The following is a 111968-nucleotide window of genomic DNA, read 5'->3' as shown; positions in this document are numbered from 1 at the left end:
AGTCGAGGCGAGCGGGGTCAGGCGACCTCGACCTCGATGTCGACCGGCACCCCGTTCGTGATGACGTCGTAGACGGCCGAGCGCTGCCGCGACTGCTCGACGATCGAGCGCAGCACGTCCTCGCTGGCGTCGCCCGCGACGACGAACCGCACGCTGACCTGCTGGTAGCCGTTGCGGACCGGCTGGAGGCCGAGGATGCCGTTGAGGTCGATGTCGCCGGTGACCGTCGAGCGGACCTCGGTGAGGGTGACCCCCCGGGCGGCGGCGATGTTGGCCAGGCCCGCGGTGAGGCAGGCCGCGAGGGCGTGGAGCACGAACTCGACGGGGGTCGGTCCGTTGTCGCGCCCGACGAGCACCGCGGGGTGGTCGGCGTCGAAGGTGAAGACGTGCTCGTGCTCGCGCTCCTCGCCGACCCCGAAGTAGTCGGAGATCGTCGTGCGGCTGTGCGTCCCGGTCTGCCACTCGTTGTGGGCGCGGAACTGGAACTGCGCCGCGGCCGGCATCGCCTTGACGGCGTCGAGGGTCGCGAAGAGCGTCGCGGTGTCGACGCCGTTGCGGTGGCCCGTGTCAGTGGTCATGGTCATGGTGGGTCGTTCCTTTCGGTGGGGTGCCGGAGCTCCGGCGGTCCTCGGGTGAGGTCGGTGGTCAGGCGACTGCGGCGCCTGAAGGGGTGGGCCGGGCGGCGAGCTCGGCGGCCTGCTCGTCGATGACGACCGCGAGCCGGCGCTGCAGCTCGACGAAGCGCGCGGCTCCGGGGAAGGCGGCGAGCGCACAGGTGAGGTCGAGGATCGGGCGCGCCATCCGGTCGCGGGTCGCCGCGTAGGCGGTCATCGCCGCGGCCTCGGCGGCGGGGTCGCCGAGGGCCGTGTCGAGTGCGGCGGCGAGCAGCTCGGCGTCCCGGAAGGCGTCGCTCATGCCGTGGCCGGTGATCGCGTCGCGGTGGTACCCGGCATCCCCGACGAGGGACCAGCCGGGGCCCCAGGCGCGCCGGACGTGGTTCGGCATCCGGAGCATCCCCCGCACCGGCGAGGTCCGCTCGGTGCCGCGAACCCGGTCGGCGAATCCCGGCGTCACCTCGGCGAGCAGGTCGGCGAGGACGGCGTCGCGCGAGCCGCTGCGCTGGTGCCGGCGGGCGACGTCCTCGGGGGTGCACACCCAGACGCAGCCCTCGCCGCCGTGGGTCGGGAAGACCCCTGCGAGGGCGTGCTCGCCGACGTGGTACTCGATGCTCGACCACGGCCCGCGGTGGTACGCGTACAGCGTCGCGCCCGACGTCGGCCGCTCGACGGTCATCGGGGCGCCGACCGCTCGGGCGACGCGCGAGCCGAGCCCGTCGGCGCCGACGACGTGGCGGGCGAGCACGCGGAGGCCGCCCCGGGAGTCGTGCGCGCGGACCCCCTCGACCCGCCCCACGGCATCCCGGATGACGTCGTCGACGCCGACCCCGGTGACGACCCGGGCGCCCGACCGGCGGGCCGCGTCCTGGAGGATGCCGTCGAGCACGACCCGCCGGGGGGCGAGGAGGTGGTCGACGCCGTGCCGCTCCTTGACGGTGCGGACGACGACGTCCGCACCGGTGTCGATCTCCACGGTCCGCACGCGTGGTGCACCGGAGTCGTGGAGCGCGTCGAGCAGACCCCAGCGGGACAGCTGCACCATCCCGGTGCGGGCGATGACGTGCGTGGAGACGGTGTCGCTCGGGAAGCTCGCCCGGTCGAGGACGAGCACGTCGTGCCCGGCATCGGCGAGGAGCATCGCGGTCGCGGCTCCGGCGCAGCGGGCGCCGACGACGACGACGTCGGCCCGCCAGGTGCGTTCGGTGGCGTCGGCCCGGTGGGTGCTGCTCACGGTGGTCCCTTCGTCGGTGGTGTGGGACCACCGTCGTCCGCTAGGGCCCGCCGCCCTTGGAGACCATGTGCACCCCGCGTGGACTTCCCGTGGACTCCTCCTCCGCGAGGAAGGCGTCGACCTCGGCGAGGAAGCGGGCCCAGGCCGGCTCGTCGGGGCGCAGGAGGTGGTTGCGCGTCTCGAGGGGCACGAGCCGGCTGCCCCTGATGAGCGAGGCGAGCTGGAGGCCCTGCTCGAAGGGGATCCGGGTCTCACCGCGGCCGTGGAGGATGAGCGTCGGCACGTCGAGGGCGGCGGCTGCCTGCGTGACGTCCATGTCCAGGCAAGCGTCGAACAGGCGCAGGGCGTTCTCGGCCGAGGTCGTGCGCCGCATGAGCTCGGCGAAGTCGGTCCACACCTGCGGGTCGGCGTCGGGCATGAACACGGAGGAGAAGTAGAGCCGGAACGAGTGCTCGTCGCGCCCCCAGCCGAGCCGGATGAGGTCGCGCTGCATCTCGAACTCGAGCTCGTGGCTCGGGGTCGTCGCCCGGGCCCGCCGCCCCTGGACGAAGGCGCCGACGAGCACGAGCCGGCTGACCCGCTCGGGGTGCCGGTGCGCGTACTCGACGGCGACCGGCCCACCCTGGGACAGCCCCATGAGCGGGAAGCGTTCGAGCCCGAGGTCGTCGACGACCGTCTCGAGGTCGTGGACGAACGACTCGAGGGAGACGTCGTACGGGTCGTGGTCCGACAGCCCGCACCCGCGCTCGTCGTAGCGCACGAGGGTCCGGTTGCGGGACAGTCCCTCCATCCAGTGCTGCCAGACGGGGCTCTCCCACTCGTGGTCGAGGTGGGTGATCCAGTGCGCGGCGCGCACGAGCGGAGGGCCGTCACCGACGGTGGCGTAGGCGAGGCGCTCCCCGTCGGCGGTGCGGCAGAACCGGATCCGCTGTTCCACGCGGCCCGGTGGGGGTTCGGGGCGGGTGCGGTGCCCGCCGGATGCCGGCTCGGCCTGCTCCGCGACGTCGGCGACCCAGCGGTACCCGCGTCCGTGGACGGTCTTGATGAATCCCTGCGTGATGCCGTCGTCCCCGACCGCGCGGCGGGCGGCCTTGATCCGGCTCGTCAGCGACGACTCGCTGACGAACCGGTCGCCCCACACGGTGTCGAGCAGCTCGGTCTTCGGCACGACGCGCGACCGGTTGGCGACGAGGTGGCCGAGCACGTCGAAGACCTGGGGCTGGACGTGCTGCGGCTCCCCACCCCGCTCGAGGACGAAGCGGTCGGTGTCGAGCACGAGGTCCCCGAACGAGTACCTCATGCGGCTGATTGTGACAGCGATGCGCGTGGAGTCAACGGCGCGGAGGTCCCGGCGACCCCGCAGCTGCGCGCCAAAAGATTGGACAGAGATTGAACAAGACGGCTCCCGGCGACCTACGCTGGAGGCATGTCGCGTCCTGGGGGTCTCGCCCCGCCCGTGCACGCCGCGCTCGACTCCGTGCGCAGCGCGCCGACGATCGTCGCCGCCCTGCGCCGCGCCGACGACCTCGCCGCCGCGGCGACCGACGACCTCACCGGCGGCTCCCACGAGCTCCTCGCCGCCGCGGCCCACGACCCGGCCGACGACGTCGTCGCCATCGCGGCCGTCCACGCCCTCGGCGCGCTCCCGGCATCCGTCGGCCGACCCGCCCTGCAGGGCCTGCTCACGGTCGACCGCCCGCACCTGCGGGAGCACGCCGCCTGGGCGCTCGCGGGCACTGCACCGGCCCTCGACGCCATCGGACCGCTCGTCACCCTCGTCGTCGAGGGCGGGGTCGGCGGCATGCTCGCGCAGGGCACGCTCGAGGCCTGGGCGGCACGGACGCCGGATGCCGTGCGCGCCCACCTCGGTGCCGCGCTCACCGACGCCACCGAGCCGGGGGTCCGGGCTCGGCTCGTCGAGACCCTCGGCCTCGTCGACGGCCCCGAGACGGTGTCCGGCCTGCTCGCCCTCGCCCGGGACCCCGACGAGCCCGTCCCCGTGCGCGCCGCGGCCGTCGCGGCCCTCGGCGACCACACCGGGGCGGACGTCCCTGAGGTCGTGCTCGTCCTCGACGACATCTGCGCCGGCGAGGGGCCGCTCGCCGACACGGCCTGCACGGCCCTCCACGACCTCGGCCTGGCCCTGCCCTCGCGCCCGCCCGGCGCGGGGCCCGGCGGCCCGGGCCGCGGGCCCGCACGGCCTGCTGTGCTGCAGCTGTTCCTGCACTCCGACATCGACGCCTCCCTCTCGCACGCCGGACAGGGCGACACCGGTGGCATCGCGACCCTCCTCGTGCAGCTCGGCGACGCCCTCGTCGGTGCGGACGGTGCCGACGGTGCGGACGGTGGTGTCGACGGTGCGGTCGGTGGTGTCGACGGTGCCAGCGGTGCCGGCGGGGCCCACCGTGTGGTCACGCTGTCGCGGGGACGCCCGGCCGACGCCCTGACCGGCCTCGACGTGCTCACCGACCCCGGGCACCACTTCGCGAGCGTGCCCCTGTGGGGGCCACCCCTCCCCGCCGCCGAGGCCTGGCCGCTGCGGGTCGAGGCGCGTCGCGGCATCCGGCGCATCCTGCGGGCGGCGCGCCCCGACGTCGTCCACCTGCGGATGGCGGACGTCGGCTCGATGGCCGCGGCAGGTGCAGCCCGCGAGCTGGGGATCCCGGTCGTGCTCACGGTCGCTCCCGACCCGCACGTGCTCGTGCAGGCGCGCGAGGCGGCCGGCACGCTCAACAGGAAAGGATTCGGTGCCGCCGACCACGCCGAGCACCTCGTCCTGCGCGACCGCCTCCTGCGCGGCCTCGCGGCCGAGGCCGCCCACCTCGTCCTCCTTCCGCGCCCCGACCTGCACCGCGAGGTGCACGACCTGCTCGGCCTCGACGCCACGGCGCACGAGCGGGTGTCCGTCGTCGGGGAGGGCGTCGACCTCGCCGGGATCGGGCGCGCGGTGAGCATGGTGGCGGATGCCGGCCGTGCGGGCTCCGCGGCCGCCCGCGGTTCCGCATCCGCCCCAGACCCCGCGACCGCCCCCGACCCGGCGCTGCCGCGGGCCCTGCGCGACCTCGACGACCTCCTCGCCACCCTGCCGCCCGAGCGCCGGGACCTGCCGCTCGCGCTGTCGGTCGGGCGCTTGCACCGGGTCAAGGGCATGTCGACGCTCGTGCGGACCTGGGCGTCGCGCCCCGACCTGTACGAACGGTGCAACCTCCTCGTCGTCGGCGGTGACCTCGACGACCCCTCGCACGAGGAGGCGGCCGAGCTCGACCTCATCCATGCCGCGGTACCCGCCGGGGAGGCTGCCCGCCGCGGCCTCCTCCTCGCCGGGCACCGCCCCAACCCCGTCGTCGCGTTCTGGCTGGCCGCGGCCCGGCAGGGTCGTCCCGGCCTCGCCGCGACCGACGGGGTCTACGTGTCGGCGAGCCTCAAGGAGGAGTTCGGGATCGCGATCCTCGAGGCGACGAGCGCCGGCCTCGTCGTCGTCGCCCCCGACGGTGGCGGGCCCGCGACCTACGTCGCCGACGGCGTCACCGGCCTGCTCGCCGACACCGCCGACGAGAGCGCTCTCGGGGATGCCGTGGCCCGCGCCCTCGCGCTCGCCCGCGACCCGGAGGCCATCACTCGCGCCGACGAGGCGCGCGTGGCCGTCCGCGAGCGGTTCGGCATCGCGACGATGGCGCGGGCCCTCGGCGACGTCTACGCCCGGGTCGCCGGGGCGGCGGCCGACCCGCGCGACGGCGCGGACGGCATCCGGGCGCTGTCCGCCGCCGGGGACGGGCACCGGACGTGACCCTGCTCGTCATCAGCCCCGACTACGCCTCGCACCTGTTCCCCCTCGCCACGCTCGCGTCGGCCTGGCGCGACGCCGGCGAACGCGTCGTCGTCGCGACGGGGCCGGCGACCGACGCCATCGTGCGCGGCTTCGGCTACGAGCGTGCGGACCTGCGCCTCGGACGCGGTTCCAACCCAGGCGTCATCCGGGCCGAGCACCAGCCGCGCGGTGAGGACGACGCCCTGCGCGGGTTCTTCGAGGCCACCCGGCGGGGGGCGGTCGAGACCCTCGCGTTCCAGGCCCGGGCCCGGCGGTCCGACCTGCTCTGGGACCCCGTCGGCACCGCGCGGCGGGTGCTCCGGGTCGTCGACGACGTCCGACCCGACGACGTGCTCGTCGACCACCTCGCCTTCAGCGCCCGGCTGGCCCTCGCCGCCGCCGGCGTGCGGCACGCGGACGTCGTGCTCGGTCACCCGTCGGCCCTCACCGTCGGCGACGAGGTCTACGGCCTCCCCCCGGCCTTCCCCCGATGCATCCAGCCGGACGCTCGCGAGCTCGCCGGGCTCACCCGGCTGTGCGAGCAGGTGCGGGACGAGTTCACCGAGCAGTGGAACGCCGCGCTGCGAACCCTCGCACCGGATGCCGCGCCGAGCCGTGACGCGTTCGCCGAGACGGGGGACGTGCTGCTCCTCAACTACCCCGCCGAGCTGCATCCCGCGCACCGCACCGCGCTCCTGCCGCCGCACGCGTTCCTCGGCTCGGCGGTGCGGGCCGAGCCCCGGGACGACGAGGTCGAGGGGTGGCTCGCCGCGAGCGACGAGCCGGTCGTCTACGTCAGCCTCGGCAGCTTCCTCTCGGTGCGCTCCGACGTGCTCGCCCGGGTGGCCGAGGCCCTGCGCGGGCTCGACGTGCGCGTCGCGCTGGCGAACGGGTCGACGCCGCGGGCCGAGCTCGGCCCGCTCCCGCCGACCTGGCTGGTGCGCGAGGTGCTGCCGCAGGTGACCCTGCTCGGGCGCAGCGTGCTCGCGGTGTCGCACGGCGGCAACAACAGCGTGACCGAGGCGCTCACGGCATCCGTCCCGCTCCTGCTCCTGCCGCTGTCGACCGACCAGTTCGCCGGCGCCGCGGCGGTCGAGGAGGCCGGGTACGGCGAGGCGCTCGACCCCAACACCGCCACCCCCGCACAGATCCGGGGGGCGGCCTCCCGGCTGCTCGACCTCGCCCCCGGTCCGCGCGAGCGGCTCGGGCGGCTGGGTGGCTCGCTCGTCGAGCGGCCCGGTGCGACGCGCGCCCGAGAGGCCCTGCGCGGGAGACCCTGACCGTCGGCGGCGCCGCCGGTTCGCGACGAGGGTCGGCGAAGGGGGTCGGCGAAGGGGGTCGGCGAGGAGAGTCGGCCACGAGGGTCGGCCTGACCATTGACCCCCGCGGAACCGACGAACGCCGGTCGCCCCGGGGGACGGCCGGCGTTCGTGGTCGGCGGTGGGGTCAGGCCTTGTCGGTCGACCCGCTGTCGAGGTGCGTCGTCGACAGGTCGGAGCCCTCGGAGGTGCCGGAGGTCGAGGCGGCCGAGTCGTCGGCGACGCTGGCGTCGGACCAGGTGGCGGCACCCTCGTCAGCGGCCTCGGCGGCGGTCTCCTCGGCCTCGGTGGCGGCGTCGGCGAGCTCGTCGGCCTTCGCGGCGGCCGCGCCCTTGGCCTCGGCGGCCTTGTCGGAGGCGGTGTCCTTGGCGTCGACCGCCTTGTCCTTGAGCGCGCCGGCCTTCTGGGCCGCGGCGTCCTTGACCTCGGCGGCCTTCTCCTTGGCGGCGCCCGCGAGGTCGCCGACCTTCTCGGAGACCGGCTTCGGGGGGGTGTAGGACCCGGCCGTGGCCCACGGGTCGGGGCGCTCGTTGCTCTTGCGCCACGCCATGATGGCGGCACCCGCGGCGAGCGCGCCGAGCAGGAGGATCCACTTGCCCTTGCCCCCGCTCTGCTTCGCCACGGCGTCGCCCTTGAGCACGGCGTAGGCGTCGGGGGCGCGCTCGGCGGCGTCGGCGGCGCTGTCCTTGGCGGCGGCGGCCCCGGCGGCGATCGTGGCGAGGGCACCCGCGACCTTCGGCAGGACGTCCTCGACGAAGGTCTCGCGGGCGTGCTCGACCTTGGGGGCGAGCGTCTCGGCGGCCTCCTGGGCCTTCTCGCGGACCGTCTCCGCGGCCTCCTGGGCGTACACCGCGGCCTCGGACGCCTTCTCCTTGGCGACGGCGGCCTTGTCGGCGGCGGCGTGGGCGCCCTCGCTGACCTTCTCGGCCCCGGTCGCCACGGTGGCCTTGGCCTGGTCCGTCTTGCTCGCACTGCGGAACACGTGTCCTCCTCGTGTTGGACGTTGGTCTTCCCCCCATCCTGCCCTGTTTCGAGGGCGCCGGGCGAGCCGGGGTCGACGAGATCACGCCCGGACGGGAGACGGCAGCCCGGCGTCGGGGGCGGTGGCTGGGGGGTCCTGTGGCATGACTCGGCACTGCTGCGTGGGGGCTCAGCAGTGTCGAGTGGGTGGGGCATCCTTGTTGGTGGGCTCGGCACTGCTGCGCCGGGGGTCAGCAGTGTCGAGGCACGGAGCACCACCCCCCGGGCCTGCCCGAGTCGGCGACCTTCGACGAGCTTCGTCGACCCTCGACGAGCCTCGACCACCCCGGCGGCCAGGTCGTCGCACCGTGAGAGGATCGTGCGCATGAAGGCAACCCTGCACACCAACCACGGCCCCATCGTCGTCGAGCTCTTCCCCAACGAGGCGCCGAAGACCGTCGCCAACTTCACCGGTCTCGCCACGGGCGAGAAGGAGTACAAGGACGACGCCGGGCGCACCAACCCGACGCCGTTCTTCGACGGCCTGATCTTCCACCGCATCATCCCCGGCTTCATGATCCAGGGCGGCTGCCCGCTCGGTCGCGGCATGGGCGGCCCGGGCTACGCCTTCGACGACGAGGTGCACCCCGACAAGCAGTTCGACCGGCCCTACCTGCTCGCCATGGCCAACGCCGGCAAGCGGATGGGCAAGGGCACCAACGGCTCGCAGTTCTTCATCACGGTCGCTCCGACGACGTGGCTCAACGGCAAGCACACGATCTTCGGCGAGGTCGCCGACGCCCCGAGCCGCGAGGTCGTCGACAAGATCGCAGGGGTCCGCACCGGCGCCCAGGACAAGCCGCTCGAGGACGTCGTCCTCGAGCGTGTCGAGATCGAGGCCTGAGCCGCCCGCGCTGCAGACCGGGACGACGACGTGATGGGTGAGCAGCCGGCATCCCCGGATGCCGTCGAGCAGGTTCCGGTCTGCCCGCGGCACCCCGACCGGGAGTCCTACGTCCGGTGCCAGCGGTGCCGGCGCCCCACGTGCCCGGAGTGCCAGCGTCCCGCGGCGGTCGGCATCCAGTGCGTGGACTGCGTCGCCGAGGGTGCGCGCACGGTGCGCCAGGTGCGCACCGTGTTCGGCGGGGCGGTCACCGACGGCCGCCCGGTCGCGACGATGACCCTCATCGGGCTCTGCCTCGCGGTGTTCGTCCTCCAGCAGGTCGTGCCCGGGCTGACGAGCCGGGTCATGTTCGTGCCCGCCCTGGGGGCGGAGGAGCCGTGGCGGTTCATCACCTCGGCGTTCGCCCACAGCCCGGGAAACCTCCTCCACATCGCGTTCAACATGTACGCCCTGTGGATCATGGGCACCTACCTCGAGCCGCTGCTCGGTCGAGCCCGGTTCGTCGCCGTCTACCTGCTCAGCGCGATCGGCGGGTCGGTCGTCTACCTGCTGTTCGCGTCGCCGCCCAGCCCCGCGGACGTCGCGGCCGGCGACCTCGGACTCTGGTACACGGGGGCCGTGGGCGCCTCCGGGGCGGTCTTCGGCCTCTTCGGCGCGTTCCTCGTGCTCCAGCGGCGGCTCGGCCGTTCCGCTGCGGGGATGTACGTCGTCATCGGCATCAACGCCGTGCTCGGCTTCGTCATCCCGGGCATCGCGTGGCAGGCGCACCTCGGCGGCTTCCTCACCGGCGCGGCCGCCGCCGCAGCGATCGCCTACACCGGCCGCCGCCGCTCTCCGCTCGCACCCCCGAACCGCTCGGTGCACTGGGCGGGGCTCGTCGGCATCCTGCTCGTGCTCGTCGTCGTCGCGCTCGCGAAGTACGCCGCCGTGGGCTGACCGCGCCGCGGCCACCGCGGCCTGGGGTTACACGGCTGTCATTCGTCCCCAGTGGGGACAAACCCTGTGGACAACTCGCCACGGCTGCCCGCGGACCGCCCGGTCAGCGCCACCGGGGTCGAAAGAACCCGGCGAGCATGAGGACGAAGCCGACGGCGAGGTTCCAGCGGTGGACGATCGGTCAGCGCCAGCGGGTCGTCATGAGGAAGCCGGCGAGCATGAGGCCGAAGCCGACGGCGAGGTTCCAGCGCTCGAGCGCCGGCACCGGGTACTGGTTCACGCCGGAGATGTAGTACGTGACGACCCAGATCAGGCCGACGACCATGAGGCCGAGCATGAGCGGCACGAACCAGCGCGGGTTGGGCCCCTGCGCCTTCTGCGCGGTGCGCGGCGGGATGTAAGGGGGCTTGGAGCGACCCTTGGACTCGGGCACGAACACTCTCCTCGTGGCGTTGATGGTGTTGGCCTAGCGTAGAGGGTGGTTCGGGAGAGGAGGTGGCCGCGGTGGCCGGAACGCACGGTGGACGGGTCGACCGACCCTCCCCCTGGCCGTGGCTCGTGCCCGTCGCGGCGCTCGTCGCCGGCACCCTCTTCGCCTCGAGCGTGCGCGCGTCGCAGGGCGAGGACCTGCGCCCCGACCAGGCCGAGCTCCCCGACCTCATCCGGGCCCAGAACCGCACGAACGAGGATCGCTCCTCACGGGTCGAGGAGCTGCAGGCCCGGGTCGACGAGGCGACCGCCGCCCTCGCCCCGCGCGACGTGCAGACCCAGCAGCTCGAGCGACAGGCCACCGAGCTCGCCTCGGCGGCCGGCCGCACGCCCGTCGAGGGCCCCGCCCTGCGGGTCACCCTCGACGACGCCAAGCTGCAGGGCGGTGAGGTGCCGACCGGCGCCGACCCCGACGACTACGTCATCCACCAGCAGGACGTCCAGGCCGTCGTCAACGCCCTGTGGGCCGGCGGGGCCGAGGCGATGATGCTCCAGGACCAGCGGGTCATCTCGACGAGCGCCGTGCGCTGCGTCGGCAACACCCTCATCCTCCAGGGTCGCGTCTACTCCCCGCCCTACGTCATCACCGCCATCGGCGACACCGACCGGATGCGTCAGGCCCTCGACGACGACGCCGAGGTCGAGAACCTCCGGCAGTGGTCCGTGGCCGTCGGCCTGGGCTACGACGTCCGCGGCGTCGGCGAGCAGACCTTCCCCGCCTATGTCGGGTCGATCGTCCCCCAGCACGCCGAGGTCCCCGCCTCGTGACGCTGCGCCGCGTCGTCGGCTGGTCCGGCGAGCTGCTCGTCACGCTCGGTGTCCTCGTCCTGCTCTTCGCCGCCTGGCAGCTGTGGTGGACCGACGTCGTCGCCGACCGGGCCCAGGCCCGGATCGTCGCCTCGCTCGAGGAGGAGTTCGCAGAGTCCGCCCGCGAGCCCGTGGCGAGGTCCACGACGGCGCCCGCGGACGGCATCCCGGAGCCGGTCGGCCCGGACGGCGCCTTCGCGGTCGTGCGGATCCCGCGCTTCGGTGCGGACTACGCGCGGCCGGTCCTCGAGGGCACCGGGCGCGACGTGCTCGCGCTGGGCGTCGGACACTACGTCGGCACCGCAGGGCCCGGGCAGGTTGGCAACTTCGCCCTCGCCGGGCACCGGACGACCTACGGCCGGCCGTTCCACGACGTCGACCGGCTCGTCGACGGCGACCCGGTCGTCGTCGAGACGGCGGCCGAGGTGCACGTCTACGAGGTGACCTCGCGCGAGGTCGTGCGCCCCGGCGACGTCGACGTCGTCGCGCCGGTGCCGTCCGAGCCCGGAGCGCCACCGACCGAGGCGCTCATCACGTTGACGTCGTGCCACCCGAGGTACAGCGCCACCGAGCGCTTCGTCGTCCACGGCCGGCTCGTCGAGTCGGTGCCGCGGTCGGCGTGGGACCCCGCCCGCCTCCTCGCGCTGACAGGGGCCTGAGCCGTGTACGCCGCGTTGTGGCGCGCGCTGCCCGGCCCCACGTGGGCGCGGGCCGTGCAGTGCCTCGTGCTCCTCGCCCTCGTCGTCGCGGCCTGCTTCACGTGGGTCTTCCCGGCGGTGAGCACGCTCCTGCCGTTCACGGAGTCGACGGTCGGTCCGTGACCGGGCGCACACGGTGCACCATGGACGCCATGACCCGCATCCTCGTCGTCGACAACTACGACAGCTTCGTCTTCACGATCGTCGGCTACCTCGAGCAGCTCGGCGCCCGGTGCGAGGTCGTGCGCAACGACGCGGTCGCCCCGGGCGACGCCGCGGGCTTCGACGGGGTGCTCGTCTCCCCCGGTCCGGGCACCCCCGAGGAGGCCGGTGTGTCGATGGCGATGATCGAGGCCTGCGCCGAGCGGGTCCAGCCGATGCTCGGCGTGTGCCTGGGCCACCAGGCACTCGGGGTCGTCATGGGGGCGACGGTGGGCCGGGCCCCCGAGCTGCTGCACGGCAAGACCTCCCAGGTGCACCACGACGGCACGGGGGTGCTCGCCGGCGTGCCCGACCCGTTCACTGCGACCCGCTACCACTCGCTGACCATCGACCCCGAGACCCTGCCCGCCGAGCTGGTCGCCACCGGACGAACCGAGTCCGGCATCGTCATGGCGGTGCGGCACGCGACCCTGCCGCTGCACGGCGTGCAGTTCCACCCCGAGTCGGTGCTGACGCACGGCGGCCACCGGATGCTCGCCAACTGGCTCGAGCTGTGCGGCATGCCGGATGCCGTCGCGCGCTCGGCCGGTCTCAGCCCACTCGTGCACGACGCCGCCGGCGTCGCCCGGATGGTCGCCGCGGGCTGACCGGGTCAGTCGTCCTCGGAGGGGGACGGCTCCGGGGACGGCGACTCGGTCTCGGTCGGGGTCGGAGTCGGGGTCGGGGTGACCGTCGTCGGTGTCACCGTCGGGGCCGCCTTCTGCGCCACGACGATCTTGACGGTGCCACCGATCTCGACCGTCCCGGACTCGGGGTCCTGCTCGACGACGCGGCCCTCGGGGACCGAGTTGGTCTGGCGGAAGTCGGTCTCGACCTTGAGGTTGGCGTCGGCGAGGAGGCGCTGCGCCTCGTTCTGCGACTTCCCGACGACGTTGGGGACCGCGACCTCGCCGCTGCCGACCCGCACGCTGATCCGTGACCCCGGGGCGACCGAGCTGCCCACCGCGGGGTTGGAGTCGATGATCCTGCCCTTCTCGGTCTCGGGGTCGTCGACCTCCTCGACGTCGCCGAGCTCGAGGCCCAGGTCCGTGAGCTGGGCCCGCGCCTCCGACTCGGTGAGACCCCGCAGGTCGGGCACCGTGACCGCGGTCGGCCCGGAGGAGACGAAGATGCGCACCGTGGAGCCCTCGTCGACCTCGACACCACCGGCCGGGTTCTGGCTGATGACGGTGTCGGCCGGCACGGTGTCGCTCGGCTGGCGCACCGTCTCCGCCTCGAGCTGGGCCTGGGAGAGCTTGGCGACGGCGGTCTGCACCGGGTCGTCCACGACGTTTGGCACGGTGACCCGGGGGACCTCCGGCTCGCCGAAGTAGGAGGAGAGCCCGAACGCGAGCGCGGCCAGGGCCGCGACGGCGACGACGGCGAGCACGACAAGGCCGGTGCGGTTGCGCTTGGCCGGCGCCTCGTCCTCGACCGCCGGGAGGGTGTCGGTGCCCGACCCGGGTGGCGTGTCGGTGGGCGTGAGCGGCATCCCCGAGTACGCCTGGGTGGGCTCGGTGCCGACCGCCGGCAGGGCCTCGGTGGCGGCCGCACCCGCGGCCACCCCGGCGGCGGCTCCCGCGGCCGCCCCGGCGAGGGCCGCGGCGGAGCCCCGGGCCGCGTCGCTGATCGGGCGGTCGAGGCGCACCGCCTGCAGGTCGCTGCGGAACTCACCGGCGCTCTGGTATCGGGCGTCGCGTGGCTTGGCGAGCGAGTGCAGGACGACGGCGTCGAGGTCCTCGGAGATGCCGTCGACGAGCCGCGACGGGGGCAGGGGCTGCTCGCCGACGTGCTGGTAGGCGATCGAGACCGGGCTCTCACCGAGGAACGGCGGGCGCCCGGTGAGCAGCTCGAAGAGCATGCACCCGGTCGAGTACAGGTCGGACCGCGCGTCGACCGGCTGGCCCTGGGCCTGCTCGGGCGAGAGGTACTGCGCCGTGCCGATGACCGCCTGGGTCTGGGTCATCGTGGCGTTGGCGTCGGCCATCGCCCGCGCGATCCCGAAGTCCATGACCTTGATCGTGCCGTCGCCCGAGATCATGACGTTCGCGGGCTTGATGTCGCGGTGGACGATGCCGTTGCGGTGGCTGTAGGCGAGGGCGTCGAGGACGCCCTCGGTGATCCGCAGGGCCTCGGTGTGCGGCAGCGTCGTGCGCTCGGTGACGATCTCGCGCAGGGTCTTGCCGTCGACGAACTCCATGACGATGTAGGGCACCTTGACCTCGGCGCCGCCGGCCTCGACGGCGACGTCCTCGCCGTGGTCGTACACCGCCACGATCGAGGCGTGGTTGAGCCCCGCCGCGGACTGCGCCTCGCGCCGGAACCGGGTGAGGAAGGTGTTGTCGCGGGCCAGCTCGCTGCGGAGCATCTTGATCGCCACCTGGCGCCCCAACCGGGAGTCGTACCCGCGGTGCACCTCGGCCATGCCGCCGCGGCCGAGGAGCTCACCCACCTCGTAGCGACCCCCGAGCAGCTTCGGGACCTCAGCCATGCCTCGTACTCCTCATCGGTCCAACCGTGCTTCCATCATCTGGCGGGCGATCGGCGCGGCGACGGCGCCGCCACCCGCCTCGTTGCCGGCCACCCCGCCGTCCTCGGCGATGACGGCGACCGCGATCTGCGGGTCGTCGGCCGGGGCGAACGAGATGAACCAGGCGTGCGCCTTGCGGCCCTCGCCGTGCTGGGCCGTGCCGGTCTTGCCGGCCACGCTGACACCGTCGATCTGGGCGCGCCGGCCGGACCCGTCCTCGACGACCGCCACCATCATCCGGTTGAGCTGGGCGGCGACGTCGGGGGTCACCGCCTCCGACAGCTCCTGGGGGTCGGTCGACTCGATGACGGACAGGTCGGAGCCGATGACCGACTGCACGAGGTAGGGCTGCATGACGACGCCGTCGTTCGCGACCCCGGCAGCGACCATGGCCATCTGGATCGGGGTCGCGCGCACGTCGTACTGCCCGATCGAGGCCTGCGCGAGCTGGGGGAGGTTCATCTCGGCGGGCACGGTGCTCGGCGTGACCCGCATCGGGACGCTGATCGAGTCGCCGAAGCCGAACTTCGCGGCCTGGGACTGGAGGGCCTCCGCGCCGATGTCCATGCCGACCCTCGCGAAGGCGGTGTTGCACGAGACCGCGAGCGCCTCGGTCATCGTCACCTCGTCGTTCGGGCCGCACGGGCCGTCGAACGCGTTCGGGAGGTCGGCGTCGGTCTGCGGCAGGTCGAGCACGGCCGGGCCGGGCACGACGGTGTCCTCGGTGTACTCGCCCGTGGAGAGCGCAGCGGCGGCGGTGACGACCTTGAACACCGAGCCGGGCGGGTAGAGGTCGCCGCCGATCGAGCGGTTGACGAGCGGCCTGGAGCTGTCGGTGTTGAGCTCCTCGTAGTTCTCGGCCACCTCGTCGAGGTCGTGACCGGCGACGTCATTGGGGTCGAAGTTCGGGTGGCTCACCATCGCGAGGATCGCGCCCGTGCTCGGGTCGAGGGCGACCGCGGCGCCCCGGATGTCCTCCAGGCCCTCGTCGGCCGCTTCCTGCACCGCCGGGTCGAGGGTGGTCTCGAGCGTGGCCCCCTGCGGCCGGCGCCCGGTGAACAGGTCGGAGATGCGGCGGTAGAAGAGCTTGTCGCTCGAGCCGGAGAGCATCGCGTTCTCGGCCTGCTCGAGGCCGCCCTGCGCGCCGTAGAACGAGTAGAAGCCGGTGACGTGGGAGTACAGCGGTCCCTGGGCGTACTCGCGCTGGAACTTGAACTGGTCGTCGCTCGGCACCGACCGGGCCACCGGGGTCTGGCCGACGAGGATCTCGCCGCGCTCCCGGGCGTACGTCGACAGCAGGGTGCGACGGTTGTCGGGGCGGGCGTTGAGGTCGGCCGCGAAGACGTACTGGATGAGGGTCGTCGACACGAGGAGCGAGCCGAAGAGCGCGGCCACGACGAGCGAGAGCTTGCGGACGGGGGCGTTCACCGCATCCTCACCACCTCGGTGCGGGCCTCGGCGACCGGGCTCGGGCCGCTCACCTCGGGCGGGGGCCGGCGGGCGTGGTCGGAGATGCGCAGGAGGATCGCGACGAGGGTCCAGTTCGCGAGGAGCGAGGAGCCGCCCGAGGACAGGAACGGCATCGTCAGGCCGGTGAGCGGGATGACCCGGGTGACGCCGCCGACGACGACGAAGCACTGCAGGGCGACCGAGAACGACAGGCCCGCCGCGAGCAGCTTGCCGAACCCGTCGCGGGTGCCGAGCGAGGTGCGCAGCCCGCGCTGGACGAGGAGCGCGTAGAGCATGAGGAGGGCGAACAGGCCGATGAGCCCGATCTCCTCGCCGAAGCTCGGGATGATGAAGTCGGACTCGGCGAAGTACGTGAGGTCGGGCCGCCCGCGGCCCAGGCCGGTGCCGAACATCCCGCCGGCCGCCATGCCCATGAGCCCCTTGGCGAGCTGGTCGGATGCAGCGAGCGCCTCGGGGCTGAACGTGTCGAGCCAGAGCAGCACCCGCGTCTGGACGTGCCCGAAGACGAGGTACGCGACGTAGGCGCCGACGCAGAAGAGGGTGAGGCCGATGGCGATCCACGACACCCGCTCGGTGGCGACGTAGAGCATCGCGACGAAGAGGCCGAAGAAGAGCAGCGAGGACCCGAGGTCGCGCTCGAAGATGAGCACCGCCAGGCTCGCGAGCCAGGCGACGAGGATGGGGCCGAGGTCGCGGGCCCGGGGCAGGGTGAGCCCGAGCACCTTGCGGCCAGCGACCGACAGGGCGTCGCGGGTCTGCACGAGGTAGCCCGCGAAGAAGATGGCGAGGGCGATCTTGGCGATCTCCCCGGGCTGGAAGGAGAGCGGTCCGACCTGGATCCAGATCCGCGAGCCGTAGATCGACGTGCCGATGACGGGCAGGAGGGGGAGCAGCAGCAGCGCGAAGCCGATGGCGCCGGCGAGGTAGGTGTAGCGACGCAGCACCCGGTGGTCGCGCAGGACGACGAGGACGATGGCGGCGATGACCATCGCGACGCCCGTCCACACGAGCTGCCGCAGGGCGACCCCGTCGGCGATCGACTTGCCGTTGGCGAGGTCGATGCGGTGGATCATGACGAGTCCGAGCCCGTTGAGCAGCGTGACGATGGGCAGCATGAGCGGGTCGGCGTACGACGCCCGCCAGCGCAGCACGAGGTGGAACCCGACGGCCAGGGCGAGGTAGCCCCCGGCGAGGGCGAGCGTGCCAGGCGGGATGGACCCGGACGTCGCGAGGCCGACGTTGACGTACGCGAGCAGCACGATGGCGACGGCTGTGATGACGAGCGCGAGCTCGACGTTGCGCCCCTGGCGCGGGGGGTGGTTCGACACGATGCTCATGAGGCCGCCGGGGAGCTCGGGGCCGACGGGCCGGGCGAGGTGGTCGGGATCCCGCTGGGCCCACCGCTGGGCCCACCGCTCGGTGACCCGCTCGGGGTCGGGCTGGGCGAGGGTGTGGGGCTCGGCGGCGTCCACGTCGACGGCACGGTGCGGCACGGGTCGCCGTTGAGGCGCGCCCAGCGGCACGCCACGGCCTGCAGCCGCAGGTCCGCGACGCGGGCGTCCGCCGCGTCCCGGTCGTCGACCTCGATGCCCTGCGCGAGCCCGTCCTGGTAGGACGAGGGCAGGTCGTCGACGGCGATCGTCGTGGCGTAGACCGGGCTGGACAGGGCGATCGGGCCCAGGGTCTGGTCGACGCCGCGGAACACGGTGACGACGCCGTCGTGACCGGCGAGGTAGTACTGCTGCTGCGACCAGGCGTACGCGGCGTACGACCCGCCCGCCAGCACCACCCCCGCGACGACGAGCAGCGCCGCGAGCCGCAGCACCGTGCCGGTGCGCGAGCGGGGACCCTCCTCGGCGAGGGTGACACCGTCGTCGCCGTCCTCGGCCCCGCCGGCTCCCCGGGTGGCCTCCTGGGTCAGGGCGGCCGCCTTCGCGGCCGGCGTCGTGGGGATCGGCCGGGTGCCCTTCTGGCGCACCGCGGCGGCGCCGACGACCTGCGGCTGCGTGGGGGGCGTCGCGACGCGGGTGTCGACGAGGTCCCCGACGACGATGGTGACGTTGTCGGGGGCGCCGGCCCGCAGGGCGAGGGCGACGAGCCGGTCGGCGCACTCGCCGGGGTCGGCGACGGTCGTCAGCACCTCCTCGACGGTGTCGCGGGCGACGTAGTCGGTGAGCCCGTCGGACGCGATGAGGTAGCGGTCGCCGATGCGCCCCTGGCGCACGACGAGGTCGGGCTCGTCCTCGACCGCCCCGGTGAGCACCCGGGTGACGAGGGAGCGCTGCGGGTGGGTCTGCGCCTCCTCGGAGGTGATCCGGCCCTCGTCGACGAGGTTCTGCACGAACGAGTGGTCCTTGGTGATCTGGGTGACCTTCCCGTCGCGCACGAGGTAGGCGCGCGAGTCACCGATGTGCGCGAGGACGATCTTGTCGCGCGAGCGCAGCAGGGCGATGAGCGTCGTGCCCATGCCGTCGAGGCCGGGCTCGCTGCGCACGTGCTCCCCGAGCTCGGCGTTCGCGGTGTGGATGCGGTCGAGCAGGGCCAGCCCGACGTCCCGCCCGCTGAGGACGTCCTCGTCGAGCGGGACGAGGGCGGCGATGACGGTCGAGCTCGCGACGTCACCCCCGGCATGGCCGCCCATGCCGTCGGCCATCGCGAGGAGGTGGGGGCCGGCGTAGCCCGAGTCCTCGTTGTTGGACCGGACCATGCCCACGTCGGAGCGGGCGGCGTAGTGGAACGCGAAGGGCATGCGTTACCTCTGCAGCTCCACGATGGTCTGGCCGATCCGCAGCACGCTGCCGACCGCCACCTCGCGGGGCTCGGTGAGGCGCGTCGCGCCGAGAAAGGTGCCGTTCGTGGAGCGGAGGTCCTCGACCTTCCACGTGCCGTCGTCGTCCTGGAAGATGCGCGCGTGCCGGCCGGAGGCGTAGTCGTCGTCGAGGACGAGGGCACACTCCGGGCTGCGACCGATGAGGGTGCCCGCCGGACGCAGCGGCAGGGTCGTGCCGGTGAGCGAGCCGGCGGTGACGGTGAGGCGGGAGGGACCCTTGCCCTTGCCCCGACCGCGCCGGCCACCGCCTTTGGAGCCACCTGGGTTGGGCGCCGGGGCTGCCGGGGCCGGCGGAGCCGCCGGAGCCGGTGCCCGCGCCGCGCGGGAGCGCCCGCCGCCGGCCCTCGCGACGCGTCGCTTGACCCGCGTGCCGTAGAGGTCGCCCCGCAGCACGCCGACGACGGCGAAGACGAAGACCCACAGCAGGACGAGGAGCCCCAGCCGCATGAGGGTGAGGGTCAGCTCGCTCAGCACGAGGCGGTCACCTCCGCCCACCGCGGAAGGTGATCGAGGTGCGCCCGACGGTCAAGCGGTCGCCGTCCTCGAGGTGCTCGCTCGTGATGCGCTCGCCGTTGACGAAGGTCCCGTTCGTCGAGCCGAGGTCGCGGATCGTCGTCACGAAGTGCGGCCCGTCGGTCGTGACCCGCAGCTCGCTGTGCCGGCGCGAGATGCCGGGGTCGTCGAGGATGATGTCGGCCGCGTCGTCGCGGCCGAGGATCGTGATGGCCCCCATGAGCGGGTAGCGCTCACCGTCGACGTCGAGCCACGGCCGGTCGGCGGGGTTGACCCGTCTCGGCCGGGCGGGAGGCGCCGGCGCCGGATGCCGTGTCGTCGCCGCGTCGTCGGCCGCCCGCCGCGGTGCTGCGGGCTGGGCAGCGGCGGCGGGGGGGCGGGGGGCGGAGGCCCGCGGCGCGACGTGCGGCGCGGCGGGCGCCGCCCCGGGCGCCGGACCGGGCGCTGCTCGGGCCGCGGACGGCGCGGGACCGGCATCCGGTCGTGCCGGTGGGGGGCGGAGGGCGCGCTCCTGCCCGGTGTTCCCGGTGGCGCGCGGGCGGGAGGCCTTGGAGGGGCGCAGCCGGAAGACCCCTGTCTCGAGGTCGTCGTGCTCCTCGAAGATGATGTCGATCGGGCCGGCCGGTTGGTAGTGCTGCCCGTCGCAGTGCTCCTCGGCGGCGGCGACGAGGTCCATCTCGACGCTCGCGAGGTCGGGGTGGAGGCGGTCGTAGTCGCCCGGCGAGAGCTCGATGGTGAACACGTTGGGGACGATGGCGCGCCCGGACGAGGTGACCGCGCGGTCGTCCATGGCACGGCGGATGTGGCTGGCGATCTCGACGGGGTGCACCGCGGAGCGCAGGTGCTTGGCGAACGTGCCCTGGACGGCGCGCTCGATCCCCGCCTCGAGGCGGTCGAACAGACCCATCCGCGCACCTCCTCCGCTCGGGCTCCACAGGACAGTCGGTCTCGCAAGCCTATCCGGCGGGCCGGGTGTTCCCCGGACCGGCACGGACCGTACCGTGGACGGATGAACGACGGCGTCCGGGTGATCGTGCCCCGTGAGGTGCCGCTCGGGGGGCCCCGGGCGATGACGGTGCGACGGACGCTGCCCGCGCGGGAGCGCTCGTTCGTCGGGGCGTGGTGCTTCGTCGACCACTACGGGCCCGACGACGTGTCGGTGAGCGGGGGGATGGACGTCGCCCCGCACCCGCACTGCGCGCTGGCGACGGTGTCGTGGCTGTTCAGCGGCGAGGTCGAGCACCGCGACTCGCTCGGCACGGTGGCCCTCGTGCGGCCCGGCGAGGTCAACCTCATGACCGCCGGGCGGGGGATCTCGCACTCGGAGGTCTCGACGGAGCGGACCACGGTGCTCCACGGGGTGCAGCTGTGGCTCGTCCTGCCGGCGGGGTCGGCGGACGTCGAGCCGCGCTTCGAGCACCACGTGCCGGCGGTGCTCGACGTCGCCGAGGGGGTGCGGGCGCAGGTGTTCGTCGGGGCGCTGTGGGGGGCGGCGTCGCCGGTGCGAGTGGAGTCCGCGCTCGTCGGGGCCGAGGTCGTCCTGGACCCCGGGGCCGTCGTCGACGTGCCGGTGGCCGACGGGTTCGAGGTCGCCGTGCTCGTCGACACGGGGTCGGCGACGTTCTCGGGACGCGCCGTCGCGCGCGGCGAGCTGGCCGTCGTGGGGGCCGGACGGCATCCCTCGGTCCGGCTCGAGGCGGGCGCGGAGGGGGCGCGGGTGCTCGTGCTCGGTGGAGAGCCCTTCGGCGAGCAGGTCGTCATGTGGTGGAACTTCATCGGGCGCTCGCACGAGGACGTCGTCGCGGCGCGCGAGGAATGGGAGTCGGGCACGGAGCGCTTCGGGCGCGTCGAGGGGTACGAGGGGGCGGTCGACCGCATCCCGGCTCCCGGCCTACCGGGCGTGCGGCTCAAGGCGCGGGGCAACCGCGGCGACTGCGGGTTCGAGGGGGCCGAGGCGCCGGCAATGTCGTGAGGAACGGCCGCGCCCGGGCTCGCCGTGCCCGGGGGACGTCGCGCGGCGAGGCACGCCGCCCGCCGCGCACGCCGCGCGGCGAGGCACGCCGCCCGCCGCGCACGCCGCGCCGAGTACGCCGCCCGCCGCGCACGCCGCGCCGAGTACGCCGCGGCCCGAGAACCTTGCGCCAGTGGTGCTTGCACCGCGAAAGGAATTCCTTTCGCGGTGCAAGCATCCCGGGCAGGAGTTTGTGCGGGGGCCCAACGCCTCTCTCCGGGGTGTCGGACCAGCCTGCCGCCGGGGTCAGGAGGTCTTCGAACCTTGGGCCTGAGGCCGGGGTCGCAGGCCCGTGCGGGAGGCGCGGCTCCTCTTGGCCGCCGCCTCGCGCCGTGGCATCCCCGCCGTGGAGCGCCGCCACACCCCGCCGTGGAGTGCCGCCGCGCCCCGCCGTGGAGCGCCGCCGTGCCCCGCCGTGCAGCGCCGCGGCGTCCCGCTTTGGAGCATCGGCACCGCATCGGGCACACTGTGTCTGCTCACGCGAGCGTCACGCGCAAGTGGCGGAACGGCAGACGCGCTGGCTTCAGGTGCCAGTGTCCGAAAGGGCGTGGGGGTTCAAATCCCCCCTTGCGCACGCGCACCGAACGGCAGAGACCCCACCACGGGTCCCTGCCGTTCGTCGTCCCGGGTCGACGAGGCCGCGCAGGCGTGCGAGGCGGTGGTGACGCGCGCGGCATCCACCATCAGGCCCTGCGTGCGGGTGCGCCGGTGCGCACGCCAGGCCCTGCGTGCGCGTGCGCCGGCGCACCCGCCGGGCGTGTGTCGGACGTCGAGCCGGGGACTGACGTCAGGCCAGGGTGAGGAAGAGCCGCTCCATCGTCGCGGCATCCATCTCCTGCGCGTCGGGGTTGCTGGCGCACTGGCGCAGGCCGAGCGCGATGACCCCGAAGCCGACCCGGTCGAGGGCGGTCGAGACGGCGGCGAGCTCCTGGACGATGTCGGCGCACCCCTCGCCTTGCTCGATCATCGCGAGGACGTCGCCGATCCGAGCCCGGGCCTGCTCGAGGCCCTCGACGGCACGGCCCATCCTCGAGGGGTCGAGGGTCATCGACGGCTTCGTCGGCTCGTCGGGGGCGACAGCGTCCGGCGCGGTGGTCATGGTCCAACTATACCCCCTGGGGTATCGCGCGCGCCAGCGGGACACCCGCGGGAGGCCACCTGACGCCCGCGGGTCGCCGGTGGGAAGCCAGCAGGATGCCGGCGGCGGGCCCGGCCACTCGGGGCCCGCCCGCAGCCGAGCCTGGCCGCCGCGAGCACCTCCGTCCGTCAGCCGAGCATGGCCGCCCCGAGCACCTCCCCGTCGGCGGCACCCGGCAGCACGGCGAAGACGGCCGAGCCGACCGGGGTGGTCCACAGGTTGAGCAGGTCGAGCTCGGCCAGCCGCGCCTGCACGGGCACGAACTGGCGCACCGGGTCGGCCTGGTACGCGACGAAGACGAGGCCGCTCGAGCTCGTCGCGCCCGCAGCGGGCGGGTCGTCGTACGAGTACGGCCGGCGCAGGAAGCGCTCGTGCGGCGCGCTCGCGTGTGCACGTCGGACGTGCGCGGCGTCGTCGACGACGTGGAAGCCGAGGTCGTCGACCGCCGCGAGGTCGGGGGCGTCGTCGAGCGCGCCGCCGGTCACCGGGGCCCCGGTGTCGAGCCGCCGCCCGATCGAGTTCTCGCGAGCCCTGCGGTCGGCCCGGTCCCATCCGTCGAGGTCCATCTCGATGCGCCGCACGACGACCGAGCTGCCACCGCGCAGCCACGCCGGGCCGGCATCCCCGACCCACAGCAGGTCGGCGTCGAGGCCGGCGACGTCGGGTTGCACGGTGCCGTCGACCTGCCCGAAGAGGTTGCGCATGGGCACCCCGGGCCCCTCGTGCGGCTCCCGGAAGCCGCGCTGCACCCAGCGGGGGCGCGCGAGCCCGGCGACCCCGGTGAGCAGCCGCCGCTGCGCGTGGGCGACGGTCGTCGGGCTCGTCGCGCAGATCTGCAGCAGCAGGTCCCCACCTCCCCAGCGGGGGTCGAGCCGGTCGACCGCGAACGCGGGCAGCGGCCCCAGCCAGTCGGGCACCGGCGCGCCGGCCGCCTCCACGACCCGGCGCCCCACCCCGACGGTCACCGTGAGCGCGGCCGTCACCGCGGCGAGCTCCGGCTCGAGGTCGGTCAGCGTCCCGCGCCCGGCCGTGAGGCGCTCGATGTCGTCGGTCCACACAGTAAGGAGGCGCCGGACGGTGTCGGCGTCGGCCCCCTCCTCGAGGTCGAGGGCCACGAACGTCGCGTGGGCGGGAGGAGCCTCGAGGATGCCGGCCTGGTGCGTCCCGCGGAACGGCCGAGCCGAGGCGGTGGCGCCGGAGGAGACGGCGGGAGCAGCGGGGGCCGAGGTGGACGACGTGCCGGCCGGGGAGGTCGTCGGGGTGGCCACCGTGCCGTCGGCACCCGCACGCAGAGCGGACGGCGCGCCGCCGGCCACCGTCGCGACCGCCGCACCCGCCGCGAGCCCGGCCCCGGCGAGCCCCGAGAGCAGGACCGTGCGGCGGTCGGTGCCCGCCGCACGGTCGCCGTCGGCGCTCACGAGTGCGTCGGGCTCGGCACGTACGACTCCTCCGCACCGGTGAAGCTGCGCACCGGCACCGTCAGGGCGATGTCGCCATCGCTCGTCGTCACCGTGACGGTCGTCGTCGTGCCCGACTCGAGGGGCGCGGAGAGGTCCATGAGCATGACGTGGTCGCCCCCGGGCTGCAGCGTGTGGCTCCCGCCGGCGGGCAGGACGATGCCCCCCGGCTTCGGCTGCATCTGCATGCCGCCGCTGTCGGTGCGCACCGTCTCGTGGATCTCGACGAGCCCGGCGACGGCACTGCTGCCCCCGGTGAGGGTGACCTCGTGGTCGGTCGGGTTCCGCACGGTGCCGAACATCGCCGTCATCATGCTCGACGGCGCGGTCCCGTCGGCGGCGGCGGGGACGGCCTTGACCCAGCCGTCGTCGAGGACGAGTTCCGCCGTGGTGGTCGAGGACGAGGCGGATGCCGTCGCGCTCGTCGGCGTGGTCGCGTCCGACGCGCAGGCCGAGAGGGGGAGGACGAGCAGGGCGGCGGAGCCGGCGGCGAGGCCGAGTCGGGGGAGGAACGGGCGGGTGGGGTGGGACATGGGGTCTCCTGGGCGAGGCGCGGGACGGTCCCGCAGGGGAAGGGGTCGGCGAGCGGTCGACCCGGCCCGCGGCGCGTACGCGGACGCCCGGCCAGAGGTGTCCCGGTGGACGACCTCCCGGACGCCGGGTCGGGTCAGGAGACGGGCAGCGGGGGGCCGCGCCCGCCGACCGGGCCCACGGCCCGTCCGGTGAGCACGGCGGGTCGAGCCGGCGGCGCGAGGGGCCGCCGGCCCACCATGGTCCCGACCGGGGGCCGGTCGGGGAGCAGCTGGCGGACCGCCGCGCGCACGGCATCCTCGCCGTGGGAGAGAAGGACGGCTGCCAGCACGGTCGCCAGCGCGTGGGCGAGGAGCATGCCCGGCGTCAGGTGGAGCGCGGCGGTGAGGTCGGCACCCCCGGCAGGGGGTGCCGCGACGACCAGGGCCGCGTCGCCGTGGAGGTGCGCCGCCGCCGCGGTGCCGCTGCCGGGCGCCATGGCGACGAGGGCGGCGTGGGTGACGAGCTGGCCGGCGGCCATCGCCAGGACCATGCGGGATGCCGTGGCGCGCCCCCGCACGACCGCCCAGACGAGCGGGGCGACGAGCAGGGCGAGCACGGTGACGGCAAGGGGCTGGGGTCCGGCGCCTCCGCCGAGGGTGTGCGCCGAGTGGCCGAGGCCGATGACGACGAGGGTCGCGACCGTCGCGCGGAGCATCCGCACGGCGCGTTCCTGCGTCCCGGTCACGCGCAGATCGTACGGCGGCGGGCCGGGGCGGCCGGACAGGGGCCGCCGGACGGGGGCCGCCGGGCCGGGGCCGCCCTGCACGGGGGCCGACCCGTGCCGCCCGACAGGCAGTACCCCTGAGATGTCCGTGGGTCTGAGCGTGGAGGGCGACCGTCTTGCCGGGTACTGCCTGTTCGACGGTGCACACCGACGCACCGCTCGCTTGCTCGGGGTAGGTTCACCTATGTCCTGTCGACGACCGGGGGCCGAGCAATGACCCGGGGCCCCGAACCGGCACCCGTCCCCGCCACCCTGGGGCCGGTGGCCGCCGGCGCCCTCGTCTTCGGGTCGAGCGCCGCGGTGCTCGTCGTCGAGCTCACCGCCCTGCGCCTCCTCGCCCCGTACCTCGGCCTCACCCTCGAGACGAGCACGATCGTCATCGGGATCGCGCTCGCCGCCATCGCGGCGGGCGCCTGGGCGGGCGGTCGGGCCGCCGACACGATGCCGCCGCGCAACGCGCTCGGGCCGCTGCTCGCCGCGTCGGGTGTCGCCGTCGCCGCGACCCCGTTCGTCGTGCGGGCCGCCGGGGAGACGGCCGGGTCCGGCGGGGCCCTGCTCGTGGCCATGCTCGCCATCCTCGTGCCCGGTGCCCTGCTCTCCGCCGTGTCGCCGATGGTCACCAAGCTCGTGCTCACCGACCTCGCCGAGACCGGCAGCGTCGTCGGGCGGCTCTCCGGCATCGGCACCGTCGGGGCCATCGCGGGCACCGTGCTCACCGGCTTCGTCTTCGTCGCCGCGCTGCCCGTCAGCGCCGTGCTCGTCACCACCGGGGTGCTGCTCGTCGTCGCCGCGGTCGCGGTCGAGCTGCGGGTGCGCGGCGTCCGGGCGGCGGTCCTGCCCGCCGTGCTCCTCGTCCCGGGAGCCGTGGGCGCCGCGCTCGGCCCCGGCCAGTGCGAGGCGGAGACGGTGTACCACTGCGCGCAGGTGCTCACCGACCCCGAGCGCCCCACCGGGCGGGTGCTCGTGCTCGATGGGCTGCGCCACTCCTACGTCGACCTCGAGGACCCGACCCACCTCGAGTTCGAGTACGTCCAGGCCCTCGCCGCGGTGGCCGACACCGGCTTCCCCGCCGACACGCCGCTCGCGGCCTACCACCTCGGCGGCGGCGGCCTCACCCTGCCGCGGTACCTCGCCCAGGCGCGCCCCGGCACGACGAGCGTCGTCTCCGAGATCGACCCCGGGGTGCTCGAGCTCGACGAGGAACGGCTCGGGCTCGTCACCCGCGCGGGCCTGGAGGTGCGGGTCGAGGACGCCCGCCTCGGCGTGCGCACCCTCGGCACCGACAGCCGCGACCTCGTCGTCGGCGACGCGTTCGGCGGCCTGAGCGTCCCGTGGCACCTCACGACGCGCGAGGCCCTCACCGAGGTCCGCCGGGTGCTGCGTCCCGACGGCGTGTACGCCGCGAACCTCATCGACCACGCCCCGCTCGGCTTCGCGCGGGCCGAGCTCGCGACGATGCGCACGGTCTTCGACCACGTCGCGCTCGCCGCCGACCCGGTGACCCTGGCCCGCGGGGTCGGCGCCGGCGGCAACCTCGTCGCCATCGGCTCGGACGCGCCGCTCGACCTGCCCGCCCTGCGTGAGGGGTTCGCCGCACAGGGGCTCGCCTGGGGCGTCGTCGAGGGCGCCGAGCTCGACACGTGGGTCGGTGACGCGATGGTGCTGACCGACGACCACGCCCCGGTCGACCAGCTGCTGACCCCCTACCCGACGGCCCGGCGACCGGTGGTCTGACGGCGGTTCTCCGCGAGGGCGTCAGCGGGGCGGGTGGTCGAGCCGCTCGGGGTGGGTCACGAGCTCGCGGACGATGGTCGCCAGCTGTCCCGCGTGCACGCCGTCGACGACCCGGTGGTCGGCCGTCGCGACGAGCACGAGGACCGGCCGGGCGACGACCTCCCCGTCGACGACGACGGCGCGCTGCTGCACCGATCCCACGGCGAGGTAGACGGGGGTGCGCGCGAACGGCAGCGGGGCCAGGAAGGCCTCGTCGAGCCCGAGGCTCCCGACGTTCGACACGAACGCGGTGCCGAGCGGGAAGCCGGGCTGCCCCACGATCCCGCGACCGAGGCCTCCCGCGACGAGGCTCGCCGCCGCCATGACCGGCCGCAGCGCCCATGCGGGGGCCAGGCCGACGAGGCCCGACGTGCGCCGGTAGGCGTGGTCGTCACCACCGCGCACCCGCCGCGCCCCGGCATCCACGGCGCGGGCGAGCTCGAGCGGGTCGAGGCGGTCGACGTCGTGCACCTTGATCGGCGCCAGGTCCGAGCCGCGGCCGATGTCCACGGCGAACCCGATGTCGCAGGCCTCGAGGGGCCGCAGCCGGCCGAGCACGACCCGGGCCCTGACCTCCGGCACGTCGCGCAGCGCCCGGCCGAGCGCCGCCCCGACGACGTGGGTCAGCGTGACCCGCTCGGCGGAGGCCGCCCGCACCCGCTCGACGTACGCGAGCGCGGCGGTCGCGTCGACCTCCATCCGCGCGTAGATCCGCCCGTCGCTCGAGGGGCGCCAGGTCGCGACCGCGATCTTGCGCCGGACGGGGACCCGGTGGCTGCTCGGGCGGTGCGCGCGGTTCACGGCGCGTGCTCTGCCGTTCGCGCGCGGCTCGGGTGGATGCCGGTCAGAGCGAGCCGCACGAGGCTGCGGGGTGCATGGGTGACGGCGGCGAGCGGCGCGGTGCGCCGCGGCATCCGCAGCGTCGGGCGACCGCTCTCGACCGCGGCGACAACCGCGCGGGCCACGTCGTCGGGGTCGAGCATGGTCAGCGCCCGGGCCTGCAGGAGGCGCTCGAAGGCGGCGGCCGCCGGGGGGTGGCTGCCGATCCGGCCCATCATGACGGACGCGACGGGCCCGATCTCGACCGCCAGGGTGCCGACCGGCCCGCCGCGCAGGTCGGCGCGCAGGCCCGACGTGAGGTGGGTCAGGCCGGCCTTGGTGGCGCCGTAGGCCGCGAGGCCCGGGACGGTCCCGACCCCGGCGAGCGAGGAGATGTTGACGAGGTGACCCCGGCCGCGTGCCGTCATGCCGGGCAGGGCCTGCCGGCACAGCTCGGCGGGGGCGAGGAGGTTGAGGGCCACGAGCTCCTCGAGGCCGTCGGCGTCGAGGTCGGCGAGGTGGCCGGCGGTCTCGGTGCCCGCGTTGTTGACGAGCACGTCGACGGGCCCGAGGGCGGACTCGGCCGCAGGGACGACGCCCCGCAGCGCGGCGCGGTCGGTGAGGTCGGTCGGCAGGGCGTGCCCACCGACCTGCGCGGCGAGGGCGTCGAGCGGCGCGCGGCTGCGGGCCACGAGCGTGACGCGTGCCCCCGCCTGCGCGAGGCGGCTCGCGAGGTGCCGGCCGATGTCACCGGTCGCCCCGGTGAGCAGGACGTGGGCTCCGGCGACTCGCATCGTGCCAGTGTCCCCGACCCGGGCCCGGGCGGCCGCATCCACGACGGACCTTGCCCCGGGTCTGTCGAACCTTGGGATGCCGTGGCTCAGGCTGCGGCCCCGGACCGCACCGACCGCGCCGGCGAGGGTTGGGGCAGGGGTGCCGCGACGGCATCCGGACGCTGCCGCCGGCGGGACGAGGCTCGCACGACGTCGACGAGGGTCGCCGCGGCGGTGCGTCGCGACGGCATGAAGCGCAGGAAGAAGGCGAGCCGCAGCAGCCAGGCGGGCAGCCCGGTGAAGGGGACGCCGTAGAGCTCGGAGACCGAGCGCCCCATGCCGAACGACGCCGCCCGACCGAGGCCGCGGTAGGCGAACGGCCGGGTGGGATGGCCGAGGAGGGTCCGGGCGACGTTGTCCCCCAGGTGGTGGCCGGCCTTGATGGCCCACAGCGCGTTCGCCGGCACGGGGTCGCCGGTGCGCGGGTGGGCGACGCGCGCGGCGTCGCCGGCCGACCAGACACGGTCGGCGACGGAGAGGTCGGGTGCGGTCGTGAGCCGGCCCTGGAGGTCGCGCAGCTCGTCGCCGAGGCCGGGGACGGGAACCGGGCGCTGACCGGTCGTCGCGACGACGGTCCGGGTGGCGAGCACCGTGCCGTCGGACAGCCGTGCGGACGTCGCGGTCACCTCGGCGAGGCGGACCCCGAGGTGGAGCACGACACCGAGGCGCGCGAGCTCGGCCTCGGCGCGCCGCACGAGCCGGGGCTGGTCGGCGAGCTCGGGCAGCACCGACGGCCCGGCGTGGACGAGCTCGACGCGGTGCCCCCCGCGGTCGGCGATCGCCGCCGCGAGCTCCACCCCGGCGAGGCCGCCGCCGGCGACGACGACGGTCGGGCCGTGCTCGCCGGTGGGCGAGCCGCCTGCAGCCACCCGGGCCGCGAGCCGCTCGATGTCCCCCGGCGCGCGCAGGGTGAACCCGTGCTCGGCGAGACCGGGCACGCGCGAGGCGGGTTCGCGACCGCCGGTACCGACGACGAGGTGGTCCCAGGCGAGGGTCTGGGTGCAGTGCGGGGCGTCGCCGATCCGCACGTAGGTGACGGTTCGCCGCTCGCGGTCGACCTCGGTGACGACGGCGTGCACGACGCGCGCGAGCGGGCACGCCGTCGTCAGGAGGGTGCGGGTGCGCTCGTAGGGGAGGATGCCGGCGAGCACCTCCCCGGTGAACCCGTGGAAGCTGTGGCTCGGGTCGGCGGTGAGGACGACGACCTCGACCTCGCCGGAGCGCACCCGTCGGCGCAGACGGCGGACGAGCCCGGCGTAGGCGTGGATCGTGACGTACCCGCCCCCGACGAGCACGACCCGGGTCATGCCGCGACCGCCGAGGGCTGCGGCACGGCCGGTACGGCCGAAAGGGCCGGCACGGCATCCTCGATCGGCCGCCCGAAGCTCGTCGGCGGCGCGGGGACGAACCCGAGGTGGGCGAGGCCGGCGGCGAGGTCGCGGGTGCGGTCGACGAGGTCGAGCCCCGGCGCGCCGATCGAGAAGTGGCCGCGGTGCCCGCTGAGGGCGAGCAGGGCGGTCTCGGCGAAGCATGCGTAGGCGCGGCCGTGGGGAAGTCCGATGTCGCCGCCGACGATCCGCAGCGAGGGGATGTCGACGACGCCGCCGTCGACGACGGTCACGTCCGGGCGCTGGGTGAGCAGGTCGGGCGAGGTGTTGCGCGGCTGGGTCGCGTCGAGCACGAGGGCGTTCGGGGCGAGGTGCTCCGGGGCCAGGACGCAGTCGGCCGAGGCGGTGAGCAGGATGACGAGGTCCGCGTTCGCCGCCGCCGCGACGTCGGTGCTCGTGAGCGTGGGGACGGCGCGCCCGACGTCGGCGGCGAGGGCCTCGAGGCGTGGGGCGGCGCGGGCGACGAGGGTGAGGCGGCCGACGGCGCCGTCGCGCGCGAGCAGCCGGGCGACGGCGGTGCCGACGCTCCCGGTCGCGCCGACGACGGCGACGTGTCGTTCGGACGCCCAGGGGAGGGACTCGAGCAGGTGGCGGGCCTGGCTGTCGACGGTCGCCGCCGTGAAGGCGTTGCCGTTCGTCACGCCGATGTCGGTGCGGTCGCGCAGCGCGACGCCGCCGCCGGTCACGGTCGCCGTCAGTGCGCCGAGCCCGACCGTGCCCGACCCGAGCCGGACGGCGCGGTCGACGGCCCGGGCGACGCGGGCGCGTCCCTCGGCGGGGGCCTGGAGGAGGTGGCGGGCGCCGAAGGGCACGAGGACGACGTGACCGACGCGCTCGCCCCCGATCTCGATGCCGGCCATCGTCACCGGCGCGAGCGGCAGCCGGCGCAGCGCGGTGTCGTACACGCCGTCGGGCACCCGGCCGAGCGGGCGCCAGACCCGGGAGAGGTCCTCGGAGAGCCGGGTGCGCGGGTGGACGAGGAACGAGAACGGGTGCCGTGCGGTCACGTCGACTCCTGGGTCGGGAGGGATGGTGCCGCGGGGCTGCGGCGCGTCCCCCACCAAGAGGGGGTGGGCCGGCGGGGTGATACATCGCCGGTTCCCGGCCGTGAGTGCGGAGGTGGTCGCCCCGGCAGCCACACGCGCGCTCACCGCGGGTAGGACGGCATCCGGTGTCCCGGTGTTCCGCCCTGCGGAAGGCCGGTTCCGCCGAGTTGTCCGGATCCGGCACCATCTGGTTAGGTAAGCCTCACCTTCGAGGGTCCCTGGCCCGCCCCGAGCACCGCGAGAGGAGACGCACGTGATCGTCTGCCACTGCCACGTCGTCAACGACGCGGCGATCGCGCGGGCCGTCGAGGCCGGGGCGAGCAACCTCGCGCAGGTCTGCCGCTCGACCGGCGCGGGCCGGGACTGCGGGGCGTGCGTCTTCTCGGTGCGACGACTGGTGTGCGAGCATGTGGCGAGCCAGGTCCCCGAGAGTGCGGAGCCCATCCATGCGGCCAGTTGACCCGCGGGTCGTCGAACTCCTCAACGACGCACTGACGTTCGAGCTGAGCGTCGTGAACAAGTACTTCCTCCACGCCCGGATGCTCGACAACTGGGGCTTCCCCCGGCTCGGCAAGGTTTTCTACGACCTGTCGATCGACGAGATGCGCGACGCCGACGCCCTCATCACCCGCATCCTGTCCTTCGAGGGGCACCCGAACATCCAGAAGCTCAACCCGATCCGCGTCGGGGAGGACGCCGAGGAGATGCTCCGCCTCGCGCTCGAGAGCGAGATCGCGGCCGTCGCCCAGTTCAACGCCTCCGCCCAGGAGTGCCACGACCTCGGCGACCACGGCACCGCCGCCATCTTCGAGGAGATGGTGCGCGACGAGGAGAAGCACGCCGACTGGTTCGAGGGCCAGATCGAGGCCATCATGCGGATCGGCCTGCCCGCCTACCTCACCCAGCAGCTGGACACCTCGCAGACTCCGTGAGGACACGGCATCCAGCCGGTCACCCGAGCTGGATGCCGTGGCACCGCGCCTTTGGTGGCTTCGCCATCGCGGTGAAGCCGAGCCACTCGTGGAAGCGGGGCGCCAGTCGTCCTCGAGCCACCGCTCGACGGCCGCGGTGTCGGTGTCGGGGGTGTCGGCGCAGGCTGCCGGTCCGGGCGGTCCTCGTGGCCGGCCTGTGGATGGTGTCGAGGGGTTGTCGGTGGCGCCGGATAGAGTGCAAGGAGATCGGAAAAGCGCTGGGAGACAACACTTCAGGGGGAGGTGAGTTGTGGTGGGGGCTGCTGCAGGTGCCGTCGGCGCGGCCGACGTGCCGTTCGGGGACGCCATGCGCGACCACGGCTCGTCCGCAGCGGTTGCCTCGCTCGTCGAAGAGGCGTCCCGACCGCCGTCCAGCCGGTCGACGCGGGAGTGGCTGGCGATCGTCGCCCACTGCCAGGAGGTCGTCAACGTCGCCACTGCCGCGCAGGATGCCGCCATCGCGCGCCTGGCGGCCGTCGAGCGCGAGCTCGACGAGGACGGCACGGTCGTCGACGTCCCACGGGCACTGGGGCACCTCGCCCTCGATGCGCCCGACGTGCTGTCCGGGGTGCTTCCCATCAGCCACACCCATGCCGAGAGCCGGGTGCGGCTCGCCATCCGGTGTGCCGCCGACGTGCCGGGGGCCGAATCCCTCGGTGCGTCGACCGGGCTGGGGGGCCTCCACGAGGCGATGGCGGCGGGAGTGCTCGACGGCTACTGCGCGAGCATCGTCGCCGACGAGCTCGAGGACGCCCCGGCCGAGGTGGCCTCCGCGGTCGTGCTCGCGCTCGAGCCCCACCTGGCCACCGACGAGCCGGCCGTGCTCCGTCAACGGTGCCGTCGGGTGCTGGGGCGGATCAGTCCCGACCTGCTGAGGCAGCGGGCCACCCGGGCACGCGAGCGCTGCGGGCTCCGACGGTGGGCGCACGAGCCGGGGGTCGACCGCTGGGACGGCACCTTCCCGTCCGAGGAGGCCGCCGTCGCGTGGGCCGCCATCGACGCCCTGGCGCAGCGCTACGTCGCCGACGGCGTCTGCGCCCCCATCGGGCGGGCTCGTGCGAAGGCCCTCACCGACCTCGTCGCCGGCCGGGCCACCATCGAGGTCACGGTCGGGCTCACCGTGCCGGAAGGCGACGTCCGAAATGAGGGTGAACCGGCCCCCACTGGGTCCGAGCCACCCGCGGGCTCCGAGACACCCACTGGCTCCGAGACACCCGCTGGCGCCGAGGCACCCGCTGGCGCCAAGGCACGAGCCGGCTCCGAGACCCCTACGGGCACCGGGGCGCCCGCCGGCACCGAGACACCCACTGGCTCCAAGACGCCCGCCGGCTGCGAGGCGCCCACTGGCACCGGGACACCCGCCGCATCCGAGGCACCGGCCGGCTCCGGAGCGACGGCCGGCACGCCGGATGCGGCTGCGGACAGCAGAGACAACTCGGGAGTTCGCGACGAGGCGCACGGTGGTGACCGGTCCGCTGCGGGGGAGGATGCGCCTGCCCCGGCCGCTGCTGCCAGCTCCGCGTCCGACCCGGCCCGGCTCACTGGGTCCGCGTTCCTTCCCGCCCGTTCGGCCGCCGCCGACGCCGCCCCCGAGCACGACGACCTCCTCGAGGTGGGCGGCCTCCTGCCGGGCGACCCCGTCCTCGTCTCCGGCGCGTGGCTGCGCCGGATGCTCCGGGAGGCCCGCGCCGCCCAGCAGGATCGCGCCAGCCGCCGACGTCGCGGCCGATCGAGCGGCCGCACCCCACCGACAGTGTCCCTCCGCCCGTGCGACGCCGACACGGGTGCGCTCCTCGACCTGCCGGACGTCGTCGAGCGCGCCTATCGCCCGTCGGCCCGGCTCGCTGCCTTCGTCCGGGCACGGGACCGACGATGCAGGTTCCCCGGGTGTTCGGTCGCGGCAAGGTTCTGCGATCTCGACCACGTCCGCCCGTGGCCGACCGGCCCGACGTCGGCTGCGAACCTCATGTGCGTCTGCCGACGACATCACCGCATCAAGCAGCGCCCGGGGTGGCGCGTCCGGCTGGCGCGCGACGGCACGGTCAGCTGGGTCGACCCTGCCGACGTCGTGCGGGTCACCCGTGCGGTGGATGCGCTGCACGCTCTCCGGTTGCCCGCCGATCGGTCGTCGGACGGCGAGGGACCCGAGCATGCCCGGCCGTCGGTGCCCGCACCCGCGCGAGAGGCCGGCACGGTGAGAACCGGCGGGCCGGTCGAGGAGACCGTGGGCGCCCCTGCCGGACCGGGAGCCCGCACCTGCGGTCACTGGAGCCGACTGCCGCAGGACGGACCGCACAGTGCGGTCGAGTTCGTCCTCGAGCACACCGTCGTCGGGCCCTGGACCGACGTCACCGTGGCGACCGTTCGGCGGTTGCGGCGGCAGGGGACGGACATCGAGCTGCTTCCGGCTCCCCTACCCGCCGCTTGGAACCCGACGGGCCGGGCACACCGCCAACGCCGAACGCCACGGTCAGGCCAGCAGGACCCGGGGCCGTGGAGTGCGCGGAGACGCGGCCAGCGCGACGACGAGCAGCCGCCGTTCTGACTCGTGCAGTGGACCCTCAAGATCCGCCGGCGGACCCGCAAGTTGCTCGGCGTCGTGGCCGAGATCGAGCACGCTGGGCACTGTTCCGGCAAGCGGCAGGGTCGTGGCGTGGTCGGGGCCAGCCACCTCAGGCCGGGCCGAGGCCGGTGACGACGAGCACGAGCTCGCCCGCCTCGTCGGTCGCTGGGAGGTCGACCTCGGCGGTGATCCGCCAGTCGCGGTCGCCCTCGGGGTCGTCGAGGACCTGGGCGACGTGCCACACGTCGCCCTCCTCGACGACGTGGAAGAGCGCCGGCCCGCGCGCCTCCGGACCCGTCCCGAGCTCCCCGTACTCCGCGAGGTAGCCCGCGGTCGCGGCCCGCCACTCCTCCTCGGTGAGCCCGCCGTCTAGCGCGGCCAGGGCGGCGAACCGACCGAGTGCCAACAGCTCGACCCGACGGAACATGCTCTGCCGCACCATGACCCGAAGCGCGCGCGCGTTGGCCGACAACGCCCGGTTCTCCGACGGCGCACGCACCTCGGTGGCCGGCTCATCGGTGGGGTTCGCGAGTGCCTCCCACTCGTCGAGCAGGCTCGAGTCGGTGTGCCGCACGACTTCGCCGAGCCACTCGACGATGTCGTCGAGCTCCTCGGTGCGCGCCGACGTCGGCACCGTCGAGCGCAGCGCGCGGTAGGCGTCGGTGAGGTAGCGCAGCACGACCCCCTCCGCGCGGAACAGCTTGTGGTGTGCCACGAACTCCCCGAACGTCATCGCCCGCTCGTACATCTCGCGAACCACCGACTTCGGCGACAGGTCGCGGGGGTCGACCCACGGGTGCCGCTGCCGGTAGACCCGCAGCGCCGTCTCGAGCTCCTCGGCGAGCGGCCGCGGCCAGGTGACGTCGTCGAGGGCGTCCATCCGGTCCTCGTAGTCCATCCCGTCGGCCTTCATCGCCCCGACGGCCTGCCCCCGCGCCTCGAAACGCTGCGCCATGAGCACCTGTCGAGGGTCGTCGAGCGTGGCCTCGATGACGCTCACGACGTCGAGCGCGTAGCCGGGCGCCCCGGGGTCGAGCATCTCGAGGGTGGCCAGGGCGAAGGCCGACAACGGCTGGTTGAGCGCGAACCCGTCCTGGAGCTCGAGCGCGACCTGGAACGGGCCCTCGGCGTAGCGCCGGCCCTCCCCCCGCACGAACGCCTCGAGCCGTGACCGCTCGGCCGGCCGGGACGACTCGGCCGGCTCGGCCTTCGCCGGCGCCCCCGCCGGCGCCTCCGCCTCCGTCGCCTCGACCGTCCCGGTCGACGCGGCGGCCTCGGCCTCGACCGAGTGCCCGGCCGCCGCGAGGAGCCGGCCGATCGGCCCGAGGTCGCCCGCCGTCGCCTCCCGGATGCCATCCGCCTCGGACCCGCCCACCGCACCCGGAGACGATGAATCGCCAACGGCGGCAACGGCATCCGGCGCGATCGTCGACTCTGCGGGTAGCCAGTCCTCGAGGGTCGACCCGTCGTCCGGCTCGACGACGCCGGCCCGCAGCAGCGACCCCAGCACCTGCACCGCCCGCTCGACGAGTGCGTCGCGCCGCCCTGGCTCCTCATGGTTGTCGAGGAGCAGCGTGTGCAGCGCGGCCTGCTGGCCCTCCCATTGGTCGAGGACGTTGAGCACCATCGCGTGGTTGACCCGCATCTTCGACGTGAGTGGCTCGGGCTGGGCCAGGACGAGCCGCTCGAACGTCGACTCCGTGTAGGTCAGGGTGCCCTCGGGCGGCTTCTTGTGCACCACCTTGCGCCGCTTCTTCGGGTCCTCGCCCGCCTTGGCGAGGGCCTTGGCGTTGAGGACGACGTGCTCGGGGGCCTGCACGACGACGTAGCCGACGGTGTCGAACCCGGCCCGCCCCGCGCGCCCCGCGATCTGGTGGAACTCGCGCGCCCGCAGCACCCGCTGCTTGCGCCCGTCGTACTTCGTCAGCGACGTGAGCAGCACGGTGCGGATCGGCACGTTGATGCCGACGCCGAGCGTGTCCGTGCCGCAGATGACGGCGAGCAGGCCGGCCTGCGCGAGCGTCTCGACGAGCCGGCGGTACTTCGGCAGCATGCCCGCGTGGTGCACGCCGATGCCGTGCAGGACGAGCCGGCGCAGCGTCGCGCCGAAGCCCTTCCCGAAGCGGAAGTGGCCGACGGCATCCTTGATCGCCGCCTTGCGCGCCGACGACACGATGTCGACGCTCGCGAGGGCCTGGGCCTGCTCCACCGCCGCGGCCTGGGTGAACGAGACGACGTACACCGGCGCCCGGTCGTCACGCAGCAGCAGCTCGAGCGTCTCGTGCACGGGCGTCAGAACCCACGAGAACTCCAGTGGCACAGGCCGTTCGGCGCCGGTGACCGGGACCGTCTCACGACCCGTGCGGCGCGTGAGGTCCGCCTCGAAGGGGCGGGTGTCGCCGAGCGTCGCCGACATGAGGAGGAACTGCGTGTCGGGCATGAGCAGCAGCGGCACCTGCCACGCCCATCCCCGGTCGGGCTCGGTGTAGAAGTGGAACTCGTCCATGACGACGAGCCCGATGTCCACGAGCTCGCGGTCCCGCAGGGCGTGGTTGGCCAGCACCTCCGCCGTCGCGCAGATGATCGGGGCCGTCGGGTTGACGGCGGCGTCCCCGGTGAGCATGCCGACCTGCTCGGCGCCGAAGATCTCGACGAGCGCGAAGAACTTCTCGCTGACGAGCGCCTTGATCGGGGCGGTGTACCAGCTCGGCCGCTTCTCGGCGAGGGCCTGCGCGTGCGCGGCGACGGCGACGAGCGACTTGCCGGACCCGGTCGGCGTCGCGAGCACGACGTGCGCCCCGCTCGCGAGCGCGAGCACCGCCTCCTCCTGGGCGGCGTACAGGCTGAACCCCCGCTCACCCGCCCAGTCGAGGAAGACGTCGAAGGCCCCGTCCGCGCCGGCGGCGGAGGCGCCGGTGAGGCGGTCGGTGAGGGTCATCGCCCCCGATTGTCCCCCAGGCGGAGACCCTCCCCTTCCACCTGCCGTCGCGGCGGTGGGGTCGCGGGGTCGGTGGGGGTCGGGGGGCGGGCCGGCGAGGCTTCCGGGGTGGCTCAGCAGGGGGTGTCGTTGTTCTCGTCCCAGGCGCGTCGCACGAGCTCGGTGAGCACGTCGCGGTCGACGTCGTCGAGACGCTTGACGTACACGCACCCCTTGCCCGTCGTGTGCCGACCCAGCCGCTCGAGGAGGTCGGTGTTGCTGCCGTACGACGTCAGGCCGTACAGCGTCAGGGCCGCCTTGCGCGGCGCGAGCCCCACGGCGAACCACTCGCGCTCCTTGCCGTCGGCCGTGCGGTACGGCTGGCGACCGAACCCGACCATCGAGGGTCCCCACATCCGCGGCTCGGCCCCGGTGGCCCGGCGCATGAGGTCGAGGACCTCGAGGGCGTCGGCCCGACGCCGCGCGTCCGGAACGGCATCCAGGTATGCCGTGACGTCGGCATCCGTCGGTCGGGTCGTGCGGTCCGCCGAGCCTGCCATCGCCGCCTCCTCGTCGTCGTCCACCCACGGTAGGCGCCGGTGGCGTGATGGGGAAGACAGGCTCGGGCGCTGGTGCGTGGCGGGGTCCGCTGCGAGTCTGGAGGGTGAGAGAGAGGGGCACCCGATGGTTGACGTCGAGCTCACCGAGGTACCGCCCGAGACCGTGGCGATGGTGCGCCGTGTCGTGCCGATGGGCGACCTGACGGGCTTCTTCAGCGAGGCCTTCGAGCGGGTCGCCCGGGCCGTCCCCGAGGCAGGCGGTGCGATCGCCGGCCCGCCCTTCGGCTGGTACCACGGGATGCCGGGCGAGACGGTCGACGTGGCCGCGGGCTTCCCGGTCTCCGGCGACGTCCACGTTCCCGACGGTGGCGTCACCGTCACCGAGCGCCCCGGGGGCCGGGGTGTCGTGGCCGTCCACGTGGGTCCCTACGACGCGATGCCGGCCACCTACGCCGAGGTCCAGGCATGGATGGCCGAGCGTGAGCTCACGCCGCGCGCGGACATGTGGGAGGAGTACCTCAGCGAGCCGACCGGTGACCCGGCTCAGTGGGCCACCCGGATCGTGTGGCCCGTGACCTGACCGGATGCCGGCCGTCTCGGATGCCGGCCGCGTCTCCTCCGATGCCGGCCGCTCTCGGATGCCGGCCGCGTCACCTCCCGCGTGGCTGCGCGGTCGCCCCGACGTGCTCGGTGAGCCACTCGACGAGTGGGCGCACGGCGCGCCAGTCGGCCCGCACGTGCTCGACGGCCTCGGGTGTCGACAGCCAGGCAGGCGCGCCGTGGCGTCGGGCCGCGACGAGGTTCTTGAACCGCATGAGCTCGAGCCGTGGGTGGTCGGCGGCGACTCCGCGCGGTCGGGTGGCGACCCTGTCCCCGCCCAGCTCGAAGCCGTCGGCGGCGAGCCCGTCCGTGATCCGCTGCAACGCCTGGCCTGATACCGGGGCGTCGATGGCCGCTCGAAGCCTCGGGAGCTGGTCGGACCCGGTGGGGTAGAAGCCGCCGCCGGTCATGAGGCCTTCGGCCGCCACCTGAACGTAGAAGCCCATACCCGGCACCGTCGTCGCCAAGGCGCCCTGGTGGTCCTTGTACGGGGACTTGTCCGCGCTGAACCGCACATCCCGGTTCGGGCGGAACACGTGCGCCGGTCCGAACTCGTCCTCGAGGGCGTCGAGGAGCGCCTCGAGCGGGCGCCGGACCGAGGCCGTGTACCGGTCCTTGTGCGCCAGCCACCAGGCCCGGCTGTTCTCGACGGCGAGGTCGTCGTAGAAGTCGAGCGCGTCGGCGGGGATGCCGTCGAAGCCCTTCGGGTCGCTCGTCGTCGCGCCTGTCGAGTCGCTCGTCGTCTCTGGTACACCGCTCACGGCGACCACTCTCGCACTGTTCCCGCTTTGGGTGCTGAGGTGGCTGTCCCGGCGACCACCTCAGCACCCGACCGAGTGGGGAGGGAGGTCCGGGAGCAGCGCGAGCCGTGCCGTGACCTGCGACGACGACCGTTCACCGGCCGTTCGGCGATCGGCCTGTCGGCGAGGTCGCCAACGTCGTCGCGCGGTGCTACGTTCGCGACGCATCTCGTGCGGGGCGTGGCGTCGCGTCTGTGGCTGGTCCCCCCGCTTGACACATCTGGAGGACGCATGGCCCGTTCGTCGTTCCGCCGACTCGTCGCGAAGGTCGCCGTCGGCGCCCTCGCGGTGGTCACCCCCGTCGCCCTGGTACCCACCGCCGCGCAGGCCGCAGCCGGGGACTTGTTCCTCTCCGAGTACATCGAGGGGTCCAGCTCATCAAGCAGCAGCAAGGCGCTGGAGATCTACAACGGGACCGGGTCGGCGATCGACCTCGCCGCGTCCTCCTACAGCATCCAGATGTTTAGCAATGCCAACACCACGGCCGGCGTGACGATCAACCTGACCGGCACGGTGGCCGCGAACGACGTCTACGTCGTCGCCCAGTCCGCATCCGTCTCAGCGGTCCTTGAGCAGGCCGACCAGACGAACGGGTCAGGCTGGTACAACGGCAACGACACGGTGGTACTCCGCAAGGGCACCGTGGTTCTCGACTCCATCGGGCAGATCGCCTCCAACCCGACGACAGAGTGGGGAAGCGGCCTCACGAGCACAGCCGACAACACGTTGCGCCGCAAGTCCACCATCTGCGTGGGGGACACAGATCCCACAAATGCCTTCGACCCAGCCATCGAGTGGGACGGTTACGCGGCCGACACCTTCGGCGGCCTCGGTTCCCACAGCGCGTCCTGCGGCTCCGAGCCGCCTGGCGACGAGGCGCCCTCGGTCTCCTCGATCACCCCCGCGAACACCGGAACGGCGTTCCCGACGGTCGACGCGAGCGTGACGTTCAGCGAGCCGGTCAACCTCGCCACCGGAGCGATCGCCCTGACGTGTGCGGACGCTCCCGTGACCGCCGTGGTGACCGGCGGCCCGGAGACGTTCACCGTCAACCCCGACGCCGACCTCGAGGAGGGCGCCCGGTGCACCCTGACCGTCGACAAGGACCTGGTCACCGACCTGGACGCCACCGACCCGCCCGACACCATGGCGACGGACGCCACCTCGTCGTTCAAGGTCGTCCCCCAGTGCACCGCGGCGCCGATCGAGATCGGCAGGATCCAGGGTACCGAGGACCTGGCTCTCGGGGCTGGGCAGGTCTGCACCGTCAGCGGGGTCGTCGTCGGCGACTACGAGGGTGCTCCCCCCGCGTTGCGTGGCTTCTACGTGCAGGATGCCGGTGATGGCGACTCCGCGACGTCCGACGGCATCTTCGTCTTCAACGGAAGCTCCAACTCGGTTGCTCTCGGCGACGCCGTCGTGGTGACCGGTTCGGTGAGCGAGTTCCAGGGCCAGACCCAGTTCGGGGGCGGCTCGACCGTCACCGTCACCGGTACCGGGACCGTCGAACCGACCGGCGTCGCCCTCCCCATGGACAGCGCCACGGCGTACGAGCGCTATGAGGGCATGCTCGTCACCTATCCCCAGACCCTGTACGTCACCGAGCACTTCCAGCTCGGCCGCTTCGGCCAGGTCGTCGTCTCCGGTGGGGAGCGCCTCGACCAGCCGACGAACGTCGTGGCCCCCGGGGCTCCGGCCCTCTCGCTCCAAGCGGCGAACAACCTCAACAAGGTCATCGTCGACGACGCCTCGCAGGTCCAGAACCCCGACCCCATCGTCTTCGGGCGCGGTGGCCAGCCGCTGTCCGCGAGCAACACCCTGAGGGGCGGCGACACCATCGACGACCTGACCGGCGTCATGACGTACACCTGGGCCGGCAACTCGGCGAGCGGCAACGCCTTCCGGGTGCGGCCCGTGCAGGCACTCGCCGGTGAGTACGACTTCCAGCCCGCCAACCCCCGTCCGACCCAGCGCGCGGACGTCGGCGGCGACGTCCAGGTCGGCGCCATGAACCTGCTCAACTACTTCAACACCTTCGACGGGCTGCCTGACGCGACCACGGGGCCGAACGTCGTCGACAACTGCAGCTTCGGTGTCGGTGGCGCGCCGGCGGACTGTCGTGGTGCAGACACCCAGGCCGAGTTCGACCGCCAGTGGCCGAAGACGGTTGCCGCAATCGCGAAGGTCGACGCCGACGTCCTCGGCGTCAACGAGATCGAGAACGACGGTTACGGCCCGGACAGCGCCATCGCGCACCTCGTCGACAAGCTCAACGCGACGCCCGGTGTGGGCCCCTACGCCTTCATCAATGCCGACACGCCGGCCAACGGCGTCAACGCGCTCGGTACCGACGCCATCAAGGTCGGCATGATCTACAAGCCGTCCGTCGTCACCCCGATCGGGACGACGGCTGTCCTCAACACGGCCGCGTTCGTCAACGGCGGCGACAACACGGCGCGAAGCCGTCCCTCGCTCGCCCAGGCCTTCGAGGTCAACGCGACCGGCGGCACGTTCGTCGCCGACGTCAACCACCTGAAGTCCAAGGGGTCGGCCTGCGCCGTGCCCGACGCCGGTGACGGTCAGGGCAACTGCAACGTCGTGCGCACCAACGCGGCGAACGAGCTCGCCGACTGGCTGGCCGACGACCCGACGGGCACCGGCGAGGACGACACGCTCATCCTCGGCGACCTCAACTCGTACGCGAAGGAGGACCCGATCGTCGCCCTCGAAGAGGCCGGGTACACCAACCTCGTCGCCGAGCACGTCGGACAGGACGCCTACTCGTACGTCTTCGACGGCCAGTGGGGCTACCTCGACCACGCGCTCGGCAGCGCCGGCCTGCTGAGCCAGGTCACGGACGTCACCGAGTACCACATCAACGCCGACGAGCCGTCGGCGCTCGACTACAACACCGACTTCAAGTCGGCGAACCTCATCACCTCGCTGTACGCACCGGACGAGTTCCGGGTCTCGGACCACGACCCGATCGTCGTCGGGCTGTCCCCGACGCCGGCGCCGCTCGAGGCCGCCTTCGCCGACGACCGGGTCGGGTGCGGTGACGGCAACACCAGCCTCACGGTGACCCACCCCGCGCGGTACACGGGCGACACCCACGCGGTGTCGGTGGACTGGGGTGACGGCACGCCCGACAGCTCGGCGTCGTCTGCGTCGTCCCCCGTCACGTTCGGTCACACCTACACGGCCGCGGGCGTCTACACCGCCACCGCCACGGTCACGGACGAGCACGGTCACACGTACTCGACGACGGCTGAGATCACCGTCGAGTACACGTCATCCGGCATCACGGCGCCGTTCAAGAACGGCAGCGTCACCGCGAAGAGCGGCTCGACCGTTCCGGTCAAGGTCGACCTGCGCGACTGCGACGGCTCGGAGCCGACCGACCTCGTTCCGACCGTCACCGTGACCTCCGGCAGCACCATCGTGCGGACCGGGACCATGGCGTACGTCGACGGCACCTGGCTGTACGAGCTCAGCACGAAGGGCCTGGCCCCCGGCTCGTACACCGTGACCGTGACGGTCCCCGAGACCGGGCAGACCGACACTGGCACCCTGCGGGTCCGCCGCTGATGCGCTACCGCTGATGGCGGGGCAGGCCTTCGGGCCTGCCCCGCCCTCGTTCCCGGGTGTGGTTGGGTCGGGTCATGACCGGACCTGACGAGACCGCGCCCGCCGCGTCGGGGCGCCCGGAGGCCGCGGACGAGCGCCGCGACGCAGTCCCGCGCGCGGTGGTCCGCTGGCTCCTCGCCGTGCTCTTCGCGGTCGCGGGGGTCGGCCACTTCACCGCGGCCGAGGCGTTCCGCGCCCAGGTCCCACCGTGGATGCCGTGGCCCGAGGCGGTCATCGCCGTGAGCGGGGTCGTCGAGCTCGCCCTGGCGGCGGCGCTCGCGTTCGCCCCCCGGCGCCACCGGCCGCTCGTCGGCTGGGTGACCGCCGCGTTCCTCGTCGCCGTCTTCCCCGGGAACGTGAGCCAGTACGTCACGGGCACCGCGGCCTTCGGGCTCGAGACCGACTCGGCACGGCTCGTCCGGCTGTTCCTCCAGCCGGCCCTCGTCGCCGCGGCGCTGTGGTCGACCGGTGCCTGGGCGGCGTGGCGCGCGCGACGACGGGCGAAAGGAAGACGGTTCAGGGCCTGACGACGACCCGACGGTCGGCCCGGCCGGCCGCCACCTCGGCCCACGCCGCGGGCGTGTCGTCGAGGTCGACGACGTCGTGCGACACCCCGATGCGCCCGGCCGCGGCGTGCTCGAGCACGATGCCGAAGACGGCCCGGCGCCGGGCGTCGGTCAGCGCGTTGTTCGTGTGGCCGATGACGGATGCCGTCCGGCTGCGCAGCGTCGCCGAGTCGACCGAGAGCGCCGGGCCGGCGCTGCTGCCGAGGTTGACGAGCCGGCCCCCGTCGGCGAGGAGGAGGACGGCGGCGGTCCCCGGGACACCGGCGAGCGGGTCGACGACGACGTCGACCGGCCCGTCGCACGCGGCGCGCAGGCGCTCGGCGAGCGAGCCGGCATCCTCGTCCGGGGGCAGGTCGACGACCGCGTCGGCACCACAGGCGGCGGCCCGGTCCCGGCCGGTCTGCGAGCGGGCCGCGGCCACGACCCGCCGGGCCCCGAGCACCCGGGCGGCCTGCACCGCCACCTGACCGACGACGCCGCCGGCGCCGAGGACGAGCACCTGCTCGCCGGGACGCAGCGCGGCACGCCCCTCGAGGACCTCCCACGCCGCGACGGCCGACAGGCCGAGGGCCGCGACCGTCGTGTCGGGCAGGTCGGCCTCGACGACGACCGTCTCGGCGGCCCGGGCCACGGCCAGGGTGGCGAGGCCGCCGTCGCCGGGGGCCATGCCGGCCGGGCTCGGGAACCAGACCCGCCGGCCGACGAGGTCGGGATCTCCGGAGCGGACGACCCCGACCCCCTGCACACCGGGCACGTACGGCAGCGCCGGGGCACCGAAGTACGACGTGCCGCTCGCGCAGAGCACGTCGAGCGGGGTGATGGGCACGGCGGTCACCGCGACGAGCAGCTCGCCGTCGCCCGGCACCGGGTCGGGGCGGTCGAGGACCTCCGGCGGCCGGCCGTGGGCGGTGATGGTCGCGGCGCGCACGGTCAGGTCGCGATGTCGGGGTACGGCAGGGAGAAGTGGGCGAGGGCCGCGCCGTAGCCCTTCTGGTACGACAACGGCTCGGGGTGGTCGCGCTCGAACATCGCGATGAACAGGGTCAGGGTGAGGAACGGGTGGGCGCCCATCGCGAACAGCGCCACGTGGTCGTGCCCGACGAGCGCGGCCCGCTCCGCGTCGGTGAACGCGAGCCACGTGCTCGCCTCGCCGTCGGTCACGTTGAGGATGCGGTTGGCCTGCGTGGCCTCCCACCACGCGACGAGCCCAGCAGGGTCCTCGCGGTAGCGCTCGACGAGGTCGGGGTCGCGGTCGACGGTGTAGAGGAACTTGTCGAGGAGGTACGTGCTCATGCCGGCGCTCCGTTCGGGTACCAGGTGAAGTAGGCCTCCATCGTGTGGAAGAGGTCGAGGGAGTCCACGTGATCGGCCCTCGCGTTCTCCCCGGCCACGCCCATCATGAGCATGAAGTCCATGAAGCCGTGGGTCGCGTTGCCGGGCAGGTGGAGGCTGTCGAGGGTCACCTCGCGCAGGCAGCCGTCGAGGTCGCCGTTCGCGATCCACTGCACGGCGCGGTGGTCGAACTCGGGGTCCGGGCCGTGTGGCCCGAACTGGCGCGGGCCGCCGAGCTCGAGGGACAGGTGCCCGGTGCCGATGATCGCGACCCGCTGTTCGCTCGGCCACGACTCGACGAGCTCGCGGATCGTGCGGCCCAGCTCGACGAACCGCCTCGGCTGGGGCAGCGGCGGCGCGAAGATGTTCGTGTAGATCGGCACGATCGGCAGGTCGGCCTGCGGCCTTAGGGTGATGATCGGGCAGGTGATCGAGTGGTCGATCCGCAGCTCGTTGCTGAAGGCGAGGTCGAAACCGGAGTCCAGGCCGCCGCGCAGGATGTGCGACGAGAGCTCCTCGTGCCCGTCGAGCCGGAACCGCGGCAGGCCGAACTCGCGCTCCTCGTTGTACCAGTTGGCGTCGTAGGCAGGCGCCTTGCCGACGAGGAACTGCGGCATGTTGTCGAGCCACAGCTGGTGGAAGTGGTCGCTGCCGACCATGACGAGCACGTCGGGACGGGCCCGGGTCAGGGTCTCGCGGAACCGCTCGATCTTGGCGACCCACTCGTCCGCGAACGGTGGTCGCTCCTCCCCGACCGCGGTGCTCGCACGGTAGTAGAAGGGGTGGTGCGTCGAGGCGATGACGGCGACGACCTTCGCCATGGCGGGTCTCCTTCCGGGGTTACGGGGCGGTCGGGTCGACGTACTCCGCGGCGCGGTCGACGGCGAGGTAGACGTCCATGCCGATGGGGCGACGACGCTCCTCGGCGATCTGGCCGAGGAGCCCGGCGGCCCGGGCCAGCAGGGCGAACCCGCGCAGCATCTCGACCGGCAGGCCGAGGTCGGCCAGCGCCGCCCCGCAGACGCCGGCGCCGTTGAGCGGCAGCCGCCGGCCGAGCACCTGCTCGTGCACGCGACCGACCGCCTCGAAGAGCCGCAGGTGCGGGCCGCGCAGGCCCTCCTCCTCGGCCAGCGCGATGAGCACCGGCGTCCGGGGGTCGCCGTCCTTGTGCACCGGGTGGCCCAGGCCCGGGACGTACCGGCCCGCCTCCCGGGTGCGGCGCACGGCATCCAGGGCCACGGCATCCCACTGCTCGTCCGTCACGGGGAGGTCCTCGCCGAGGTCGGTGACGACGGCGTGGAGGAAGGCCCCGCAGTCCTCGGTGACACCGAGGAAACGGGACCCACCGCCGAGCAGGCCCGCCGCGAGGGCACCCTGGAGCGAGTCCGGCGCGGACAGGTAGGTGAGCCGGGCCGCGATCGCCGTCGGGGTGAAGCCGTGGTCGGCGAGCGCGACGAGCACCGCCTCGAAGACCCGGGTCTCCCCGGCGGTGGGGCGGCGCATCGCGACGAGCCAGAACGCGAGCTCGCCGAAGCCGACCTTCCCCATGAGGTCGGCGGTGAGGTCCTGTCCGAGGAGCCGGATCTCGTCGGCGCTCGAGGTGCCGAGGGACGTCGGGTAGGTCGTCATGCGTCTCCCTCCGTGCCGGGCCGTGTGGGCTCGGCGAGCCAGCGGCGGATCTCGGCACCGTGCTCGTCGAGCGCCGGCGGCGGCAGGACGTAGTCAGCAGGGGTGGCCGACAGCCGGATCGGGTGGCGCACCGACGGGACCGCGGCGTCACCCTCACCGACGACGACGACCGGGTCCAGGCCGACCGACTCGGCGAAGGCGACCCCGCCGTCGACGGTGTTGATCGGCCCACACGGCACGCCGGCCGCGGTGATGTCGCTGAACCACTCCGCCGCCGTGCGGGTCGCGAGGCGCTCGACGAGGAGCGGGCGCAGCTCGTCGCGGTGGGCCGTGCGGTCCTCGTTGCCGAGGAAGCGCGGGTCGTCGGCGAGCTCGGGGACACCGAGCACCTCGACGAGCCGGCGGAACTGTCCGTCGTTGCCGGCGGTGACGATGAGGTCGCCGTCGGCGCAGGGCAGCGGCTCGTAGGGGAACAGGCTCGGGTGGCTGTTCCCCATCCGGTACGGCACGACCCCCCCGGCCACGAAGGCGCTCGACTGGTTGACGAGCCCGGACAGGGCCGACGAGAGCAGGTTGACCTCGACGTGCTGGCCGACACCGGTCTCGCGCCGGGCGTTGAGGGCGGCGAGCACGCCGATCGTCGCGTGCAGGCCGGCCATGACGTCGAAGACCGAGATGCCGGCCCGGTAGGGCGGGCCGTCCGGGTCACCGGTGAGGCTCATGAGGCCGGAGATGGCCTGCACCATGAGGTCGTAGCCGGGCAGGTCGCGGCCCCCGGGCCCGCTGCCGAACCCGCTGATCGAGGCGTAGACGACGCGGGGGTTGGTCGCCGAGACGCTCGCGTGGTCGAGCCCGAACCGGGCCAGGCCCCCCGGCTTGAAGTTCTCGACGAGCACGTCGGCGCGGCGGGCGAGTTCCTGGGCGGCCGCGCGGTCGTCGGCGTCCCGCAGGTCGAGCGCGACCGACCGCTTGTTGCGGTTGACGCCGAGGTAGTACGTCGAGACGCCGTCGCGCACGGGAGGGCTCCAGGTGCGGGTGTCGTCGCCGCCCGGGGACTCGACCTTGACGACCTCCGCCCCGAGGTCGGCGAGCAGCATCGTCGCGTAGGGCCCCGCGAGGATGCGGGAGAAGTCGGCGACGAGCAGCCCTGCCAGTGGCCCGGTGCGCTCAGCCATCGCCGCCCCTCCTCGTCTCGTCGTCACAAAACGGACAACTGTCCGTCAAGTCGGTTCGTCGAGTCTCACCGCCTCACCTCCGCCGTGTCAAGAGCGAGAACGGGGCGGATGCCGGGTCCGTCCAAGGTCTTGACAGCGGCGGGCCCGCGCGCTGACAGTGGGGTCACGGCGCGATGGCGCCGCCCAGCGGACATCCGTCCGCCCGACGGGAACGGGAGAGGTCATGGCTCACGACGAGGTGGCCGAGGGTCGTCCGGTGCTGTTCCGGAACGCCACGGTGCTCACGATGGACGACGCCCACACGGTGCTCACCGGCGGGGACGTCCTCGTCGTCGGGGACCGCGTCGCCGAGGTCGGTCACGGGCTGACCGCGCCGGACGGGGCCCTCGAGGTCGACGCGACCGGAGGCATCGTCATGCCCGGCATGGTCGACACCCACCGGCACATGTGGCAGACCGCCATGCGCGGCTACGGCGCCGACTGGACCCTGACCCAGTACTTCGTCTGGTACTACCTCGAGCACGGTCGCCAGTTCCGGCCCGAGGACGTGCACACCGGCAACCTGCTCTCCGCCTGGGACGCCCTCGAGGCCGGCGTGACGACGACCGTCGACTGGTCGCACGGGCTGCAGACCGTCGAGCACGCCGAGGCCGCGGTCGACGCGCTCCAGGCGGTGCCCGGGCGCTTCGTGCTCGCCTACGGCAACATCCAGGCCGGCCCGTGGGAGTGGACGGCCGACCCGGCGGTGCACTCCTTCCTCGAGCGCCGGCGGGGCGACCTCTACGGCTGGCAGCTGGCCTTCGACGTCACCGGGGACCCCGCCTTCCCCGAGCGCCCGGCCTTCGAGGTGGCGCGCGAGCTCGACCTCCCGGTCACGACGCACGCCGGGGTCTGGGGCGCGACGAACGACGACGGCATCCGCCTCATGCACGAGAACGGCTTCATGGACGAGCGCAGCGTCTACGTCCACGCCGCCACCCTGTCGACCGACTCCTACCACCGCATCGCGGCCACGGGGGGCTCGGCGTCGGTCTCCACCGAGTCGGAGCAGAGTGCCGGCCAGGGCTACCCGCCCACGTGGCAGCTGCGCCGCCACGACATCCCGGTGTCGCTGTCGATGGACACGAGCGTGTGGTGGAGCAGCGACCTGTTCTCGGCGATGCGCACGACGCTCGGCGCCGACCGCTCGCGCGAGCACCTGGAGGCGCACGCCGCCGGCGACACGGTGACCAACGTGCACCTGCGGGCCGAGCACGTCGTCGACTGGGCGACCCGCGGCGGCGCGAGGGCCCTCGGCCGCGACGAGATCGGCCGGCTCGTGCCCGGGGCCAAGGCCGACGTCGTGCTCATCCGCAACGACCGCTCGCCGGTGTCCTTCCCGCTGCTCAACCCGTACGGTCACGTCGCCTTCCAGGCCCAGCGCGGCGACGTGCACACCGTGCTCGTCGACGGCCGGGTCGTCAAGCACGAGGGGGCCCTCGTCGGGTGCGACCTCGCCGACCTGCGCTGTCGGGCCGAGGCCACGGTCGAGCACCTCGTCGACGCGATGGGCGACGAGGCGTGGACGGCCGGCATGAACCCCGCGTTGCCGGAGGACGACGGCAAGGTCCTCGACAACCCCTACCAGTACACCGAGTTCCGCACCGACACGACGCGGGCGCGGGGCACCGTCTTCGGCGAGCCCGGCGCCGGCGAGGAGGACCGAGGAGCGTAGGGTGCGGCGCGCGCGCGAGCACCGCGCGGCGACGATCGAGGAGGCGTGATGGCCGGGCGAGGTCAGGGACCCGACTTCGTCGAGGCGCTGGCACGAGGCCTCGACGTCATCTCCGCGTTCGGGCCGGACCGCCCGCAGATGTCGTTGAGCGACGTCGCGCAGGCCACCGGCCTGGCCCGTCCGACGGCTCGTCGGCTCCTGCTCACCCTCGAGGAGCTCGGTTTCGTCCGGTCACGGGACGGCGTCTTCTCGCTGACGCCGCGGGTCCTCGCCCTCGGCACGGCCTACGCGTCCTCGCTCGGCCTGTGGGAGATCGCCCGGCCCCGGATGGAGGCGCTCGTCGCGCAGACCCGAGAGTCCTCGTCGATGGCCCAGCTCGACGGTTCGGACATCGTCTACGTCGCCCGGGTGTCGGTGCCCAAGATCATCGCCCTGCGGGTCGAGGTCGGCACGCGCTTCCCCGCCCCGCCGACGTCGCAGGGCAAGGTGCTGCTCGCCGCGCTCGACCCGGCGGACCTCGACGCCGTGCTCGAGCAGCCGAGCCGCTCCGGGCTGCGCGGCCACCTCGTGCGTCCGCGTGAGGAGCTCGACGACGAGCTGGCGCGCGTGCGGGCCCGCGGCTGGGCACTCGCCGACGAGGAGCTCGCACCCGGGGTGCGCTCGGTGGCCGTGCCGGTGCGCGACGGCACGGGCGCCGTGCGCGCGGCGATGAACATCACCGTCCACGCCGCCGAGACCTCGACCGAGCGGCTCCTCGACGAGCTGCTCCCGATGCTGCGGCGCACGGCCGCCGACGTCAGCGACGACTGGGCGCTGTGGCAGCGCCGGCCGCACGTCGAGGTCGTGCCGGCTCAGACCTGACGCTCGAAGGTGACGAGGAGCCCCTCGACGCCGCCGGGGCCGACCCGTCCCTTGACGTCGGCCGACGTGATCGCCTTGAGCTGCCAGCCCTGGGCGGCGTTCTCGTTGAGCAGCTTCTGCAGCCGGTCGCCAGACACCTTCCCGCCGATCATCTTCTCGCGGAGCTCGACGACCCTGTACTCGTATGCCATGCCCCCACGCTAGACCCGGGTGCCCGCGAAGGGCCTCAGGAGGCGGGATCGACGTAGGTCGCCTCGATCGCCGCGAGGTAGGACCCGGCGAGCCGCTCGTAGTCGTCGGCGGACACGAGCACCTCGTCCCCGGCCGCGAGGCGCAGCACCGTGCGCTCGGGAGCCCACCGGATGCCGTCGGCGAGCCGGAGCCGGCCGTCGTTGCCGACGATCGAGTCGGCGAGCACCCGCACCTCGTTCATCGGGTTGCCGCCCGTGCCCTCCAGGGTGCGCAGCCGGTGCGCGAACCAGGCGTCGAGGGCCACGACGGCCTGCGCGAACACGAGGTTCTCGAGCGTGGTGTCGTCGACGTCGTTCGCCTCCCAGGCGGCGAGCAGCGCGTCGGCGTTCGCCCGGCAGGCCTCGACCTCGTCCGCGGTGTAGCTGCTTCGGCCGGGCACGGGCACCTCCGGGTGGTGGGAACCTCCAGCCGGAGCCTACGCCCGGGGCGATCGGCGCGAGCGTGCCCGGGCGAGCGGGCTCAGGCGAGGATGCCGGAGGCGTCGAGCACGGTGCTCCCGGCCACCCACGACGCCCCGGCGAGCACGAGGACGAAGGTCGCGTTCCACACCGCCCTCGGGACGCGCGTGAGGCGCGCGAGCACGCCCGGGTCGCTCGTGCCGGCATCCGGCGTCGTGAGCACCGCGGCGAGGTGGCGCCACGCACCGACGAGGAGCACGACACCGGCGGCCACGACGACCTGGGCCTGCAGCCGGGCGTCGCCCGCCCACCACAGCGCGCCCGCGCCGAGCACGGCGACCGCGACGACCGCCCCGGTGAGGGCCGACCGGGCCCGCAGCGCCGCGACGACGAGGACCGCGAGCACGACGGTCAGCACCGGGGCCGACCAGCCGCGCACGGCGAGCCAGACGGCGGCCGCACCGACGACGGCGGGGGCGGGGTAGCCGGCCCACGTCGTGAGCACGCGCCCGAGCCCGCGGGCGGGGCCCACCGTCACGGCGTGGCCGGACATGTCACCGCGCAGGACGAACCCGGTGAAGCGGCGGCCGGCCAGGATGCCGACGCTCGCGTGGCCGAGCTCGTGGACGAGGGTGACGCCGAGGCGCAGCACCCGCCACAGCGGCTCGACGGCGACGGCCACGAGCGCCGCGACGAGGACGGCGACGACGGGCGCGCCGGACAGGGCGACGACCTGCTCGGGCAGCACCCGGGCCCACACCTCGCCGAGCCAGTCCATGGACAGCAGACCGTAGCCGCCGCGGCTGTGCGGTCCCGCGTCAGCGGGAGCGGCCGCCGGCGCCCTCGGAGAACGAGGCCGCCGAGCGGGCCGGACGCGAGGATGCCGGCCGGCCGGCGCCGCCGGACCCGCCCCGGGCCGTGCTACCGGGACCCCCCGGGCCGCGACGGCGCTGCCCGGAGCCGCCGGCGGAGCCGGCGCCCGAGCGGGCGGCGGATGCCGAGCGTGATCCGGAGCCCGATCCCGAGCGGGAACCGGAACCGGAGCCGCGGCGTGGGGACGCGACGGCCACCGGGGCGGCGTACCCGCCCTCGAACGAGCGGTCGCCGGGCGCGAGCTCCTGGAGCAGCGGGTGGGTGGCGTGGACGCGCGTCGTCGTGGCGCGCACCCCGGCCTTGCGGGTGAGGTCGCGCACGTCGCGGACCTGGTCGTCGGTCATGAGCGTGATGACGGTCCCGGAGGCGCCGGCGCGCGCGGTGCGGCCGGAGCGGTGGGTGTAGGCCTTGTGCTCGACCGGCGGGTCGGCGTGGATGACGAGGGCGACGTCGTCGACGTGGATGCCGCGCGCGGCGATGTCGGTCGCGACGAGGGTGCGGGCGGCGCCCGAGTGGAAGGCGTCCATCGTGCGGGTACGGGCGTTCTGGCTCAGGTTGCCGTGCAGCTCGACCGCGGGCACGCCCGAGCCGTTGAGCTGGCGCGCGAGCTTCTTCGCGCGGTGCTTCGTCCGGGTGAACACGACGGCGCGTCCCGGTGCTGCGACGAGGTCGAGGAGGACCGGGAGGTGGCCGTCGGGGGTGACGTGGAGGACGTGGTGCGCCATCGTCGCGACGGGCGACTGGGCCGAGTCGGCCTCGTGGGTCACCGGGTCGTGGAGGTAGCGGTTCGCGATGACGCCGATGCCGGCGTCGAGCGTCGCGGAGAAGAGCATCCGCTGGCCGCGCCGGGGGGTGGCGTCGAGGAGCCGGCGCACCTGGGGGAGGAAGCCGAGGTCGGCCATGTGGTCGGCCTCGTCGATGACGGTGACCTCGACGGCGTCGAGGGACACGTGGCCCTGGCCGATGAGGTCCTCGAGCCGACCGGGGCAGGCGACGACGACGTCGACGCCGCGACGCAGGGCCGAGACCTGCGGGTTCTGCCCGACACCGCCGAAGACGGTGCGCGAGGTGAGGCCGAGGCGGGCCGCGAGCGGGGCGAGGGCCTCGTCGATCTGGGTGGCGAGCTCACGGGTCGGGGCGAGGACGAGCGCGCGGGGACGGCCCGGCATCCGGCGGGTCGTGCTCTGCGACAGGCGGGTCAGCATCGGCAGCACGAACGCGAGCGTCTTTCCCGAGCCGGTGCGGCCGCGGCCGAGGACGTCGCGACCCGCGAGGGAGTCGGGCAGGGTCGCGGCCTGGATCGGCGTCGGGGTCGTGATCCGCTGGGCGGCGAGCACTTCGACGAGGGGGGCGGGCACGCCGAGCGTGCCGAAGGTGGTGCTGGACATGGGGGTCCTTCGTGGTTCGGGGGTCGGCGCGGACACGGTGGTCGGCGACGACGCGGGATGTTCTGCCGGGCGGGGCTCTGGGCCGCGGCGCCGTGTCGGGAGCGTGGTCCCGACGCGAAGGCATCGACATCAAAGAGAACGCAGCCCGAGGCAGAGGGCGGGCCGCGTCGCACAGCCTACGGGACGGGACCGGCATCCCCCGAATCGGTGCGCGGCACCGCCCGGCGGCGGACGCCTACAGTGGCGTATGCCGTCACTCGCCCTCTTCCCGCTCGGCACCGTCCTGCTGCCCGGTGGGCGGCTGCCGCTCCAGCTCTTCGAGCCGCGCTACCTCGAGCTGGCGCGCACCCTCGCCGAGCGCGCCGAGGACGACCGCCGCTTCGGCGTCGCGCTCATCCGAACCGGGCACGAGGTGGGGAGCGACGCGGTCCGCGACCTGCACGAGATCGGGTGCGAGGCAAGGGTCGACGCGATGGCCCTCGCGGACGGCCCGGCCGGCCCGGTCGTGCACCTCGTGGCGACGGGCGTGCGTCGCTTCCGCCTCGACGGGGTCGACCCCGACGCGCAGACCCCCTGGACGACCGGCCGGGTGGCCTTCCTCGAGGAGCCACCCGTCGACCCGGTCCACCCCGACGGGGCCGTCGCCGAACTGTCGGCACGGGTGCTGCGCGAGCACGAGTCCTACCTCGCGGGCCTCGGCGTGCAGGCCGAGCCGGTCGAGGCGAGCCCCGGGCAGCTGGCCTACCGGGTCGCCGAGCGGATGGCGCTCGACCCGCGGGACCGGCAGCGGGTGCTCGAGGGCGCCGACGCCGCGACCCGGCTGCGCACCGTCCTCGCCCTCCTGCGCCGGGAGACGGCCATCGTCGGGCGCTTCGGCGCCGTCCCGACGCCGCCCTCGCCGGGCGGGGCGTCGCTGAACTGATGTCGCGGGCCCGCCCGGGCGGCTCAGGGGACTCTTTCGACCGGGCGACGAACAAGCCTCGGAGACATCGGGGCCCTGACCCCGCCTTGTCCGACCCTTGTGCCGGTGGGGGGCGATCGTCGGGCGGGTAGGTTGCCGCGCATGGACCTCGCGAGCCTCCAGGACGTCATCGAGCGCACCTATGGCGAGCGCGACCGCGAGCGCGGGGTGCCGAGCACCGTCGCCTGGCTCGCCGAGGAGGTCGGTGAGCTCGCCCAGGCGGTGCGCAAGGGCAGCCCGGCGCAGCGCGAGCACGAGTTCGCGGACGTCCTCGCCTGGGTGGCGTCACTGGCGAACCAGATGGACGTCGACCTCGCCGCCGCGGTGCAGCGGTATGCCGCCGGGTGCCCGCGCTGCGCGTCCATCCCCTGCGCCTGCCCCTGAGTGATCCGGAGAGTGACCGTGGACGACACCGTGGACGACAGCGTGAAGGACGTCGAGGCGTGGTTCGAGCGCCTGCCGGCGGACCAGCGGGACGAGCTGCTCGCCCTGCGGGCCCGCATCCGCGAGCTCGTCCCCGACGCGACGGAACGGATCTCGTACGGCGTGCCCACCTTCGTGCTCTCCCGGCCGCTCCTCGCCCTCAACGCGTCGAGGTCCGGGTTGAGCCTCATCACGATGCGACCCGACCTGCTCGCCGGGATGGCGGATGCGCTGGGCGGCGTGCGGTGGTCGGGCTCGACCCTGCGCTTCCAGCCCGGGGCACCGCTGCCGGACGACGTCGTGCGCCGGGTCGTCGAGGCCCGCGTCGCGCAGGAGCGCGCCGGGCAGTGACCCCGGCCCGCCTCCGGTGCGCGGCCCCGCAGTGACCCGGCCCGCCTCCGGTGCGCGGCCCGGGAGCCAGCATGATGGGGTCATGGCCACGCTCACCGACGCCGCCTCCCGCTACGCCCGCCTGACCGCCCTGCTCCTGCGGTACGGACGCTCCGACCTCGTCTCCGGGGCCGGCCTCGACGAGTTCGCGGTCGCCGACGACGCACCGCTCGGCGAGGAGGACAAGGCCCGGCGGTTCGCCGCCGACCTCGAGGCGATGGGCCCGACGTACATCAAGCTGGGCCAGCTGCTGTCGACGCGCTTCGACCTGCTGCCGGCGTCCTACACCACCGCCCTCGCCTCCCTCCAGGACTCCGTCGCACCCATCCCGTTCGACGACGTCAAGCAGGTCATCGAGGAGGACTTCGGCGTCGGCCTGCGGCACGTCTTCGCCGAGTTCGACGAGGAGCCGGTCGCGGCCGCCTCGCTCGGCCAGGTGCACCGGGCCGTGCTGCCGAGCGGCCGGGAGGTCGTCGTCAAGGTGCAGCGCCCCGATGCGCGCGAGGTCGTCCGGGCGGACATGGAGACGATGGCCCGGCTCGCCGAGCTCGCCGACCGCCGCACCGACGTCGGGCGGCGGTACGGCTTCGCGAAGCTGCTCGCCGAGTTCCGCCGCACCCTCGCCGGCGAGCTCGACTACCTGCGCGAGGCGCGCAACCTCGCGCGGTTCGTCGAGCTGACCGAGGACTACGACCTCATCACCGTGCCGGAGCCGGTCGTCGGCCACTGCCGCCCCCGGGTGCTCACGATGGAGCGCATCGACGGGCGCAAGGTCACCGACGTCAGCCCGCTCGGGCTCATGGACTACGACACCCGCCCCATCGTCGAGCAGCTCTTCCAGTGCTACCTGCGGATGATGCTCGACAAGGGTGTGCTGCACGCCGACCCGCACCCCGGCAACCTCATGCTCACGACCGACGGCCGGCTCGCCCTCCTCGACCTCGGCATGGTCGTGACGGTTCCCCCGCGGCTGCAGGACCGCGTCGTCAAGCTGCTCCTGGCGATCATGGACGGCGACGGCGAGGAGGCCGCCCTCGTCCTCGCCTCGATGGGCCACCCGCTCGACGGCTACGACGCGGCGGCCTTCCGCGGCGACGTCTCGCACCTCGTCTCCGAGGCGGTTGCCTCGGGCTCGGGGATCCAGGCCGGCACGGTGCTCGTCGAGCTGAGCCGGCTCTCGGGCACCCACGGCCTGCGCCCGCCGGCGGAGATGTCGATGATCGGCAAGGCCCTGCTCAACCTCGACCAGGCGACGCTGCACCTCGACCCGTCGTTCGAGCCGGCGGAGGCGATCCGCGACAACGTCTCGCAGATCCTCGCCGGCGGGCTGCAGGTCTCCCCGGGGGGCATCGTCGCTGCCGCCATCGAGGCGAAGGAGTTCACCTCCCAGCTCCCGAAGCGGGCCAACCGGATCATGGACTCCCTCGCCGAGGGGGAGTTCTCGATCCGCGTCCAGGCGATCGACGAGGAGCGGCTGCACACCGTGCTCCAGCGGGTGGCCAACCGGATCACCCTCGGCATCGTCATCGCCGCGACCGTGCTCGGGGCCTCGCTCATGATGCGGGTGCCCTCGACGACCCTGTGGTTCGGCTACCCGGCGATCGCGATGGCCTTCTTCCTCTTCGCCGTCGTCGCCGGGGTCGCGCTCGCCGTGTGGATCCTGCTCACCGACCGCAAGGTGGCCCACCGACCGCGCAACGACCGGCCGTAGGCCCCGCGGCTCACGCGTAGGCCCGCGCCGCCCGCACCGTGCGGGCCGGGTAGCCACCACCGAAGAGCACCGCGTGGAGCAGCAGCGGGTGCACCTGGTGGAGCAGCACCCGGTCCCGCCACCCGTCGGCGAGCGGGGCCGCCTCGTCGTACGACGCGAGGATTCTCTCGAGGTACGGGCAGCCGAAGAGGGCGAGCATCGCGAGGTCGGCCTCGCGGTGCCCGCCGTGCGCGGCGGGGTCGACGAGCACCGCGCCGGTGGCCGTCCACACGACGTTGCCCGACCACAGGTCGCCGTGGAGGCGGGCCGGTGGCTCGCCGGTGTCGAACCGGCCCGCCGCGACGGTGTCGGCCAGCCGCTCGAGGACGGCGACGGCATCCGGGTCGAGGACGCCGCGGTCGCGACCGAGGCGCACGAGCGGCGCCAGCCGCGCCCGGGCGAGGAAGGGCCCCCACGCGTCCCACGTCCCGAGGGGCAAGGGCAGCGGCTCGCTGAGCGGACCGAGCCAGCCGTCGCCCGCCCAGCCGGGCGGGCCGCTGCCGTATGCCGTCGCACCGGCCGAGTGCGTCACCGCCAGCGCGCGCCCGAGGGCGTCGGCGTGCGCGGGCGCGGGCGGGGCCTCGACGAGGCGGACGAGGTCGAGGTGGTCGTCGCCCACGTCGAGCACCTCGACGACGGCGGCGCCACCGGCGCGGGCGAGCCAGCGCAGCCCGCTCGCCTCCCAGGCGAAGTAGCCACGGGGCGCGCTCGGGGAGCGCTTGCGGTGCGGGGGCGGCACCGCCCCATGGTCGCAGGTCGCCCACGGGCGGGCCGGCGCGTGGATACTGGTCCCGTCCCGTCCCCCGGAGGCCTGCCCATGTCGAACCCCGTGACCGCCGTCCCTCCCGACGCCCTCTCCCACCGGGCTGCCCTCGAGGCGCTCACGAGCGACATCGGTGGCGTGCTCGAGTCGATGGAGCAGCTCTCGGAGTACCTCGAGCGGGTCGTCCATGCGGTCCGCCGGCACGTCGCCGGGTGCGACGAGGTCGGGGTGACGATCCTCAGCGCCGGGCGCCCGCACACCGCCGCGTACACGACGGTGCAGACCCTCGAGGTCGACGCCGTGCAGTACGCCCTCGACGAGGGGCCCTGCCTCGACGCCGCCCGGGGCCGACGGGAGTACCGCGTCGACGACCTCGTCGTCGACGACGGGCGCTGGCCGGCCTTCGCCCGCGAGTGCCGTGAGGAGGGCCTGCGGAGCCTGTTCGCGCTGCCACTCGTGAGCGGCGAGGAGTGCGTCGGGGCGATGAACCTCTACGGGTGGGCGCCGCACGCCTTCGACGACGTCGACGCCTCGCTCGTGCGGGTCGCGGCGTCGCGCTGTGCCGACGCCGTCGTCGCGGTCTGCGCGCTCGACGGGGCGCGCCGGCTCGCCGGCCAGCTCGAGCAGGCGATGGCCAGCCGCGCGGTCATCGAGCAGGCCAAGGGGGTCATCATGGCGATGCGGGGCGTGCCCGAGCACGAGGCGTTCGAGGTGCTGCGCAAGACCTCCCAGGACCGCAACGTCAAGGTCCGGGCCCTCGCCCAACAGATCGTCACCGGTGTCGTCGCGGGGGAGGAGCCGGGGTCCGCCTAGGGCTGCCCCGGAACCCGGACCATGCCGCGACCGCACGCCGCAGCGCTCCTCGAGGACGCCTACAACCGGCGCAAGGCCGACGTCCTGCGCTCCCGCGGCTGGGTGACCCGGCTCGTGCCCCTCACGGGGTACGGGAGCGTGTCGCAGCTGCGCGTGTTCGGCCGCGTCATCCTGACCGGTGGCCGGCCGGAGGACGAGCCGGACGCTCCCACCTACGCGGCCCGGCTGCGGGCCGTCGAGCTCGAGACGCGCGGGTGGCGGGCGTTCTTCTCCACCCCGGCCGTCGACGAGCCGGTGACGGTGCGGGTCAACGAGCGGATCATCACGACGCGCACCGACCGCGGGGGTTTCATCGACCTCACGGTGCGCGGCCACGGGCTCGCGCCGGGGTGGCACCACATCTACATCGGGTCGCCGAAGGCCGAGACGATCGACGTGCCCGTGCTCGTCGTCGGCACGACGGTGACGCACGGCATCATCTCCGACATCGACGACACCGTGCTGTCGACGTCGCTGCCCCGGCCGCTGATCGCCGCCTGGAACACGTTCGTGCGCTCGGAGGGCGCCCGCCGGGCGGTGCCCGGGATGGCCACGATGTACCGCGAGCTGCTCGCCGCGCACCCCGACGCCCCGGTCATCTACCTGTCGACGGGCGCGTGGAACACCGCCCCGTGGCTCACCCGGTTCCTGCGCCGCAACGGCTACCCGCCCGGGCCGATGCTGCTCACCGACTGGGGTCCGACGAACACCGGCTGGTTCCGGTCAGGTCAGGAGCACAAGACGGCGCAGCTGCACCGCCTCGCCCGTGAGCTGCCGCACGTCAAGTGGCTGCTCGTCGGCGACGACGGCCAGCACGACCCGAAGATCTACACCGAGTTCACGACCCGACGGCCGGACCGGGTGCGCGGCATCGCCATCCGCGAGCTGTCCCCGGGGGAGCAGGTGCTCTCGCACGTCATCCCCGTCGCCAACGACGACCTCCTCCCCGCGCCGACCGAGGACCTCGACGTTCCGGTGGTCCGGGCCCCGGACGGCTACGGGCTGGCCCGGCAGGTCCGCGAGCTGTGGCAGGGCGACATCCCCGCCCGCACCCTGGCCCGGCGGGCGTCGGCGACGGTGCCCTCGTGGGAGGACCCCCCCGCGTACCTCCTGCCCGACCCCGACGAGCGGTAGCGTCGCGCCATGCCCGAGCTGCCGGAGGTGCAGGCCCTCGTTGCGTTCCTGCGCGAGCGCACGGACGGGCTCGTCGTCACCGGGGTCGAGCTCGGTTCGATCTCGGTGCTCAAGACCTTCACCCCGCCGCCGGACGCGCTCGTCGGTGCGCCGGTCGACGGGGTCGAGCGGCACGGCAAGTTCATCGACCTCGACTGCGGGGGGACCCACCTCGTCTTCCACCTCGCCCGTGCCGGGTGGCTGAGGTGGTCCGACGTCGTGCCGACGACGGTGCTCCGACCGGGCAAGTCGCCGATCGCGCTGCGGGTGCGCTTCGACGACGGGTCGGGCTTCGACCTCACCGAGGCCGGCACGAAGAAGCGGCTCGCCGCCTACGTCGTCCACGACCCGGCGAGCGTGCCCGGCATCGCGTCGCTCGGGCCCGACCCGATGGCGGAGTCGTTCACGCTCGAGCGGTTCGCGGCGATCGCGGCCACCCACCGGATGCAGGTCAAGGGGATGCTGCGCGACCAGTCGGTCATCGCGGGCGTCGGCAACGCGTACTCCGACGAGGTGCTGCACGTCGCGAAGCTGTCGCCGTTCGCCATCGCGGCCCGCCTCGACGACGCCGAGGTCGAGCGGCTCTACACGGCGCTGCGGGGCACGCTCGCGAGTGCCGTGGCCACGGCATCCGGCCGGCCCGCCAAGGAGCTCAAGGACGCCAAGCGCGCGGGGATGCGCGTGCACGGTCGCACCGGCGAGCTGTGCCCCGAGTGCGGCGACGTCGTGCGTGAGGTGTCGTTCGCCGACTCCTCGCTGCAGTACTGCGCGACCTGCCAGACCGCCGGCAAGCCGCTCGCCGACCGGCGCACGAGCCGCTTCCTCAAGTAGCGGTCGCGGCCCCCCGCACCCGCGTCCACCCGGTCGATGCGGTCGTATCGCCATGTCTTGTCGATCTGCTAGAGAGGGCTAGACCGACCTCGACGGGCCGCTGGTCCCTCGGCGCCGCGACACGGCCATCCCTCTCTCGCGACGTATGCCGTGTGCGCTAGACAGGCGTATAGCCTCCGATCGTGGACCCGATCCGGAACCCCTACGCCCCCGGCGCCGGCCAGCGGCCGCCCGAGCTCGCGGGGCGCGACGAGCAGCTCGACGCCTTCGACATCGTCCTCGAGCGGGTGGCGCGGGGTCGGCCGGAGCGCTCGATCGTGCTCACCGGTCTGCGTGGCGTCGGCAAGACGGTGCTGCTCAACGCGCTGCGCTCGGCGGCGGTGCGGGCCGGCTGGGGGACGGGCAAGCTCGAGGCCCGGCCCGACCAGTCGTTGCGGCGCCCGCTCGCCTCGGCCGTGCACCAGGCCGTGCGCGAGCTCGGCCCGGCCGGGGGAGTGGGCGACCACGCGCTCGGGGTCGTCAAGGCGTTCGCGCAGCGCGAGCCGGCGTCGGCCGCCGGTCGGGGGGCGGCGAAGCTGCGCGAACGGTGGAACCCCGGCATCAGCGTTCCCGCGGTCACCGGCCGCGCCGACTCCGGCGACGTCGAGATCGACCTCGTCGAGCTGCTGTCCGACCTCGGCGGCATGGCCGCCGACACCGGGCGCGGCATCGCCGTGTTCCTCGACGAGATGCAGGACCTCGGGCCAGACGACGTCTCGGCCCTGTGCGCGGCCTGCCACGAGCTGTCGCAGTCACGGCTGCCGGTCATCGTCGTGGGGGCCGGTCTCCCACACCTGCCGGCGGTGCTGTCGGCGTCGAAGTCGTACTCGGAGAGGCTCTTCCGCTACTCGCGCATCGACCGGCTCGACCGGGTCGCCGCCGACGCCGCGCTCGAGCTGCCGGCCGAGGAGGAGGGCGCGGCGTTCACGCCCGAGGCGCTCGAGGCGATGTACGCGGCCACCGGCGGGTACCCCTACTTCATCCAGGCCTACGGCAAGGCGGTCTGGGACCTCGCGCCGGCATCCCCCATGACCCCGGCCGACGTCGCGGTCGCCGCGCCGGAGGCGGAGTCCGAGCTGGCCGTCGGGTTCTTCGGGTCGCGCTTCGAGCGGGCGACGCCCGGTGAGCGGGAGTACCTGCGGGCGATGGCCGACGTCGCGGTGGCGCTCGGGGACGACGCGGATGCCGTGCCGACCGCCGACGTCGCGGCGCACCTCGGGCGCAAGCCGCAGTCACTGTCCCCGGCCCGCGACGCCCTGCTCAAGAAGGGGCTCATCTACTCGGGGGAGCGCGGCCGGATCGCGTTCACCGTGCCGCACTTCGGGCGCTACCTGCGCGAGCACGCCTGACGAATCGTCACGGGCGAGGCCCGGCCTCCCGGGCCCGGGTCGGATGCCGGTCAGCCGACGCCCGTGCCACGGACGGCGCGCACCAGGTGGGCCTCGGCGTCCTCGAGGTAGTCGCGCAGCAGGGCCGCCGCACCCGGCCGGTCGCAGCGCTCGAGCAGCTCGACGATGGCCTCGTTGCGCTCGAGGTAGGGCTCGTGGAAGCCGGCGTCGTCCGCCACCTGGTGGAAGACGAGCCGCATCTCGGCGAGCACCCCCTCCATGAGCTGGTCGACGTGTCGGCTCCCGCTGATCCGGGCGAGCGCCCGGTGGAACTCCTGGTTGGCCTGGGCGACCCCTGCCGCGTCGCCGCGCCCGAGGGCGGCGTGACCGGCGTCGACGACGGACCGCAACCGCCGCACGACGTCGTCGGAGAACGCCGGACCGTGCTCGACCGCCGCCGGCTCGACGAGCCGCCGCGTGGCGTAGAGGTCGCGCACGTCCGCGGCGGTCGGGGTGGCGACGAAGACGCCACGGTTCGGCTCGCGGACGGCGAGGCGCTCGGCGAGGAGGAGGGCGAAGGCCTCGCGGATCGTGTTGCGGGAGAACCCGAGCGCGGTGCCGATCGTCTCCTCGGTCAGGCGCGTGCCCGAGCGGAGGGCGCCGTCGACGATCTGCTCGCGGAGCACGGCCGCGACCCGCTCGGCGGCCGAGGGCTGGACGGTGGCGGCCGGGACGTTGCGCAGGGCTGCGGCGAGGACGTGGTTGGGCACACCGGCACTCTAACCCCGTGACGTATCGATCGTTGGATCCACCTATTGCAGGATTGTTGAGCAATCCGTTACCGTCGTCCCACGGCCCCGACGACGCGGCCGCCACCGACGCCGGCCACCCCGGCGCCTCACGGTTCGGAGCAGCACATGGACGGCAGGACGACCCAGGTCGAGACGACGGAGGCGCAGAGTCCTCCCGGCAACGGCCGCAGCGCGCTGCTCGGCGCGATGTTCCTCATGGCCACCTCGGCGATCGGCCCCGGCTTCATCACCCAGACGACGAGCTTCACGGTCAGGCTCGGTGTGGCGTTCGCCTTCGCGATCGTCGTGTCGATCCTCGTCGACATCGCCGTGCAGATGAACGTCTGGCGGGTCATCGGCGTCTCGGGGCTGCGCGCCAACGAGCTCGCGAACCGGGTCCTGCCCGGCCTGGGCTGGGGCCTGGCGGCCCTCATCCTGCTCGGCGGCCTCGTCTTCAACATCGGAAACATCTCGGGCACCGGCCTCGGCACCGACGCCATGCTCGGGCTCGACCCGACGACCGGCGCCGTCCTCTCGGCCGGCCTCGCGATCGCGATCTTCCTCGTCAAGCGAGCCGGTGCCGCCCTCGACCGGATCGTCGTCGTCCTCGGGCTCGTCATGATCGGGCTGACCGCCTGGATGGCCTTCACGACCAACCCGCCCGTCGGGCTCGCCCTGCAGAACGCGGTGCTGCCCGAGGAGGTCAACGTGCTGGCCATCACGACTCTCATCGGCGGGACCGTCGGCGGCTACATCACCTACGCCGGCGCGCACCGGCTCATCGAGTCCGGCCGCACCGGCCCGGCGCACGTCACGGAGATCACGAAGGGCTCGGTCGTCGGTATCCTCGTCACCGGCGTCATGCGCTCGATCCTCTTCCTCGCCGTGCTCGGTGTCGTCCACGGTGGGGCCGCCCTCGCCGAGGACAACCCGGCGGCGAGCGCCTTCGAGCAGGCGGCCGGCCAGTTCGGCCTGCGCGCCTTCGGCGTCATCTTCTGGGCCGCGGCGATCACCTCGGTCATCGGGGCGAGCTACACGACGGTCTCGTTCCTCACGACCCAGCAGACCAAGCCGCGCACGCGCAACCTCGCGACGGTCGCCTTCATCGCCGTCTGCACCGTGCTCTTCCTCGTCCTCGGCAAGGCGCCGGTCACCCTCCTCGTCTTCGCCGGCGGCTTCAACGGACTCATCCTGCCGATCGGCTTCACGGTGATCCTGTGGGTGGCATGGCGGCGCCGCGACCTGCTCAGCCACTATGCCTACCCGAGGTGGCTCTTCGGCATCGGCATCCTCGCGTGGGTCCTCACCCTGTGGCTCGGCTGGCAGTCGATCGCCGGACTCCAGGCGCTCTGGGCCTGATGGAGCCGATGATGAGCACCGTGCGGATCGACCTCAACTCCGACCTCGGCGAGTCCCTCGGCACGTGGGAGCTCGGCAACGACGAGGCGATGCTCGACATCGTCACGAGCGCCAACGTCGCGTGCGGCTTCCACGCCGGCGACAGCCTCACCCTGCGACGCACCTGCGCCCAGGCGGCCGAGCGCGGGGTCGTCGTCGGCGCCCAGGTGAGCTACCGCGACCTCGCGGGCTTCGGGCGCCGGTTCATCGACATGGACGCCGACGAGCTCACCGCCGACGTCATCTACCAGATCGGCGCCCTCGAGGCCCTGTGCAGGGTCTCGGGCGCCCGCGTCGAGTACGTCAAGCCGCACGGCGCGCTCTACAACGCGGTCGTCCTCCACGAGGAGCAGGCCGCGGCGGTCGTCGCCGCGGTCGTCGCCGTCGACCCGGCCCTGCCGGTCATGGGGCTGCCCGGGTCGGCGTTCCTCCGTCTCGCCGCGGAGGTCGGGCTGCGCACCGTCGCGGAGGCGTTCGCCGACCGTGCCTACACCCCCGAGGGCCACCTCGTTCCCCGCCGCCAGCCCGGAGCCGTCCTCCACGACCCGGAGGTCGTCGCCGCGAGGATGGTGCGACTCGCCACGGACGGGGTCATCACCGCCGTCGACGGCACCGAGCTCGAGGTGCGCGCCGACTCGATCTGCACGCACGGCGACACCCCCGGCGCCGTCCACATGGCCGCGGCGCTGCGGGCCGCCCTCACCGAGGCGGGCGTCGAGATCGCCCCCTTCACCCGGTAGGTCGTCGTGTCGCCGACCCGACCCGCCACGGCCCCCCCGACCGTGCGCCTCCTGCCGATGGGCGACGCCGCCCTGCTCCTCGAGACCGACGACATCGAGGCCGTGCTCGCCATCGACGCCGTGCTCGCGCCCCTCGTCGCCGCGGGGGAGGGGGTCTGGGCCGAGGTCGACGACGTCGTCCCCGCCGCTCGTACCCTGCTCGTCGTCGCCCGGCCGACGACCGACCTCGCCGACCTCTCCCGGGTCGTCGCCGAGGCGGCGGCCCGGGCGACACCGGGCGCCGCGGGCCCGCAGCACGGCATCCTGCGGATCCCCGTCCGCTACGACGGCCCCGACCTCGAGGAGGTCGCGCGCCGCACCGGCCTCACCCCGGGCGAGGTCGTCGCGGCCCACACCGGCACCCCGTGGCGGGTCGGCTTCGGTGGCTTCGCCCCCGGCTTCGCCTACCTCGTCGGCGGCGACCCCCGCCTCGAGGTCGCCCGCCACGACGAGCCGCGCACCCGCGTCCCCGCCGGTGCCGTCGGCCTCGCCGGGGCGTTCAGCGGCATCTACCCCCGCGAGTCGCCGGGCGGCTGGCAGCTCATCGGCACGACCGACGTCGTGCTCTGGGACGTCGATCGCCGCCCGCCCGCCCTGCTCGTCCCCGGCACCACCGTGCGCTTCACCGAGGTGACCCGGTGATCCGGCGCGTCGAGGTCGTCGACCCCGGCCCGCTGACCCTCGTCCAGGACCGCGGCCGGGTCGGCCACCTCGCCGTCGGCGTCGGCCGGGCCGGTGCCGCCGACCTCGGCTCCTACCTCCTCGGTGGCCGCCTCGTCGGCAACGAGGTCGGGGCCGCCGCCCTCGAGGTGACCTTCGGCGGCCTGCGCGTGCGCGCCTTTGGCGACGTCCTCCTGTGCCTCACCGGTGCCCCCGCCCGGGCGGTGGCGGACGGCCGGGCCGTGCCGCACCTGGCCCCCTTCACCCTGCGTGATGGGCAGGTGCTCTCGCTCGGGATGCCGGTCAGCGGGCTGCGCACGTACGTCTCGTTCCGCGGTGGGCTCGCGCTGCCGGAGGTGCTCGGGTCGCTGTCGACCGACACCATGTCGGGCCTGGGCCCGGCACCGGTGCGGGCCGGGCAGGTGCTCGAGATCGGCACACGCACCGACGGCTACCCGCACGTCGAGGTGGCCGCGGTGCCCGTGCCCCACCCGGGCCCGGTCGACCTGTCGGTGCTCCAGGGGCCCCGGCACGACTGGTTCGCGCACCCCGAGCGGCTCGGCCGCGCCTCGTGGACGGTCTCGGCCCGCAGCGACCGCAAGGGGATCCGGCTCGAGGGCGAGGCGCTCGAGCGGCACCCCGATGTCCGGGACGCCGAGCTGCCGAGCGAGGGGATGGTGCGCGGCGCGATCCAGGTGCCTCCCAACGGGCAGCCCGTGCTCTTCCTCAACGACCACCCGGTGACCGGCGGCTACCCGGTCATCGGCGTCGTCCGCACGGCGCACGTCGACCGGGCGGCGCAGCTCCAGCCGGGGCAGGAGGTGCGCTTCCACTGGGAGGAGCGCTGACCGGCCCTACCTGCCCTTCACGGACGCCCCGGCCCCGGGCCTCGCCGGGAGGCGGTGCAGCACGACGTCCTCGACGGCCCCGTCGGCCAGCCGCGCGGTGACGTAGGTGCAGTGCGGCTGGCGGCGTCGGTCGGTCGGTGACCCCGGGTTGAGCAGCCGCAACCCGGCGTGCGCGGTGTCCCACGGGATGTGGCTGTGCCCGAAGACGAGGAGGTCGGCGTCCGGGTGGGCGACGCGCATGCGCTCCTCGCGGCGCTGCCGGGGCCCGGTCTCGTGGACGACGGCCACGCGCACGCCCTCGACGTCCGCGCGGGCGACCTCCGGCAGGCGGGCCCGCACGTCGGGGCCGTCGTTGTTGCCCCAGCACCCGAGCAGGGAGCGGCTGCGCTCGGCGAGCCGGTCGAGCAGGGCGAGCTGGGTCCAGTCGCCGGCGTGCACGACGAGGTCGGCCCGGGCGACCTCGTCCCACAGCTGCGGGGGCAGGTCGCGCGTCCGGGTGGGGACGTGCGTGTCGCTCATGAGGAGCAGCCGGATGCCGTCGCGGGTCACGGTTCCGGGCGGTCGGGGGCGGGGGCCGCCGCCGTCGTCGCACCCTGCACGAGTGCGGCGTAGTCGGGGTGGCGGTCGATCCACGCGCGGATGAACGGGCAGGCAGGACGCACCCGACGGGTGCCCTCGGCGGCGACCTCGTCGAGCGCGTGGCGCGCGAGGGCGTCGCCCACCCCGCGACCCTTGAACGCCGGGTCGACCTCGGTGTGGGTGAACACGACCACCCGCTCGCCCGGCCGGTACGCGGCGAACCCGGCGAGCACCCCGCCGACGTGGGCCTCCCACCGGGTCTCGTCCTCGTTGCGGGTCACGACGACCTCGTCCTCGTCGGTCACGGGACCACCTCCTGCGCCCACCCTCTCACCCGTGGCGCGCCCGCGGCATCCGCGGAACCCGTCCGCGAGGCACCCGGCGCACGCCTACGCTGGGAGCGCCCGTCTCCACACCCCCGAGGACCCACCGTGACCGTCGCGTTCGTCGAGCAGGCGGCCGTCCGCGCGCGCGAGAGCCCGTGGGTGCCCGTGCTGGGCCGCCCCGAGAGCGTGCTCGACCGGGTGCTGTCCGGTGTCGGGCTGACCGCCGCGACGTGGGCCTTCGCCGCCTCGCTCGTGCCGTCGCTGCTGCCCCGCGCGGCGTGGCTGCAGGGTGTCGTCTCGGGGGTGACGGTCGTCGTCGGCTACGGCCTGGGCGCCGGGGCGCACGCGGTGTGGCGCTACCTCGGCATCCCCGGGCTGCGCGGGCGGTGGCGCACCGCCTCGCTCGTCGTGCTCGTCGGCCTCGGGCTCGTGGCCGTGCTGTTCAACGCGTGGAAGCTCGTCGGCTGGCAGAACGACATCCGGGCCCTGTTCGGCATGGAGCCGACGTCGCCGCTCATCTGGCCGGTCGTGCTCGTCGTGACCTTCTCGGTCGCGACGCTGCTGCTCGTGCTCGCCCGGGCCGTGCGCCTCCTCGGCCACCTCACCGTGTCCCGCCTGGCCCGTCGGCTGCCGCGCCGGCTGTCGGTCGTCCTCGGGGTCGGCCTCGTCGTCACGTTGCTGTGGGGCCTGTGGTCCGGCGTCATCGTCAACGGGTTCTTCGCGGGGGCGAACGCGTTCTTCGCACCGCGGGACACCACGGGTTCGCACAGCACGGACCGGCCGACCGCGCCCGAGCGGTCCGGCTCGCCCCAGTCCCTCACGTCGTGGGAGGACCTCGGCTACTACGGCCGCCTCTTCGTGCGCGGCGGGCCCACCGTCGAGCGGCTCGAGGCGGTCAACGGCCCCGGCGCCAAGCAGCCGATCCGCGTCTTCGCCGGCCTGCACAGCGCCGACACGGTGCAGGCCCGCGCCGACCTCGTGCTCGAGGAGCTCAAGCGCACCGGGGCCTTCGACCGAAAGGTGCTCGTCGTCGCGACGACGACCGGCATGGGGCTGCTCGACCACCGGGCCACCGACCCGCTCGAGTACCTCTGGAACGGTGACACCGCCATCGCCGGCGTGCAGTACTCCTACCTGCCGAGCTGGATCTCGCTGCTCGGCGACCAGGAGGCCGTCGTCGACACCTCCCGCACCGTCTTCGAGACCGTCCGGTCCCACTGGGCGACGCTCCCGGAGGCGGAGCGACCGGCCCTGTACCTCTACGGGCTCTCGCTCGGCACGATGGGCGTCGAGAGCGTGCTCACCTCGGTCAACATCGTCAACGAGCCCGTCGACGGGGCGCTCATGGTCGGGCCGACCTTCCTCAACGACCTCCACGCCCGGCTCGGGACGGACCGCGACGCCGGCTCCCCGGCATCCCTGCCGGTCTACGAGGAGGGACGCACGGTGCGCTTCTCCGACGAGCACGGGGGGCTCGAGCGCGGCACCGCCGCGTGGGGGCCGACCCGGCTCGTCTACCTCCAGCACGCGTCCGACCCCGTCGTCTTCTTCTCGAGCGACCTCGCCTTCGATCGCCCGGAGTGGCTCGACGACGGGCAGCGTGGCCCCGACGTCGTGGAGACGATGGGGTGGGTCCCCCTCGTCACGATGTGGCAGGTGCTGCTCGACATGCCCGGCGCGGGCGACGTCCCCGACGGCTACGGCCACATGTACACCGCCCGGGCCAACCTCGAGGGGTGGGCGGCGGTCACCGAGCCGCCGGGGTGGACCGTCGAGCAGGGCGAGCGCATCGCCGCGGCCCTCGGGGCCCGCTGAACGACCCGGCCGGCCCGGGCTACGCTGCCCCCCAGGGACCACGGAGGAGGGCCAGATGTCGGCACCAGCGGGATGGCACCTGCAACCGGACGGGCGCGAGCGCTACTGGGACGGCAGCCAGTGGACCGAGGAGTTCCGCGAGCCCCTGCCGAGCGACCCGACGGCCCCGCCGCCCCTGCCCTCGTGGGCCGGCCCGGCCGACGAGACCCAGGCGCTCGACGTCTCGAGCACGCAGGCCCTGCCGCGCCCCGACCCGGCGGCGACGAGCGCCGCGACCGCTGGAGCCGCCCCGGCCCCGCAGGCGGACCCGTACCCGCCGGCCGGCTACCCGCCGGCCGGCTACCCGCCGACCGGCTACCCGCCGAGCGGCTACGGAACCCCCGGCGGGTACCCCCAGGGCGGCCCCGGTGCCCCCGGCGGGTACCCGCAGACCGGCTACGGTGCCCCCGGCGGCCAGCAGTACCCGCCGCCGACGCAGGGTGGCAACGGCCTGCTCAAGGGCTGCCTCATCGCCGCCGTCGTCATCGTCGTGCTCACCGGGCTCGTCGTCGCCGCGGGGTTCTTCCTCTTCGCGCGCACCGTCGACGAGGTGAGCGAGACCTTCCCCACGATCCTGCCGACCGAGCTGCCGAGCGACCTGCCCACGACGCTGCCCTCCGAGATCCCCACCGAGGGCCTCGGCGAGCGCATCGACCTGGCCGTCGGCGACGGGTTCGAGCTGCCGCGAGCGACCATCGCCGACGGCTGGTCGCTCGAGCAGCAGGGTGGCGGCATCCCCGTCGTCAACATCACCGGGATGACGGCCATCCTGCGCGACGCCGAGGGGTTCCCGGTGCTCTTCACGCTGTCGGTGACCCCGGACGGCGGTGACTCGGTCGACACGGTGTGCACCGCCCCGGCGGGGGAGGCCGGCGCGAGCGTCGACGTCTCGTGCGTGCCGCTGTTCGGTGACGTCGCCGACGCCACTCGCGTCACCGTGACCGCCTCGATCTGACCCGTCCGCTCCCCGGCGCCGCCGGGTCCGTCGTCAGCCCTCCGCGGGGGCGAGGGCGACGAGCTCGGCGACGAGCTCGTTCGTGCGCAGCTGCTCGGGCTCGACCTCGGGGCTGAACCCGAGCCGCACGACGACGAGGTCCGCCGAGGGCACGACGTAGAGCCGCTGCCCGTCGTGACCGCTGGCCCAGTAGGCGTCCTCGGGCAGCGCGGGGTCGACGAGGGTGCCGTCGGTCTGGCGGTTGACCCACCACCCCGAGGCGTAGCCCTTCTCCTCGCTCTCGTTGACCTGGGTCGCGGTCGTCGACTGCTGCATCCAGCTCTCGGGCACGAGGCGCTCGCCGGCCCACACCCCGTCCTGGAGGGCGAACTGCCCGATCGTGGCCCAGTCGCGCGGCGTCGCCCACAGGTAGGAGCTGCAGACCGGGGTACCGACGGCGTCGACCTCCCACGTCGCCGAGGTCAGCCCGAGGGGGGCGAACAGCTGTTGCCGGGGCAGGTCGGATGCCGGGAGGTCGGCGAGCCCGGTGAGGACCCCGCACAGCACGTTCGTCGAGCCGCTCGAGTACTGCTGGTAGGACCCCGGCTGGTGGGCGAGCGGCTGGCTCGCCGCGTAGGCGGCCATGTCCGGCTCGGCGTAGAGCATCCGGGTGATCGGCGTGCCGAGGCTGTAGGTCTCGTCCCACTTCAGGCCGCTCGTCATCCGCAGCAGCTGGTCGACGCTGATCGTGCGCCGCTCGTCGGTCCACCCCGGCACGAGCTCGGTGTCGTCGACCGCGAGCCGGCCCTGGTGCACGAGCCGCCCGACGAGCAGGTTCGTGACGCTCTTGCTCATCGACCAGCCGAGCTGCGGGGTGTCGCGGTCGAAGCCGGAGGCGTAGCGCTCGCCGACGAGCTGGCCGCCGCGGAGCACGACGACGCCCCGGGTGCCCAGCTCGTCGGACCGCTCGGTCGGCAGGTCGTCACCGAAGGCCCGCCCGATCGCGGCCTCGACCTCCGGGTTCGCAGGCGGGCCCTCGGCCGTGGACAACGGGTTGGCGTCCGCGACGACCTTCGTCGCCTCCTCGGTGAGGACGGGCCGCTCCTTCGCGACGGTGCAGCCGAACCCGCGGGTGTACCACGCCTTCTGCGTCGACAGGGTGAACAGGATCTGCGAGGTGCTCGAGCGCCCCGCCTCGTTGACGTAGCCGGTGAGGAACGGCACGAGCGGGTTGGCGGGCAGGTCGTCGTCGGGGTTCTCGCGGCCCGCGACGAGCGTCACGGCGCACGAGTTGTGCGCGGCGTACCCCGTCCCGGTCGCGAGCAACGGTCTCGCGTAGAAGTAGCCGGCCACGGCGGCGGCCACGACGAGGACGAGGAGCACCGCGACGATGCGGAGAACGACACGCATGGCGCGGACGCTACCGCGCCCGGCCGGGAACACGCCCGACGGGGCGGGGTGTCAGGCGGCGGGCTCCGCCACGGCGAGCGGGTGCTCCGCGAGCTCGAGGCGCAGGCGTTCGAGGACCCCGCGCAGGATCCGGGACACCTGCATCTGGCTGACCCCGATCCGCTCCCCGATCTCGCGCTGGGTGAGCTCCTCGACGAACCGCAGGAAGAGGACGAGTCGCTGCCGTTCGCCGAGCTCGGCGAGCGCGCGACGCAGGGCGTCCCGGGTGTCGAGGTCGGCGGTGTGGCACGGGCTCACGAGGAGGTGGTCGGCGAGGCTGGACCCGGTCGGCGTCGGCGCGTCGAGCGACACTGCGTGGTAGCCGGCCGAGCAGCCGCGCGCCTCGACGACGTCCCGGACCGGCACCTCGAGGCCGGCGGCGAGCTCGCCGTCGTGCGGGTTGCGCCCCAGGTCGTGGCGCAACCGCTCCTCCTCGGCGACGAGGCGGGTGCGCAGCTCCTGGATGCGCCGCGGTGGGCGCACCGACCACCCCTGGTCGCGGAACCAGCGCTTGACCTCACCGGAGATGGTCGGGGAGGCGAAGGCGGAGAAGCCGGGGCCCGCCCCCGGCCGGTACCGGATGGCCGCCTTGACGAGCGCGGTGCGGGCCACCTGGACGAGGTCCTCGCTCTCGATGCCGCGCCCGGCGTACCGCATCGCGATCGCGTCCGCGAGCGGGAGCATGAGCTCGACGATCTCGTCGCGCAGGTCGCGGCAGCGCTGGGGGTCCTCGGTCGCGCGCAGCTCGCGGGCCAGCTCGTCGACGCGCAGGTCGGCGTCGAGCGCGACGTCCGCGTCGGTCGTCGGGGACAGAGCGGTGTGGGCCATGGTCTCGTCCTTCGGGAGGTGAGGATGGCGCCACTGCTGGACCACGTGAACCCGGGGAGGACGGCTGGTCGGATCCCCGCCCGGATCTCCGAAACTAACGGGGTGCGGACCGGGACGGGGGTTTGCGGACCGACGACTTCCCGTCCGGCCCGAGGCGGCTGGCCCGGGCTCGCCGGCCCCGACCGGGGGCGGCCACCCGGTCAGAAGACCGGCTTGCCGCCGGTGACGCCGAGGACGGATCCCGAGACGTAGCTCGCCTCGTCCGAGGCGAGGAAGACGAAGGCGGCGGCCACCTCGACCGGCTGGCCGGGCCGGCCGAGCGGGGTGTCCGAGCCGAAGCCGTCGACCTTCTCCGGCTCCATCGTGGCGGGGATGAGCGGCGTCCAGATCGGCCCGGGGGCCACGGCGTTGACCCGGACGCCCTTCGGCCCGAGCTCCTGCGCGAGGTTGACGACGAGGTTGTTCAGCGCCGCCTTCGTCGCCGCGTAGTCGAGCAGGTGGTCGGACGGGGAGTAGGCCTGGACCGAGGTCGTGACGAGCACGGACCCGCCGTCCTCGAGCTGCGGGGCGAGCGCCTGGATGAGCCAGAACGTGCCGAGGACGTTCGTCGCGAACGTGCGCTCGAGCTGCTCGGGGGGGAACTCCGCGAGCGCCTGGTGGGTCATCTGGAACGCGGCGTTGCACACGAGCACGTCGACCCCCCCGAGCTCGTCGACCGCCCGGGCCGCCAGCTCCCGCGCCGCGTCGGCGGTGCGCAGGTCCGCGGGGTGCAGCACGGCGCGGCGGCCCTCGGCCCGCACGAGCTCGGCCGTCACCCGCGCATCGGCCTCCTCCTCGGGCAGGTGGGCGACGAGCACGTCGGCGCCCTCCTTGGCGAAGGTCACCGCGACGGCCCGGCCGATGCCGGAGTCGCCGCCGGTGACGACGGCCCGCTTGCGCGTGAGGCGGTCGCGCCCGGTCCACGAGGAGGCACCGTGGTCGGCGGGCGGCGTGAGGTCGGCATCACTGCCGGGCCACTGCTGCTGCTGGGCGGGAACCTGCTCGGGGCGGTCGGTCATCTGCTGCTCCTCTCGTCGGGGCTGCGCCGGGCATCCCGGCGTGGCCGGCAGGTGCCGCCGGTCCGACACACCTCCTACCCGACCGGGCCCGCCGCACGCCACCGGGGCGGTTCGGGTTTGCCGCGCGCGGCAGCGGGTAGACCCCTCGGCACGCCGTCGACCAAGCGACGGCAGCTCAGAGAGGACGGAGCACCATGGGGATGCACACCACTGAGATGAACGCCCCGCCGTCGCCCGCCGAGCGGGCCGGCAGCGTGGGACACGAGGCCAAGGACGCCACGAAGGACGTCGCCGCCACCGCGGCCACCGAGGCGCAGCGGGTCACGCACGAGGCCAAGGACCAGGTGCGGCAGCTGTGGGGGCAGACCCGCGCGGACCTCACCGACCAGGCGGCCACCCAGCAGGCCCGGGCGGCGAGCGGGCTGCGCGAGCTGGCCGACCAGCTGGGCCAGATGGCCCGCTCGGCCGACGGGGACGGGGCGGCGGTCGGGCTCGTCGACGACGTGGCCCGCCGAGCCGGTGACGCGGCGAGCTGGCTCGACGCCCGCGACCCCGGCAGCCTGCTCGAGGAGGCCCGGTCCTTCGCCCGGCGGCGGCCCGGCGCCTTCCTGGCGATCGCAGCGGGCGTCGGCGTCGTCGCCGGCCGGCTCAGCCGCGGCCTCGTCGACGAGGCGCGGGACGAGTCGACCGGTTCGGGCTCCACCGGGAGCTCCCCGTCGACGAGCGGGGCGACGGTGCCCGCCGAGGGCCTGCCCGGGGTCCACCGCACGACCCAGCCGATGATGCCGGACGGCACGCCGACGCCGATCAGCAGGGAGGGCGTCCTCGAGGCTCCGGTGGACGACCGCGGCGTCCCCCGGGGCGAGCGATGACCGAGCAGGAGACCCGCACGGACCTTCCCGACCCGTCCCTGAGGTCGGTCGGCGAGGTTCTCGGCGACATCACGACCGACCTGAGCACCCTGCTCCGGCAGGAGGTCGCGCTCGCGAAGGCCGAGCTGCGGGAGAGCGTCGACCACGCGAAGGCGGGCGGCGCCAGGCTCGGCGGCGCGGCCGTCGCGGGCCAGCTCGCGCTCGTCTTCCTCTCCCTCGCCCTGTGGTGGGCGCTGGGGGACCTCATCGGCCTCGGCTGGTCGGCGCTCGTCGTCGGCCTCCTGTGGGCCGCCGTGGCGGGCGTGCTCGCCGCCACCGGCCGGAACCGGCTGCGCCGGATGACCCCCGTCGCCCCGCGCACCGTCGACACGGCCAAGGACATCCCTGACGCACTGAGAGGACACGAGACACGATGACGACGACCGAGAACGACCCCCAGGCCATCCGCCGCGAGATCGACCGCACCCGTGGGCGGCTCAGCGAGGACGTCGACGTCCTCACCGAGAGCGTGCGCCCGAGCAGCGTGGCCCGGCGCTCCGTCGACCGGGCGACGACCCGGGCGAGCCGGCTCAAGGACACCGTCATGGGCTCGACCCACGACCTCGCCGACGCCGGCGCCGAGCAGGTGCACGGCGCGGCCGACACGGTCCGCCAGGCACCGCAGGCGGCTCGCCGCCAGGCGCAGGGCAACCCGCTGGCGGCCGGGGCGGTCGCGCTCGCGGCGGGCTGGCTCGTCGGCTCGCTGCTCCCTGCGAGCCGCACCGAGCGCGAGCTGGCCGGCGCCGCCAAGGAGCAGGCCCAGCCCGTGCTCGACGAGGCCCGCGCGGTGGCGCAGGATGCCGCGGAGCACCTCAAGGAGCCCGCGCAGCAGGCCGTGCAGTCCGTGCGGGAGACGGCACAGGAGGGGATGTCCGCCGTCCGGGACGAGGGGTCGTCGCGGGCGCAGGACGTCAAGGACCAGGCGGGCGCCGGGTCCGGCACCGGGGGCGGGCCGGCCGGCTCGCTCGCCTGAGCCGGAGGGGTCCTGCGCCCGCGCGGTGCAGGACCCCTCCGCGGCGCCCCCCGGTTTCGGCCACGCGCACGGCGGGTGGGCCGAGACCGGTACCGAACCGGCACACCGACCGGCACCGAACCGGTATCCCGCCGTGCACCCCCGAGGAGGTCGACCGTGTCCCGCGCCCCGACCGCGACGACCGGGGTCCTGCTCACCGGGGCCTCGAGCGGCATCGGGCGCGCCACGGCCCTCCGGCTCGCCGCACGGGGCCTGCCCGTCGTCCTCACCGGCCGGGACCCGCAGCCGCTCGAGGAGGTCGCGGCGGCGTGCCGCGCGGCCGGTGCGACGGCATCCGTCGTCGTCCTCGACGTGCGGGACGACGAGGCCGTCCGCCGGGCCGTCGACGCGGCGGCGGACGAGCACGGGCCGGGCCTCGCGGTCGTCCACGCGGCCGCGGTCGTCGCGTACGGGCTGTTCGAGGAGGTGCCCGAGGACGTCATGCGCGAGGTCGTGGCGACCGACGTGCTCGGGACCGTCTCGGTGGCCCGGGCGAGCCTGGCGGCCTTCCGCCACACCGGGGGCGGGCACCTCGTCGTCGTGGGCTCGCTGCTCGGCGAGGTGGCCACGCCCTACATGAGCGGGTACGTGCTGTCCAAGTGGGCGGTGCACGGCCTCGTGCGCACCCTGCAGATCGAGACCCGCCACCGGGAGGGGGTGGCGGTCTCGCTCGTGTCGCCCGGCGGGATCGACACCCCGGTCTACCGCCAGGCCGCCACCGTCCTCGGCCGGCACGGCGCACCACCCCCACCGGTGCTCTCCCCGGATGCCGTGGCGCACCGGATCGAGTCCGTGCTGCGCCGCCCGCGGCGCCTGACGCACGTGGGACCCGCGAACCACGTCGTCGTCGCGGGCTTCCGGCTCGTGCCCGCCCTGTACGACACCCTCGTGACGCCGCTCATGCGCACCGCCGGCCTCGGGCCGTGGGAGGGTCTTCGCGCCACGGCCGGTAACGTCCACGGGCCCCAGCACCCACCACCACCCCCGTCCGAGCAGCTCGAGGAGACCACGATGACCGACGACCACACCCTGGACCGTCCCCGCGTCTCGCGCGCCGTCGCCGCACCCGCCGAGGCCGTGTGGGCCGTACTCGCCGACGGCTGGCAGTACGCGACGTGGGTCGTCGGCGCCTCGCGGGTGCGTGCCGTCGACGAGGGCTGGCCCGCGCCCGGGACCCGCCTGCACCACAGCGTCGGGCTGTGGCCGGCGCTCATCTCGGACAGCACGCGCAGTGAGCACGCGGAGGCGCCGCACCACCTCGTCCTCACCGCCCGCGGCTGGCCGATCGGGGAGGCCCGGGTCGAGATCGAGGTCGTGCCCGACGGGCCACGGAGCTGCACCGTCTCCATCGCCGAGGACGCCTCGGCCGGCCCGGGCCGGCTCGTGCCCGGGCCCGCCCGGCAGGCGATGATCCTGCCGCGCAACCGCGAGGCCCTCATGCGGCTCGCCCTCATCGCCGAGGGGCGGCACCGCGAGGCGCTGCGCGGCGAGGCCTGAGCGCGGCCCGAGGTCAGGGCTCGCGCAGCACCCGCGACCACGCCGTGCGCACGAGGGCACGGCGGACGAACCCGAGGCCCCCGTGCTGGCCGAGCGCGGCCACGGCGGCGTTCCAGCCGCACGCCCCGTGGACCCCACCGCCGGGGTGGGCCGAGGCGCCGGCGAGGAACAGCCCGGGGAGCGGGGTCTCGGGACGACCGAGGCCCTTCGTCGGGCGGAAGACGAGCTGTTGGTGCAGCGCGGAGGTCCCGGCGTTGACCGCGCCCCGGTCGAGGTTGGCGTCGGCGGCCTCGAGGGACGCCGGGCGCTGCACGTGGCGCCCCCGGCGCAGCGCGAGGAAGCCGGGCGCCACCCGCTCGACCTCCCGCTCGACCCGCTCGGCCTGGGCGTCGACCGCGTCGGCGTCCTGGGCGAGGTGCCGGGGCAGGTGGGTGTAGGCCCACGCCGACTCGGTGCCGGCGGGGGAGCGGGTGGGGTCGCTCGTCGTCATCTGGCCGAGGAGGACGAACGGGTGCTCCGGCATCCGCCCCACCGTGAGGTCGGCGGCGACGTCGACGAGTCCGTCGTCGTCGCTGCCGAGGTGCACGGTGCCCGCGGTCGCGACTGCGGGAGCGGTCCACGGGATGGGCGCGTCGAGTGCCCAGTTCACCTTGAGGGTCGCGTCGTCCCACTCGAACCGCAGCAGCTCGTCGAGCAGGCGTGCGGGTAGGTGCCGGGGTCCGACGAGGCCGCGGTACAGGGTCGGGGCGGCCACGTCGGCGAGCACCGCACGGCGTGCCGTGACCCGCGAGCCGTCGGCGAGGCGCACCCCGCTCGCCCGGCCGGCCGTCACCTCGACCGCCGTGGCGGCCACGCCGCAGCGGACGGCCGCCCCGAGACCCTCCGCCCGGGCCCGCAGCGCCGCCGCGAGCCGGCCCGCCCCACCCTCGGGGACGGGGAAGCCGACGTCCTGCCCGAGCATGACGAGCAGCCACCCGAACAGGGCACTGCCCGCACCGTCGGGGGAGACGTCGCTGTGCATCGCGTTCCCGGTGAGCAGGACCCGGGCCTCCTCGCTGCCGAACTCCTCCTCCCCGAGGCGACGCACCGACAGCAGGGCGAGCCGGGCGAGGTCGAGCCCGCCCGAGACGCCGGTGCGGCGCAGCAGCCGCAGCACCGGGCCGGCCGCGGGGAAGGGGGTGAACAGGGCGTCGAGGAGGGGGTCGCGCACGCGCTGCCAGTCGCCGACCATCCGCAGCCAGGCGTCCCCGTCGCCGGCGGAGCAGGTTTCGAGCCCCGCGGCGGTCGCCGTGGCGTCCCCGCGCAGCACGGCCGCCCGACCGTCGGGGAGGGCGTGTGCCATGACGTCCGGGGCCCGGCGCCACACGAGGCCGTGCCGTGCGAGGTCGAGGTCACGGATCACCGGGCTCGCCGCGGCCAGGGGGTAGAACGCGCTGTAGAGGTCCGTGACGAACCCGGGTGCCGTGACCTCGGCACTGCGCACCGCCCCGCCCACCTCGGGGGCGGCCTCGACGAGCACGACGTCCCAGCCCGCGTCGGCGAGGGCGTTGGCGGCGACGAGCCCGTTGGGCCCCGCGCCCACGACGACGGCGTCGCACGAGGTCGTGCTCACGAGCGCCCTCCTCCTCCTCGGGGGTGTCGGCCCACCCCTACCCGGCGGCCCGGTGTTTGACCCGGTGCCCCCGAGGGTATGACGCCGGGGTGAGCGCACACACTTCGACCGTCCTCGTCGACGGGGTCCGGCGCCTCGAGGATGCCGGCCGCCTCGACCCCCTCGTGGCCGCCCTCGCGGCGGTCGCCGAACCCCTGGACCGGACGCGGTGGAGCGGCGTGCTGCGCGCCGACCTCCTCGGCCATGCCCTGCACCCGCTCCTCACCGACCTCCCGCTCGGGTGCTGGACGTCGGCGGTGCTGCTCGACCTGCGGGGCCGTCCCGGCGACCGCGCGGCCAGCCGCACCCTCGTCGCCGCCGGGCTCGCCGCCGTCGTCCCCACCGCGGTGACCGGGCTCGCCGAGTGGGCGCGTACCGGCCGGGCCGAGCGTCGCGTCGGGGCCGCCCACGCCGCGCTCAACGGGCTCGCCGCCGGGCTGTTCACGGTGTCCCTGCTCGCGCGCGGCCGCGGGCGGCACCGCCTCGGCACGGTGAGCGCGCTCGCCGGGGCGGGTGTCGTGGGTGCCTCCGGCTACCTCGGGGGGCACCTCACGACGGCCCGCAAGGTCGGGAGCCGGGACCCGGCGTTCCAGGTGCCCGCGGAGGCGGCCCTCCCGTGACCGTCCCCGTGGCGCACGACGGGTTGCTCCTCCCGGTGCACGACGAGGGACCGCGCGACGGCGAGGTCGTCCTGCTCCTCCACGGCTTCCCCCAGGACGCCTCCTGCTGGCACGCCGTCGTCCCGCACCTGCACGAGGCGGGCCTGCGCACCCTCGCCCCCGACCAGCGGGGCTACGTCCCCTCGGCACGCCCCGAGGGGAGAGGCGGCTACGACGTCGACACCCTCGTCGGTGACGCGCTCGCCGTCCTCGACGCCCTCGGCGCCGGCCGGGCGCACGTCGTCGGCCACGACTGGGGCGGCGTCCTCGCATGGCACCTCGCCGCCCGGCACCCGCACCGGCTGGCCAGCGCCACCGTGCTCTCGACGCCGCACCCCGGCGCGTACGCGGAGGCGATGGTCCGCTCGCTCCAGCCGCTGAGGAGCTGGTACACCCTCGCGGTCCAGGTGCCGCTGCTCCCGGAGCTGCTGCTGTCCCGCACCCTCCCGGCCGCGCTGCGCGCCGGCGGGCTGCCCGAGCGCGACGCCGTCCGGTACGCGGCCCGCCTCTCGTCCCCCGGGGACCTGACCGGGCCCCTCGAGTGGTACCGCGCGGCAGGCCGCCGCGCGCTGCTCCTGCGGAGCACGGACCCCGGCCCCGTGACGGTTCCGACGACGTACGCCTGGGGCCGGCGCGACCCGGCCCTCGGACGTCGGGCGGCGGAGCGCACCCGGCGCCACGTGCGGGGTCCGTACCGGTTCGTCGAGCTCGACGAGGGGCACTGGCTGCCCGAGCGGCGACCCGGCGAGGTGGCCGATGCCGTCCTCGACCGGGTCCGGTCGACGCGTCGTCAGACGACCCCGCCGTGACGGTCGGGGGTGGTCGTCGTGGCCACCCCCGACCGCCCGTGCGCGCGTGCGCGGGTCGGCTCACTCCGTCGAGATCGACTCCACGAGGTGCCCGGTCTCGTCGTCGGCCAGCGCCTTGGCGGGCTCGAGGTGGACCGTCTTGAGCACCGTCATCTCGCGCAGCAGGTCGGGGCCGAAGCCGACCCCCCGTCCGCTCAGCCCTCGCGGGTCGGCGGAGCCCCCGGGCGCACCGCCGAACACGGCATTGACCTTGACGGTGCCGACGTCGAGGCGCTCCGCGGCCTCGAGCGCGTGCCGGGTGTCGGTCGTCAGCACGGTCGCGGCCAGCCCGTAGGCGCCGCCGGCCGCCCGCTCCAGCCCCTCGTCCCACGAGCCGACGACGACGACCGGGGCCACCGGGCCGAAGGTCTCCCGGGTCATGACGAGCATGTCGTCGGTGCAGTCGACGAGCACCGTCGCGGGGTAGCCCGCGGGGACGACGGGGTCCGGCTCGCCACCCGTGAGCAGCCGGGCGCCGCGCTCGACGGCGTCCCGGACGTGGCCGTGAACGGCCTCGACGGCTCGCTCGTCCACGAGGGGCGGCAGCGTCGTCGTGTCGTCCGCGGGGTGGCCGAGGCGGTAACCCCGGGCGAGGCGGACGAGCTCGCGCACGACGTCGTCCGCCACGTCGGCGTGGAGGTAGACCCGCTCGACCGAGGTGCACAGCTGACCGGCGTTGGTGAACGCGCCGACAGCGACCTGTCGGGCCGCCCACCGCGGGTCGACACCGGCATCCACGACGAGCGGGTCCTTGCCGCCGTTCTCGGTGATGCTCACGGCCCCCCTGCCGGCGCACGCCGTGCGCACCGAGGCTCCCGCCTCGCTGCTGCCGATGTGCGCGACGAGGTCGACGAGCGGGTGCCGGGCCAGGGCCCGCCCCGCGTCGGCGTCGCCGCCGACGTGCACGAGGACGCCCTCGGGCAGGACGGCGGAGACGACCTCGGTCAACCGGCGGCCGGGGTCCGCGCTGCGCTCGGACGGCTTGTGCACGACCGTGTTCCCGGTCACGAGGGCCGCGGCGATCAGCCCGGCCGCCGCCGGGTACGGGTCGTTCCACGGGGTGATGGCGGCGACCACCCCGCGTGGCTCCCGCCGCACGAGGTCGACGGCACCCGGGTCCCCGGCGAGCGCCCGGCCCCCCGCGAGGCCGGTGACCGCGGCCTCCTCGAGCAGGTCCGCGGCCACCGCGGCCGACGCCCGGGCCTCGCGCAGGAGGCGGCCCGTCGTGAGGCAGAGGATGCCGCCCAGCTCCTCGTGCACGTCGCGGACCGCCGCCGCCGCCTCGCGCAGGAGGCCGGCTCGACGGCTCGCAGCCGTGGCCCGCCACGCGGCCGCGGCCGCCCGGGCCAGCTCGACGGCATCCGCCACCTCGCCGGCGGCAACGTCGGTGCGGTGGACCCCGTCGGGGGGCCGTCGGTCGCTCGTCGTCGTCATGGACAGGGCATGCCCCGTGGCGGCTGCGCCGAAACACCCGGTGAGTGAGAAGCGGTTCTCGCGGGTAGGGGCAGCGGTATGCGAGTCCTGGGAGTCAACGCCCTGTTCCACGACCCGTCGGCCGCGCTCGTCGTCGACGGGCGGGTCGTGGCGGCTGCCGAGGAGGAGCGGTTCTCCCGGCGCAAGCACGGCAAGCGCCCGGTGCCGTTCGCGGCCTGGGAGCTGCCCGAGGGCGCGATGCGCTGGTGCCTCGAGGAGGCCGGGCTGCGGCCGGGCGACCTCGACGCCGTCGCCTACTCCTTCGACCCGGCGCTCGCGAAGCCGGCGGAGGACATGGGGCTCGACGACCCGTGGGACCCGCTGCGGCTCATGTACGCCGAGTCGGTGCCCGGCTTCCTCGCCACGGCCCTCCCGGGCCTGGACGCCGAGCAGGTCCAGTTCGTCCCGCACCACGTGGCCCACGCCGCGTCGGCCGCGCTCGCCGTCCCCTCGGGCGCACCCGGTCGGCCGGTGAGCGTGCTCGTCCTCGACGGGCGCGGCGAGGCGACGAGCCACCTCGCGGGGCACGTCGAGGCCGGGCAGGTCGACGTCCTCGCCGCCCAGGCCCTCCCGCACTCGCTCGGGCTGCTCTACGAGTCGCTCACCGACCACCTGGGGTTCCTCCGCTCGAGCGACGAGTTCAAGGTCATGGCCCTCGCGTCGTACGGCCGGCCGGTGCACCTCGACGCGCTGCGCGAGCTCGTGCGCGCCACGCCCGACGGGGGGTTCGAAGCGCCGATCCCCGACTGGACCCGCTTCGCCCCGAGGCGCGCCGGCGGCGAGGAGGACTGGCCGCCCGTGTACGCCGACCTCGCCTGCTCGGTCCAGGCGCGCCTCGAGGAGGTCCTCGTCGAGCTCGCGACGTGGCTGCACGACCGCACGGGTGACCGGGTGCTCACCATGGCCGGGGGGACCGCCCTGAACTGCGTCGCGAACAGCCGGATCTGGCGGGAGACGGCCTTCGAGGACGTGTGGGTGCAGCCCGCCGCCGGTGACGCCGGCACCGCGCTCGGCGCCGCGCTGCACGCCCACGCGCGGGCCGGCACCCTGCCGGAGCCCTTCACCACCGCCGCCCTCGGCCGCGGCTGGGACGACACCGCGCTCGCGGCACGGCTGCGGCGGGCGGCGGTGCCGTTCACCACCCCGGACGACCTCGCCGCCGAGGTCGCCGACGTGCTGGCGGCCGACGGCGTCGTCGCCTGGTTCGACGGGCGGAGCGAGTTCGGGCCGCGCGCCCTCGGCCACCGCTCGCTCCTCGCGCACCCCGGCAACCCGGCGAACCTCGAGCGCCTCAACGAGGTCAAGGGACGGGAGCAGTTCCGACCGGTGGCGCCGATGGTGCTCGCGGACCGGGCCGCGGAGATCTTCGACGAGGGGCCGCTGCCGAGCCCCTACATGCTCTTCGTCCACCGGGTCGCCGACGCATGGCGCGATCGGATCCCCGCCGTCGTCCACGTCGACGGCACAGCGCGCGTCCAGACGGTCGACGACGACTCGAACCCCCGGGTGGCCGCACTCCTGCGGGCCTTCGAACGCCGCACCGGGCTCCCCGTCGTCGTCAACACGAGCCTGAACACCGCGGGGCGGCCCATGGTCGACGAGCCGCGGGAGGCCCTCGAGCTCTTCGGCTCCGCGCCGGTGGACGCCCTCGTCATGGGCCCCCACCTCGTGCGCCGCGCGAGCCTGTTCGGCCAGGACGGCCGGCCGTGACGCCCACCGGCCTGCGGTACGCCGTCGTCGTCCCGACCGTGGGACGGCCCTCCGTGGGCGCGCTCGTCGACGGGCTGCTGCGCCAGGACGGGCCGCTGCCGGACGAGGTCGTCCTCGTCGACGACCGGCCACCGGGCACGGCGGGCCCGCTCCCGCGCCCCGAGCCCCCGCCGGGCCGGACGCCCGTCCCCGTCCGCGTGCTGCGCGGGTGGGGCCACGGCCCTGCGGCCGCCCGCAACCTCGGGTGGCGGGTCACGACGGCCGAGTGGGTCGCCTTCCTCGACGACGACGTCGTGCTCCCCGACGGCTGGTGCGCGGCGCTCGCCGCCGACCTCGAGGGGCTCGACCCCGCGGTCGGCGGGAGCCAGGGGCGCATCCACGTCCCCCGACCCGCCGGGCGACGCCCCACCGACTGGGAGCGCGCGACCGCAGGCCTCGAGACCGCCCACTGGGCGACCGCCGACATGGCCTACCGGCGCGCGGCGCTGCTCGCGGTGGACGGCTTCGACGAGCGCTTCCCGCGGGCCTACCGCGAGGACGCCGACCTGGCGGTGCGGGTGCGTCGGGCGGGCTGGCTCCTCGTGCGCGGTGACCGGGTCGTGCACCACCCGGTCCGGACCGCCGACCGGTCGGTCAGCGTGCGGGTGCAGCGGGGCAACGCCGACGACGCCCTCATGCGCCGGCTCCACGGCCCGCGCTGGCGGGAGGTCGCCGAGACCGGCCACGGGCGCCTGCCGTGGCACGTCGCGACGACCGCGGCGATCGGCAGCACCGTCGCCGCCGCGGCGGCGGCCGTGGCGAGCGCCCCGACCGACCCGACCGGACGGTCGGCGGTGCTGCGCCGGCTCGCGCTCGCCGGCGCCACGGCATCCGTCGCCCTCGTCGGCGACCTGGCGCGCCGCCGGATCGTGCCCGGGCCGCGCACCGCCGCCGAGGTCGCCACGATGGCCTGGACGAGCGCGGCCATCCCGCCCGTCGCCGTGTGGCACCGGGCGCGTGGCTGGTGGCGCCACCGCGCGGCCTCCCCGTGGCCCCCGCGGCCGCGTGCCGTCCTGCTCGACCGGGACGGCACGCTCGTGCACGACGTGCCCTACAACGGCGACCCGGACGCGGTCGCGCCGGTCGACGGGGCCCGGGAGGCCCTGGACCGCCTCCGTTCCGCCGGCCTGCGCCTCGGGGTCGTGAGCAACCAGTCCGGGGTGGGTCGCGGGCTCCTGCGACCGGAGCAGGTGGATGCCGTCAACGCGGCCGTCGAGCGCGCCGTCGGACCGGTCCAGACGTGGCAGGTGTGCCCCCACGTGCCCGAGGACGGCTGCGCGTGCCGCAAGCCCGGGCCCGGGCTCGTGCACGCCGCTGCGTCGGCGCTCGGCGTCGGTGCCGAGGAGTGCGTCGTCGTCGGGGACATCGGCGCGGACGTCGAGGCCGCCCGGGCCGCGGGTGCCCGCTCGGTGCTCGTGCCCACGGCGACGACCCGGGCGGAGGAGGTGGCCGCGGCCCCGGTCGTGGCCCCGGACCTGCCGCGCGCGGTCGACCTCGTCCTCGGGTGGTGCCGTGGCTGACCCGACCCACCGCAGGGTGCTCGCCGTGCGCCTCGACAGCGACGGCGACGTGCTCCTCGCCGGCCCCGCCGTGCGCCGCCTCCGGGGGGGCGCGGCAGCGGTCGACCTGCTCGTCTCACCTGCCGGGGCCGCGGCCGCCGCCCTGCTGCCGGGGGTCGGCCGGGTCCACGTCGCCGAGGTGCCGTGGGCCGGCGCCGACCCCGCGCCCGCCGACCCCGAGGCGCTCGACGGGTTGCTGCACCGCCTGCGCGTCGGCCGCTACGACGAGGCCGTCGTGTTCACGAGCTTCCACCAGAGCCCGCTGCCGATGGCCCTGCTCGCCAAGTGGGCCGGCGTGCCGCGCGTCGTCGGCACGAGCGACTGCGCCCCCGGCTCGCTCCTCGACGTGCGCCACCGCCGCCTGCCCGAGGGGGACGACGCCGGCGAGGGCGGGGGCCACGAGGTCGAGGCGATGTGCGCCCTCGTCGAGGCGGCCGGCTACGCACCGGTCCCAGGGGACGACGGCGCGCTCCGGGTCACCGGGTGGCGCCGTCCCCGGGGCCGGCACCTCGGCACCGGGTACGTCGTCGTGCACCCCACGGCCTCGGTGCCCGCCCGCGCGATCGGGGCGGACCGGGCGGCGGAGCACGCCCAGGCCCTCGCGGCCGCCGGCTGGCACGTCGTCGTGACCGGCGGACCGGGGGAGCAGGACGTCGGGCGGCGGGTCACGCCACTCGGCGGGACCGACCTCACCGGGCGGACGACGTTCCCCGAGCTCGCGGGGGTGCTCGCCGACGCCGCCGCCGTCGTCGTCGGCAACACCGGCCCGGCGCACCTCGCCGCGGCGGTCGGCACCCCCGTCGTGAGCGTCTTCGCCCCGGTCGTCCCGGCCGGGCGCTGGGCCCCGTGGGGTGTCCCGACCGTCGTGCTCGGCGACCAGGGCGCCGCCTGCCGGGCCACCCGCGCCCGCCAGTGCCCCGTCGCGGGCCACCCGTGCGTCTCGGGCGTCACCGGTGACGACGTCGTGCGGGCCGTCGGGTCCCTCGTCGGCGCCGCCGTCGGGAGGGCGTCGTGAGGATCCTCGTGTGGCACGTCCACGGCTCCTACCTCACGTCCTTCGTGCGCGGCGGCCACGACTACGTCCTCCCGGTGCTGCCCGACCGCGGCCCCGACGGCAGGGGCCGGGCCCGCACGTGGGACTGGCCGGCCTCCGCCCGCGAGGTCGCGGTCGACCGGCTGCGCGAGGAGCACCTCGACGTCGTCGTGCTGCAGCGTCCGCACGAGGCCGCGCTCGTCGAGCGCTGGACCGGGCGCCGGGTCGGCCGGGACCTGCCCGCGGTCTACCTCGAGCACAACACCCCGGCCGGCCACGCCGTCGCGACCGAGCACCACGTCCTGCGCGACCCGCTGCTCGCCGGCGTGCCCGTCGTCCACGTGACCCACTTCAACGCGATGGCCTGGGACTGTGGCGACCGCCCCACGACGGTCGTCGAGCACGGCATCCCCGACCCCGGGCTGCGGTACGAGGGCACCGACCCGTCACTGTGCGTCGCGGTCAACGAGCCGGTCCGGCGGTGGCGGGTCGCGGGGAGCGACCTCGTCCTCGACCTCGCGAGGACGGTCCCGGTCTCGGTCTACGGCATGGCCGCCGACGGCCTCGGGGCGCTCGCCGAGGAACGCGGCATCCCCGGCCTCGACCGCAGCCGGTGCCACGACCTCGACCAGGCGCAGCTGCACCGCGCCATGGCCCGGCACCGCGCGTACCTCCACCCCTACCGCTGGACGAGCCTCGGCCTGGCGCTCCTCGAGGCGATGACCCTCGGGATGCCGGTGCTCGCCCTGTCGACGACCGAGGCGCCCGAGGCCGTGCCGGCTGCCGCCGGGCTCGTCACGAACGACGTCCTCGCGCTGCGCGCCATGGCGAGGCGGCTCCTCGCGGACCCCGACGAGGCCCGCGCCCGCGGTCTCGAGGCCAGGGCCCACGCCCTGCGTCGCCACTCCCTCACCCGGTTCCTCCTCGACTGGGACCGCGTCCTCAAGGAGGTGACACCGTGAAGATCGCGATGGTGTCCGAGCACGCGAGCCCCCTCGCCGCGCTCGGCGAGGCCGACGCCGGGGGACAGAACGTCCACGTCGCGCAGCTGGCCGCGGGGCTGGCCCGCCTCGGGCACGACGTGAGCGTCTACACCCGGCGCGAGGACCCGGGCCTGCCCGACCGGGTGGAGCTCGACCCGGGCGTCGTCGTCGTCCACGTGCCGGTGGGACCGGCCGTCCACGTCCCCAAGGACGAGCTCCTGCCGCTCATGGACGACTTCGCCGACTGGATGGCCGCCCACTGGGAGCGGCACGGCGACCCGGACGTCGTCCACGCCCACTTCTGGATGTCCGGTCTCGCGGCCGTGCGGGCCGGCCGCCGTCGCGGGGTGCCCGTCGTCCAGACCTTCCACGCCCTCGGCAGCGTCAAGCGGCGGCACCAGGGAGCGGCCGACACGAGCCCCGCGCAGCGCATCGAGCTCGAGCGCCGGGTGGCACGCGAGGCCGACGCCGTCATCGCCACGTGCCGCGACGAGGTCGACGAGCTGCGGGCCCTCGGCGTGCCGACCGACCACGTCCACGTCGTCCCGTGCGGCGTCGACACGGGCCACTTCACCCCGGACCGGTCCGACGCCCTCCCCCCGGGCGTGCCACCGGCGGTACGGCCCCGGCTGCTGGCCGTGGGCCGGCTCGTCGAGCGCAAGGGGTTCGACCTCGCCGTCCGCGCGCTCGCGCTCCTCGACGACGTCGAGCTCGTCGTCGTCGGGGGCCCCCCGGCGGGTGCACTGCACGACGACCCGGAGGCCCGCCGCCTCCTCGACCTCGCGGACCGGCTCGGGGTCTCGGACCGCCTGTTCCTCGTCGGCCAGCACCCCCACGAGGCGATGCCCGCGATCTACCGCTCCGCCGACGTCGTGCTCGCCGTGCCGTGGTACGAGCCGTTCGGCATCACCCCGCTCGAGGCCGCCGCCTGCGCCCGTCCCCTCGTGGGCTCGGCGGTGGGAGGCCTGCTCGACTCCGTCGAGGACGGGGTGACGGGCCGCCTCGTGCCGCCCCGCGACGCGCCCGCCGTCGCGGGCGCCGTGCGCGGCATCCTCGACGACGCCTCCCTCGCGGCCGAGCTGGGGCGGCGCGCCCGGACCCGGGCCGTCGACCTGTTCGACTGGTCGGTCGTCTCGAGCCGCACCGAGGAGGTCCTCGATGCCGTGGCGCGGGGCGTGGGCGCGGGTGGCGCCGCCGCCCCCGACTGGGTCGACGAGCACACCGGGGAGCTCGAGACCGCCTTGGCCTCGCTGCGCCGGCAGGCGGCCCTGCTCCGGGCCTGGGGCGAGCGGCTGGCCACGGTCCTCGTCGGCGGCGGCAGGCTCCTCGCGGCCGGCAACGGGGGCAGCGCCGCCGAGGCGCAGCACCTCACCGCCGAGCTCGTCGGTCGCTGGTGCACCGACCGACGCCCGCTGTCCGGCCTGTCGCTGTCCGCCGAGACGTCGAGCCTCACGGCGATCCTCAACGACTACGGCCCCGACGAGGTCTTCGCCCGCCAGGTCGAGGCGCACGGACGTCCCGGCGACGTCCTCGTGCTGCTGTCCACGAGCGGGTCGAGCAGCAACGTGCTCCACGCGGCGAAGCGAGGGAGCCAGCTCGGCCTCCACGTCTGGGCGATGACGGGCCCCGCCCCCAACCCCCTCGCCGCCCTCGCGGACGAGGCGCTCGTCGTCGACGCCCCGAGCACGGCCGCCGTGCAGGAGGTGCAGCTCGTCGCGATCCACGCCCTGTGCGCGGCGCTCGACGGTGCGCTGACCTCGCGGGGGCTCATGGAGGCCGGCCCGGTGTGCCGGCAGGCGTCGTGAGCCGGCGCCCGCACGTCGTCGTCGTCGGCGACACGCTCCTCGACCGGGACGTCGTCGGCCGGGTCGAGAGGCTGTGCCCGGACGCCCCGGCACCGGTCGTCGACGTCGAGGGCACCCGCGCCCGACCCGGGGGGGCCGGCCTCGCCGCAGTCCTCGCCGCCGCCGACGCCCGGACGACGCTCGTGACCCCGCTCTCCGGCGACGCCGAGGCCGTCGAGCTGCGCAGCCTCCTCGACGGCGCCGGCGTCGACGTCGTCCCGCTGCCCCACGAGGGCGCCACCCGGGTCAAGACCCGGCTGCGGGCCGGTGGGCAGTCGATCGCCCGGATCGACACGGGTGGTCCCGGGCGGCCGCAGGGGCGCCTGCCCGACGGCGTGGCCGAGCTCGTCGTGGGCGCCGACGTCGTCCTCGTCTCCTGCTACGGGGCGGGGACGAGCGGCCTCGAGCCGCTGCGCGCCGTGCTGGCGGGCCGGGCCCTCGTGCGCCCCGTCGTGTGGGACCCCCATCCACGCGGTGCCGACCCGGTCCCGGGCTGTGCCCTCGTCACGCCCAACCTGGCGGAGGCGCAGCACCGGGCAGCGGCCCGTGGCCCGGACGGGGACTTCCTCGCGGAGCACCTCGTGCGCCGCTGGTCGGCGCGTGCCGTCGCGGTGACGTGCGGGGAGCGCGGTGCGTGGGTCGCGACCCCGGGCGGGGGGTCGTCGTTCGTGCGCGCCTGCGCCGTCGACGGCGACAGCTGTGGGGCGGGCGACCGCTTCGCCGCTGCGGCGGCCGTCGCGCTCGCCCGTGGAAGTACGGCCCTCGAGGCGGTCGAGGACGCCGTGGAAGCGGCCACCGCCTTCGTCGCCTCGGGGGGTGCCGGGGGGCTGCGGCCCGGGACGCCGGCCCGCGCCGACCGGCCCGGCGGCGAGGCGCCCACCGGCACGCTCGTCGCGACGGGCGGCTGCTTCGACCTCCTGCACGCCGGGCACGTCCAGCTGCTCGAGGAGGCCCGGGCGCTCGGCGACCGGCTCGTCGTGATGCTCAACTCCGACGCGTCCGTCCACCGGCTCAAGGGGCCGGGACGCCCGGTGCAGACGGTCCACGACCGGGCCCGGGTGCTGCTCGGGCTGTCGTGCGTCGACGACGTCGTCGTGTTCGACGACGACGACCCCCGGGCGGCGCTGCGCCGGCTGCGGCCCGACGTGTGGGTCAAGGGCGGCGACTACACCGCTGCCGAGCTGCCCGAGGCGCCGGTCGTCCGGTCCTGGGGCGGTCGCGTCGTCATCCTGCCCACCCTCGCCGGACGGTCGACGACGGCCGTCCTGCACTCCATCCGCACCGGAGGCCCGTCGTGACCAGTCACCTCGTCCAGCCCACCACCCTCGGCACCGTCGTCGTCACCGGAGGCTCGAGCGGTCTCGGGGCCGCGGTCGTGCGTGCCGTGGCGAAGGCCGGTGGCCGGCCCGCCGTCATCGACCTCGCACAACCGGAGGACGACTCGGTGCCGTTCGTCGTCGCCGACCTCGCCGACACCGCCTCGGCCGCCGCGGCGGTCGGGCGGCTCGTCGACGTCGCCGGGCCTCCGGATGCCGTCGTGACCGCGGCCGGCACCGACGCCTGCGGGCCCCTCGGGGGCGTCCCGGCCGAGGACTGGGAGCGCGTCGTGCGGGTCAACCTGTTCGGCACCGCGGCCGTCGTCCGCGCCGCCCTGCCGCACCTCGTGACCCGACGGGGTCGCGTCGTGACGGTCGCCTCGACGCTCGGGCTGAGGGCGGTCGGCGATGCCACGGCCTACTGCGCCTCGAAGTTCGGTGTCGTCGGCTTCACGCGGGCCCTCGCGGCCGAGCTCGCCGGGCAGGTGGCGGTGACGCTCCTCGTCCCGGGCGGCATGCGGACCCGCTTCTTCGACGGGCGCCCGGAGCAGTACCGGCCCGGTCCCGACGCCGCCCTCAACGACCCGGACGACGTGGCCGCGACGGTGCTCACGGCCCTGCTCCAGCCGTGGGGGTGCGAGGTCCGCGAGCTCGTCGTCGCCTCGTCGCAGGAGCCGTCCTGGCCGTGACGGAGGTGCTCGCCCTGCGGGCCCTCGGCCTCGGCGACCTCCTCGCGAGCGTCCCGGCCCTGCGCGGGCTGCGCCGCGCCTGGCCGGGCGCCCGGGTGACGCTCGCCGCGCCACTCCTCCTCGCCCGCTGGCTGTGCGACCTCGACGTCGTCGACGACGTCGCGGAGGTCCCCGGGCTGGAGGCCGCGGCGCGGCTGCGCGGACGGAGCCGGCCCGACGTCGCGGTCAACCTCCACGGCCGGGGACCGCAGAGCCACCGGGCGCTCCTCGGCCTCGAGCCCGCGCGACTCGTGGCCTTCGCGTGCCCGGCGGCGGGGCACGTCGACGGTCCGCCGTGGTCGGCGGGCGAGCACGAGGTCGACCGCTGGATCCGGCTCGTGGGCTCGGCCGGGTCGGCCCCGTCCGTCGACGAGCTGCGTCTGCCGGCGCAGGGCCCGCGCCGGGAGCACGTCGTCGTCCACCCCGGCGCAGCGGCGGCCTCCCGCCGCTGGCCGGCCGAGCGCTGGGCGGCCGTGGCAGCGGCCCTGGCCGGGGACGGGCACCCCGTCGTCGTCACCGGCACACCGCCCGAGGCGGGCCGGTGCGCGGCCGTCGTGGCCGGCGCCGGGGCCGGCCTGGAGGACCGCTGCGGTCGTGACGACCTCCCGGCCCTCGCCGAGCTCGTCGGCACGGCCGCCCTCGTGCTCAGCGCCGACACCGGCGTCGCCCACCTCGCGACGGCGTTCGGGACACCGTCGGTCACCCTGTTCGGGCCGGTCTCCCCGGTGCTGTGGGGGCCACGGATCGACCCCCACGTGCACCGGGTGCTGTGGCGAGGTGACGAGGCGACCCCGGTTCCCGGGAACCCCCACGGTCCGGTGCTCGACGCCCGGTTGCAGGCCCTGTCGGTCCGCGAGGTCCTCGACGAGGCCCGAGCCGTGCTGCGCCGTCGCGGCGTCGCCGCTCAGCCGTGGCCGGCCGCCGCGAGGGAGGCCCCCTCGCCGTCGGCGGATGCCGCGAGGTCCTGACGGCACCACTCGACGGTCCGGGCGAGCCCCTCGCGCCACGTCACGCGGGGTCGCCACCCGAGCAGCCGCTCGGCCAGCGTCGTGTCCGGGCGCCGCATCCGGGGGTCGTCGACGGGCAGCTCGACCGTCTCGATGACCGACGACGAGCCGGTGGCACGCACGACGTCCTCCGCGATGCGGCGCACCGTCATCTCGTCGGGGTTCCCGAGGTTGACGGGGCCGGGGTGGGTCGTCGCGGCGAAGGCGAGGATGCCGGCCACGAGGTCGTCGACGAAGCACACCGAGCGCGTCTGCGACCCGTCGCCCGCGACCGTGAGCGGCTCGCCCCGCAGCGCCTGGCGGATGAAGGTGGGGATGGCCCGCCCGTCGTGCGGCCGCATCCGGGGGCCGTACGTGTTGAAGATCCGCACGATGCCGGTGTCGACGCCCTCGTGCTCGCGGTAGGCCGTGGCGAGGGCCTCGCCGAAGCGCTTGCCCTCGTCGTAGACCCCGCGGGGGCCGATCGGGTTGACGTGCCCCCAGTAGTGCTCGGGCTGGGGGTGCACCTGGGGGTCCCCGTAGACCTCGGACGTCGAGGCGAGGACGAAGCGGGCGCCCTTGTCCTTCGCCAGGCCGAGCGCGTGCCACGTGCCGAGGGATCCGACCTTGAGGGTCTGGACCGGGATGCGCAGGTAGTCGGCCGGTGAGGCCGGGGAGGCGAAGTGCAGCACGAGGTCGACCGGTCCGGGGACGTGCACGAAGTCGGTGACGTCGCACCGCACGAGGCGGAAGCACGGGTCGTCGAGCAGGTGGGCGACGTTGGCGGGGGTGCCCGTCGAGAAGTCGTCGAGGGCGACGACCTCCACCCGGTGCCCCACGAGGGCGGTGCAGAGGTGGCTGCCGAGGAAGCCCGCTCCACCCGTGACGACGACCCTGCGGGGGCGTCGGGGCGTCGCACCCGGGGCGTGGACGTGCGGCACGGATCTCTCCCGTCGTCGGTGACGACGGTCCCCTACCCCGGTGGCGCGGGGCGGAACCACCCGGCAGGAAGTCGCGGGGCCCCAGATGGCCCCCGGGCCCGGAACTGTGCGAGAGTTCGAAGGTCCGGGAGGTCGGGACCACGGCCGGCCCGGCACGGGGAAGACACGTCGAACGATGGGAACGCACGAACCGCAGGCTGCCGCGCTCGCCGAAGCGGGTACGCGGGTCGGAGCACCGAGCGCTCACGATGACGCGACGGGTGCGCAGCTGCGCACGCTCGTGCCGTGCGCGGCGTTCGCCACCGACCGGCTGGGACCCCCCGAGGCGTGGTCGACGACGCTGCGCACCGCGGCCTCGATCTGCCTGACGTCACGCTTCCCCATCCTGCTGTGGTGGGGGCCCGACCTCCGCCTCGTCTACAACGACGCCTACCGGCCGATGCTCGGCATCAAGCACCCCGACGCGTTCGGCGCCCCGGGCCGCGAGGTGTGGCCCGAGATCTGGGACACCATCGAGCCGATGCTCGAGCAGGTGCGCAGCGGCCGGGGGGCGACGTGGTCGACCGACGAGCTGCTCGTCCTCGACCGAAACGGCTTCCCCGAGGAGTGCTACTTCACCTTCTCGTACAGCCCCGTCGTCGACGATGCCGGGGTCGTCGAAGGCGTGTTCTCGGTCATCAGCGAGACCACCGACCGCGTGCTCGGCGAGCGCCGGCTGCGGACGCTGGCCGACATGGCCCGGCTCGCGGGCAGCGAGAGCCGCACCGACGCCCTCTCCCGGGCCGTGGCGGCCCTCCACGACAACGTCGGGGACCACCCCGTCGCCCTCGTCCTCGACGTGGCACCGCACGCACCGCGCGCCGAGCTGGCGCGCGGTCTCGCCGAGCGTGCGCCGTGCCTGTCCGACCGGACCCGGGCCCGGCTCGCCGACCTCGTGCGCCAGGTGGCGAGCACCGGCCGGCCGCTCACCGTCGCCGCCGAGGCCGACCCTGCGGCTCCCCTCGTCTCGTCCTGGCACCTCTACCCGGTGCCCGAGCCGTCGGAGCAGCGGGCCGAGAACGGCCGCGCCGTCATGGTGCTCGGGGGGTCGGTGCAGCGACCCTGGGACGACGCCCTCGACTCGTACGCTGAGCTGTGCGCCACCCACGTCGCGGGAGCGCTGACCGCGGTGACCCAGCTGCTCGACGAGCGCCGCCGTGCCGCCGCCCTCACCGCGCTCGACGAGGCGAAGAGCGAGTTCTTCATGAACGTCAGCCACGAGCTGCGCACCCCCCTCACGCTCATGACCGCTCCCCTCGAGGACGCCCTCGCGCACGCGTCCACACCGGACCAGCGCCGCCGCCTCGGCCTCGTCGCCCGCCACACCCAGCACCTCACCCGGCTCGTCGACGAGCTGCTCGACCTCGGCCGCATCGAGGCGGGTCGGATGGAGCCCGACCCCGCACCGGTCGACCTGGCGGCCCTGACCCGCACCCTCGCCGAGAGCTTCCGCCCGGCGGTCGAAGGGGCCGGCCTCCAGCTCGTCGTCGCGTGCGGTGACCTCGGGGCCCCCACGCTCGTCGACCCGGAGATGTACGAGCGGGTCGTGGTCAACCTGCTGTCCAATGCGCTGAAGTACACCCCCCGGGGGTCGGTGGAGGTGCAGCTCCACGTCGTCGGCGGCGAGGTCGAGCTCACCGTGCGCGACACGGGGGTCGGCATCGCCGACCGCGACCTCGAGCGCGTCTTCGAGCGCTTCGAGCGGCTGCCCGAGCGGCCGGGCGCGCGGGCCCGCGCCGGTGCCGGCGTCGGGCTCGCGATGGTCCGTCAGCTGAGCCAGCTCATGGGGGGCTCGGTGCGGGTCCGCAGCCGGGTCGGCCGGGGCAGTGCCTTCACGGTGCGGCTTCCGGTCGACGGCGGGGGGGTCACGGCGACCCGGTCCGGCGCGCCCTCGGTGACCCGACGCGGTGCCCACGACGTCCTGCGTGACGTCGAGGCCTGGTTCGGCGACCCCGCCGCCGATGCCGAGGCGGTGCCCGTTCCCGAGCACCGGTGCGGTGAGCGCGCGCACCTCCTCGTCGTCGAGGACCACCCCGACCTGCGGCGGTACCTCGCGGAGGTCCTCGGGGAGGACTACGACGTGGAGGTCGCGGCCGACGGTCCCGAGGCGGTGGAGCTCATGCGCCGCTCCGCCCCCGACCTCGTGGTCGCCGACGTCATGATGCCGGGCATGGACGGCTACGACCTCGTCCGCGGCCTGCGCGCCGACCCCCACCTCTCCGGCATCCCGGTGCTGCTGCTCTCCGCACGCTCGGGAGCCGGTGCGACGAGTGAGGGCCTGCTCGCGGGCGCCGATGACTACCTCACGAAGCCGTTCTCGGTCGTCGAGCTGCGGGCGCGCGTCTCGAGCAACCTCGAGCGGGCCGGCGCCCGGATGCAGGACGCCTCGTGGCGCCGGGCCATGCTCGGGTCCTTCCACGAGGCGCTCCTCCTCACCGACCTCGACGGAGTGCTGCTGGAGGCGAACGACGAGTTCGCGCGACTCCTCGGGTGCACCACGGCATCCCCGGCCGGCTCCGCCGCACCGGGCGCAGGACCCGGCGAGGGGCTCACCGCGCGGGCGCTCGGCGGGGCCTGCGCCCTGCTCGAGGAGGTCGTCCGCCTCGCCCGCGAGGGGGGTGGCACGGCATCCCGGGACGTCGAGGTCGCCACCGTCGACGGGCGGACGGTGTGGGTGTCGCTGCGGGTCAGCGTCGTCGACGGGGGGCGCCTGCGGCCGTCGTTCGCGATCGCGACCGTGCGCGACGTCACGAGCGACCACGAGGCCCGCGTGCGGCGGTCCGCCGCGGCGTGCATCTCGACCGAGCTGAGCGCGGCGGAGGACCTCACCGACGTCGTCGCCACGGCCGTCTCGGGCTTCGGGAGCCTGTTCGCCGGTGAGGTGACGGTGCGGGTGGACGTCGGCCGGGAGCGGCGGCTGTTCACTGCGGCGGGGCCCGCAGCCGGCGCGCCGCAGCCGCTGGAGGCGGGGTTCCCCGACGGCGAGCCGACCGACGAGCCCGTCGCCGGCCTCCGGTTCGTGGACCCGGACGGCTCCGGGGCCCAGGTGACCGTGTGCTTCGACGAGCCCCGGCCGGTCGGCGCCGACGAGCGCGTCGCCGGTGACCTGCTCTTCCGGGCGTTCGTCCTGGCCTGCGAACGCGTCGTGGCCGCGTCGGAGTTCGCCGACCGGGAGCAGCACCTGCGCCTGGCGATCGAGAGCCACGAGGCGATCGGGCAGGCCGTCGGCATCCTCGTCGAGCGCCATCGGTGGACACCCGGCGTGGCGTTCGACCGGCTCAAGAAGGCGTCTCAGGACCAGAACATCAAGCTGCGCGTCGTGGCCGAGCAGGTCGTCCTGAGCGGCACCGACCCGGGACCCGAGAGCCGCTGAGGGGTCAGGTCGACTCGATGTCCTCGTCGGGTGAGCCGCTGAAGGTCAGCTCGTGGTCGACGACCTCGCGGGCCGTCTCGCCGACGCTGTGGTCGTGCGCGTAGGCGTGGGCCCGGATGAGGGCCAGGGCGTCGGCCACCGGCAGCCCGAGCTGTGCGACGACCATGCCGGTGGCCTGGTGCACGAGGGCCCGGTCCGACCACTCGCCGTACCCGGCCCGCTCGAGGGTGGGCGCGTCCGCGAGCAGGGCGGCGGCGAGCACCTGGGCGACGAGCAGCCCGGCCGCGATGTCGAGGTCGGCGTCGCGGCCTCGGCGGTAGAGGGTGAGCACCCCGATCGTGCCCGACCCCTCGCCCATCGGCAGGGCGTGCACGACGACGGGGGCCAGGGCCGACAGCTCCTCGGACTTCAGCAGCGGCCACCGCGGGTCCGGCCCGGCGTCCTCGGGCATGAGGTCGAGGCGGACGTAGGCCCGCGTCCTGAACGCGTCGTGACCCGGACCCTGCCCGAGGACGTCCTGGGTCTCCTCGATGGCGAGGGCGGTGTCGTCCGTGGCGCACAGTGTGACCCGTTCCAGGTGGGTGTAGGCGAGGGTCATCGCCGCGCCGTCGCACTCGAGGATGTCGACGGCCGCTCGGCAGAGCCGGACCGGCAGCGGCACCCCGCGCTCGACGTCCCGGACGACACCCTGGGCGAGCCGCAGGAGGAGGACGTCGACGTCAGCCATACCGCCCACCACCGTCCGAGCGCTCCGCGACCACCACGTGCCGTCCCGCGGCGTCGAACCCACGCTACGCCTGCCCGACGCCACCCGCCGCCTGCTCGGGACGCTGCGTGCCCGGCGTGAGGACGACCTTGACCATGCCGTCCTGCTTGGCCTGGAACGTGGCGTACGCCTCGGGTGCCGCCTCGAGGGGCAGCCGGTGGGTCGCGAAGTCCTCGACCCCGAGCGGGTCGGCGTCGGTGAGCAGGGGCAGGATGTCCGGCACCCACCGCTTGACGTTCGCCTGCCCCATGCGCAGCTGCACCTGTTTGTCGAACAGGGTCAGCATCGGGATCGGGTCCGCCATCCCGCCGTAGACGCCACTGAGCGAGATCGTCCCGCCCCGGCGCACGGCATCCACCGCGGTGTACAGCGCGGCCAGGCGGTCGATGCCGACGGTCGTCATGAGCGGCTTCGCGATGACGTCGGGCAGCAGGGACACGACCTTGTGCGACGCCTTGACGACGGGGGAGCCGTGCGCCTCCATGCCGACGGCGTCGACGACGGCGTCGGCCCCCCGCCCACCGGTGAGGTCGCGCACGGCAGCCGCGACGTCGTCGACCTCGCGCAGGTCGACGGTGCGCACCCCGCGCGACCGGGCCCGGTCGAGCCGGGCGTCGACGAGGTCGACCCCGACGACCTGCCGGACGCCGCGCTCGAGGGCGATGCGGCAGGCCATGTCCCCGATGGGGCCCAGGCCGAGCACGAGCAGGGTCCCCTCGGGCTCCGGGTCGGCGTAGGCGACGGCCTGCCACGCGGTGGGCAGCACGTCGGAGAGGTAGACGAAGCGCTCGTCCGGCGGTCCGTCGGGCACCGGGATGTGCGTGTACTGCGCGTGCGGCACGCGCAGGTACTCCGCCTGCCCGCCGGGCACGGAGCCGTAGAGCTCGGAGTAGCCGAACAGGGCCGCGCCCGTGCCCTGCTCGCGCACCTGCGTCGTCTCGCACTGGCTCTGCAGGCCGTGCTCGCACATCCAGCACGTGCCGCAGCACACCTGGAACGGGATGACGACGCGGTCCCCCGGGGACAGCGCCGTCACGGCCGCGCCCACCTCCTCGACGACGCCCATGGCCTCGTGGCCGAGGACGTCGCCGCGTGCCATGAACGCACCGAGGGGTTCGTAGAGGTGCAGGTCCGACCCGCAGATGTTCGTGCTCGTCACCCGGATGACGGCGTCGCCGGGGTTCTCGATCCGCGGGTCGGGCACCTCCTCGACCCGGACGTCCTTCCTGCCGTGCCACACCACTGCTCGCATCGGTCGCCTCCCTCGGTTGCTCGGTCAGACCCCCCTACCCGCTCGCGGCGGTGGCACACACGGCCCGGGCCGCAACCGGGAAACCCCCGATCGGCGTTACCGTGGGGCCCTGCGTCGGCGGGCCCCTGCCGCCGCCGCCTCGACTCGACCGGAGGAGCACGCCCCGTGGCTGGTGGACTCGTCGCCCTGCTCGACGACATCGCGGCGCTCGCCAAGCTGGCGGCCGCGTCGATCGACGACGTCGGCGCCGCGGCCGGACGGGCCAGCGCCAAGGCCGCGGGCGTCGTCGTCGACGACACGGCCGTCACCCCGCGCTACGTCCAGGGCCTGACCCCGGACCGCGAGCTGCCGATCATCAAGCGGATCGCCCTTGGCTCGCTGCGCAACAAGCTCCTCATCATCCTCCCGGCGGCCCTGCTGCTCAGCCAGTTCCTCCCGTGGCTGCTCACCCCGATCCTCATGGTCGGCGGCACCTACCTCGCCTACGAGGGCGCCGAGAAGATCTGGGAGAAGGTCGCGGGGCACGAGCACGCCGTCGAGGAGGTCGCCGTCGGCGACCCCGACCACGAGAGGACGGTGACGAGCGGCGCGATCCGCACCGACTTCATCCTCTCCGCCGAGATCATGGTCATCGCGCTCAACGAGGTCGCCGACGAGCCGTTCGTCTCGCGCGCCGTCATCCTCGTGCTCGTCGCCATCGGCATCACGGTCCTCGTCTACGGCGTCGTCGGCCTCATCGTCAAGATGGACGACATCGGCCTGCACCTCTCCGGGCGCAGGTCGGGCGCGGCGCGCAGCGTGGGTCGCGGGCTCGTCGCCTTCATGCCGAAGCTGTTGGCCGGGCTCTCGACGGTCGGCGTCGTCGCGATGCTGTGGGTCGGCGGGCACATCCTGCTCGTGGGTGTGGACGACCTGGGGTGGTCCTGGCTCTACGACCTCGTCCACCACGCCGAGGAGGCCGTCGGCGGTGGCGCGCTCGGGTGGGTCGTCAACACGCTCGCGTCCGCGCTCATCGGCCTCGTCGTCGGTGCCCTCGTCGTGCTCGTCGTGACCCAGGTCCGCAAGTGGCGGGCCCCGAAGGACGACATCGCGGCCACCCCCGCCCACTGAGCTACGGGGTGCCGGACGGGGGCCAGGGCCCCTCGGACGGCTCGACCGCGGTGAACCAGCCCGACGGGCCGAGCTCGGACCCCATCCGGGGCACGTACTGGTCGAAGTAGACCCGGGCGATGAGCTCGCGCCGGCTGCGCACGTCGGCCTTGTCGAAGACCGACTTGAGGTGGTCCTGCACGGTGTACGTCGACACGTGCATCGTCGCGGCGATCTCCTTCGTGTCGACCCCCTGGAGCACGAGCTGGGTGACGTCCCGCTCGCGCTGGGTGAGGCCGAAGGCCGCCACGACGAGCGGCACGATCTCCGGCGGGCGGGCCTCCTCGACCGTCACGACGACGTCCCCGCTCGCGCCGGTGGCCCCGAGCAGCGGCGTCGCGTGGAGCACGAGCCACATGCCGCTGCGTGAGCGGACCCGGCTGCGCGGCGGCACGGTGGTCTCGCCCCGCGCGTAGCGTCGTGCGGCGGCGACGAGCGAGGTGATGATGCCGGTCCACCGCGCGTTGTGGGTCGGGCTCTCGAGCTCGGCCAGTCGCTGCTCCGCGCCCATGCTCGTCTGGGTGATCTCGTCGTCGGGCCCCACGATGAGCACGGTCGGGCCGGTCGACGGGGGCGGTGGTGCACCGGTGGCCATCCGGGCGAGCAGCCCGGTCCGCACCCCGGCGGCGAAGACGGCCGACAGCGAGCCGACGAGTTCGAGCTCGTCCGGCGCGAACGGCCTGCCCTCCGGCTCGCGGAACAGCGCGGCCGCGCCCCAGACCTGGGCGCCGTCGCGGAAGATGACCCGCATCTCGTCGCCGTAGCCGAAGTGCGGCTTGACGAAGGCGGCCATCCGGTGCGACCGCTCGGACTCGCCGGCGTAGTACGCGTGCACCCCCGCCGCGGCGATGCCGGCCTGGGACAGCTCGCTGAACGCCGTCGCCTCGACGGTGCCGTACTCGATGAGGCCCCACTCGTGGTCGTGGCTGTCACGACCCTGCAGGTCGCCGTACTTGCGGGTGCCCGTCAGCAGCTCCGTGCTCGGGTCGACGGTGGCGAGGCAGGCCGCGACGTGGGGCACGGCGCGGTACAGGGAGTCGACCGCCTCCTCGAGGAAGGTGTCGATGTCGAGCCCGGCGCGCGCGACGACCTCGACGTCGCGTCGCACGCGCTCGACGGTCAGTGCGCGGCGCATACGGCGAGTGTGACGGAGCGACCCGCCCCGCCGCCATCCCACAACTCTGGGATGCGGTCCGGCCCAGAAGAGCGGACGCGAAGGTCCCCGCGGGGCAGGGATGGTGGCGGGCCGTCGTCCCGGTCGACGCTTCCGGCATGACGACCACCACCACCACCGCCACCACCACCGCCACCGACGGCCCCGCAGCCGCCGAGCGCGACCTGCCGGAGCAGGTCCCCCTGGACCACCGGGGCCGCCTCCTGCACGCCGACGACCCCGCGGCCCAGCTCGCCCTCGCGATCGTCCACCTCGAGGCCGCCCTCGCCCGCGCCGGCCTCGCGCCGGCATCGCTCACCCACGTCACCGTGCGCACGACCGATGTCGATGCCGTGTCCGCGGTGCTCGACACCCTGACCGACCGACTCCACGAGGTCGGGGCGGCGCCGAGCACGGCCGTCGAGGCCGTCGACGAGCTGCCCGTCCCCGGGCAGCTCGTCGCCCTCCGGGCCCGCGCCTCACGCACCACCACCACACCACGCACGGAGCTGCCGTGCACCCCCGAGAACGCGAAGGACACGACCATGACCGTCGAGACCACCCTCGACCCCACCCGGACCCCTCGACCCGCGCAGGCCCTGCGCGGCCTGTGCGGCGGAGCGGTCCACCTCCCCGGCGACCCCGGGTACGACGCCGCCCGGATGCCGTGGAACGTCGCCGTCGAGCAGCGACCGGCCGCCGTGGCCGTGCCCCGGGACGCCGCGGACGTCCGCGAGCTCGTGCGGGCTGCCGCCGCCGCCGGCCTCCGGCTGGCCCCGCAGGGCACCGGCCACGGAGCCGGCCCGCTCGGCGACGCCTCGCTCGACGACGTCGTGCTCGTCCGCACGTCGGGGATGTCCGCCGTGACGGTCGACCCCGTCGCCGGGACCGCCCGCGCCGAGGGCGGCGCCCTCTGGCAGGACGTCGTCGAGGCCGCCGCCCCGCACGGCCTCGCGGCCCTCCACGGCTCGGCGCCCGACGTCGCGGTCGTCGGCTACTCCCTGGGCGGCGGCCTCGGCTGGTACGCCCGCAAGCTCGGGCTCGCGACGAACAGCATCACCGCCGTCGAGCTCGTCACGGCGGACGGCTCGCTCGTGCGCGCCGACGCCCACCACCACCGCACCCTGTTCTGGGCGCTGCGTGGCGGGGGCGGCAGCTTCGGGATCGTGACGGCCGTGGAGTTCCGGCTCTACCCGATCCCCGACGTCTACGCCGGGATGCTGCTCTGGGACCGTGAGCGGGCCGGCGAGGTGGTGCGCACCTGGGCGGCGTGGTCGGCCACCGCGCCCGACGAGGTCACGACGTCGCTGCGGGTCATGAGCTTCCCGCCGCTGCCCGAGCTCCCGGACGTCCTGCGGGGCCGACAGGTCGTCGTCGTCGACGGGGCGGTGCTCTGCGACGACACGGCGGCCGAGCCCCTGCTCGCGCCGTTGCGCGCGCTGGAGCCGGAGGTGGACACCTTCGCCCGGGTGCCCTCGGCCTCACTGACGAGGCTGCACATGGACCCCGAGGGCCCCACGCCGTCGGTGGCCGGTGCCACGATGCTCGAGGGCCTGCCGGAGGAGGCGGTGGCGGCCTTCCTCGCCGAGGTCGGCCCCGGGTCGACGTCGTCGCTGCTCTCGGCCGAGCTCCGGCAGCTGGGTGGCGCGCTCGCGCGCCGCCACCCCGGGGCGGGCGCCCTGCCCCGCGTGCGTGGGGCGTATGCCGGGTTCTTCGTCGCCGTCGCCGCCACCCCGCAGATGGCGGCGCAGGGTCGCGCGGACGCACGCCGACTCGTGGAGGCACTCGAGCCGTGGTCGAACGGACGGGCGCTGCTGAACTTCACCGAGGAGCGCACCGACACCAGCACGGCCTTCGGCACCGGCGCCTGGGCCCGGCTGCGGGCCGTGCGGGCGCTCGTCGACCCCGGCGGGCTGTTCGTCGCCAACCACCCCGTGGGTGGAAAGCGGCCGGAAGCTCGCTGAGCACGTCGTCGAGAGGAGAGGACCCGCCGCTGCAGGGCGCCCCGCGCGGCGGGTTCTCTACCCTCGACGGGCGCCCCGCCACCCCAGGAGGAGCGAGCCGACGAAGAGCAGCACGGCGAACACCCCCGCGACGACGAAGGTCGTCGCGTCGCGGCCCGCGGACGCCCCGAGCGCGGCGTAGCCGACCGTGCCCGGGACGATCCCGATGGCCGTGCCGAGCACGAAGTCCCGGAAGGTGACGGCACTGACCCCCGCCCCGTAGTTGACGACGGTGAACGGGAGCACCGGGGTGACCCGCGCGACGACCACTGCGAGCAGCCCCTGCCGGCGCAGGATGCCGTCGACGCGGTCGATCCGCGGGCCGGTCATCGACGCCACGGCCTCGCGCCCGAGGCGTCGGGCGAGGGCGAAGCCCACGACGGCGCTGACCATCGAGGCCACCCAGGACAGGGCGATGCCGCCCGCGAGGCCGAACAGCACACCGGCGACCCCCGCGAGGAGGTTCTTCGACACGGGAACGAGGGTGAGCAGCACGTGCAGCACGACGTAGACGAGGGGAGCCCACACCCCGGCGGACCCGACGGTCGCCTGCACCGTGTCGAGGTCACCGCCGATGAGCAGCCAGACGAGGGCACTGGCGATGAGCAGGCTCAGGACGAGGCCGAGCACGCGCAGCCTGGCCGCCCGGGTGCTCATCACCGGGTCAGCCTAGGTCCACCAATCCCCTCCGTGACCCGGGCCGTCAGCGGCCGGCCGGCCCGCAGGCGGGCGCCCCGAGCAGCCGCTGTCCCAGGCCCATCGCGGCGAGGAGCAGGGCCGGTGCACCGCTCAGCGGCGAGCCGGTGGCCGCGCCGAGGGCCGGGCCGGCGAGCACGACGAAGACGACGGCCGCCGCGGCGCACGGGCTCGCGCCGGGGCGCTCGCCGGGGCGGTCGTCGGTGCGCGCGAGGGGCACGTAGGTGGCGAGGGCGAGCGCCGACAGCAGGGCGACCGCCGAGAGGACGACCCACCACCCGGGGGTGAGTGGCAGCGACGGGGGCAGCGACGTCCGGGCCGCCCAGAGCACGAGGGGGAAGAGCCCGGCGGCCGCGACGAGCCGGCGGCGGTGCAGGAGCACGTCGGCCCAGCGCGCCCGCCGGGGGCGCAGCGGCCGCAGGGCCGCGACGTCCGGCACCTGCCAGGCGTCGCGGCCCTGCGTGACGGGCGGGGTCACCAGCCGAAGGCGCTCTGCGAGGACTGCTGCGCGGTGGCGTCGTCGTGGCACGAGCAGCGGGCCTCGACGGGCACGCGGGCCAGGACCATGTCGGCGTGCATGCCGCAGCCGGCCCAGGTCGTCTTGCCGCAGGAGTGACAGGTGGCGGGGCTGCACATGGGGTACCTCACGTGGGTCGGGGACATCGTGACCGGACGAGCGTACTGAATACCCCAGGGGGTATGCAACCCGACGCCCGGGTGCCGGGGCGGACGTGCCCACCGGAACTCGCCACGGCATCCGTGTATCAGGGCGGCGAGTGGTCGCTCCTCACGAGTAGACGCCGCGCCGTCCCCGGGGCGCGGCCCTGCCCGAGGACCGACCATGCCCCTGATCCGGATCGACACCTGCGAGCTCACCTACCCATGGTTCTGGCTGCCCGGCCACCTCCCGCACTTCGTCGACGGCTCGGTGCCCGGCGGCGTGCCCGTGCGGCTCGAGCCCGGCGAGTACACCTTCCAGCAGTCCCGGCAGCACCCGTGCGACGTGCACTTCCGCGTGACGCCGGCCGGTGAGGTCGACTTCGACGCCGACCAGGACGCCGTGCTCCGGGGCCGGGGGACGCACACCCTGCGCGTCGTCGGCGTGCCGGTCCTGCTCCGCCCGACGGGACGTCCGGTGCCGTTGCTGCCGATGTGGGGCGGGTGCCACGAGCCGATCGACACCGGCGCGCGCACCGTGCGGATGCCGCCCGGTCCGGCCTACGAGATCCGCCTCCTCGGCGCGCGCCGCACCGTCGTCGAGTTCAGCGTCGGCCGGGACGGCGTCGTCGACTACCCCGAGCACCACGAGGGTGCACTGTCGGGGCGCGGCACGGGCACCCTCACCGTGGACGTCGGGGCGGCGTGAGCCGCCGGGCGCGCGCCGCGACCGCGCCCATGAGCAGGACGAGCCCGGTGACGAGGGCGAAGCCGAGCCCCGGCACGAGGGGGATGGCGATGCCGATCGCCCCGCCGAGCACCCAGAAGCCCTGGAGGATCGTCTCGGACCACGAGAAGACCCGGGCCCGTACGTCGTCGGCGATGTCGCGCTGGATGAGGGCGTCGAGACACAGCTTCGCGAGCTGCCCGAACAGCCCGGTCGCGAGGCCGAGCAGGACGAGGGCCGGGACCGAGTAGAGCACCGACGTGGCGAGGGCCGCGAGCACGGCGACGGCGGCGATGGCGGTCGCGATGCGCTCGGGGTCGGGGGCGCTGCGGCGGTTGCCGATGACCGACCCGAGGGCGTTGCCCACCCCTGCGGCCCCGGCGACGAGCGCGAGGACGAGCGGCCCGGACCACCCCGGGATGGGGTGCTCGCGCATGAGGAAGGCGAGGAAGAGGGTGAGGAACCCGGAGAGCAGCCGGGCGCCGGTCGTGAGCCACAGCGTGTAGCGCACCGACGGTGGCAGCGTGCGCAGCCGCCGCACGCCGCCCTCGGGCGTCGGCAGCGGCGCCACGGCCACCGGGATGCCGTCGAGGTCGACCTCGCCGGCGGTGGAGTCGACCCGCTCCGGGAGGCGGATGGCGAGCACCGTCGCCGCGACGTAGACGGCGAACGCCAACCGCAGCGACCAGTCGGGCCCGACCTGCGACAGCGCACCGGCGAGACCCCCGCCGAGCGCCATCCCGACGAGCCCGGCGATGGTGAGCCGCGAGTTCGCGGTGACGAGGGAGATCCCGGCGGGGAGGAGGCGCGGCACGGCGGCGGCGCGCGCGACGGCGTACGACCGGCTCGCGACGAGGCACCCGAGCGCCGCGGGGAAGAGCCACGGGCTGTCCTCGACGACGGCGGAGGCGAGCACCCAGGCGAGGAACGCCCGGGTCGCGAGCGTCGTGCCGAGTGCCCACCGGCGCCCGTGCCGGAACCGGTCGAGGAGCGGGCCGATGAGCGGGGCCAGGAGCACGAACGGCGCCATCGTGAGCACGAGGAACAGGGCGACGCGACTACGGGCCTCGTCGGTGGGCAGGGCGAAGACGGTGCCGGCCAGCGAGATCGTGAGCGCGGCGTCACCGGCGACGTTGACCGCGTGCAGCTCGGTCAGCCTCGCGAGCCCGGTGTCGGCGGCTCCGTCGGCGTCGGCGAAGGTCCGGAACCGGCGACCGGCCGCCGCCCCGCCGCGGCCCACGAGGCGGATGCCGTCGCGGCCGCGGCGCCCGACGCCCCGGCCGACGCGGCTGACCCGGCGGCCTGCGTCGGCCACCCGGCGCCGGGCCGTCGGTGGGGTGCGCTCGTCCTGGCTCATGACGCGTCGATCCTCTCCCGAAGCACCGACGCCGGACCACCTCACACGCGGACGCGTCCGTGGGGCGGTGCCCGTGGCCGGAATGGCGCTGCGCGCCGCCGCGTTGAGCAGCCCATGAACACGACCGGGACGAGCATGGCGGAGCGCTACGAGCGGGCCCGCGGCCTGTTCGAGCACGGCGAGTACCAGGCGGCCGCCGAGGAGCTCAGCGTGCTCGTCGACGAGAGCGCGCTCGAGCCACCGCTGCACGGGACGACCGAGCTGCGCCTGCTCCTCGCCCGGGCCTACTACCACTCGGCCCAGCTCGGCCGCGCCGAGGCGGTCGTGCGGGCCGTGCTCGTCGACGACCCCGACGAGGCGTACGCCAACCTCGTCCTCGGCCGCACCCTGCAGCGCCTCGGCCGGCACGGCGAGGCGCGGCCGCACCTCGCGATGGCCGAGCTGCTCGGGGGGTACGCGGGGTCGGGCCGCCTGCCGCGCGAGGACCCGGACGACGGCGGCGCTCCCGGCTGACCGGGCGCCTCGCACGACGAGGTCGGACCACGCAGAACCATCCGCGTGGCGCGTGACGTGCGGGTCCGAGGGGTAGGGCCTCGGCTCAGCGCCGCCCCGGCCCGGTGTGGGCCGCCTCGAGCGCGAGGAGGTGCTCCTTGGCGGCCGGCCCCCCGGCATACCCCCCGACCCCGCCCGCCGCGGGCACGACCCGGTGGCACGGCAGCACGAGGCACAGCGGGTTGCCGGCGAGGGCCGTGCCGACCGCCCGCGCCGCCCCGGGGTGGTCGACGGCGGCCGCGAGCCCGGCATACGTCGTGCGCTCGCCGTACCCGACGCGCGCCGCCAGCCCGGCGAGCACCTCGCGCTGGAACGCCGACGTGAGGGCGAGGTCGGGGCGCACGCCGACGGAGCGGGCCGCGCCCGACAGGTAGGCGGCGAGGGCGCGGCGGGCGGCGTCCGTCGACGCAGGGTGGCGCAGCACCCTCGGGCTGACCGATGCGGCGATGCGGTGCAGCCAGCGGTCCTCGGATGCCGGGTCCGGGGCGTAGGCGCAGGTGACGACCCTGCCGTCGTCGCGGACGGCGACGAGCAGGCGGCCGACCTCGGTGTCCTCGAGGACGTACGAGACGTCGGTCGGGCCGAGCACCGGCGGGCCGGCGAGCGGAGGGTCGAAGGTCGCGAACGGGTCGGTCATGGCTGGTCCCGGAGGTCGAGGCGGAGGGTGGCGAGGGCGTCGCTCACGAGGCGGCGGCTCATGCCCGGCGAGGTGCCGAGCGCGGCCGCGACCGCGCGGTGGTCGAGGTCGCCGACGAAACGGAGCACGACGGCGTCCCGCTGCCGCTGCGGCAGCGCCCCGACGCGGGCCCACAGGTCGCCGTCGGGCGCCTCGGGCGGGGGCAGCGTCGGGGCCTCGGCGAGCAGGGACGGGTCCTCGTGCGGTGTCGTGCGGCGGGCCGCGCGGTGGTGGTCCATCGCGCAGCGGTGGGTGATCGTGAGCAGCCACGAGCGGAGGTTCCGCGCGTGGGTGAGCCGGGGGTAGGCCGCGAGCGCCTGGGTCCAGGCCTGCTGGGCGACGTCGTCGCCGTGGCCGGGCGCGAGGGCGTGGGCGAGCCGGGCGACGTCGCGCCAGTGCTCGTCGACGAGGTGCTGGAAGGGCGGCAGGCTCACGATGGTGCAACGGTAGGCCCGCGGGCCGTGTGAGTCGCGGCCCGTCGGGCGGCCGGATGTGGAAGCGTTGGGGTCGTGGACGTCGTCGACGAGGAGGTGCGCGGGCGCGCGGCGCCGGTGCCGCGGCATCCCCTCGTCATCGCCCACCGCGGCGCGAGCGACGAGGAGCCCGAGCACACCCTTCGCGCCTACACGAAGGCGTTCGCCCACGGGGCCGACGGGGTCGAGTGCGACGTGCGGCTCACCGCCGACCACCACCTCGTGTGCGTCCACGACCGCCGGGTCGAGCGCACGTCGAACGGAGCCGGTGTCGTCTCGGCGCTCGAGCTGACTCGCCTCGAGCAGCTCGACTGGGCCTCGTGGAAGCTCGCCGACCGCCCCGGCGACACCGAGTCCCCCGAGTCCGACCCGGAGCGCGGACACCTGCTCACCCTCCGGCGGCTCCTCGACACCCTCGTCGGCACCGGCCAGGAGGTCGTCACCCTCATCGAGACCAAGCACCCGACCCGGCACGGCAGCGACGTCGAGAAGACCCTCGTGCAGGTGCTGCGCTCGTTCGACCTCACCGACGGCGACCAGCCCGGGCGACCCCACGTGCGGATGATGTCGTTCTCGCACCGGGCCCTGCAGCGCACCCAGAGGCTCGCGCCGCGGCTGCCCCTCGTCTACCTCGTCGACGCGAGCGTGCCGGCGCTGACCTGGGACGGGAGCCTGCCCAAGGGGGTGCACGCGGTCGGCCTCGACGTGCGGATGCTGCGCCGGCCCAAGGCGGTCAGGGCCTTCCAGCGGCGCGGGCACCAGGTCTACGTCTGGACGGTCGACTCCGACCGGGACATCGACCGGTGCCTCGAGCTCGGGGTCGACGTCATCATCACGAACCGGCCGGGACACGTCGTCCACCGGGTGCACGGCTCGGGTTAGGTTGTCACCGTGAGCGCGCACCACGACGACGACGCGGCCGGACCGGACGAGGGCGGCGTCACCCGGCGCACGGGTCAGACCGGCCTCCTCGTGAGCGAGTCACCGGGGCCGGGCGCCGAGAGCGTCATCGTCACCGTCCGCCCCCCCCACGAGCCGGCCTCGGTCGGCAGGATCCGCCGCGAGGTCGTCGACGACCTGCAGACCCGCGACCTGCCCGAGGAGATCGTCGACGAGGCGGAGATCGTCGCCTCCGAGCTGCTCACGAACGCCGTCCGGCACGCCCGGCCGCTGTCCGACGGCACGATCCGGGTGCGCTGGAAGATCCGCGGCGACGTCGTCGAGGTCGAGGTCACCGACGGGGGCGGTGAGTCCGTGCCCCGGCCCGCCCCCCGCACCGTGTGGCTGTCCTCCGGCCGCGGCCTGCGCATCGTGCGCTCGATCGCCCACGAGTGGGGCGTCACCGAGGACCGCACCGGCAACGTCGTGTGGGCCACCCTCGGCGGCCCGAGCCGCCGCCGCGCCACCTGAGCGCTGCCACGGGGCCGGTGCACCCCCCGTTAGGGTGGCGCGCATGGGCAAGGCATCTCGACGTCAGCGTGGCTCCGACACCGGCACCCGCCGCTCGCGCCCCGGCCCGGTGCCCTTCGTGCGCCGCCCGTTCGAGGGGCTCGTCGGCGAGACCGACTGGGTCGCCCTGCGCGAGATCCTCCCCGCGGCGACCGCCGTCGTCACGGTCCGTCCCGAGCACGTGCCCGACGGTGCGCCCGGCACGGTCACCGTCGCCACGGTGCTGCCGATGGCGTGGCCGGGCCTGCACCGCTCCGACGGCACGGTGCTCATCGGCACCCAGTCGGGCAACTCGAGCGGTGACGCGTCGCGCGACCTCGCGGCCCAGCTGCTCGCGGCCCTCGCCGCCGAGCCCGGCAGCCCGGTCGTCACGACCGAGCAGGTCACCGCCGACAGCCCACGGCTGCAGGACGTCCTCGCCGCGGACTCCACCTTCGACGTCACCGTCCACGAGGGCTTCGACTTCTGGGTCGAGGGGCAGGAGCTCGAGGGGGATGCCGCGGCCTCGCTCGAGCGGGCGAACGAGACGGTCGTCCCCACGACGGCCATGACGGCGCTGCCGTCGGCGTACTGGGTACGCATCGGGGAGCGGGCGCACATCCGCCTCGTGCTCCCCGACGACGAGGACGCCGCCACCGACGCGCTGTCCCGGTTGCACGCCGCCGGAGACGACGGGCTCGGCGGCGACTCGCGCCTCCTCGGCGCGTTCCGCGCCTGCGGCCTGCTCGTCCCGGTCTGGGACCTCGACCCGGGGCTTGAGCCGGGCGACCACGAGGACGAGCTCGCCGCCTGGGGGGAGCGGTACGCGGCCGCCCTCGCGTCCGACGCACCGCTTGGCGCCGACGAGCGCCGGGCCCGCGCGGGCCTGCTGAGCCGCCAGGTCACCCTCCGCTGATGTCCCCCCGCCCCGGCCCCGAGTGCGGAGGTGGTCGCCCCGGCAACCACGTGCGCACCCGCCGCGGGGTGGACGGGGCGGGTGCCGGCGATGGGTGACCTCCCCGGGGCCGTCCCCGGCGCCACGGTCGCCGCCGTCGTCCCCTGCAAGGACGAGGCCGACCGCATCGCGGCCACCGTGCGCGCGGTGGCGTCGCTTCCCGGGGTGGCCCGGGTCGTCGTCGTCGACGACGGCAGCAGCGACGACACCGCCCGGGTCGCCCGCGAGGCCGGCGCCGACGTCGTGCGCCACGAGCGCAACCGCGGCAAGGCGGCGGCCCTCGAGACGGGGGTCCGGCGGGTGCGCGAGCTCGACGCGGCGGATGCCGGGCGCGTCCGTCCCGCGGCGGGTGCCGCCGCGCTCCTCTTCGTCGACGGCGACCTGCAGGAGACCGCGGCCAACCTCGGGGTGCTCACGACCCCCGTGCTCGACGGCACCGCCGACATGACGATCGCCACCCTGCCGGCGCAGCTCACGACCGGTGGCGGGCGGGGCCTCGTCGTCAACCTCGCCCGCGACGGCATCCGGCGCCTCACCGGCTTCACGGCGGTCCAGCCCCTGTCGGGCATGCGTTGCCTCAGCCCTCGGGCGTTCGAGTCGGCGACCCCGCTCGCGCGCGGCTGGGGGGTCGAGACCGCCCTCACCGTCGACGTGCTGCGCGCGGGCCTGACCGTCGTCGAGGTGCCGTGCGAGCTGCAGCACCGGGTGAGCGGCTCGGACTGGCGGGGCCAGCTGCACCGGGCCGGGCAGTACCGCGACGTGTGGCTCGCGCTCGTGCGGCGCGGCTGGCGGCCGTGGCACCGGGGCTGACCCGGACCCACCGGCTGTGCGTCGGTCTGTCCGTCGCCCTGCTGCTCGTCGTCGGGGCCGGCGCGCCGAACGCGGCCCTGCCCGACCTGGCCCCCCGCGGCTGGGCGCCGGGCCAGCTGCTCCCCGTCGCGTTGTCGCCCGCGGCGGTCACGGCCGTGCTGTGGACGGCCTACCTGCTCGGGGGCGTGGCCGTGTACCTCGGGCTCCGGGGACGGGTGGCAGCCCTGCGGTCGTGGGCGGTGCCGGTCGGCCTCGGCGTGCTCGCCCTGCTCACGGCGCCGTTCGGGTCGGCCGACCACGTCAACTACCTCGCCTACGGGCGCATCCTCGTCGGGGGCGGCGACCCGTGGGTCGAGGCCCCGGTCGAGTGGGCGGGCGGGTCCGACCCGGTGACGAGCCGGGTCGAGGAGCCGTGGACGACCGAGCCGAGCGTCTACGGCCCCCTCGCCACGCTCCTGCACGGCCTGGCCGCCCACCTCGGGGGCGACTCGCTGCGGCAGGGCGTCTGGGTGTGGCAGGTCGTCGTCGTGCTCGCCTGGCTCATCGTGCGCTGGCTGCTCCGGCGGGTGCTCGGCCCCGGCGTGCACGGGCGCGTCGACGTGCTGTGGACCCTCAACCCGCTCGTGCTCGGCGTCGGGGTGCTCGGCGCGCACGTCGACGTCGTCGCGGCGGCCTTGGCGGTCGCGGCGGTCGCCGTCGTCGCGGGGCGGCCGGGTCCGGTCGGCGCGGCCCTCGGCGGCGGGCTCGTCGCGGGCGCCGGCTCGACGAAGTTCACGTATGCCGTCGTCGGCGTGGGGGTCGTCGCCGCGTGGTGGGTGGTCGGGCACCGCTCCGCGCGGTTGGCCCGCCTCGTCGGGTCGCTCGTCGCGGGGTTCGCCGTCGTCGCGGTGGCCCTGCACGCGTGGGCCGGCCCGCACGTCTACGACCAGCTGGTCCGCTCGCGGCAGGCGGTCTCGCTCGCCACGCCGTGGCGGCCGGTGCTCGAGTGGGCCCGCGACGCCAACGGCGAGGACACGACCCGGCTCGCCATCAGCCTCTCGGCTGCGGTGCTCGCGGTCGTGCTCGCCTGGTGCCTGCTGCGCATCAGCCGCCCCGCCGCCCCGACCGCACCTGCGACGACGACGGCGACCGCCGCGGTGGCCCTGTGGGTCACCGCCTGCCTCACGCTCGCCTACTCGCTCGCCGCCCCGTACTCGCTGCCGTGGTACGACCTGCTCGCGTGGGCCGCCCTGCCCGCGGTGCGGCCCGGGATCGTCGACGTCGTCGCCCTCGTGCGGCTCGTCGCGCTCGCGGTGGCCTACGTGCCCGGCCGGGTGCTCGGGATGACTCCGGCCGTCGAGGACCTCACGCTCGGGGTGCGCCGGGGTGTCGTGCCCTGGGTGGGCCTCGTGCTCTGG

Annotated in this window: 106 protein-coding genes, 1 tRNA gene and 1 pseudogene (1 of these 108 running past the window's edge); 58 read left to right on the top strand and 50 right to left on the bottom strand. The window is 75.0% G+C overall.

Annotated elements, in window-relative coordinates:
- Positions 1-17 precede the first annotated feature (17 nt).
- The 3 genes from ABD899_RS08930 to ABD899_RS08920 all read right to left on the bottom strand — a co-directional run bounded on the left by ABD899_RS08930 (position 18) and on the right by ABD899_RS08920 (position 3148).
- Entirely contained in the window at positions 18-578 is a 561-nt protein-coding gene (locus ABD899_RS08930; RefSeq protein WP_345204797.1) for an OsmC family protein, read from the bottom strand.
- Positions 579-645: 67 nt separating this feature from the next.
- The gene (locus tag ABD899_RS08925; RefSeq protein WP_345204796.1) at positions 646-1848 is read right to left on the bottom strand and encodes an NAD(P)/FAD-dependent oxidoreductase; all 1203 of its coding nucleotides are present in this window, start codon (positions 1846-1848) and stop codon (positions 646-648) included.
- Positions 1849-1888: 40 nt separating this feature from the next.
- Positions 1889-3148, bottom strand: a complete 1260-nt coding sequence (locus ABD899_RS08920; protein WP_345204794.1) for an alpha/beta hydrolase — start codon at positions 3146-3148, stop codon at positions 1889-1891.
- 126 nt (positions 3149-3274) lie between these two features.
- Between ABD899_RS08920 and ABD899_RS08915 the strand changes: the two genes are divergently transcribed.
- Positions 3275-5635, top strand: a complete 2361-nt coding sequence (locus ABD899_RS08915; protein ID WP_345204793.1) for a glycosyltransferase — start codon at positions 3275-3277, stop codon at positions 5633-5635.
- Positions 5632-6936: a glycosyltransferase gene (locus ABD899_RS08910; RefSeq protein WP_345204791.1), complete on the top strand. Its 1305-nt coding sequence runs from the start codon at positions 5632-5634 to the stop codon at positions 6934-6936. Before ABD899_RS08915 ends, ABD899_RS08910 begins: the two co-directional genes overlap by 4 nt.
- 166 nt (positions 6937-7102) lie before the next feature.
- On the opposite strand, the gene ABD899_RS08905 is transcribed toward ABD899_RS08910, so the two are convergent.
- A complete protein-coding gene (locus tag ABD899_RS08905) occupies positions 7103-7957 on the bottom strand; it encodes a hypothetical protein (protein WP_345204789.1) in 855 nt (284 codons plus the stop codon).
- Positions 7958-8320: 363 nt separating this feature from the next.
- On the opposite strand from ABD899_RS08905, the gene ABD899_RS08900 reads away from it, so the two are divergent.
- Positions 8321-8839, top strand: a complete 519-nt coding sequence (locus ABD899_RS08900) for a peptidylprolyl isomerase (RefSeq protein WP_345204788.1) — start codon at positions 8321-8323, stop codon at positions 8837-8839.
- 33 nt (positions 8840-8872) lie between these two features.
- Positions 8873-9775, top strand: coding sequence for a rhomboid family intramembrane serine protease (locus ABD899_RS08895; protein ID WP_345204785.1), 903 nt, complete (start codon positions 8873-8875; stop codon positions 9773-9775).
- A gap of 181 nt (positions 9776-9956) precedes the next feature.
- Here ABD899_RS08895 and ABD899_RS08890 read toward each other — a convergent pair whose 3' ends face one another.
- Positions 9957-10208 (bottom strand): cell division protein CrgA, encoded by a 252-nt coding sequence (locus ABD899_RS08890; RefSeq protein ID WP_345204783.1) that lies wholly within the window; start codon positions 10206-10208, stop codon positions 9957-9959.
- A 71-nt stretch (positions 10209-10279) separates the two neighbouring features.
- On the opposite strand from ABD899_RS08890, the gene ABD899_RS08885 reads away from it, so the two are divergent.
- Genes ABD899_RS08885 through ABD899_RS08870 form a run of 4 tightly spaced genes read left to right on the top strand, consistent with a single transcriptional unit; the run spans position 10280 to position 12578 of the window.
- Positions 10280-11032: a DUF881 domain-containing protein gene (locus ABD899_RS08885; protein ID WP_345204780.1), complete on the top strand. Its 753-nt coding sequence runs from the start codon at positions 10280-10282 to the stop codon at positions 11030-11032.
- Positions 11029-11730, top strand: coding sequence for a class E sortase (locus ABD899_RS08880; RefSeq protein WP_345204777.1), 702 nt, complete (start codon positions 11029-11031; stop codon positions 11728-11730). Before ABD899_RS08885 ends, ABD899_RS08880 begins: the two co-directional genes overlap by 4 nt.
- Positions 11731-11733: 3 nt before the next feature.
- A complete protein-coding gene (locus ABD899_RS08875; RefSeq protein WP_345204776.1) occupies positions 11734-11892 on the top strand; it encodes a hypothetical protein in 159 nt (52 codons plus the stop codon).
- Positions 11893-11921: 29 nt separating this feature from the next.
- On the top strand, positions 11922-12578 hold the full coding sequence (locus ABD899_RS08870) for an aminodeoxychorismate/anthranilate synthase component II (RefSeq protein WP_345204774.1): 657 nt from the start codon (positions 11922-11924) through the stop codon (positions 12576-12578).
- Positions 12579-12583: 5 nt separating this feature from the next.
- Here ABD899_RS08870 and pknB read toward each other — a convergent pair whose 3' ends face one another.
- The 6 genes from pknB to ABD899_RS08840 are packed head-to-tail and all read right to left on the bottom strand — an operon-like array spanning position 12584 to position 20220.
- A complete protein-coding gene (pknB, locus tag ABD899_RS08865) occupies positions 12584-14461 on the bottom strand; it encodes a Stk1 family PASTA domain-containing Ser/Thr kinase (protein WP_345204772.1) in 1878 nt (625 codons plus the stop codon).
- A 12-nt stretch (positions 14462-14473) separates the two neighbouring features.
- On the bottom strand, positions 14474-15928 hold the full coding sequence (locus ABD899_RS08860; RefSeq protein WP_345204771.1) for a peptidoglycan D,D-transpeptidase FtsI family protein: 1455 nt from the start codon (positions 15926-15928) through the stop codon (positions 14474-14476).
- Positions 15925-17307 carry an FtsW/RodA/SpoVE family cell cycle protein gene (locus ABD899_RS08855; RefSeq protein ID WP_345204880.1) on the bottom strand — a complete coding sequence of 461 codons (1383 nt, stop codon included), beginning with the start codon at positions 17305-17307 and terminating at the stop codon, positions 15925-15927. Before ABD899_RS08855 ends, ABD899_RS08860 begins: the two co-directional genes overlap by 4 nt.
- Positions 17304-18719, bottom strand: coding sequence for a PP2C family protein-serine/threonine phosphatase (locus tag ABD899_RS08850; RefSeq protein ID WP_345204768.1), 1416 nt, complete (start codon positions 18717-18719; stop codon positions 17304-17306). Before ABD899_RS08850 ends, ABD899_RS08855 begins: the two co-directional genes overlap by 4 nt.
- Before the next feature lie 3 nt (positions 18720-18722).
- Positions 18723-19295, bottom strand: coding sequence for an FHA domain-containing protein FhaB/FipA (locus tag ABD899_RS08845; protein ID WP_345204766.1), 573 nt, complete (start codon positions 19293-19295; stop codon positions 18723-18725).
- The gene (locus tag ABD899_RS08840) at positions 19282-20220 is read right to left on the bottom strand and encodes an FHA domain-containing protein (protein WP_345204763.1); all 939 of its coding nucleotides are present in this window, start codon (positions 20218-20220) and stop codon (positions 19282-19284) included. Before ABD899_RS08840 ends, ABD899_RS08845 begins: the two co-directional genes overlap by 14 nt.
- Positions 20221-20322: 102 nt before the next feature.
- Here ABD899_RS08840 and ABD899_RS08835 point away from each other — a divergent pair, with 102 nt between their 5' ends.
- Together ABD899_RS08835 and ABD899_RS08830 are read left to right on the top strand one after the other, a co-directional pair.
- Positions 20323-21285: a pirin family protein gene (locus ABD899_RS08835; RefSeq protein WP_345204761.1), complete on the top strand. Its 963-nt coding sequence runs from the start codon at positions 20323-20325 to the stop codon at positions 21283-21285.
- A 530-nt stretch (positions 21286-21815) separates the two neighbouring features.
- Positions 21816-21898, top strand: a tRNA-Leu gene (locus tag ABD899_RS08830).
- A 213-nt stretch (positions 21899-22111) separates the two neighbouring features.
- On the opposite strand, the gene ABD899_RS08825 is transcribed toward ABD899_RS08830, so the two are convergent.
- The 4 genes from ABD899_RS08825 to ABD899_RS08810 all read right to left on the bottom strand — a co-directional run bounded on the left by ABD899_RS08825 (position 22112) and on the right by ABD899_RS08810 (position 25177).
- Complete coding sequence (locus ABD899_RS08825) at positions 22112-22423, bottom strand: metal-sensitive transcriptional regulator (protein WP_345204759.1); 312 nt, start codon at positions 22421-22423, stop codon at positions 22112-22114.
- Between the two features lie 167 nt (positions 22424-22590).
- Positions 22591-23880: a Dyp-type peroxidase gene (locus ABD899_RS08820; protein ID WP_345204756.1), complete on the bottom strand. Its 1290-nt coding sequence runs from the start codon at positions 23878-23880 to the stop codon at positions 22591-22593.
- Complete coding sequence (locus tag ABD899_RS08815; RefSeq protein ID WP_345204753.1) at positions 23877-24452, bottom strand: copper chaperone PCu(A)C; 576 nt, start codon at positions 24450-24452, stop codon at positions 23877-23879. The genes ABD899_RS08820 and ABD899_RS08815 overlap by 4 nt, the downstream gene beginning before the upstream one ends.
- Positions 24453-24586: 134 nt before the next feature.
- Complete coding sequence (locus ABD899_RS08810) at positions 24587-25177, bottom strand: hypothetical protein (protein ID WP_345204751.1); 591 nt, start codon at positions 25175-25177, stop codon at positions 24587-24589.
- 300 nt (positions 25178-25477) lie between these two features.
- Between ABD899_RS08810 and ABD899_RS08805 the strand changes: the two genes are divergently transcribed.
- Positions 25478-26950 carry a fused MFS/spermidine synthase gene (locus ABD899_RS08805; RefSeq protein ID WP_345204748.1) on the top strand — a complete coding sequence of 491 codons (1473 nt, stop codon included), beginning with the start codon at positions 25478-25480 and terminating at the stop codon, positions 26948-26950.
- 21 nt (positions 26951-26971) lie between these two features.
- Here the strand turns inward: ABD899_RS08805 and ABD899_RS08800 are convergent, their stop codons facing one another.
- The 4 genes from ABD899_RS08800 to ABD899_RS08785 form a co-directional block, all read right to left on the bottom strand.
- Positions 26972-27790, bottom strand: a complete 819-nt coding sequence (locus tag ABD899_RS08800) for a 2-oxo acid dehydrogenase subunit E2 (protein WP_345204746.1) — start codon at positions 27788-27790, stop codon at positions 26972-26974.
- Positions 27787-28602: an SDR family oxidoreductase gene (locus tag ABD899_RS08795; RefSeq protein WP_345204744.1), complete on the bottom strand. Its 816-nt coding sequence runs from the start codon at positions 28600-28602 to the stop codon at positions 27787-27789. Before ABD899_RS08795 ends, ABD899_RS08800 begins: the two co-directional genes overlap by 4 nt.
- A gap of 86 nt (positions 28603-28688) precedes the next feature.
- Entirely contained in the window at positions 28689-29948 is a 1260-nt protein-coding gene (locus tag ABD899_RS08790) for an NAD(P)/FAD-dependent oxidoreductase (RefSeq protein ID WP_345204741.1), read from the bottom strand.
- On the bottom strand, positions 29945-31036 hold the full coding sequence (locus ABD899_RS08785) for a saccharopine dehydrogenase NADP-binding domain-containing protein (protein WP_345204739.1): 1092 nt from the start codon (positions 31034-31036) through the stop codon (positions 29945-29947). The genes ABD899_RS08790 and ABD899_RS08785 overlap by 4 nt, the downstream gene beginning before the upstream one ends.
- 292 nt (positions 31037-31328) lie before the next feature.
- Between ABD899_RS08785 and ABD899_RS08780 the strand changes: the two genes are divergently transcribed.
- From ABD899_RS08780 to ABD899_RS08770, 3 genes are all read left to right on the top strand, one after another.
- The gene (locus ABD899_RS08780) at positions 31329-31535 is read left to right on the top strand and encodes a (2Fe-2S)-binding protein (protein WP_345204736.1); all 207 of its coding nucleotides are present in this window, start codon (positions 31329-31331) and stop codon (positions 31533-31535) included.
- A complete protein-coding gene (bfr, locus tag ABD899_RS08775) occupies positions 31522-32007 on the top strand; it encodes a bacterioferritin (RefSeq protein ID WP_345204734.1) in 486 nt (161 codons plus the stop codon). Before ABD899_RS08780 ends, bfr begins: the two co-directional genes overlap by 14 nt.
- A gap of 292 nt (positions 32008-32299) precedes the next feature.
- On the top strand, positions 32300-34591 hold the full coding sequence (locus tag ABD899_RS08770) for a hypothetical protein (RefSeq protein WP_345204732.1): 2292 nt from the start codon (positions 32300-32302) through the stop codon (positions 34589-34591).
- Between the two features lie 127 nt (positions 34592-34718).
- On the opposite strand, the gene ABD899_RS08765 is transcribed toward ABD899_RS08770, so the two are convergent.
- Complete coding sequence (locus ABD899_RS08765) at positions 34719-37547, bottom strand: DEAD/DEAH box helicase (protein ID WP_345204731.1); 2829 nt, start codon at positions 37545-37547, stop codon at positions 34719-34721.
- A gap of 113 nt (positions 37548-37660) precedes the next feature.
- Complete coding sequence (locus tag ABD899_RS08760) at positions 37661-38086, bottom strand: DUF1801 domain-containing protein (RefSeq protein ID WP_345204729.1); 426 nt, start codon at positions 38084-38086, stop codon at positions 37661-37663.
- 124 nt (positions 38087-38210) lie between these two features.
- Here ABD899_RS08760 and ABD899_RS08755 point away from each other — a divergent pair, with 124 nt between their 5' ends.
- Complete coding sequence (locus ABD899_RS08755) at positions 38211-38666, top strand: GyrI-like domain-containing protein (RefSeq protein ID WP_345204727.1); 456 nt, start codon at positions 38211-38213, stop codon at positions 38664-38666.
- 70 nt (positions 38667-38736) lie between these two features.
- On the opposite strand, the gene ABD899_RS08750 is transcribed toward ABD899_RS08755, so the two are convergent.
- Positions 38737-39447, bottom strand: coding sequence for a DUF2461 domain-containing protein (locus tag ABD899_RS08750; RefSeq protein ID WP_345204725.1), 711 nt, complete (start codon positions 39445-39447; stop codon positions 38737-38739).
- Between the two features lie 270 nt (positions 39448-39717).
- Here ABD899_RS08750 and ABD899_RS08745 point away from each other — a divergent pair, with 270 nt between their 5' ends.
- Together ABD899_RS08745 and ABD899_RS08740 are read left to right on the top strand one after the other, a co-directional pair.
- Entirely contained in the window at positions 39718-43074 is a 3357-nt protein-coding gene (locus ABD899_RS08745; RefSeq protein WP_345204724.1) for an ExeM/NucH family extracellular endonuclease, read from the top strand.
- A 74-nt stretch (positions 43075-43148) separates the two neighbouring features.
- Positions 43149-43640, top strand: coding sequence for a DoxX family protein (locus tag ABD899_RS08740; RefSeq protein ID WP_345204723.1), 492 nt, complete (start codon positions 43149-43151; stop codon positions 43638-43640).
- Here the strand turns inward: ABD899_RS08740 and ABD899_RS08735 are convergent.
- Genes ABD899_RS08735 through ABD899_RS08715 form a run of 5 tightly spaced genes read right to left on the bottom strand, consistent with a single transcriptional unit; the run spans position 43630 to position 47815 of the window.
- Complete coding sequence (locus tag ABD899_RS08735) at positions 43630-44607, bottom strand: quinone oxidoreductase family protein (RefSeq protein ID WP_345204722.1); 978 nt, start codon at positions 44605-44607, stop codon at positions 43630-43632. The genes ABD899_RS08740 and ABD899_RS08735 overlap by 11 nt on opposite strands.
- A 2-nt stretch (positions 44608-44609) precedes the next feature.
- Entirely contained in the window at positions 44610-44972 is a 363-nt protein-coding gene (locus ABD899_RS08730) for a hypothetical protein (protein WP_345204721.1), read from the bottom strand.
- On the bottom strand, positions 44969-45832 hold the full coding sequence (locus tag ABD899_RS08725; RefSeq protein WP_345204720.1) for a DODA-type extradiol aromatic ring-opening family dioxygenase: 864 nt from the start codon (positions 45830-45832) through the stop codon (positions 44969-44971). Before ABD899_RS08725 ends, ABD899_RS08730 begins: the two co-directional genes overlap by 4 nt.
- Positions 45833-45851: 19 nt before the next feature.
- On the bottom strand, positions 45852-46640 hold the full coding sequence (locus ABD899_RS08720; protein ID WP_345204718.1) for a citryl-CoA lyase: 789 nt from the start codon (positions 46638-46640) through the stop codon (positions 45852-45854).
- Positions 46637-47815: a CaiB/BaiF CoA transferase family protein gene (locus ABD899_RS08715; RefSeq protein ID WP_345204716.1), complete on the bottom strand. Its 1179-nt coding sequence runs from the start codon at positions 47813-47815 to the stop codon at positions 46637-46639. The genes ABD899_RS08720 and ABD899_RS08715 overlap by 4 nt, the downstream gene beginning before the upstream one ends.
- Positions 47816-48038: 223 nt before the next feature.
- Between ABD899_RS08715 and ABD899_RS08710 the strand changes: the two genes are divergently transcribed.
- Both ABD899_RS08710 and ABD899_RS08705 read left to right on the top strand, forming a co-directional pair.
- Entirely contained in the window at positions 48039-49529 is a 1491-nt protein-coding gene (locus ABD899_RS08710) for an amidohydrolase family protein (protein ID WP_345204713.1), read from the top strand.
- A 48-nt stretch (positions 49530-49577) separates the two neighbouring features.
- Positions 49578-50390 carry an IclR family transcriptional regulator domain-containing protein gene (locus ABD899_RS08705; protein WP_345204712.1) on the top strand — a complete coding sequence of 271 codons (813 nt, stop codon included), beginning with the start codon at positions 49578-49580 and terminating at the stop codon, positions 50388-50390.
- Here ABD899_RS08705 and ABD899_RS08700 read toward each other — a convergent pair.
- The 4 genes from ABD899_RS08700 to ABD899_RS08685 all read right to left on the bottom strand — a co-directional run bounded on the left by ABD899_RS08700 (position 50381) and on the right by ABD899_RS08685 (position 53301).
- The gene (locus ABD899_RS08700; protein WP_345204710.1) at positions 50381-50581 is read right to left on the bottom strand and encodes a DUF4177 domain-containing protein; all 201 of its coding nucleotides are present in this window, start codon (positions 50579-50581) and stop codon (positions 50381-50383) included. The two genes, ABD899_RS08705 and ABD899_RS08700, sit on opposite strands and share 10 nt — an antisense overlap.
- Before the next feature lie 35 nt (positions 50582-50616).
- Positions 50617-51021, bottom strand: a complete 405-nt coding sequence (locus ABD899_RS08695; protein WP_345204708.1) for a hypothetical protein — start codon at positions 51019-51021, stop codon at positions 50617-50619.
- Between the two features lie 80 nt (positions 51022-51101).
- The gene (locus ABD899_RS08690) at positions 51102-51818 is read right to left on the bottom strand and encodes a M50 family metallopeptidase (protein WP_345204706.1); all 717 of its coding nucleotides are present in this window, start codon (positions 51816-51818) and stop codon (positions 51102-51104) included.
- A gap of 40 nt (positions 51819-51858) precedes the next feature.
- Positions 51859-53301: a DEAD/DEAH box helicase gene (locus ABD899_RS08685; protein ID WP_345204704.1), complete on the bottom strand. Its 1443-nt coding sequence runs from the start codon at positions 53299-53301 to the stop codon at positions 51859-51861.
- A 247-nt stretch (positions 53302-53548) separates the two neighbouring features.
- Between ABD899_RS08685 and ABD899_RS08680 the strand changes: the two genes are divergently transcribed.
- The 4 genes from ABD899_RS08680 (at position 53549) to ABD899_RS08665 (ending at position 56786) form a co-directional block, all read left to right on the top strand.
- Positions 53549-54223, top strand: a complete 675-nt coding sequence (locus tag ABD899_RS08680; protein ID WP_345204701.1) for an LON peptidase substrate-binding domain-containing protein — start codon at positions 53549-53551, stop codon at positions 54221-54223.
- A 141-nt stretch (positions 54224-54364) separates the two neighbouring features.
- Positions 54365-54646, top strand: coding sequence for a MazG nucleotide pyrophosphohydrolase domain-containing protein (locus tag ABD899_RS08675; RefSeq protein WP_345204699.1), 282 nt, complete (start codon positions 54365-54367; stop codon positions 54644-54646).
- 18 nt (positions 54647-54664) lie between these two features.
- The gene (locus ABD899_RS08670; protein ID WP_345204697.1) at positions 54665-55036 is read left to right on the top strand and encodes an iron chaperone; all 372 of its coding nucleotides are present in this window, start codon (positions 54665-54667) and stop codon (positions 55034-55036) included.
- An 82-nt stretch (positions 55037-55118) separates the two neighbouring features.
- Positions 55119-56786 carry an ABC1 kinase family protein gene (locus ABD899_RS08665; RefSeq protein ID WP_345204695.1) on the top strand — a complete coding sequence of 556 codons (1668 nt, stop codon included), beginning with the start codon at positions 55119-55121 and terminating at the stop codon, positions 56784-56786.
- A gap of 10 nt (positions 56787-56796) precedes the next feature.
- On the opposite strand, the gene ABD899_RS08660 is transcribed toward ABD899_RS08665, so the two are convergent.
- Complete coding sequence (locus ABD899_RS08660) at positions 56797-57564, bottom strand: fructosamine kinase family protein (protein ID WP_345204692.1); 768 nt, start codon at positions 57562-57564, stop codon at positions 56797-56799.
- 78 nt (positions 57565-57642) lie between these two features.
- On the opposite strand from ABD899_RS08660, the gene ABD899_RS08655 reads away from it, so the two are divergent.
- The 4 genes from ABD899_RS08655 to ABD899_RS08640 all read left to right on the top strand — a co-directional run bounded on the left by ABD899_RS08655 (position 57643) and on the right by ABD899_RS08640 (position 61832).
- On the top strand, positions 57643-58401 hold the full coding sequence (locus ABD899_RS08655; protein ID WP_345204691.1) for a GAF and ANTAR domain-containing protein: 759 nt from the start codon (positions 57643-57645) through the stop codon (positions 58399-58401).
- Between the two features lie 21 nt (positions 58402-58422).
- A complete protein-coding gene (locus tag ABD899_RS08650) occupies positions 58423-59574 on the top strand; it encodes an App1 family protein phosphatidate phosphatase (protein ID WP_345204689.1) in 1152 nt (383 codons plus the stop codon).
- Positions 59575-59583: 9 nt separating this feature from the next.
- Positions 59584-60444 (top strand): Fpg/Nei family DNA glycosylase, encoded by an 861-nt coding sequence (locus tag ABD899_RS08645; protein ID WP_345204687.1) that lies wholly within the window; start codon positions 59584-59586, stop codon positions 60442-60444.
- A 182-nt stretch (positions 60445-60626) separates the two neighbouring features.
- A complete protein-coding gene (locus tag ABD899_RS08640; RefSeq protein WP_345204684.1) occupies positions 60627-61832 on the top strand; it encodes an AAA family ATPase in 1206 nt (401 codons plus the stop codon).
- A 50-nt stretch (positions 61833-61882) separates the two neighbouring features.
- On the opposite strand, the gene ABD899_RS08635 is transcribed toward ABD899_RS08640, so the two are convergent.
- Positions 61883-62581 (bottom strand): GntR family transcriptional regulator, encoded by a 699-nt coding sequence (locus tag ABD899_RS08635; RefSeq protein WP_345204681.1) that lies wholly within the window; start codon positions 62579-62581, stop codon positions 61883-61885.
- Between the two features lie 147 nt (positions 62582-62728).
- Between ABD899_RS08635 and ABD899_RS08630 the strand changes: the two genes are divergently transcribed.
- From ABD899_RS08630 to ABD899_RS08615, 4 genes are read left to right on the top strand one after another with little or no spacing between them, the layout of a single operon-like run.
- Complete coding sequence (locus tag ABD899_RS08630; protein ID WP_345204678.1) at positions 62729-63961, top strand: NRAMP family divalent metal transporter; 1233 nt, start codon at positions 62729-62731, stop codon at positions 63959-63961.
- Between the two features lie 11 nt (positions 63962-63972).
- Positions 63973-64740, top strand: coding sequence for a LamB/YcsF family protein (locus ABD899_RS08625; RefSeq protein WP_345204677.1), 768 nt, complete (start codon positions 63973-63975; stop codon positions 64738-64740).
- Between the two features lie 6 nt (positions 64741-64746).
- On the top strand, positions 64747-65421 hold the full coding sequence (locus ABD899_RS08620) for a 5-oxoprolinase subunit B family protein (RefSeq protein WP_345204674.1): 675 nt from the start codon (positions 64747-64749) through the stop codon (positions 65419-65421).
- The gene (locus tag ABD899_RS08615) at positions 65418-66287 is read left to right on the top strand and encodes a 5-oxoprolinase subunit C family protein (protein ID WP_345204672.1); all 870 of its coding nucleotides are present in this window, start codon (positions 65418-65420) and stop codon (positions 66285-66287) included. The genes ABD899_RS08620 and ABD899_RS08615 overlap by 4 nt, the downstream gene beginning before the upstream one ends.
- A gap of 6 nt (positions 66288-66293) precedes the next feature.
- On the opposite strand, the gene ABD899_RS08610 is transcribed toward ABD899_RS08615, so the two are convergent.
- Together ABD899_RS08610 and ABD899_RS08605 are read right to left on the bottom strand one after the other, a co-directional pair.
- Positions 66294-66806 carry a metallophosphoesterase family protein gene (locus ABD899_RS08610; RefSeq protein WP_345204669.1) on the bottom strand — a complete coding sequence of 171 codons (513 nt, stop codon included), beginning with the start codon at positions 66804-66806 and terminating at the stop codon, positions 66294-66296.
- Between the two features lie 26 nt (positions 66807-66832).
- Positions 66833-67171: a GNAT family N-acetyltransferase gene (locus ABD899_RS08605; protein WP_345204667.1), complete on the bottom strand. Its 339-nt coding sequence runs from the start codon at positions 67169-67171 to the stop codon at positions 66833-66835.
- A gap of 126 nt (positions 67172-67297) precedes the next feature.
- Here ABD899_RS08605 and ABD899_RS08600 point away from each other — a divergent pair, with 126 nt between their 5' ends.
- Both ABD899_RS08600 and ABD899_RS08595 read left to right on the top strand, forming a co-directional pair.
- Entirely contained in the window at positions 67298-69007 is a 1710-nt protein-coding gene (locus ABD899_RS08600; RefSeq protein WP_345204665.1) for an alpha/beta-hydrolase family protein, read from the top strand.
- A 55-nt stretch (positions 69008-69062) separates the two neighbouring features.
- On the top strand, positions 69063-70001 hold the full coding sequence (locus ABD899_RS08595) for a DUF2510 domain-containing protein (protein ID WP_345204662.1): 939 nt from the start codon (positions 69063-69065) through the stop codon (positions 69999-70001).
- Positions 70002-70034: 33 nt separating this feature from the next.
- On the opposite strand, the gene ABD899_RS08590 is transcribed toward ABD899_RS08595, so the two are convergent.
- The 3 genes from ABD899_RS08590 to ABD899_RS08580 form a co-directional block, all read right to left on the bottom strand.
- Complete coding sequence (locus ABD899_RS08590; protein ID WP_345204660.1) at positions 70035-71390, bottom strand: serine hydrolase domain-containing protein; 1356 nt, start codon at positions 71388-71390, stop codon at positions 70035-70037.
- Between the two features lie 51 nt (positions 71391-71441).
- A complete protein-coding gene (locus tag ABD899_RS08585) occupies positions 71442-72257 on the bottom strand; it encodes a sigma-70 family RNA polymerase sigma factor (protein ID WP_345204658.1) in 816 nt (271 codons plus the stop codon).
- A 200-nt stretch (positions 72258-72457) separates the two neighbouring features.
- Complete coding sequence (locus ABD899_RS08580; RefSeq protein ID WP_345204655.1) at positions 72458-73315, bottom strand: glucose 1-dehydrogenase; 858 nt, start codon at positions 73313-73315, stop codon at positions 72458-72460.
- Positions 73316-73515: 200 nt separating this feature from the next.
- Here ABD899_RS08580 and ABD899_RS08575 point away from each other — a divergent pair, with 200 nt between their 5' ends.
- The 4 genes from ABD899_RS08575 to ABD899_RS08560 all read left to right on the top strand — a co-directional run bounded on the left by ABD899_RS08575 (position 73516) and on the right by ABD899_RS08560 (position 76735).
- Positions 73516-74187 (top strand): hypothetical protein, encoded by a 672-nt coding sequence (locus ABD899_RS08575; RefSeq protein ID WP_345204653.1) that lies wholly within the window; start codon positions 73516-73518, stop codon positions 74185-74187.
- Positions 74184-74603: a phage holin family protein gene (locus ABD899_RS08570; RefSeq protein ID WP_345204651.1), complete on the top strand. Its 420-nt coding sequence runs from the start codon at positions 74184-74186 to the stop codon at positions 74601-74603. The genes ABD899_RS08575 and ABD899_RS08570 overlap by 4 nt, the downstream gene beginning before the upstream one ends.
- Positions 74600-75199 carry a DUF3618 domain-containing protein gene (locus ABD899_RS08565; protein WP_345204648.1) on the top strand — a complete coding sequence of 200 codons (600 nt, stop codon included), beginning with the start codon at positions 74600-74602 and terminating at the stop codon, positions 75197-75199. Before ABD899_RS08570 ends, ABD899_RS08565 begins: the two co-directional genes overlap by 4 nt.
- Positions 75200-75355: 156 nt before the next feature.
- Positions 75356-76735, top strand: coding sequence for an SDR family NAD(P)-dependent oxidoreductase (locus ABD899_RS08560; protein WP_345204645.1), 1380 nt, complete (start codon positions 75356-75358; stop codon positions 76733-76735).
- A 13-nt stretch (positions 76736-76748) separates the two neighbouring features.
- On the opposite strand, the gene ABD899_RS08555 is transcribed toward ABD899_RS08560, so the two are convergent.
- Positions 76749-78347: a phytoene desaturase family protein gene (locus ABD899_RS08555; protein ID WP_345204644.1), complete on the bottom strand. Its 1599-nt coding sequence runs from the start codon at positions 78345-78347 to the stop codon at positions 76749-76751.
- Between the two features lie 89 nt (positions 78348-78436).
- Here ABD899_RS08555 and ABD899_RS08550 point away from each other — a divergent pair, with 89 nt between their 5' ends.
- On the top strand, positions 78437-79006 hold the full coding sequence (locus ABD899_RS08550; protein WP_345204641.1) for a DUF2231 domain-containing protein: 570 nt from the start codon (positions 78437-78439) through the stop codon (positions 79004-79006).
- Complete coding sequence (locus ABD899_RS08545; protein ID WP_345204638.1) at positions 79003-79854, top strand: alpha/beta fold hydrolase; 852 nt, start codon at positions 79003-79005, stop codon at positions 79852-79854. The genes ABD899_RS08550 and ABD899_RS08545 overlap by 4 nt, the downstream gene beginning before the upstream one ends.
- 60 nt (positions 79855-79914) lie before the next feature.
- On the opposite strand, the gene ABD899_RS08540 is transcribed toward ABD899_RS08545, so the two are convergent.
- Positions 79915-81327 (bottom strand): aldehyde dehydrogenase family protein, encoded by a 1413-nt coding sequence (locus ABD899_RS08540; RefSeq protein WP_345204636.1) that lies wholly within the window; start codon positions 81325-81327, stop codon positions 79915-79917.
- 78 nt (positions 81328-81405) lie between these two features.
- Between ABD899_RS08540 and ABD899_RS08535 the strand changes: the two genes are divergently transcribed.
- From ABD899_RS08535 to ABD899_RS08500, 9 genes and pseudogenes are all read left to right on the top strand, one after another.
- Positions 81406-83076, top strand: coding sequence for a carbamoyltransferase family protein (locus ABD899_RS08535; RefSeq protein ID WP_345204633.1), 1671 nt, complete (start codon positions 81406-81408; stop codon positions 83074-83076).
- Entirely contained in the window at positions 83073-84635 is a 1563-nt protein-coding gene (locus ABD899_RS08530) for an HAD-IIIA family hydrolase (RefSeq protein WP_345204630.1), read from the top strand. The genes ABD899_RS08535 and ABD899_RS08530 overlap by 4 nt, the downstream gene beginning before the upstream one ends.
- A complete protein-coding gene (locus ABD899_RS08525; protein ID WP_345204627.1) occupies positions 84628-85689 on the top strand; it encodes a glycosyltransferase family 9 protein in 1062 nt (353 codons plus the stop codon). The genes ABD899_RS08530 and ABD899_RS08525 overlap by 8 nt, the downstream gene beginning before the upstream one ends.
- The gene (locus ABD899_RS08520) at positions 85686-86669 is read left to right on the top strand and encodes a glycosyltransferase (RefSeq protein WP_345204624.1); all 984 of its coding nucleotides are present in this window, start codon (positions 85686-85688) and stop codon (positions 86667-86669) included. The genes ABD899_RS08525 and ABD899_RS08520 overlap by 4 nt, the downstream gene beginning before the upstream one ends.
- Positions 86666-87883, top strand: a pseudogene (locus ABD899_RS08515) (glycosyltransferase); the annotation flags it as partial. The gene ABD899_RS08520 and the pseudogene ABD899_RS08515, both read left to right, overlap by 4 nt.
- On the top strand, positions 87866-88495 hold the full coding sequence (locus tag ABD899_RS18915) for a D-sedoheptulose-7-phosphate isomerase (RefSeq protein ID WP_425474955.1): 630 nt from the start codon (positions 87866-87868) through the stop codon (positions 88493-88495). The pseudogene ABD899_RS08515 and the gene ABD899_RS18915, both read left to right, overlap by 18 nt.
- Positions 88492-89832 carry a PfkB family carbohydrate kinase gene (locus tag ABD899_RS08510; protein WP_345204620.1) on the top strand — a complete coding sequence of 447 codons (1341 nt, stop codon included), beginning with the start codon at positions 88492-88494 and terminating at the stop codon, positions 89830-89832. Before ABD899_RS18915 ends, ABD899_RS08510 begins: the two co-directional genes overlap by 4 nt.
- Positions 89829-90539 (top strand): SDR family oxidoreductase, encoded by a 711-nt coding sequence (locus tag ABD899_RS08505; RefSeq protein ID WP_345204617.1) that lies wholly within the window; start codon positions 89829-89831, stop codon positions 90537-90539. The genes ABD899_RS08510 and ABD899_RS08505 overlap by 4 nt, the downstream gene beginning before the upstream one ends.
- Positions 90536-91546, top strand: coding sequence for a glycosyltransferase family 9 protein (locus ABD899_RS08500; RefSeq protein ID WP_345204615.1), 1011 nt, complete (start codon positions 90536-90538; stop codon positions 91544-91546). Before ABD899_RS08505 ends, ABD899_RS08500 begins: the two co-directional genes overlap by 4 nt.
- Here ABD899_RS08500 and ABD899_RS08495 read toward each other — a convergent pair.
- Positions 91483-92505, bottom strand: a complete 1023-nt coding sequence (locus ABD899_RS08495) for a UDP-glucuronic acid decarboxylase family protein (protein ID WP_345204612.1) — start codon at positions 92503-92505, stop codon at positions 91483-91485. The genes ABD899_RS08500 and ABD899_RS08495 overlap by 64 nt on opposite strands.
- Positions 92506-92680: 175 nt before the next feature.
- Here ABD899_RS08495 and ABD899_RS08490 point away from each other — a divergent pair, with 175 nt between their 5' ends.
- Positions 92681-95917 carry an ATP-binding protein gene (locus ABD899_RS08490; RefSeq protein ID WP_345204610.1) on the top strand — a complete coding sequence of 1079 codons (3237 nt, stop codon included), beginning with the start codon at positions 92681-92683 and terminating at the stop codon, positions 95915-95917.
- A 4-nt stretch (positions 95918-95921) separates the two neighbouring features.
- Here ABD899_RS08490 and ABD899_RS08485 read toward each other — a convergent pair whose 3' ends face one another.
- Both ABD899_RS08485 and ABD899_RS08480 read right to left on the bottom strand, forming a co-directional pair.
- Complete coding sequence (locus ABD899_RS08485; RefSeq protein ID WP_345204607.1) at positions 95922-96644, bottom strand: ANTAR domain-containing protein; 723 nt, start codon at positions 96642-96644, stop codon at positions 95922-95924.
- 64 nt (positions 96645-96708) lie between these two features.
- Complete coding sequence (locus ABD899_RS08480; RefSeq protein ID WP_345204604.1) at positions 96709-97935, bottom strand: zinc-dependent alcohol dehydrogenase; 1227 nt, start codon at positions 97933-97935, stop codon at positions 96709-96711.
- Positions 97936-98100: 165 nt separating this feature from the next.
- Here ABD899_RS08480 and ABD899_RS08475 point away from each other — a divergent pair, with 165 nt between their 5' ends.
- A complete protein-coding gene (locus ABD899_RS08475; RefSeq protein ID WP_345204602.1) occupies positions 98101-99045 on the top strand; it encodes a DUF808 domain-containing protein in 945 nt (314 codons plus the stop codon).
- A gap of 1 nt (position 99046) precedes the next feature.
- On the opposite strand, the gene ABD899_RS08470 is transcribed toward ABD899_RS08475, so the two are convergent.
- Positions 99047-100219, bottom strand: a complete 1173-nt coding sequence (locus ABD899_RS08470) for a helix-turn-helix transcriptional regulator (RefSeq protein ID WP_345204600.1) — start codon at positions 100217-100219, stop codon at positions 99047-99049.
- A 137-nt stretch (positions 100220-100356) separates the two neighbouring features.
- Between ABD899_RS08470 and ABD899_RS08465 the strand changes: the two genes are divergently transcribed.
- A complete protein-coding gene (locus tag ABD899_RS08465) occupies positions 100357-102201 on the top strand; it encodes an FAD-binding protein (RefSeq protein ID WP_345204599.1) in 1845 nt (614 codons plus the stop codon).
- Positions 102202-102258: 57 nt separating this feature from the next.
- Here ABD899_RS08465 and ABD899_RS08460 read toward each other — a convergent pair whose 3' ends face one another.
- Genes ABD899_RS08460 through ABD899_RS08450 form a run of 3 tightly spaced genes read right to left on the bottom strand, consistent with a single transcriptional unit; the run spans position 102259 to position 103599 of the window.
- A complete protein-coding gene (locus ABD899_RS08460) occupies positions 102259-102897 on the bottom strand; it encodes a TVP38/TMEM64 family protein (protein WP_345204596.1) in 639 nt (212 codons plus the stop codon).
- A gap of 46 nt (positions 102898-102943) precedes the next feature.
- Complete coding sequence (locus tag ABD899_RS08455; RefSeq protein ID WP_345204593.1) at positions 102944-103414, bottom strand: hypothetical protein; 471 nt, start codon at positions 103412-103414, stop codon at positions 102944-102946.
- Positions 103411-103599, bottom strand: coding sequence for a hypothetical protein (locus ABD899_RS08450; RefSeq protein ID WP_345204591.1), 189 nt, complete (start codon positions 103597-103599; stop codon positions 103411-103413). The genes ABD899_RS08455 and ABD899_RS08450 overlap by 4 nt, the downstream gene beginning before the upstream one ends.
- 178 nt (positions 103600-103777) lie before the next feature.
- Here ABD899_RS08450 and ABD899_RS08445 point away from each other — a divergent pair, with 178 nt between their 5' ends.
- Positions 103778-104302, top strand: a complete 525-nt coding sequence (locus ABD899_RS08445) for a hypothetical protein (RefSeq protein ID WP_345204589.1) — start codon at positions 103778-103780, stop codon at positions 104300-104302.
- Here the strand turns inward: ABD899_RS08445 and ABD899_RS08440 are convergent.
- Positions 104277-105677 (bottom strand): MFS transporter, encoded by a 1401-nt coding sequence (locus ABD899_RS08440; protein WP_345204586.1) that lies wholly within the window; start codon positions 105675-105677, stop codon positions 104277-104279. The genes ABD899_RS08445 and ABD899_RS08440 overlap by 26 nt on opposite strands.
- 114 nt (positions 105678-105791) lie before the next feature.
- On the opposite strand from ABD899_RS08440, the gene ABD899_RS08435 reads away from it, so the two are divergent.
- Positions 105792-106190: a tetratricopeptide repeat protein gene (locus tag ABD899_RS08435; RefSeq protein ID WP_345204585.1), complete on the top strand. Its 399-nt coding sequence runs from the start codon at positions 105792-105794 to the stop codon at positions 106188-106190.
- A gap of 85 nt (positions 106191-106275) precedes the next feature.
- Here ABD899_RS08435 and ABD899_RS08430 read toward each other — a convergent pair whose 3' ends face one another.
- Both ABD899_RS08430 and ABD899_RS08425 read right to left on the bottom strand, forming a co-directional pair.
- Positions 106276-106866, bottom strand: a complete 591-nt coding sequence (locus tag ABD899_RS08430) for a methylated-DNA--[protein]-cysteine S-methyltransferase (protein WP_345204583.1) — start codon at positions 106864-106866, stop codon at positions 106276-106278.
- Positions 106863-107339, bottom strand: a complete 477-nt coding sequence (locus ABD899_RS08425; protein ID WP_345204580.1) for an RNA polymerase sigma factor — start codon at positions 107337-107339, stop codon at positions 106863-106865. The genes ABD899_RS08430 and ABD899_RS08425 overlap by 4 nt, the downstream gene beginning before the upstream one ends.
- A 75-nt stretch (positions 107340-107414) precedes the next feature.
- On the opposite strand from ABD899_RS08425, the gene ABD899_RS08420 reads away from it, so the two are divergent.
- The 5 genes from ABD899_RS08420 to ABD899_RS08400 all read left to right on the top strand — a co-directional run.
- Positions 107415-108260 carry a glycerophosphodiester phosphodiesterase gene (locus tag ABD899_RS08420; protein WP_345204578.1) on the top strand — a complete coding sequence of 282 codons (846 nt, stop codon included), beginning with the start codon at positions 107415-107417 and terminating at the stop codon, positions 108258-108260.
- Between the two features lie 9 nt (positions 108261-108269).
- Positions 108270-108788 carry an ATP-binding protein gene (locus ABD899_RS08415; RefSeq protein ID WP_345204576.1) on the top strand — a complete coding sequence of 173 codons (519 nt, stop codon included), beginning with the start codon at positions 108270-108272 and terminating at the stop codon, positions 108786-108788.
- A 43-nt stretch (positions 108789-108831) separates the two neighbouring features.
- The gene (locus ABD899_RS08410) at positions 108832-109722 is read left to right on the top strand and encodes a DUF5926 family protein (protein ID WP_345204574.1); all 891 of its coding nucleotides are present in this window, start codon (positions 108832-108834) and stop codon (positions 109720-109722) included.
- Between the two features lie 90 nt (positions 109723-109812).
- Positions 109813-110571, top strand: a complete 759-nt coding sequence (locus tag ABD899_RS08405) for a glycosyltransferase family 2 protein (RefSeq protein ID WP_345204572.1) — start codon at positions 109813-109815, stop codon at positions 110569-110571.
- Positions 110556-111968 carry the 5' portion of an MptA/MptB family glycosyltransferase gene (locus ABD899_RS08400; RefSeq protein ID WP_345204570.1) on the top strand. 90 nt of this gene lie beyond the right edge of the window, so only the first 1413 of its 1503 coding nucleotides appear in the window; it begins with the start codon at positions 110556-110558; the stop codon falls past the right edge of the window. The genes ABD899_RS08405 and ABD899_RS08400 overlap by 16 nt, the downstream gene beginning before the upstream one ends.

The sequence above is a fragment of the Fodinibacter luteus genome, from assembly GCF_039541575.1.
In the GTDB taxonomy this organism is placed as follows: Bacteria; Actinomycetota; Actinomycetes; order Actinomycetales; family Dermatophilaceae; genus Fodinibacter; species Fodinibacter luteus.
This window is presented reverse-complemented; position numbering and strand designations above follow the sequence as displayed.

Coding starts and splice junctions, on each gene's coding strand:
- ABD899_RS08490 (WP_345204610.1), top strand. CDS start 92,681: ATGGGAACGCACGAACCGCAGGCTGCCGCGCTCGCCGAAGCGGGTACG.
- ABD899_RS08815 (WP_345204753.1), bottom strand. CDS start 24,452: ATGTCCCACCCCACCCGCCCGTTCCTCCCCCGACTCGGCCTCGCCGCC.
- bfr (WP_345204734.1), top strand. CDS start 31,522: ATGCGGCCAGTTGACCCGCGGGTCGTCGAACTCCTCAACGACGCACTG.
- ABD899_RS08445 (WP_345204589.1), top strand. CDS start 103,778: ATGCCCCTGATCCGGATCGACACCTGCGAGCTCACCTACCCATGGTTC.
- ABD899_RS08650 (WP_345204689.1), top strand. CDS start 58,423: ATGCCGCGACCGCACGCCGCAGCGCTCCTCGAGGACGCCTACAACCGG.
- ABD899_RS08675 (WP_345204699.1), top strand. CDS start 54,365: ATGGACCTCGCGAGCCTCCAGGACGTCATCGAGCGCACCTATGGCGAG.
- ABD899_RS08725 (WP_345204720.1), bottom strand. CDS start 45,832: ATGGCGAAGGTCGTCGCCGTCATCGCCTCGACGCACCACCCCTTCTAC.
- ABD899_RS08680 (WP_345204701.1), top strand. CDS start 53,549: ATGCCGTCACTCGCCCTCTTCCCGCTCGGCACCGTCCTGCTGCCCGGT.
- ABD899_RS08480 (WP_345204604.1), bottom strand. CDS start 97,935: ATGCGAGCAGTGGTGTGGCACGGCAGGAAGGACGTCCGGGTCGAGGAG.
- ABD899_RS08765 (WP_345204731.1), bottom strand. CDS start 37,547: ATGACCCTCACCGACCGCCTCACCGGCGCCTCCGCCGCCGGCGCGGAC.
- ABD899_RS08825 (WP_345204759.1), bottom strand. CDS start 22,423: ATGACCACCGCGCCGGACGCTGTCGCCCCCGACGAGCCGACGAAGCCG.
- ABD899_RS08850 (WP_345204768.1), bottom strand. CDS start 18,719: ATGCCCTTCGCGTTCCACTACGCCGCCCGCTCCGACGTGGGCATGGTC.
- ABD899_RS08570 (WP_345204651.1), top strand. CDS start 74,184: ATGACCGAGCAGGAGACCCGCACGGACCTTCCCGACCCGTCCCTGAGG.
- ABD899_RS08710 (WP_345204713.1), top strand. CDS start 48,039: ATGGCTCACGACGAGGTGGCCGAGGGTCGTCCGGTGCTGTTCCGGAAC.
- ABD899_RS08595 (WP_345204662.1), top strand. CDS start 69,063: ATGTCGGCACCAGCGGGATGGCACCTGCAACCGGACGGGCGCGAGCGC.
- ABD899_RS08470 (WP_345204600.1), bottom strand. CDS start 100,219: ATGCGCCGCGCACTGACCGTCGAGCGCGTGCGACGCGACGTCGAGGTC.
- ABD899_RS08900 (WP_345204788.1), top strand. CDS start 8,321: ATGAAGGCAACCCTGCACACCAACCACGGCCCCATCGTCGTCGAGCTC.
- ABD899_RS08465 (WP_345204599.1), top strand. CDS start 100,357: ATGACGACCACCACCACCACCGCCACCACCACCGCCACCGACGGCCCC.
- ABD899_RS08440 (WP_345204586.1), bottom strand. CDS start 105,677: ATGAGCCAGGACGAGCGCACCCCACCGACGGCCCGGCGCCGGGTGGCC.
- ABD899_RS08835 (WP_345204761.1), top strand. CDS start 20,323: ATGAACGACGGCGTCCGGGTGATCGTGCCCCGTGAGGTGCCGCTCGGG.
- ABD899_RS08485 (WP_345204607.1), bottom strand. CDS start 96,644: ATGGCTGACGTCGACGTCCTCCTCCTGCGGCTCGCCCAGGGTGTCGTC.
- ABD899_RS08410 (WP_345204574.1), top strand. CDS start 108,832: ATGGGCAAGGCATCTCGACGTCAGCGTGGCTCCGACACCGGCACCCGC.
- ABD899_RS08610 (WP_345204669.1), bottom strand. CDS start 66,806: ATGAGCGACACGCACGTCCCCACCCGGACGCGCGACCTGCCCCCGCAG.
- ABD899_RS08535 (WP_345204633.1), top strand. CDS start 81,406: ATGCGAGTCCTGGGAGTCAACGCCCTGTTCCACGACCCGTCGGCCGCG.
- ABD899_RS08730 (WP_345204721.1), bottom strand. CDS start 44,972: ATGAGCACGTACCTCCTCGACAAGTTCCTCTACACCGTCGACCGCGAC.
- ABD899_RS08580 (WP_345204655.1), bottom strand. CDS start 73,315: ATGACCGACCGCCCCGAGCAGGTTCCCGCCCAGCAGCAGCAGTGGCCC.
- ABD899_RS08700 (WP_345204710.1), bottom strand. CDS start 50,581: ATGGCATACGAGTACAGGGTCGTCGAGCTCCGCGAGAAGATGATCGGC.
- ABD899_RS08405 (WP_345204572.1), top strand. CDS start 109,813: ATGGGTGACCTCCCCGGGGCCGTCCCCGGCGCCACGGTCGCCGCCGTC.
- ABD899_RS08430 (WP_345204583.1), bottom strand. CDS start 106,866: ATGACCGACCCGTTCGCGACCTTCGACCCTCCGCTCGCCGGCCCGCCG.
- ABD899_RS08590 (WP_345204660.1), bottom strand. CDS start 71,390: ATGCGTGTCGTTCTCCGCATCGTCGCGGTGCTCCTCGTCCTCGTCGTG.
- ABD899_RS08565 (WP_345204648.1), top strand. CDS start 74,600: ATGACGACGACCGAGAACGACCCCCAGGCCATCCGCCGCGAGATCGAC.
- ABD899_RS08895 (WP_345204785.1), top strand. CDS start 8,873: ATGGGTGAGCAGCCGGCATCCCCGGATGCCGTCGAGCAGGTTCCGGTC.
- ABD899_RS08870 (WP_345204774.1), top strand. CDS start 11,922: ATGACCCGCATCCTCGTCGTCGACAACTACGACAGCTTCGTCTTCACG.
- ABD899_RS08920 (WP_345204794.1), bottom strand. CDS start 3,148: ATGAGGTACTCGTTCGGGGACCTCGTGCTCGACACCGACCGCTTCGTC.
- ABD899_RS08790 (WP_345204741.1), bottom strand. CDS start 29,948: ATGACCCGGGTCGTGCTCGTCGGGGGCGGGTACGTCACGATCCACGCC.
- ABD899_RS08645 (WP_345204687.1), top strand. CDS start 59,584: ATGCCCGAGCTGCCGGAGGTGCAGGCCCTCGTTGCGTTCCTGCGCGAG.
- ABD899_RS08460 (WP_345204596.1), bottom strand. CDS start 102,897: ATGAGCACCCGGGCGGCCAGGCTGCGCGTGCTCGGCCTCGTCCTGAGC.
- ABD899_RS08435 (WP_345204585.1), top strand. CDS start 105,792: ATGAACACGACCGGGACGAGCATGGCGGAGCGCTACGAGCGGGCCCGC.
- ABD899_RS08630 (WP_345204678.1), top strand. CDS start 62,729: ATGGACGGCAGGACGACCCAGGTCGAGACGACGGAGGCGCAGAGTCCT.
- ABD899_RS08705 (WP_345204712.1), top strand. CDS start 49,578: ATGGCCGGGCGAGGTCAGGGACCCGACTTCGTCGAGGCGCTGGCACGA.
- ABD899_RS08655 (WP_345204691.1), top strand. CDS start 57,643: ATGTCGAACCCCGTGACCGCCGTCCCTCCCGACGCCCTCTCCCACCGG.
- ABD899_RS08930 (WP_345204797.1), bottom strand. CDS start 578: ATGACCACTGACACGGGCCACCGCAACGGCGTCGACACCGCGACGCTC.
- ABD899_RS08715 (WP_345204716.1), bottom strand. CDS start 47,815: ATGGCTGAGCGCACCGGGCCACTGGCAGGGCTGCTCGTCGCCGACTTC.
- ABD899_RS08450 (WP_345204591.1), bottom strand. CDS start 103,599: ATGTCCCCGACCCACGTGAGGTACCCCATGTGCAGCCCCGCCACCTGT.
- ABD899_RS08745 (WP_345204724.1), top strand. CDS start 39,718: ATGGCCCGTTCGTCGTTCCGCCGACTCGTCGCGAAGGTCGCCGTCGGC.
- ABD899_RS08795 (WP_345204744.1), bottom strand. CDS start 28,602: ATGCGAGTCGCCGGAGCCCACGTCCTGCTCACCGGGGCGACCGGTGAC.
- ABD899_RS08575 (WP_345204653.1), top strand. CDS start 73,516: ATGCACACCACTGAGATGAACGCCCCGCCGTCGCCCGCCGAGCGGGCC.
- pknB (WP_345204772.1), bottom strand. CDS start 14,461: ATGGCTGAGGTCCCGAAGCTGCTCGGGGGTCGCTACGAGGTGGGTGAG.
- ABD899_RS08665 (WP_345204695.1), top strand. CDS start 55,119: ATGGCCACGCTCACCGACGCCGCCTCCCGCTACGCCCGCCTGACCGCC.
- ABD899_RS08625 (WP_345204677.1), top strand. CDS start 63,973: ATGAGCACCGTGCGGATCGACCTCAACTCCGACCTCGGCGAGTCCCTC.
- ABD899_RS08840 (WP_345204763.1), bottom strand. CDS start 20,220: ATGGGTCTGTTCGACCGCCTCGAGGCGGGGATCGAGCGCGCCGTCCAG.
- ABD899_RS08760 (WP_345204729.1), bottom strand. CDS start 38,086: ATGGCAGGCTCGGCGGACCGCACGACCCGACCGACGGATGCCGACGTC.
- ABD899_RS08685 (WP_345204704.1), bottom strand. CDS start 53,301: ATGTCCAGCACCACCTTCGGCACGCTCGGCGTGCCCGCCCCCCTCGTC.
- ABD899_RS08690 (WP_345204706.1), bottom strand. CDS start 51,818: ATGGACTGGCTCGGCGAGGTGTGGGCCCGGGTGCTGCCCGAGCAGGTC.
- ABD899_RS08540 (WP_345204636.1), bottom strand. CDS start 81,327: ATGACGACGACGAGCGACCGACGGCCCCCCGACGGGGTCCACCGCACC.
- ABD899_RS08720 (WP_345204718.1), bottom strand. CDS start 46,640: ATGACGACCTACCCGACGTCCCTCGGCACCTCGAGCGCCGACGAGATC.
- ABD899_RS08855 (WP_345204880.1), bottom strand. CDS start 17,307: ATGAGCATCGTGTCGAACCACCCCCCGCGCCAGGGGCGCAACGTCGAG.
- ABD899_RS08915 (WP_345204793.1), top strand. CDS start 3,275: ATGTCGCGTCCTGGGGGTCTCGCCCCGCCCGTGCACGCCGCGCTCGAC.
- ABD899_RS08755 (WP_345204727.1), top strand. CDS start 38,211: ATGGTTGACGTCGAGCTCACCGAGGTACCGCCCGAGACCGTGGCGATG.
- ABD899_RS08585 (WP_345204658.1), bottom strand. CDS start 72,257: ATGGCCCACACCGCTCTGTCCCCGACGACCGACGCGGACGTCGCGCTC.
- ABD899_RS08740 (WP_345204723.1), top strand. CDS start 43,149: ATGACCGGACCTGACGAGACCGCGCCCGCCGCGTCGGGGCGCCCGGAG.